The following is a 115,343-nucleotide window of genomic DNA, read 5'->3' as shown; positions in this document are numbered from 1 at the left end:
CCGGATTTTTCTCCCAGCGACGATGAAGGCTACATTACGCTCTCGACCCACAATACAGCTGCCCAGCAACTAAACAGCCAGAAGTTACTGGCCCTGAAAGGAAAGCCCCGCACCTTTACGGCAATTGTAGAAGGTGACTTTCCGGCGCACACGTACCCAACCGAAGCCAGTCTGGAACTAAAAGTAGGGGCTCAGGTGATGTTCATTAAAAATGACATTTCCCGTGATAAGCTGTACTACAACGGCAAAATCGGGCGAATTACGGACATGGATGACTCTGCCATTTATGTGAAGAGTCAGCAGGATGGAGAAGAAATTGTGGTCTATCCGGTTGACTGGACCAATATCAAATATACTCTGGACCCAACTACCAAAGAAATCAAGAGCGAACCGATTGGTACCTTCCGGCAGATTCCACTGAAACTGGCCTGGGCTATAACCGTTCACAAAAGCCAGGGACTTACGTTCGATAAGGCGATTCTCGATGTGTCATCGGCGTTTGCCCACGGTCAGGTTTATGTAGCCCTCAGCCGGTGTAAAACCCTAAATGGGCTTGTACTCCGATCGCCTATTCCAGCTCATAGTATCAAAACAGAACTGGAGTTAGAGGACTTTCATGAACAAGTTCAGCGGCAAACTCCGAACGAACAGCATCTACACCAGGCAAAACTCACGAACCAGCAAAACCTGATTCGCGAATTGTTTTCGTTTGAACGAGCCAATTCCCTACTCTACCGTTGTCGCCGGGTCGTGAATGAACACGCCAGTAGTTTAGATGCCGAAGGCTCCGCTATCCTGACGCAACTCACCAACCAATTACGCGAGAAAGCCAGTGATGTGTCGGGACGTTTCCAGCAACAACTTCCCAGTTATTTTGCCAACGAAAATTTACCCGAATACAACCAGGCACTACAGGCTCGAGTCCGTAAAGCAGGAACCTATTTTCAAACCTTACTTGGTTCCGAATTTCTACCACTCCTGCACCGTTTCCCCACCGACTGCGACAATAAGAAAGTGCGTGACCTGCTGCTGGAAGCGCTGGACGAACTGGAGAAAGAGCTATTTAGTAAGCTACGCAGTTTCGAGAGTTGTCGGGACGGATTCAATGCATTAGCCTATCTGCAAGCCCGCAATCGTGCTGAACTGGACTTCCAGCCCGAACGCAAAAAGTTTGAGCCACAAGTTGCCGAGATACCCGCTTCGGAGGGTTCTTCGCGTGGTGGCTTGTACGGTGCGTTGATGAAATGGCGGAATGATATGGCTGGAGAACACAACACCTCTGGCTTTATGGTCTTACCACAGAAAACCATTGTTGAACTAGCGCGTGCGCGTCCTACAACGGAGGCTGAATTACTGGCCATTAAAGGGTTTGGCAAAACCAAAGTGAGGCAAATTGGTGCCGAAATTCTGCGTATCGTTCAGGAAAATCCAGCAGGCCGGGCAGCCAGCTCGGCTACCCCGAAAGTGAAAGTATCCAAAGCTCCCAAACCGCCAAAGGAACCCAAAGAGCTATCACCTGCCATCACGTTGGCTTTTTTCCAGTCTGGTAAAACAATTGCAGAGATTGCAGCCGAGCGCAGCTTAGCGGTCTCAACTGTGGAAAGCCATTTAGTAAAATATGTTGGCACGGGCGAATTGGCTGTTGATGCATTATTACCTACTAAAAAAATCGCAAGTATTCGGTCGTACCTGGAAAATTATCCATCCGAATCCCTAAGCGAAGTTCGGCAGGGCTTAGGTACTGATGTATCGTTTAGTGAAATCCGTTTTGTGCAATACGCCATGCGGGCGGAGGCTGGAGGGAATGGAGAATGAGTAAAGCAACCGTCTTATCATCTGGTAAAACTAGAGGCTAATTTGTCCGTCAACTTTCTATCAACCATATACAAAACCCTATCGCCCTCATTCAGGTTTTAGAATGACTTATAATTTCGATGTTCGTGGCAACTTAAGCCCCTATGAACTTATCCGCATTGATTCTCTGGAAGAATTTGAGCAGATATTCGTAACTCCCTTCCCACTTTCTGGTACGCGTCTTTCCATCTATACGGGTTTGCTCGAATACATTGAGGCTTTAGGTGACACATTAAATCAAGTTACCTATACGGGTAGCTGGCAATTATGGATTGATGGAAGTTTTACGACAAATAAGCTTAATCCTAACGATGTTGATATATTGAGTTTATTAGACGACGAAGCAAGTATACGGCAGAACAAAGACTTATTTGAGCCGTTATTTGCTCAAAATGCGTTTCAGACATACCAAACTGATTCTTATTTTTTGCTGAATAATGATACTGCCCAATCAAAGGAATTAGTAACTTACTGGACGAACCAATTCGGCACAGACCGAAACGGGTTTCCCAAAGGAATCATTGAATTAGTAATGGAGTTAAACGTATCGACTTAGCAGACATGTCATTACGCGAAGTTAAACAGCGACTGGCGACCTTATCGACCGAGCGTATACGCCAAACGGATGAGCAGTTAAAACAGCTACGACACCGTCAGCAACAACAGCCTTCTGTAGCGAACGAATTGATGATTCAAAGTCTTGAATACCGAAGAGAAAAACTAAAGCGGTAATCCATCACTGCTTGTAAATCTATGCCCAAAAACCCACCACCGCCCTCGTTAAAACCGCCAACTCCTAGGTACAATCCCTCACCACTCGGCTTCAATCGGATGTCCAGGCATTGTAGGAGTCGGAGACCTATCAGGCTATTAGCCAGATAACAGATTGGGAGGTTTACTTTGCCGGGAAGCGGCAGCAATTGGAAGCAACAGCGGTGTAGCTAGTATTTATCCGCTTCCGATAGGTTCAACGAACTGGCTGAAGTAGGGATACCTCGTACTCAGAATACCCGAGAGAATAGTGGTTCGATCGCCGTCGGGAAGGTAGGCATCCATCTTGAATAGATCCGCTGGCATAGCATCCATATCCTTGTAATACCAACTAGTAAATTTCCGGAAGCGTATACTGCGTCAAAGCTAGCGGTATCAATACCCGCCATAAAATTTCCGTAGTCCCCACTCAATAGCGGCTAACGTCAGCACCACAAAGAACAACCAACGCCAGTTGATTAGCTCATTCATTTCTTCGGTGCTCGTTAACCGGGCCGGGTGCGACTGAGCGGTCAGCTTCCGAACGAGTTCGTCGGTCTGATTTGCGGTGAAAAATTGCCCGCCCGTTTGCTGGGCCAGTTGTCGGAGCATGCCGTGATCGGCAGTCGTATTCAGGGCTTCAAGTTGCAGGTCACGAACCACAAACTGTCCGGATGATTGCTCAGCCTTATTGTTAACTGTTACGGTGGCCTTAAAGCTGTAGGCACCTTCGGGTAGTCGGCTGATCTCGAAACGGCTGTTGGAGGCCGTAGGCGTGTAGTTGAATGAACGAGTCACTCCTTTTTCGTCTTTGATTTCCAACCGAACGGGTTTATCATATAATCGCTCGTAGATATCGTTATAAAGCTCCGTCTCGAAAATAACTTTTTCGCCCGCAATAAATTCATTCCGAATCGGATACACCCGGAGTTTGCGCCGATCTTCTTTTACCGAAATCAGTTGAATTACTTTCTGGATCAGTTCATCCACCACTTCCTGCTTATCAGTCAGCGCGTATTCTTCGAGCCGCCACGCCCATATACCCTCCCCTGCCAGCACAGCTGTTTTGCGCGGACTGGTTACGTTCAGGGCCAGTAAGGGCTTCGTTGTGCGAATACTTCCCACCTGCTGCCACAGGACAACTTCGCTACCGGGCTGTAATCTGTAGTCACCATATGGTGTTAACAAAGGAGGCAGTTTTGAGAGAATATCAAGCTTGGCCGGATCGAAGTTCAGTTGTTTGAATTCAGGGTTAAATACACCGGTTACTTTATCGCTCTGGTTGGGCTGCGCAGCCACCTGCATTACCGGATTCGATGTATTGAATGGTCCGAGTGCGGATTGATTACCCAGCACAAACAAGACCGGCGTATTCTTCGCCAGATACCGCTGAATCACCGGGTTGCCAATGCCTCCATTATCAGGAATCTGATGCAGAATGATCAGATCGTAGGTTTTATCGGCTGGGGGACGGTCCGCCGACGCGGTTGCTTCGGCAGGTGTTCCGGTCAGTATGCGAATGTCTAGTTCATAATTCTGGTTTCGTTCCAGAATGTTACGAATTGCTTTTATATCCGGGTGAGGAGCTAATGCCAACAGTAACACTTTCTCTTTCCCATCGATAACATCTAAATACACATCCTGGCGGTTATTTAGCGTACTGAATTCGCCAGGCTGCGGCAATACATCCACCACATAATGCTGAACGCCTTTCTGCGTTGCCGTCGCCTGAAAGGTCAGCTGATTGAACGTATCATTTTTGCCAAAATTGATCGATTGCCGCCCGAGTTCTTTCCCGTTCTGGCGCAATACAACCGTTGCTGTTCGGCCCTGAAATCCATTGCTAACGACTTCGGCCTGTACTGGAAATTGATTGCCTAGATACGCAATTCGGTTCGCTACAATGCCTTTTAATTGAATGTCTTTCTTAGGAATTGTATCGCCTAATCCAACCGTTTGCACGGCAAATGGATACTGGCCAAACGTGGGCGAAACTCCCTGATTAACAATACCATCCGATACGAGTACTACATCTGTCAGATTACGGCCTTCATAGTCGGAGCGAATGCCGGATAATAGTGCCGACAGATCGGTGGTACGTCGGGTAAACGGGATTTGGGTAAGGTCAGCGTCGGTAATGCTGTCTCCAAATGTCCGAACGGTTACGTCCAGACCTTTATCAGTCAATTGTTGCCGAAGTGTTTGCAGCCCAGTCAGCGCCTTATTGAGTGCCGGCCGTCCAGCAGCCGCCACCGACTCCGAGTTATCAACTGCCAATACAACTTTGGGTTTCTCCGTGAGCGTTCTGAGGCTGCGGATCAGTGGGTTCAGCAACAAAAAACACAGAAAGCTGACCACAACAAACCGCAGTGCGGCAAGCCTATATGTTGTTCGTTTGTCGAATCCGCCGACTGTTGCACCACTCCCTACCAAACGAGGTAAAGGCTGATACATGGCAAATGCATAGACCGCTCCAACGAGCAGGCAAACAAAAATCCACCAGGGCGAAGATTGAAAGAAGAAGGTCATAGATTAGAAGGAGAAAAAGGAGGAAGGGGACGAAAGGGAGAGAAGGGATTAAACGTTCATGGGCTATCCTCCCTTCGTCCTTTCTTCCCTTTTCTTCTTCCTCCCTTTTTTAGGTAAGCATTCCGCCATCTACCTGAAGTACCTGGCCGGAAATATAGCTGGAAAGATCAGACGCTAAGAAAACGGCACAATTAGCAACTTCATCGGGTTGGCCTCCACGCTTCATTGGAATCTGTTGTTTCCAGTCTTCAAGTGCTTTTTCATTGATTTCGCCCGTCATTTCGGTTTCGATAAATCCTGGTGCAATGGCATTGGAGCGAATATTTCGTGACCCCAATTCCAGTGCAACCGACTTGGTAAACCCAATGATGCCCGCCTTTGAAGCCGCATAATTAGACTGCCCCGCGTTGCCCCGGATGCCCACTACCGATGTAATATTTATGATGGAACCAGATTTCGCTTTCATCATGGGTTTGGTAACCGCTTTCGTCAGGTTGAACACCGACTTTAAATTAACGTTAATTACGGTATCCCATTGTTCTTCCGACATACGCATGAGCAGCCCATCGCGCGTAACCCCGGCATTATTGATGAGCACATCGAGTTTACCAAAGTCGGCAATGACCTGACTAACTAAGGCCTCGGCAGCCTGATAATCCGATGCATCTGAACGGTATCCTTTCACTTGACCGCCAAATGCCCGAAGTTCATCTTCCAGGGCTTGCCCTTTTTCAACGCTTGATAAATAGGTGAAGGCAACGTGAGCACCTTCCTGCGCAAACTTCTGGGCCATGGCCCGCCCAATTCCGCGCGAGGCTCCGGTAATAAGGGCAACTTTTCCTTTCAGTAAATCCATTGATAAGAGGTAATGGAAAATGAATAATGTATAATGAATAATAAGCGCCGATAAAGCCTATTTTTCGTTATACATTTCCCATTATGCATTATGCATTGATAATTTGATAAGTTTAGCCAAAAATAGTAGTTTGGTCGGAAACGGCAAGGTAGCTACTGGTTTTGGTTTAGTGCGTAAGCTACGTTACTTTACCCAAAATTAAGCCATTCATTATGCGCTACTACTTCCTACTCACCTTGCTTTGGCTGACTGCATCAGTCACTTTTGCCCAAAAAATTCATGCCAACAATGATCATGCACAACCCAGGCCTTTTGTGAATGCGTACGAAAAGCGTGCCGACTTTATCGAGGCCGACGTTTGGCTACAGGACGGCAAGTTGGTCGTTTCATCTGAGAAGCCAACGGTCAGTTCCCCAACCCTTGATTCGCTTTATCTGAAACCTATTGCACGACTGTTTCAGCAGTATAAGGACAAGCCAAGTCCCGATCGCGATTACACGTTTGGCTTAGTGATTGACGTAAAGTCCAGTTCTGCCGACGTACTGCCTATCTTGTTAAAACTATTAGAAGAAAATCTCACCTGCTTCAACCGGGCGGCTAACACAAAAGCAGTTCAGGTTATTATTAGTGGTGATCGCCCTAAGATCCAGAACTATTTCGACTACCCGCTCCTTCAGTTTGATGGACGCCCCAGCGAGGTATATGATGAAGAAACGCTTCGGTTAGTGGCCTTTATCAGCGATAATTTCCGGTCCTATTCCCGTTGGGACGGTGTTGGCGATATACCCGATGCAGACCGTGATAAACTTAAACGGGTCATTAAACGTGCTCATAGTGATAACAAACCTATCCGTTTCTGGGCAATTCCTGATACACCTAATGGCTGGAAACAGTTGAAGAAACTAGGGGTCGATATTATTAATACCGATAAAGTTGCGGAATGTGTAGAGGCTATGCGGTAGGTCTGCTCAGTATTGTTGTTTCACATCAGATAGCCCTTTCGAGTCAATAAGCAGTAAACTCCATACATACCCTCCTTTAATCAGTATTTAATAGCGTTCCTAACTCTTCCTTTCTGAATGGACATCCCACAAATCAAAAAAGACCCTATAATCTACGATGTAGCTATTGTGGGCTCGGGTGCTGGTGGCGGCATGGCTGCGTACATGTTAGCTAAAGCAGGCGCAAAAGTCATTCTGCTTGAAGCCGGTGGCTATTACGACCCAGCTGATCCCAAATACATTACGCAACTAAAATGGCCCTGGGAATCACCACGGCGTGGAGCAAGTACCGAGTTCCGTTCTGGTGGAGACTTTGATGCGGCCTGGGGTGGTTGGGAAATTGATGGAGAGCCTTATTCAGCCAAATCAGGTACCGAGTTTGGCTGGTTTCGGTCCCGAATGCTTGGCGGACGAACCAATCACTGGGGTCGTATTTCTATGCGCTTCGGCCCAGACGATTTCCGGCGTCGTTCGCTTTCGGGTGTTGGCGATGACTGGCCTATTGGCTACGATGATCTTAAACCCTATTACGACAGGGTAGATCGCCTTATCGGCGTTTTTGGCTCAGTCGAGAATTTCCCCAATGAGCCAGACGGTATTTTTCTGCCTCCACCAAAGCCTCGTTTGCACGAGCTAATGATTCGGAAAGGGGCCAGAAGTATTGGCATTCCCGTTATTCCGTCTCGCCTGAGTATTCTGACCAAGCCTATCAATAAAGACCGGGGCTCCTGTTTCTATTGCCGTCAGTGTAATCGGGGTTGCCAGGCCTATGCCGACTTCTCGGCCTCATCGGTACTTTGTATTCCCGCCGTCAAGACGGGGAATGTTACTCTTGTAAATGGTGCCATGGTACGCGAAGTACTTACTGATTCGAAAACAGGTCTTGCCACGGGTGTGAGCTATGTAAATAACATTACGCTGGAGGAAATTACCGTAAAGGCTAAAGCAGTCATGCTGGGAGCCAGTACCTGCGAATCGGCCCGGATACTACTGAACTCTAAATCGCCACGATTCCCCAATGGATTAGCCAACAACAGTGGCGTAGTGGGCAAATACCTGAATGACTCGACGGGTGCCAGCCGATCTGGCTTTATACCAGCCCTCATGGATCGCAAGCGTTACAACGAAGATGGGGTTGGCGGAATGCACGTGTTTACGCCCTGGTGGCTGGATAACAAGAAATTAGATTTCCCACGTGGGTATCATATTGAGTACGGTGGTGGTATGGGGATGCCCGGTGCTGGCTATGGCGGAGGCATCGAATCTCAGAACGGTTCGATTCCCGGTCGTGATGGCAAACTAAAAGCCGCTGGCGGGTATGGAGCAGGCCTGAAAGATGATTACCGTCGATTCTACGGTGCTTATGTAAGCATGTCGGGCCGGGGCGAGCCAGTTCCTTTAGAATCGAACTATTGCGAAATAGACCCTAACAAAGTAGATAAGTACGGCATTCCAACCCTACGCTTCCACTACAAATGGTCGGATTATGAAGTGAAGCAGGCCAAACATATGCAGGATACGTTCGAGGAAATTATCCATGCGATGGGTGGCACTCCGCTGGGGCCAAAGCCTGGTCCTGATACGGCTCACGGTTATGGTTTGGCGGCTCCTGGTCGTATTATCCACGAGGTAGGTACGGTTCGTATGGGGAACGACCCACAAAAGTCAGCGCTGAACAAGTTTCAGCAGGCTCACGATGTAAAGAATCTGTTCGTAGTTGATGCCGCTCCCTTCGTTTCGCAGGGTGATAAAAACGTAACCTGGACGATTCTGGCTAGTTCGATGCGTACTAGTGAGTATCTGATTGATCAGGTGAAGCAGAAGAATATTTAATGGTAAGGCTATTGTTGTAAGCCTTGTTACGCTTTACATGTATTTTCTGTAAATTTGGCTAGAACTAACGGTGTTTTGTATGAGCGTTACAGTCCATTTTAATACGCGATTAAGCATTGCTGAATTAGCCAGTATTATTCGAAATCAATTGCCACCTAAGGAGCGCCAAGAGCTTGTCAATTTACTACAGGCCGATGACGAACCAGTAACTAAAGAACAGCTGAAAACTGATTTGAAAGAAGCTATCGAGGAGGTCAATCAATTCAAGAAAGGCAAAAAACAGCTACGGTCGGCATGGGAGGTTTTAAATGAGCTATAGTATTCTCAGTACTGAGAAATTTGATAAACTCCTAAAAAAAGTATCCATCCCTAAAAACAGATGTAGCTTCATTGCTTACATCTTTACAGGAAGATCCAACACAAGGGACATCGTTAGGAAAAAATTGTTATAAAGTAAGGTTAGCAATAAAGAGTAAAGCCAAAGGTAAAAGTGGCGGTGCACGAGTCATCACTCATTTACACATTGTTCAGACAACTATAATTTTACTAACCATTTACGATAAAGCGGAAAAGGAAAATCTAGACCCAAAGGAACTTGACGAACTCCTTGCTGAACTTGATTGATTTTATATTGATTCACAAAAAGGGGCCTGACGTTCGAACGTCAGGCCCCTTTTTTATATAAATCACTTTTCGATTACTCAACCACTGCTTCGGGCTTCTTTACCGTAATGGTCAGCGTTTCGCCTTCACCACTGTAGTCGGCCAAAATGACGTCGCCGTCTTTCAGTTCACCTTTTAGGATTTCTTCAGCAACGGGGTCTTCAAGGTAACGCTGGATAGCGCGGCTCAACGGACGGGCACCGTACTGTGGATCATACCCTTTTTCGGCCAGGAAGTCTTTCGCCTTCTCTGTCAGTTCAACAGTATAACCCAGGTTGGTAACACGGCCCAGCAGTTTACCCAGCATCAGATCAATGATTTTGTGGATGTCTTCGCGCAAGAGCGAGTTAAACACAATCACATCGTCCAAACGGTTCAGGAACTCAGGCGAGAACGCTTTACGCAGTGCACTTTGAATCGTGCTCTTCATCAAATCATCCTGTGTTTCCGCGCTCTTCTTGGTTGCGAAACCGATACCCGCACCAAAATCTTTCAGGTCACGAACCCCGATGTTGGAGGTCATGATGATGATCGTGTTCCGGAAATCAACCCGGCGACCCAGACCGTCGGTCAGGATACCATCGTCAAGCACCTGCAACAGGATGTTGAACACATCCGGGTGGGCTTTTTCGATTTCATCCAACAGCACAACACTGTAAGGCTTCCGACGAATTTTTTCGGTCAACTGACCACCTTCTTCATAACCCACGTAACCTGGAGGTGCACCAACCAAACGGCTAACGCTGAATTTCTCCATGTATTCCGACATATCGATACGAACCAGCGCATCGTCTTTGTCGAACAGGTAGGTAGCCAGCACTTTGGCAAGTTCCGTTTTACCTACACCCGTTGGGCCAAGGAAAATGAACGAACCAATAGGCTTCTTAGGATCTTTCAAACCAACACGCGTCCGCTGAATAGCTTTCACCAGTTTGTCAATGGCCGACTGCTGACCAATTACACGGCCTTTCAGTTCATCGCCCATGTTGACAAGTTTCTTGCCTTCATCGTTCGATACGCTCGTCACTGGAATACCGGTCATCATGGCTACTACTTCAGCCACGTTTTCTTCAGTAACCTTGTAGCGACGTTTCTTGGTGTCTTCCTCCCAAAGTTGTTTTGCGCGCTCAAGCTGGTCGATCAGGCGTTTTTCCTTATCGCGAAGCTGAGCAGCTTCTTCGTATTTCTGGCTCTTAACAACCTGATTTTTCTCCTTCTTGATGTTCTCGATCTGCTCTTCCAGACGCAGAATATCTTCGGGAACGGTAATGTTCGAGATGTGTACACGAGCACCCACTTCGTCCATTACGTCAATGGCTTTATCAGGAAGGAATCGATCCGAGATATACCGTTCTGACAACTTTACCGCAGCCTCGATGGCTTCTTTCGTGTAGTCAACATGGTGGTGATCTTCGTATTTATCCTTGATGTTATTCAGAATTTCGATGGTTTCGTCAATCGATGTGGCATCCACCATTACCATCTGGAAACGACGAGCCAGGGCTCCATCCTTCTCGATATACTGACGATATTCATCAAGTGTGGTAGCACCGATACATTGAATGTCGCCCCGCGCCAATGCCGGTTTGAACATGTTCGACGCATCGAGTGAACCCGACGCACCACCTGCTCCAACTATCGTGTGCAACTCATCAATGAACAGAATAACTTCCGGCGATTTTTCAAGCTCGTTCATCACTGCCTTCATCCGCTCTTCAAACTGTCCGCGGTACTTTGTACCTGCCACGAGCGATGCAAGGTCAAGTGTAACAACACGCTTACCGAATAGCACCCGCGAAACTTTCTTCTGCACAATGCGCAGAGCCAGTCCTTCGGCGATGGCCGTTTTACCAACCCCTGGCTCACCAATCAGGATTGGATTGTTTTTCTTCCGGCGGCTCAGAATCTGAGCTACCCGTTCAATTTCTTTTTCGCGACCAACAATGGGATCGAGTTTGCCAACTTCGGCAAGTTTGGTCAGATCTCGGCCAAAGTTATCCAGTACAGGTGTCCGTGATTTCTCGGTACCTTTTGGATCTTTGCCTGAACCGGAACTGCTTCCGCCAAACATGCCACGGTCGTTGTCGTCATCGTCGGTTTCGGGACCCATCACCGGGCGGGTTCCCGAAGATTGATATTCGAGCATCTCCTTAATGACTTCGTAGTTAATATTGAATTTATTGAGAATCTGGGTGGCGACATTGTCTTCATCACGCAGAATCGACAGTAACAGGTGTTCCGTTCCAATGAGCGGGCTTTTGAAAATCTTAGCTTCCAAATAGGTGATTTTCAGCGTCTTTTCCGACTGACGGGTCAGAGGAATATTCGCTAGATTTTTCACGTTGTTGGTGGCTGTTCCTTTCGTGGCCTGTTCAATTGTGACCCGGAGTTCGTCGAGTGAGATACCGAGTTTCTTCAGTAAGCCCACCGCTACACCCTCACCCTCACGAATCATACCCAGCAAGAGGTGTTCTGTGCCGATATAATCGTGGCCTAAGCGTAAGGCTTCTTCCCGACTCAGCGTGATGACTTCCTTTACGCGGTTTGAGAATTTTGCTTCCATTCGTTTTAGGGTCTCCTTAGGTAAGCTACTATACTGTGCCTAACGAAGAGTTTTAAGGATTTGTTCACTCCCGTAGGCCAGCCCTTAACACGTCCGCAGCGGACGGTCCCTGACAGAACAACAGGTCTATAATACTTAGGTTTGGTACAAATTCAACGCCAAAATTTTGCGGGTATTCTACCGGCTGGTGGAATATATACGTTTCCGGTCTATTTCCCGGATTCAACCTCGATCGAGCGTCAAATAGACCGACCGGTGTTGTTTTATCATACCATTCTGTCAGGTTTATTGGTATCCGTAGCTGCATCAATTTCAGACAAATTGTCAGCAGTTCCAGATTCAAGTCAAATAAAAAAGTCCATTTTTTTTGATAAACCGGCTCAAAATAGGGCGCATAGTATTCAAAAAATGGGGATTTCCCATAACCCGCCTTCAGGCATCGCCAGTGGTGCATCTGCCAGGCCTGGTCGTTCGCTATCCGAAGATCACGAATGGGCTGATGGTGCGTTCCCTGCTGTACGGGCACTGTTAGCGTATCAATTTTGTTAGCTGTCCGAACATAGCACCTGTTTCGATAGCTTTGTTTCTGGTAATGCTCGTGAGCTTCGATTTGTACTCCTCCAAACCGCATTAGCCCCGACACATAATCTAAACAGGGCAAATAGTGTAATTCAACTACTAAACCGGTCAAACGAGACCTTAACCAATGCGTTTCCAATGATAACTTAAGTATCCGTTCACAAATAAAGCAAAAATTCAATACCACCAACGAGTTTTAGTATTTTTTTAATTTTTGGCAAAAGCAGTACTTTCGGCTTCTGCCCGCTCTACGTTATCCAGATGAAACTTTTTCGGCTATTATCGCGTCTGCCACTCGGTATACTATATGGCATTTCTGATGTACTGGCTTTTTTACTTCTCCATATAGTTCGTTACCGGCGTACAGTTGTTCTGGAAAATTTACGGTTCTCATTTCCGGAAAAATCCCCCTCCGAAATCCGCCAGATTATGAAGGGTTTTTACCAGGATTTAGCGGATTTATTTGTTGAAATCATCAAGTTACCCGCTCTTTCACCCGATGAATTACAAAAACGTGTTCGGGTCACTAATCCAGAGTTAGTTCAGGAAAAGATACGGGCAGGTCAGACGGCTATAGGCATGACTTCGCATCAGGGAAACTGGGAGTGGATTCCAGGGGCTTTTGTGCAGAAGGGGATCCCAGTCGACAGCATTTATAAACCGCTAACCAATTCATTTTTCGAGAAGGTGATGTATCAGATCCGATCTAGTTTCGGAGCTGTTCCAACCCCAATGCATACTTTACCTCGGCAGATGGCCGCCCGAAAGCATATTCCCCGCTTGATTGGCCTTATGTCGGATCAGGTACCTGATGTGCCTGAACAGGCCTACTGGACTGATTTTCTGCATCGGGATACCCCATTTTATCCCGGTGCAGAACGGCTGGCCCGCAGCCGGAACCTGCCGGTATTTTATATGGAGCCAGTTCGTGTAAGTCGGGGGTATTACGAAGTTTCCGTAAAGCTTCTTGCTGAGCCCCCTTACACAGATTTACCACCTGGTACTATTTTAGAACGCTATCGGGATCAAATAGAAACCACCATCCGAAATCACCCGTCCGACTGGCTCTGGTCCCATAAACGCTGGAAACACTGGCGCGGAAAATATGCCAAAGTAGGCGCCAAACTGACGTAGGGTTAACCAGTAGACTCCAGAGACCAGAAGAATCAATTTAAGGCTTTTACCATATAATTTTCGGTAACTAAATTAGTATTTTTTATATTTAGGGCAGCCAATAGGTTTATCTCGCTATTCGGGCTGCTCACCTAGATGATTTTTTTTCGACTCTTATCCCATTTGCCATTCCCTGTTCTCTATGGTATTTCGGATGTCTTATACTTCTTCATTCGTTACGTATTTCGATACCGGGAACAAGTTATTCTGGAAAATTTAAAGCGCTCATTCCCTGACAAGTCTCCCGAAGATATTCGCTTGATTGCGAACGACTTCTACCGTAATTTGACTGATATTCTCGTCGAAACCATCAAACTAGCCAGTATCTCCCCCTGCGAGTTAAAGAAGCGGTTTGTGTATACAAATCCGGAAGTAATAAAGGATTTTTTGACGGCTGGTCAAACTGTTATCTGTACCGGCTCGCATCAATGTAACTGGGAATGGGTTCCATCGGCCGCGGTCGTTATTGGTATACCGGTCGACAGTGTGTATAAGCCGTTGACTAGCCCAAACATGGAGAAAATTATGCAGGAGGTGCGGGCCAGCCATGGCGCGGTTCCAACTCCCATGAACCTTCTGCCCCGTCAGATGGTCGTGCGCAAAGATATCCCACGTGTAATTGCGCTGGTGGCAGACCAGGTTCCCGATGTACCCGAGCAGGGGTACTGGATGGATTTCCTACACCGCGATACCCCATTTTACCCCGGCACCGAACGTTTGGCCCGGAGCCGGAACCTGCCCGTATTCTTTCTGGAGTTAATCCGAGTGCGCCGGGGTTATTACGAAGGCACCTTTTCGCTCATTGCCGAACCACCGTACAAGTGCTTATCGGAAGGAGCCATTCTGGAGAGCTACAGGAATAAATTGGAAAAAAGTATCTGTAAACACCCGTCCGACTGGCTCTGGTCCCATAAACGCTGGAAACACTGGCGCGGAAAGTATGCCAAAGTAGGTGCCAAACTAACATAGAGCTATGTCATACTTCTATGAAAATGCCTGAAAATTAGTAGTTTAGCCAACTAAAAACCTCTAAATCCCCTGAAGAGGACTTTACTCTTGCTTAGATAAAGTCCTCTTCAGGGGATTTAGAGGTTTTTAGATATTATTAAAGAATTACAACGAATCCCGACGGGCTTTTTCGGCTCTGGTCGAATCCCGTTTATCTTTCAGTTTTCTAGCCTCGGTTGAAATGGCATCAGAAGCATTGTCTAATCCCCTGTTCACCGCTCGCCCTGTTCGCTGAGCGGTAGTATCAATTGCCTCACCGGCAACTTTTGCTTTGCTCTTGATCCCCTGCCCCACTTCCCTGGTCGTTTCACCGGCAGCCCGGCTTGTATTTTTAAGGTCATCTTTCAGGCGAGCTTTCCGCTCGGCCTTTTCCTGCTTCCGCATTTCTTTCTTACTCATGGCTGTACTGTCCTGTGCGTAGGCACCAAGAGTCAGCATCATAGCGAGTGCAAATACACTCAATAGCTTGGTTTTCATAACGTTCTTGAGTTAGCAATAGGTTGTGTCTTCTTTTAGGCGTACCCGTCCCGGTTAATTAACCGTGAGGATGGCACACTGTTAATTCAACCGCTTACCTGTGTTTTTGTTTGCTGAATTCGATTTAACGAACTCACTACCAGTCCTGATTTGTGTTTCGATACTACCTCCCATAAGCGAACATTTACCTTAACCCTAACGTTAGCCAAGTACACATAACCCAAACCGGAAAGCCGCTTTTTCCGTACCTTTGTGTTGTCAAACGGCTCTGCCGCTATCTGTATGCTCGATTCGCTGCTTACTCCTTCTTCATCAGCCACATTGGCTGGTTCACCCGTTCTCTACACAACTTCGCTTACGCAGTACATCCGTCGGCAAACCATAACGGTCAATATTGGTGATGTGCCAATGGGCTCTGATTACCCAATCCGGGTGCAGTCGATGACAACGATCGACACGATGGATACGCTTGGTTCCGTAGCGCAAAGTATCCGGATGATTGAGGCTGGTTGTGAGTACATTCGGATTACGGCTCCGAGCGTGAAGGAAGCCCAGAACCTGGAGAATATCCGTAAGGAATTACGGGCCCGGGGTTATACCACACCCTTGGTGGCCGATATCCACTTTACGCCCAACGCGGCCGAGCTGGCGGCCCGGATCGTGGAGAAAGTCCGCATCAATCCAGGTAATTACGCCGATCGTAAACGCTTTGAATTTATTGACTATACCGATGCCGCCTATGCCGCCGAGCTGGATCGGATTCGGGCGAAATTTCTGCCACTGGTACGTATCTGTAAAGAATATGGTACGGCTATGCGCATCGGTACTAACCATGGTTCCCTCTCCGACCGGATTCTGAGTCGCTATGGCGATACGCCGGTTGGCATGGTAGAATCGGCACTGGAGTTTTTACGGATTTGCGAGGACGAGAATTATTACAATATTGTCCTGTCGATGAAGTCGAGCAACCCGCAGGTGATGGTGCAAGCCTACCGGTTGCTGGTGCAACGGCTGGACGAAGAAGGACTGAAACCCTACCCCTTGCACCTCGGCGTAACCGAAGCGGGCGAGGCCGAAGACGGGCGTATCAAGTCGGCGTTGGGGATTGGTACGCTGCTGGAAGATGGTATTGGTGACACGGTTCGCGTATCGCTGACGGAAGAGCCGGAGCGGGAAGCGCCTGTTGCTCAGGCGTTAATTGATCGTTATACCCATCGGACGTCTGAAAGCAAAGCTATTCCTGCCATTGAAAATTACCCCATTAATCCGTTTCAGTATACCCGCCGAACAACCCACGACGTGGTCAACTTCGGTGGACAGAATGTACCACGCGTTATTGCTGATTTCAGTCAGACACTCGTTACAGAACATAAAGATCTCCATCCGATTGGGCACTTTTATCTGCCCGAGCCTGACAAGTGGCGGATGAATGATTTGGGTGCCGATTACATCTATACAGGTTCGCAACCGGCGCAATTTATGTTGCCTAATGGTCTGAAACAGATTCTGGATTTTGCTGCCTGGCAAACCGTTTCTGACCAGGTTAATACGTTTCCGTTGCTGACTGCTGATGCGTATTTACAGAGTCATGTAAACAAAGGTTCATTACAGGTACGCCTGAACTTTGTTCAGGTATCACTGCCCGAGTTGTCTGATGAATTGTTTGACGTACTGCGCACCGACCGTACCGTTGTGCTACTCATTAAAACCGATAATGCACACGCCATGCCGGAGTTGCGGAGACTGTTTGTTGAGCTGATTAACCAGGGACTAACAACCCCTGTTGTTGTACAACGAGCTTATGCAGAAATACCTTCGGAAGACATTCCGCTCTATGCCTCAACGGATGTGGGCGGTTTGCTGATTGATGGGTTGGGTGATGGGATTATGCTTTCAGCAACCGGGCAGTCCGAACCCAATACATTAAAAACGTTAAATAGTCTGTCCTTTGGCATTTTACAGGCAGCTCGAACCCGCATTACGAAAACCGAGTATATATCCTGTCCATCCTGTGGACGGACTTTGTTCGATTTACAGGAAACGACGGCACACATCCGCCAACGAACCGATCATCTGAAAGGGGTTAAAATCGGCATTATGGGATGTATTGTAAACGGGCCGGGCGAGATGGCCGATGCGGATTACGGCTATGTAGGAATCGGGCGGGATAAAATTGCTCTCTACCGGGGTCAGCAGGTGATCAAAAAATCGGTTCCTGCCGATCGTGCCGTTGATGAGTTGATCGAACTAATTCGCGAAGACGACCGCTGGATTGAACCAAGTTTAGTCAATGAATAATGTAAAATGAATAATGGTCGCCAAGAAAAATGTTCTGGCAATCATGTTTGTTATGTAGGTGAGTAGTATCATTATTCTTTATCCATTTTACATTATCCATTAATTCTCCTCGTGAACAGATTCATCGATTACCTCAAAATTGGGCCTGTCTTTTCGTATTTCCTGCGGGTATTCCGCAAACCTGACCCAAATCAGCCGACGAGTGTAAACCTCCGCATGATGCATGGCATCAATCGGATCTCCATTGTTATGTTTTTGTTTGCCGTTATTGTCTATACCGTCCGCCACTGCGTCCGATGAATACCGAAACGATACGCGATTACTGTATTGCCAAACCGGGTGTTACGGAATCATTTCCCTTCGGTGGCGATGCCCTGGTGTTTAAGGTGGGCGGCAAGATGTTTGCCCTGCTGGCTACAGAGAGTCAGCCCACCACAATTAACTTAAAATGTGATCCTGAACGGGCTGTTCAACTTCGGGAAGAACATAGTGCTGTAACACCCGGTTACCACATGAACAAGACCCATTGGAACACCATTACGATTGATGGCCGCGTGCGAACGGCAGACGTGCAGGAATGGATTGACCATTCGTATGAACTGGTCAAAAAAAGTTTGCCGAAGGCTTTACAAATAGGCCTGATCTGAGCGTATTGCTTGTTCAAACTACCTAAAAGGCTTAAATTCGCAAGGGGAGAAAACCCAGACTGAGATATGGAAGTTGTAGGATTAGGGCTACTTTTCGGCATTTACCTAACCATCCGGTATTTCATGGTCGACCATGATACCGTGTCGGATAAAGACCGAAAACGGTTTAAAAAAGGGATTGAACTGGTTCAAAATCGAAATAGTACAGAAGCTTATTCTTATTTCGACGATGCTGTTCGGCAGTATCCCAAGTCGGCTATTGCTTACGCCTATAGGGGTAAATGCCAGCTTGCCCAGGAGAATTACTATTCCGCCATCTACGACTTGACTGAAGCCATCAGCCGTGACAATACCCTGGCTGAGTGCTATCTGGATCGGGGTATTGCGCTTTATTATACCAACGAGTTTCAGCAGGCATTCCGTGAGTTTGATAAGGCCGTCTGGTTTTATCGAGATGAACAGCCTGATGCGTACCGCTGGCGGGCCTTAGCTCGCATTCAGCTTCGCCAACTTCCCCAGGCCGAAAATGACCTCCGCCGGGCCGTCTTACTTGGCGACGAAAATTCGTTTCATATTCTCCTTCTGCCGCCATTTACCCGGCCAGTGTACCAAAGGCCTTAAGCAAGTAGCATCAGTCCTTTCTGCTTTAACTTCTAGTAATCCTACTGGCGTTTTCATTGCTGATTATCAATGATAATAGAACCAGAAGGATCCACTAGAATTTAACGAATGTAGTTTGCTTATGCACCAGAAAATGCATTCGATCGCTCATACTATAGTTCCTTCTATCGATAGTGTAACATTCTATAGCCAATCAATATCTCTGTGAGTTCGGCCTCTATCTACCTAGAATTTCACAAAACTCATTATCAGCCAACTAAGTAATAGCCCATTTTAGCCCCCTTTGCTTTTTTTCTTTTTATAGAAATTCACATATCCTAGTTAGCCTATATTTTTGTTTCTTTGCCCGTTTAATGCCCTTTTAATTCATTTCATCACTCATTCTAAAACGTATCTGCTTATGCAATTACTTGTACGCAGTAGCTTCCTGCTGTTGCTCGGTTTGCTAATGCTAACTAAGGTGTATGCCCAGGATCGGGTTATAACCGGGAAGGTTACCTTAGCCAAAGACGGCAGTGCCCTACCCGGCGCAAACGTGCAGTTAAAAGGCACCACTCGTGGTACCACCACCGACGGCGCCGGAAATTATAAACTCTCTGTTGGCCCTAATGCAAGCCTGGTAATCAGCCTGATTGGTATGGTTGCTCAAACCATTGAGGTCGGTTCAAAAAGCCAGGTTGATGTTACATTAGTCGAGTCAGAATCTGAACTGAACGAGGTGGTTGTCACAGCGCTTGGTATTCGTCAGGAGAAACGAGCGTTAGGCTACTCGGTAGGTGAAGTAAAAGGCTCCGACATTTCCAACGCGCAGCGTGATAACTTCCTGGTTGGCATGCAGGGACGCGTGGCAGGGCTAACCATGACCACCACCTCGGGAACACCAGGATCATCGGCCATGATTCAGTTACGCGGTGCCAGTTCGATTGGTGGCAATAACCAGCCCCTATTTGTTGTCGATGGGTTGCCCATTGATAACCGTACGTTCAATCAGGGTGCGCTGGTGTCTAATCGCCCTAACCGCGACAATGATTACCTGAACCGGGCTGCCGACATTAACCCGAACGACATTGAAAGTATTACGGTACTGAAAGGCCCCGAAGCTGCGGCTCTGTATGGGATTGATGCCTCATCGGGAGCTATTGTTATCACGACTAAGAAAGGCAGCAAAGGAGCTGCTCGTGTGAGCTATGACAATCGCTTTCAGAGTACAGAAGTCTATCGCTTTCCAGAAGTACAAACGGTCTATGGGCGTGGTGCCCTGGGTTACGCCAATCCAAGTGCGGCTACGATTCCCGCCTATTTCGGGCCTAAGTACGCAGCAGACGCCCCTCTCTACGACAATATTCACAGCTTTTTCCAGAAAGGATTTACCCAGGTGCATAACCTCGGTTTTGAAGGCGGCAGTGATATAGCCACGTATCGCTTATCAACCAACTACACCAACCAAACCGGTGTTGTCCCCACTACGGGCTATAAACGATTGTCGGTACGGTTAACGGGTACGGCTCGTATTAGCCCAAAACTAGACGTGATGACTTCGTTTAACTACGTGAATTCGCAGGTGACGAAAGCCATCCGGGGAAATTATGGGTTTGTGATTAGTTTACTTGCCTGGCCTGCCAACGACGACATCACGAACTACCTCAATCCGGATGGTACGCGCCGGATCTTGGGCGGTAGCATTAACCAGGGCGAAACGGACAACCCGTTCTTCTCAGTTAATAAGAACAAAAGTGGTGACGTTACCAACCGGACTATCACCAACTTTCAGTTGAACTACAACCCGACACCCTGGCTGAACCTGACCGGACGTTTCGGCGCTGATTTGTACTCAACCCAGAGTAATCTGTTCCTGAGTCCTGAATCGTGGCAGGGAACGGATGTTACACTTGGTGGTTTTTCTACGAAGGGCTCGGTTGAAAATGCACTGGAAAACAGCCAGTTGCTGAATGGTAACCTGTTGGCTACGGTCAAGAAAAATTTTGGCAAGCTGAATACGTCTTTACTGCTTGGTACCACCATCGACGACCGCAATTATAAGGTGACGACGGCATACGGGGAGAAACTGTATCTGCCCGATTTCAATTCGACCAACAACACGGACCCAACGACCCAGCGCAACAAATACACCCAGACGCAACAACGCCTGCAAAGTGTGCTGGGAAGCTTGACGTTGAACTACGACGAGTTACTGATTCTGACCCTGACCGGCCGGAATGACTGGTCGAGTACGCTCCCCGCTGCCAACCGGAGTTTCTTCTACCCGGCGGCTTCATTAGCCTTTAACTTCTCCGATCTGCCAGCGCTTAAAGCCCGGGGGAACACCTTCTATTATGGTAAGTTCCGGGCCAGCTATGGCCAAACAGGCCGGGATGCACCACCGTATAAAGTGGCCGCAACTCTGGTTCCACAGACCTCGACCGGCGGGGGGTTTGCCTATGATTTCTACGGCAGTAACCCTAACCTGAAACCAGAGCGTGGCGAAAGCTATGAAATTGGAACGGAGTTGATGTTTTTCGGAGGGCGGTTAGGGCTTGACTTCGCGTATTACAACAAGACCTTATCGCAGCAAATTGTCACCCAGCGCCTTAGCTATGGAACGGGCTTCATTTTCGGTCTGCTCAACGGTGGCACCTTTAATAACCGGGGTGTCGAACTTCAGCTAAAGGGATCGCCGGTGAAGAAGGCCGATTTTGGGTGGGATGTGATTCTGAACTTCTCGAAGCTAAAAACTGACGTAAAGAATTTACCGGCCGACGTACCGGAATATTACAACTCAGATACCTGGCTTTATGGTAACGCTCGTTCCAGTGCGTTTGTGAGTAATCTACAAGACTACTTCCCTAGTACCAACGTAGCCTATCGGAGCTATAATTTCAATTATTACCAGCGCGGAAGTGGGTCAGCTACGGCCATTGGTGGCTATAGCTATGCCCGAAATAAAAACGGCGATATTCTGGTAAATCCAACCAATGGATTACCTATCACGAACGCCAACTTCCTGCCCATTGGTGATCGTAACCCAGACTTTACGATTGGTTTAACAAACTCGTTCCGGTACAAATCGCTGAGTCTATCGTTCCTGCTCGACATCCGTAAAGGGGGCGACGTATTCAATGGAACGGCTATGTACCTCTGGCGTTCCGGGTTGAGCAAGAAAACCCTTGATCGTGATACACCGGTAGTTTTCAAAGGTATTTTACGCGATGGAAAAGAAGATTCCAACACGCCAACACCGAACACGATTCAGGTGATTCCGTCGCTACGCTCGACGGATTATTACAGTTCGATTCCCGAATCGGAGTTTGTTGAGAAAGACATTAACTGGTTACGTTTACGCGATGTCACGATCAGTTATGTACTTCCCTCAGCCTTACTAAGCCGATCGAAGGTGTTCAAGCAAGCCAGTGTTTTTGTGAACGGAACCGACCTCTTTCTGCTAACAAACTACACCGGTGCTGACCCGAACGTAAACGGTACAACCGCTACCTCGGGTGGCGTTGGTGCAGGTGGCATCGACTTTGGTACGCTGTCGGTACCCCGCGGATTATCAGCTGGTCTACGCGTAGGATTTTAATTTATATATGATGCATGATAGATGACATATACTGTATGATATGATATAATTGACAACGCAGCAGGCCAGCGAAATCAATATATATCTTACATCCTACAACATATATCTTACTCATACATCCTACATCTCATATCATACATCAATGAAACAACTTACTATACTCGCCCTTCTGTTCTGCCTGATGACGCTGAGCAGCTGCGAGAAATACCTTGATATAAACCGAGACCCATCGAATCCGCAGATCGCGGAAGGGTACGTGTTATTGCCGCCAATGATTGCCCAGATGGCATTTGGGGAGCAGTTCGACTCCCGCTTTATTGGCAAATACATCCAGAACTGGGGTGAAGCCACAGCCAACAGCACCTGGGATCGGATGGGTTACGATGCTGGTTCCGATAATGCCGGGCTAATCTGGCGGGTACACTACTGGAACCTGGGCCAAAACGTCCAGCTTGTCCTCGACGATGCTACAGCCAAACAGAAATGGGATTACAGTGGGGTTGCCAAAGCTATGTTTGCCTGGAGCTGGCAGACCACAACTGACTACCATGGCGAAATCATCCTGAAAGAAGCGTTCGAGCCAAACCGTTATGTGTTCGATTATGATACTCAGGAAGAAGTGTATGCCTATGTTCAGAAGCTGGCAAACGATGCCCTCACCGACCTGAACCGGACGGATGGGAATGTGTCGCAGGCATCGCTGGCACGAGGTGATCTGGTGTATGCGGGTGACCGCAGCAAATGGATTAAGTTTGTGTATGGTGTACTGGCTCGTAACGCCAACCACATCAACAACAAAGCTACTTACAAGCCGGACGTCGTTATTGATTATTGCAATAAGTCGCTGGCTAGTAATGCAGACAACTTCAATGTGCCGTTCACGGCGGGAGGAAACTCAGCGCTGGCTAACTTCTTCGGTCCTACCCGTAGCAACCTGGGTACCTATCGGCAAACCGATTTCCTGGTGAGTTTACTGGATGGCCGGGTCTTTAACGGTGTAGCTGATCCACGACTGCCAATTCTGGCAACTGCTTCTCCAGACGGCGTCTATCGGGGTGTTCTGCCCACACAGGGCGATCCCAACAACGTAAATGGCAATACCAAGCGCATTCCGACCTTATGGGGTGAATTGCCGAACCTGGTTGTAGCCGGTACAACGCCGGGCAAATACGTGTACAAAGACGGAGTTCCACTTCCAATTCTGACGTATTCGGAAATTCAGTTCATCAAAGCTGAAGCGGCCTTTATCAAAGGCGATAAAGCAATGGCGCTAGGTGCCTATCAGGCAGGCATCGGGGCCGCCCTCGACTACGCGGGTGTAGCCGCAGCCGACAAAGCGAAGTTTCTGGCCAGTGCTGCGGTAGCGCAATCGGCCAGTGAGCTAAAAATCAGTGATATCATGATGCAGAAATACCTTTCGCTGGTAGGTCATGGCATTATTGAAAGCTGGGTAGACATGCGCCGATATCATTACGATCCATCCGTTTATGTTGGCTTCACCCCACCAAGCGGTACGCAGCTTTTCCCGGACAACAATGGCAAACTAGCTTATCGGGTACGTCCTCGCTACAACTCAGAGTATGTATGGAACCGGGCCTCGCTGGATAAATACGGCGGCAATGCACTCGATTATCATACGGTTGAACCCTGGTTTTCTCAGAAATAATTTTTTTGTCATTCAGCAATGAAACATATCATTAACTACGTTCTGCTTTTCGGCACCGGGCTGCTCCTACTGGCCTGTGGTGATAAGGCCAACTTCCTCGACTCAGTAACGCCTGCCACAGGCGCACGGGTAAAGTTCTATCATCTGGCCGCAGACCTGGCTGGTATTGACATTTACGTCAACGACCAAAAGTTTTCGGGTGTCAATACCGTTCCACCAGCAGTGGCGGCTCCATTAAGCTACACGAATACATTTCCAAACCAGGATTATGCCACGCTCACACCGGGCACAGCCAAGGTTAAGGTGGTTATTCCTGCCAGCACGACAGCCACATCAGATGCAACTGTAGCGACAACCGATCTAACTGCTCAGGCCGATACTTACTACTCGGTATTTTTGTACGGAACCGCTCCTACGTACAGCACGCTGACACTTACCGATAATCTGACTAGTACCGACGCATCGAAGGCGTATATTCGGTTTGTCAACTTTGTAGCTGGGCCAGACGAAACGTCCACCTATGATCTGGTCGTTAATGGTGCGGTTGTCGTAACGGGGGTTGCGCCCCTGAAAGGAGTTGCCACATTTGTACCAATTGCCGCAATTGGTTATAATACAACGGCTATTCCGGTCCAGATCAGACCAACAGGTACCACAACGGTAACGGCTTCGGGTACGATACAACCCTACGCTGGTCGTTTTTATACAGTCGTAGCCAGAGGAGTAGCCGCTGGCACAGGTATTAAAGCGATTGGCTTTGCTATCTCCACAAATCGCTAAACGTTAATTCATAAAAAAGGGCGTTCCTGCTGTAGGAACGCCCTTTTTTATGAATTAACGGAAGTTTTTATTTAAATTTCCCCATCTGTTCCACATTCCGGCGAGTGTCAATGTGGCTTGCCTGGGCCAGTTCCATTGATTTTTGTGCGGCTTTCTGAGCATCTGCCGATTTACCACTCCGTCGATACGCTTCGGCTAACTCATAGTATAAATCAGCCTGTTCTTTTTGGCCAGGTTTAAGGGCCAACCCCTTGTTAACCCATTTCACAACCGCTGGTGCATCAGTGGCATCCGGACTAGCCCGGTTAAAAAGGTGCGTAATATAAATGTATTCGGGTACGATTAACTGATTTGCATTCACCTGATTATCCATGCGCTCAACAGCCTTGGCCGTTTGATGAGCCCGGAAGTACGCATTAACTTCGGGTAATAATGTTCGGTTAGCCGCCACTTTAGGATCAATTCCAATTTTGACCAGGTCCTGCCGAATCTGTAAAATTCGAGAAATCGGAAACTGTGCGCCCCGCCCGCTAAACAACGACGACATAATAATATTTTCGGCCACCATCTGTGCTTCCTTGGCTCCATATGCTTTGCGATACGCATCCATATGGCCAACCATATACTGAAACATCGGATTCTCAGAATCGAGTACGAGTTTTTGCAAGGCCAGCCAATTTGTTTGGTTGGCGTAGGTTGCCGGGGATTGTTGCCGGGCATAATCAGTCATAGCCGCCATATTCGCAACCGTATCTTTTGTTACGCGGCTGTACATGGCATAGTCGATCAGGAAATTTGCAGACCGTTCGCCCTGCTGATAACGCGCCTTCATCGTCTGGCTACGCGCCTTAGTATCCAATGCCGTGTTTCCATGGCGAATGACCTCATCCGTCGAGTTATTACTCATCGCGAAATGGATCAGATTCTGCTGTGGATCAAAGTAAAGAAACAACGGCAAGGAGGGAACAAACAACCGGCGGCTATTCAGGAAGGCCTGCGTTGCAGGTTGGTTGATATCTATTTTGGTACTGATAAACTTACTATTGTAAAACTTACCGACACGAGTATCAGCCAGCGTTGGAATAAAGCTCTGGCAAACATGGCAGGTTGGCGAATAGATTTCCACGAATACGGGTTTACCAGCCCGACGTGCTTCCTGAAACACTTGCTCAACCGGCACTGACTTAAACTCAACTCCCTTTTGCGCAAGGGCACTCGTAGCCACAAAGAGCAGCAGAAGAATTTTTTTCATGAATCGTAAAATCATTGGTAAAGAGGCATCAGCAAATTAACGGCCAATGTCCAGGCTTCGTGCCTACTACTGCTGTTTTTGCTGCTCTTTAATTTCCTCCTCAAGTCGTTTACTGAGTACCCGGCAGGTGTTTTCGATATCGGTGGCCATGCGCTTATCGCCCGTTGCGTTAATGGCGGTATCGGCAATGCCGCTCATCATTTCAATCAGGAAGCGTTTCATGTCAATCACTTCCATCTCCTTTGTCCAGAGGTCAATTTTAAGCGTGCTGTTATGATAGTGATCCCAAAGTGCAATGGCAATGGCTCGGGTATCGCTAAGTCCCTCGTTCGGGTTGTCGGTGGCTTCCCAGTAGATTTTTTCGGGGATATTCTGATTATCTAGCTCAACCGAAAAGTGAATGTCTGATTTTTTCATAGGACAAAAATACGGAACGTGGGTGGGAAATATAGTGTAAGTAGATTAGAATACTGAGGCAATCCAATTACCTCTTTAGACGATTGAGAACACAACATGATCGTAATCAGTTTGCTTGATCGATGAGAAAAAACCGGGTACTTTCGCAGTCAAAGCAGTCTGAACGTATGTACACCTTATATGCTATTCCAAATTGCGATACCGTAAAAAAGGCCCGCACCTGGCTGGCTGAACACGGTATTGCCTATCAATTTTACGATTACAAAAAACAAGGCATCGACCGGAAAACGATTGAACACTGGCTTACCCAGAAACCTTGGGAGGAGCTTGTAAACCGGGCAGGAATGACCTGGAAGCAGCTTCCCGACGAAAAAAAGCCAACCAACGCGGAAGAAGCAATCGCTTTGATGATTGAAAAACCGTCCGTAATTCGTCGTCCCCTGATTGAATCAACGGGGCAGATCGTGGCACTGGGGTTCAAGGCCGACACCTATACTGAAACATTTTCTAACTGACTTGACGTGCCTCGACAGGATGAACAGGATTTACTATATACGAAATCAAATCCTGTAAATCCTGTTCATCCTGTCGAAAACTAAAATCGTATCACTATGTCCAGAAGGCTATTGGATTCCCCGGAAGATGTTAAGTTACTGGTGGATTCGTTTTACGAAAAAGTACAGACTGATTCTCTGATTGGTCCCATTTTTACGGACGTTGCTCAGGTTGACTGGTCAAAGCATTTACCCAAAATGTACGCTTTTTGGGAGTCGATTATTCTGGGTAACAATGCCTATGATGGTCACCCATTCCGACCGCATCTGATCGTCAATCAGCAACACACCCTCACCATTGATCATTTTGAGCGCTGGTTGCAATTGTTTTCCCAAACGGTTACCGAAAACTTTACGGGCGAAATAACCGAACAGGTTCGGCAACGGGCTACGCAGATTGCGCTCGTCTGGAGTAGTAAGCTCGAGTATCTAAATAATGACTCGTATATGGAGGGGTAACGTGGACCAGAGGTCCACGTTACATATTACTGTTTCGAAAAGACCTTCTTCAAAATATCACTTACCCGTGCGGCTGGGTTCTCCCGTATCTTTTGTTCTTCCTGCGCTACAAGTACAAACAGTCCATCAACGGCTTTGCCGGTTGCATATTCAGTCAGGTTTGGATTTACTTTCTTCTGGATGAATGGTATTTTATTGTAAGTATTTACCAGATCAGCATAATACTTAGTGGCATTGTTTTTCTTCAACGTACTATCAATAATAGGCGTAAACTCTGTTACCAACTGCTGGCCCGATGTCCGGCGGAGGTATTGGGTGGCAGCATCATTTTGCCCCCGCAGAATCCCTACCGCATCCTGAATGCTCATGGATGTAATGGCCTTAACAAACACAGGGGCGGCTTTCTTGGCAGCATCTTCGGCAGCCCGGTTCAATGATAACTCAAACTGGTCAACCTGCTTACTGAATCCTATTTGCCGAAGTTTGGTCGCTACGTTTTGTGCCTCGGGCGGAAATGCAATTTTCAGCAATGGGTTTTTAAAATAACCATCCAGAGCCGATGCCTTTGCAGAGCCATTGTTTACACCAACACGCAAGGCTTCTTTCAAACCCGTTGCAATATCGCTACTGGTAAGTCCACCCGCTGTACCTGCCGACGGCTGGGAAACGGCATCCAGAATTTTACCAAATATCCCGCCACCAGTAGATTTCTGTGGACGGCCCGTTGAATCCTGGGCGAAACTGGTTTGACTCATGGTCAGGGCCAGCAATGCGGCTGCGAGAACATTTTTTTTCATCACTAAATTAATGAGGTTGCCATTTTATAACGGTCAATGGCGCTAAATCGTTTTTTCGTACTTTTGACCGCTACCAGAAACGAAGGTTTAATCGAACTCGTTCTAGCTACTTTAAGACTGGATCGTACGATCCACGTAACGCGAATGACCAACACGATCCGTGCCGAAATCATTACCATCGGCGACGAAATTCTATTCGGACAAATCACCGATACCAACACACAGTGGATTGGAACCGAACTAACCAATATCGGCATCCGCCCTTTTCGTAAGTCGTCCGTTGGCGATCAGGCCGATGCCATCCTGCAAATTCTGCACGAAGCCCATCAACGGGCGAATGTCATCATCATTACCGGCGGACTCGGGCCCACGAAAGACGACATTACGAAGAAAACGCTCTGCACCTATTTTGGTGTCGGGATGGTTCGTAACGAAACGGCGCTGGCACTGGTAACGAGCTTTTTCGAGAAGCGGGGCCGTGCCATGACCGATCTCAATCGCGCCCAGGCTGATTTGCCCGCCAATGCAGTATATATCCAGAACGATTGGGGAACGGCACCAGGGATGTGGTTTGAGCACGAAGGTCGGGTGTATATATCGCTGCCGGGTGTTCCGTTTGAGATGAAACACCTCATGTCAAATCGGTTTCTGCCTAAATTGGCCGAACACTTCCAAACGCCGATCATCAAACACAAGATGATTCGGACGGTTGGCATTGGGGAGTCATTTCTGGCTGAGCGTATTGAAGTCTGGGAAGATGCCCTCCCCGATCATATCAAGTTAGCCTATCTACCCAGCTTTGGGGGTGTAAAACTACGACTAACGGCTACGGGTGATGATAATGCTGTACTCGATCGTGAATTAGCGGAGCAGGTGGAAAAGGTAATGCCCCTGATTGAAAAAAGCGTATATGGTTTTGATAACGACGAACTTGAAAACGTAGTTGGCACGCTCCTGAAAGAGAAAAATCTCACCTTAGGGATAGCCGAAAGCTGCACGGGCGGTTATGTGTCGTCACAAATCACCAAAGTTCCGGGCGCATCGGCCTATTTTTGGGGCAGTATTGTTAGTTATAGCAACGCAGTTAAAGTAACCCAGTTGGGTGTTCAACCCGAAACGCTTGACCAATTCGGTGCCGTAAGCGAAGAAACGATTCGGCAAATGGCCGAAGGAGTTCGGAAGGCGCTTGGTACCAATGTAGGCATTGCCACCAGTGGCATTGCCGGACCCGACGGCGGAACACCCGATAAACCAGTCGGTACAATCTGGATTGCCTGCTCAACCGATCAACGCACGGTTACGCGACTGCTTAAACTCGGCCAATACCGCGACCAGAATATTCAACTCACCACAACGTATTTACTCAACATGTTGCGGGAAGAATTGCTTAACCAATGAATAATGAAGAATGTAAAATGAATAATAACTAGCTGCTCATTGTACATTCTTCATTATTCATTCTTCATTAAAAAGAAATGGCTCTCATCGATATGGTTATGCCCAAAATGGGCGAAAGTATAATGGAATGCACGGTTATAACCTGGCTCAAACAGCCTGGCGACCGTATTGAAGCCGATGAATCAGTACTGGAAGTAGCCACTGACAAAGTAGATACGGAAGTACCGGCTCCCTGTAATGGTATTCTGAAAGAGTTACTGGTAAACGATGGCGATGTAGTGACTGTGGGCGCCCCAATAGCCCGTATTGAAGCAGATAAGCCTGTTTCATCCGGCACTGAGCCTGACGTGACAGGAGGGCATTCTAATGCAACGAGTGCTGATAATCCTGACCAAACACCTAAGGGCATTGGTGATGTAGCCAATGTTCCGGCCGAACCAGAAAGCATTGACGTTACCGAGTCAGCCCGTGAACTTGAAGCCACTATTTCAGCAATGAGCAGCCGGGTGGTCACATCAGCTCCAGTGCCGATACCTGCAGGCAGCGAAGGCGTTTTTCACACACGCTTTTATTCTCCTTTAGTCCTGAATATTGCTAAAGAAGAAGGTATCTCGCGCGACGAACTCGACCGTATTCCCGGTTCCGGTGCTGAAAACCGCGTGACGAAAAAAGACATTCTATCGTACGTCATTGACCGCGCTGAAGGCAGAGTGCAGGGAGCAGGGAGCAGGGGACAGGAAGCGGGGAGCAGGGGGCAGGGAGTGATCGACTCGCAGCCGAACTCCGCGCCCCCTGCACCGAGCACCGAGCCCCCTGCTCATCGCTCCGTAAACGGTCAGTCTGATATTATTCAAATGGATCGGATGCGAAAAATGATTGCCCAGCGGATGGTGGAGTCGAAGCAGATTTCACCCCACGTCAGCTCGTTTGTGGAAGCCGATTTAACCCCCGTTGTGGAATGGCGCAACAAAATTAAAGATCGATTTAAGCAACAAACCGGCGAAAATCTGACCTATACCCCGATTCTGGTTGATGCTATTGTGAAAGCCATCAAGGATTTTCCGCTTATTAACATATCAGTTGATGGTGATCGAATTCTGGTAAAAAAAGCAATTAATATCGGAATGGCAGTGGCGCTGCCTAGTGGTAACCTGATTGTTCCGGTCATCCACAACGCCGACCAATATAACCTTGTTGGCTTAACCAAAAAAGTAAACGACCTGACCAAACGTGCCCGCGAAAATAAACTTACTGCCGACGATTTAGCGGGTGGTACGTATACCTTCTCGAACATCGGTACGTTCGGCAACCTTATGGGTACGCCTATAATTGTGCAGCCTCAGGTGGCTATTATGGCATTCGGAGCTATTGTAAAAAAGCCAGCCGTGATTGAAACCCCACAAGGCGACTTTATCGGTATCCGGCAATTGATGTTCCTCTCCCACTCCTACGACCACCGCGTTGTGGATGGTTCGTTGGGTGGCCAATTCGTACGGCGCGTCGCCGATTATTTAGAAAAATTTGATATAAACCAAACTATCTGAGACCGGGATTAAGCCGATTTAGGGATTAAGCCGATTTTGATTGCGCTTCTTCGAAGCGAATCATAAGACAAAATCAGTTTAATCCCTAAATCAGCTTAATCCCGGTTCAGGCAACCTTATGAAACAACGCATTGCTATTGACATGGATGATGTCATGGCCGACACCCACGCCAAATTTATCCGGCTTTATCTGGAAGGCGAAATGCCTCGCTACACGCTTGAGGAATTAAAAGAGAAATCGTTTCACGAATTATTCGACGAGAATGAATATGAAGCCATTTCAAAGAGGGTCTATGAACCAGGTTTCTTCAGTGATATTCCAGTAATGGAAGGTGCTCAGGACGTGATTTCCGACCTTATGCAGAAATATGATGTTTTCGTAGCCTCAGCCGCTCAGGAATTCCCGAACTCACTACGTGAAAAATGGGATTGGCTACAGGAGCATTTTCCAGCAATCTCGTGGCATCACTACATTTTTCTGGGCGACAAGAGTGTACTGAATACGGACTATCTGATTGATGACTTACCCCGAAACCTCCACACATTTCAGGGAGAAGGGTTGTTGTTCGATGCCTTGCATAATCGGCATGATAATCAATTCCGGCGCGTGAAATCCTGGCAGGATGTAGCAAAGGTGCTACTATAGTTTCTTTTTTTGTCATTCCGATTTTAGGAGTAATCTTAAGCTTAGCTTTTAATGGACTTTGAGATTCCTTCTAAAGTCAAATCTCAGCAATAAAAAAGGCTCCGAATGTTCGGAGCCTTTTTTATTGCTGAAGATTTGACTTAATTAAGCTTCAATTTCCTTTTCAAGCTCAACCCGACGATCATGGCCAACTTCAAATTGTGCCTTTTTGGCTTCAGCCGATGGGCGTAACCGAACGATATGCAGTTTGTGGAGGATACCGATAAGTGGGAAGGTAGGATCAAACTCGAACCACTTAGCACCAAAATTTGCTGAGTTCGGGCGTTTGTGGTGGTTGTTCTGGAATAACTCACCCATCATAACCACATCCAGTATCAATGAATTTTTCGATTTGTCCTGATTATCGAAGTTCGAATAACCATACTTATGACCACTCCAATTGATAATAGCGCCATGTACAGGTCCCATTACAAAGTGAACAGGCAACAGGAAGAAAAATGCCCAGTGCATATCTAAGTAGAAAAATGCAAAGACATAGAATACGGTATAAAGCACACCCCAACCCGCACGAGACACCCATGAATCACCTAGTTTTTCGATGAAATTCCACTCGGGGTAATTCCGGTCAAACTGCTTTTCGATGGCTTGTTTGCGGTGCAGAACAGCATTATAAATATCTTTTGTTTTCCACATCATCGTAAAAATGTTCTTTGTATGATGGGGAGAGTGAGGGTCTTTTTCCGTATCGCTGAAGGCATGGTGCATCCGGTGAAGCACGGCGTAGGCCCGTGGGCTCAGGTACGAGGAGCCTTGCGATAAGTAAGTCAACGTATAGAAAAAACGCTCCCAGAATTTGCTCATTGAGAACATTTTATGGGCAGAATAACGGTGCAGAAAAAACGTTTGGCAAAACAGGGACAGATACCAGTGTCCAAGAAATGCGGCCAGTACAATCACAATCTTGATTAATTAAAAGGTGAACGAGACGAGTCACTGAGAATATTACTACAAAACTAACGATTTTCCGACCGGTTTGGGTTTCTTTCTCAAAATAATACTTTAATTAATTTGTGGTCGTGGCATATTGTAACAGATTGGCACCCATACGCAAAGCCTGTTGGCGTACCGGTTCGGGGTCGTTGTAAACGCTCTGATCTTCCCAACCATTCCCTAAATCACACTCATAACTGTAAAAACAGATCAATCGGCCCTGATAAATCAGTCCAAAACCTTGCGGAGCCTTGCCATCATGCTCGTGTACTTTTGGTAAGCCACTGGCAAATTTAAATTTCTGTTGATACACCGGATGATTAAAAGGCAACTCAATAAAGTTGAGTTCGGGGAACACTTTTTTCATCTCCCGGCGGATAAACTTATCCAGGCCATAGTTATCGTCGATGTGCAAAAATCCACCCGACATCAGATATCGGCGCATATTCTGTACGTCGGCATCGCTAAATGTAATGTTGCCGTGGCCGGTCATGTGCACAAAGGGATAGCTAAATATATCGGGGCTCCCAGGCTCTACAATGTCTTCCTCCGGGAAAATATTCATTCGAAGGTTGGCATTGGCAAACTTAATCAGATTCGGTAGTGATGTTTTATTGGCATACCAGTCGCCACCACCATTGTATTTCAACTTGGCAATTTTATAAGCATACTGCGCTTTGGCAATGAAGACTGAAGAATGGAGAATGAAGAACAGGATAAGCAGCTTTTTCATACGTTTATAAAGTTCAATAGCTGACAAGCCGTCAGCGCGGCTGTTTCGGTACGTAATCGGTTGGGGCCAAGTGTCACCATCTGAAAACCAGTTGCAACGGCCTGTTGAATCTCTTTTTCTGAAAAATCTCCTTCCGGCCCAATCAACACAGCATACTTCCCAGTGAGCGTGGCGGCTTTAGCCAAATTTATAGGCGGACCATCGGTCGGTAAATGAGCGATAAACCGTTGCTCTTCTTGAATGGTTTTCACTAGTTCACTAAACGGAATTGCTTCATCCAATATAGGCAAAAATGATTGTAATGATTGCTTCATAGCCGAAACAGCAATCTTTTCTAATCGCTCTAGCTTTAACACCCGGCGTTCGGAATGCTGCCCGAAAAAGAAACTAATACGCTCAATGCCAACCTCCACAGCCTTTTCCACAAACCATTCGATACGGTCCAGATTTTTGGTCGGTGCCACACAAATTCGAACGGAGAATGGGCGCGGGGACGTTGTTTTCGTATCCGTTATCCGAAATGTGCAGCGTCGGGCATCGGCCTTTGTAATAACGGCACTATGTTGGTTTCCGTGTCCGTCTGTAACTGCAATAATCTCACCAATTCCCAAACGCAGGGTTTTAACGGCGTGACGCGAATCATCTTCGCTTAAAAAATCGACAGCAGTGGGCGGACTCAGGCTGGGTTGATAGAACAAATGCATAAGTAACACAAAAGTAGATTATTAGAACCGTACCCATCGGAACCCTACCCGTCATTTTTTTGTAATTTTACAGGATATATGATTCACTGTGAAAAAAGTCGCCTTCTATACACTCGGTTGTAAACTGAACTTCTCCGAAACGTCAACCTTGGCCCGCCTGATGGAACAGCATGGTTACGAGCGTGTGGAGTTCAATCAGCAGCCGGACATCTTCATCATCAACACCTGTTCTGTGACTGATAATGCCGACAAAAAATGTCGAAAAATTGTCCGTGAAGCGCAGAAAATCAACCCCGACGGCTATGTAGCCATTCTGGGGTGTTATGCCCAGTTGAAACCGAAAGAGATTTCGGAAATTCCGGGGGTCGACGCTGTTTTGGGCGCTTCCGAAAAATTCCGGCTGCACGAACTCATGGCTACGTTTGAGAAAGTGCCAACTGGCCAACCAGCGCAGGTATTCAACTCGCCCATTGAGGAAGCCATCGAGTACCACGCTTCCTACTCGCTCAACGACCGAACCCGTACATTCCTGAAAGTGCAGGACGGCTGCGATTACCCCTGCGCCTATTGCACGATTCCGCTGGCACGTGGGAAAAGCCGATCCGATACGATTTCCAACGTACTACGCGCTGCGCATGAAATTGCCGACCGGGGAGTGAAAGAAATTGTGCTAACCGGTGTAAACATCGGTGATTTCGGCTTGATAGATGGCGAGCGTCAGGAAACGTTTTTCGAATTAGTCCAGGCATTAGACGACGTTGAAGGCATTGAACGATTCCGTATTTCGAGCATTGAACCGAATTTGCTTACCGACGAGATTATTGAGTTTGTTGCGCAATCCAAGCGATTCGTGCCGCATTTCCATGTCCCTCTGCAATCGGGTAGCAACCGGGTACTGGGCCTGATGCGTCGCCGATACAAGCGCGAACTCTACGCAGAGCGGGTACAAAAAATAAAGGAATTGATGCCCCATGCCTGCATTGGTGTGGATGTAATAGTAGGGCATCCCGGCGAAACCGAAACTGAGTTTAAGGAAACCTATCTGTTCCTGAATGAACTTCCGGTTTCCTATCTGCACGTATTCACGTACTCTGAGCGCCCCAATACCACCGCAATAGGTATTAAGCCAACAGTACCCGGTCATGTACGGGCCGAACGGTCGAAGATGTTACATATTCTGTCGGATAAAAAACGCCGGGCTTTCTACGACTCACAGATTGGCCGCGACGCGACAGTATTGTTTGAGGAAGATATAGCAAACGGTATGATGCAGGGATTCACCGAAAATTATGTACGGGTGGTGGCCCAATATGATCCATTGCTGATTAACGAGACACTTCCTGTAAGACTCACATCGGTTAATGCAGAAGGGCTCATGGAGGTTGAAGAGCCCGAACCTGTGTTGGAGAAACACTAACTCTTTTGCAACTTGGGCCGGTAATCGTTACCGGCCTTTTTTGTTTACGTTTGTTCGTATTGTCTTCCCTACCAGGTAGCTGACCGTTCAACAGATAACTCATTGACTCCAATCACCTTTTATCTCCTGCCTATATGAAATTAATCGCTGAAATTCTGATTGGTATTGTCGCCATCGAGCACATCTACATCTTATGGCTGGAAATGTTTGCCTGGACCACCCGAGGCAGAAAAACCTTTAAATCCTTCCCGCCTGACCTGTTTGAGCCGACAAAATCACTAGCTGCAAACCAAGGCTTGTATAATGGTTTTTTAGCCGCCGGCCTGATCTGGTCCTTGCTGATTGAGGATAGCGCCTGGCGTATAAACGTTGCCGTATTTTTCCTGGGCTGCGTACTTGTTGCCGGTATATTTGGTGCATTAACAGCCCAAAAATCCATATTCTTTGTGCAGGCAATGCCTGCCATTCTGGCCTTACTTGTTTTGTTACTGGCTTAACTTACAGCAGGTCACCGAAATGTAGGGTTAGGTGTGACCCGATAGGGTCACACCAGCCATATACTCTAATTCTTCTAATCACTTCTTTATTAGATAGCCATGACACAAGGAGACGGAACAAAGGAGAATCCCTGGCAACTGAAAACGCCACCCGGTACGGCCGAGTACACCATGTATAAGGCAGAAAAAGATGGTAACGAAATTTTAGTATGTACCGTGGGCAAAACCGTTTTGCACTATGAGTATCGTTGCCTTACTGATCTGCACGACATGTTAAAAAAACACGGCGACTGGGTGGACCTGGGAGCCGACGACGAACAGAAGCCCGCCAAAGAAGGAACGGTTGAAGCCTGGGGGCGTTCGGCAGAGAATCCGGTGGGAGGATGGTATGGTCTGAAAAAAGGCCTTCGCGGGCGTTTTGGCATGTATGTACCCCCATTAATGGAAGCGCTTGGACTAGCCGAACTGGAACATAATCCCAAAAACAATCGGATGCGGGCGATCTAAAAAATCAACTCTCTTTAAAATAGGAAACCGCTCCCAAATGGGAACGGCTCCATGAGTACAACAAAACCACAGATAAAGCTGCCAGGTATTAGGCCAGACAGGTGCCTGTGGCTCTGTCGCTGTATAACGTACTATGTATGATCTACTTTTATAAGCTATTTGTAGAGATCTATTAATCGTATTTTATAGGATGTATGATATAGGATGCGAGACGTTTAGTCTTTATCCTATATCATACATCTACCTAATTTATGCTTCGATGAGGAACTCGTCGTGCTGGCTGACATCCAGACCAGACTTCTCGTCTTCTTCCGTAACACGCAGTGGCAGGATCAGATCCGTTACTTTCAGTAGTGCATACGACATAACGAAAGCAAAGACCGACACAGCAACCAGCGCAATCATGTGGTTGATGAACAGCGTCGTTTGACCAAACGCAAGACCTTCGTCAACAACCGCCGAGTTAACACCTTTGCTAGCGAAGATACCAGTCATAACCATACCAACCATACCACCAACACCATGGCAAGGGAATACATCAAGCGTATCGTCAAGCGTAGATTTCGAACGTAGGTGAGCTACATAGTTCGATACCATTGCACCGACCGTACCAATGAAAATAGCATTCGGGATCGTTACAAAACCAGCGGCAGGCGTAATAGCTACCAGACCAACTACTGCACCGATACAGAAACCCAGAGCCGATACTTTCTTGCCTTTAGCTGCATCAAACAATACCCAGGCCAGACCAGCAGCCGCAGCTGCCGTATTTGTTGTTGCAAACGCCGAAGCTGCCAATGGCGACGCTGCCACAGCAGAGCCCGCGTTGAAACCAAACCAACCAAACCACAGCAGACCCGTACCTAACAGGACAAACGGAATGTTTGCTGGTGGAAAATAGCTGGCTTCGAGGTGCGACTTACGACGTTTCAGATACAAGGCACCAGCCAAGGCAGCCCAACCTGCCGACATGTGAACAACCGTTCCACCCGCAAAGTCAAGAACACCTAATTTGAACAGGATACCTTCTGGATGCCAGGTCATGTGCGCCAGTGGAGCATATACGAACAGGCTAAACAGAATCATGAACAGCACGTACGAACGGAAATTGATCCGCTCGGCCATCGAACCCGTAACCAGAGCAGGTGTAATTACAGCAAACTTCAATTGGAAGAAAGCAAATACAACCAGTGGGATCGAAGCAGCCAATGACCAGGGCTTACCATCCAGTACGCCTTTAAACATGAAGTGATCCATTGGGTTGCCAACGAAACCACCAATAGAGGTTCCGAATGCCAGGCTAAACCCAACAACAACCCATAAAATACTGATAACACCCATCGCTACAAAGCTTTGAAGCATTGTAGAGATAACGTTTTTGTTGTTAACCATCCCACCGTAGAAGTACGCCAGACCAGGCGTCATCAGCAGAACCAGAGCTGTAGCAACAAGCATCCAGGCGGTATCACCGGAGTTGATGCCTTCCGTCACAATTTGCGTTGGAACAGAGTTAAAACCAGGAATTACACCGAGAATGGCGACAATTCCCAACAGAACTAAAGGAATGTAACTGGGCTTTTGCATAGTAATCGAGGTTTTTTGTTGTACTGAATTAATTGAGAAATTAGGTTAAGAAAACGGGGAAAGCTTAGTTAAAACTTAAAGATGGCAGCCATACCAAGCGTAGCTTGCGAGGTTGTCAGTGAACCATCATTTTTCTCGAATTTGTTAGCTGAATAGCTGTCAATCCGCAGTTCGGGCTTGAGCAGCACATGACCATCTGCAGCCGTAATGTTTCCTGTAATTGTGATCGAGTTAACACTCGCACCAAGGCCAGCAGCATCCGTCAGGGCACGGGCACCGTTCTTATTATCAAACGTTTCGTAACGGGCACCTAAGCCAAATTTATCGGTAAAGGCATAGTTCGTGTACACCGCAACACCACCCCAGCTTTTCGAGGTAGCAGGGCCACCATAGTTCTGATAATCACCCTTCTGTGAGCCAGTAGCCGCATTCAGGCCAAGGAAAAACTTTGGTGAAATTTGATAGGTAGTTGTTAGGTCAAAGAGTTGATACATCGCATCATCAGCCGCAACAGCGACACTATTATTCGGGTTGGTGATGTCTTTCGACGCTTCGTTCGATATAATACCATTCAGGTACACATTCCAGCCAGAAACCGGCGAGAAGAAGAACTGACCGATCAACCCTTTCTTTTTGTTGTTGTCAACCAGGTTATCAACGTTGTTCACCAGACCTAACATTAACGACGCCTTATCGCTGAAGGCATATTGCGCTTTCAGGCCGATGTGATAGAAAGGTCCGTTATTAAAGAGGTTAGACAGCGAGTAGTTATAGTTAAGCGGAGCGTCAATAACTTCATAGCCAATATGGGTACCAAATTGCCCCGCCGTAAACGATAGCTTGTCGGTTGCTTTAAAAACGATGTACGCTTGCTTAATGGCTAACGCAGTTGACCCTGGTGTACCCAGTAAACCAACATTGTTACCATAGTTGCCCAGGTCAGCAAATGTCCCAAATGTCAGGTCCATTACAGCATCGACCTTACTTGCCGAATAAACAGCTTTAGCCTGAATCAAGCCAATCCCGAATTGACCAGCCTTCTGGTCAAACGCTCGTGCATTACCAACACTCGACCCATTCAACCCTAAGTTCGACTGGCTTTTAGGGTTGTTAAAGTTGCCGAAATAATACGTATCCATGTAACCAGAGAACGTAAATTTTCCTGGTGTTGCGGTGGTGGAATCCTGCGCTTGGGCAGCAAAAACAAGAAACAAACAGTTAATAAGTAAAATTGCTTTTTTCATACTAATAATTTGGCGAGTGAATGTTCCAACTCAGGTTGTATTTCGAAGCAAATGTTGTCATATAAATAATCCCACGCAAGTAATAGTCCAAAATAATTACTTGTTTTTGTGTTTTTCAGTCAATATTATTGAAAATATACTATTAAATACACTATAAATGCCGAAAATAGCTTAAAATAAAATTTTTTAATTTATTTGGCTGTATAAGCGATTTGCCAAATATTCTTCTTATACTAAGTTAGCCTTTTTTGAGCCTTAACCAGGCGATAGTAAGGTAATAAAGTCCATAAAACAGCAATGCCCGATCAGTTCGCTGATCGGGCATTGCCGGGTATTCCTCGTTTATTAAAATTTTACGCTTCGGCGTGCAGCCATGCTTTCTTTGCGAGCAGTGTTTCCTCTTCTTCTACATGCTCAGGATCGGGCACACAGCAATCTACCGGACACACAGCTGCGCATTGAGGCTCTTCATGAAAGCCCATGCACTCGGTACACTTATCCGATACTATATAGTAAAATTCGTTTGAAACGGGAGCTTGCGGAGCTTTACCGCTCACAACTGTACCATCGCCAAAATCGACTTCGGTTAATTCGGTTCCTCCACCCCAGGTCCACTCTACTCCACCTTCGTAGATGGCTGTGTTCGGGCATTCGGGTTCGCAGGCACCACAGTTGATGCACTCGTCGGTGATCATGATTGCCATGAGCAGTCTGATTTATATACGCTAAAAATGTGTCTTCCTAAATTGAACAACAAATATAACTATTTAAAGGTTGACAGCAAACTAATATTTCATTACATTAGTTGATGGGGTATTCCATTTGTTTATCTAATTCATGCTTCAATCAGAACGCCTGCAAACGTTCGTGGCCCTGGGCAACTTTCTTCGCTCCGCCAGTGCGCAACCCGAACTTGAGGAAATTGCCCAACGGGCTCATCACAAAAATAACTTCTTTACGCCCGACAATTCCCTAAATGCGTTACGGGCCATTGCCGACCAGTTTCTGTCAGTCGACAAACTTACAGCCTGGTTCCAGCACTATCAGCCCGACCAAACTGCTGCCCTGAACGCTACACCCCGTTTAATTGGTGTCGTCATGGCCGGTAATATTCCGGCTGTTGGCTTCCATGATTTACTCTGTGTGCTAATGAGTGGCCATAAATTACTGGCAAAGCTGAGTACACAGGATTTTGTACTAATTCACTATTTAATACAAAAATTAAAAGAGCTTAATCCTGAATTTACTAATTGGATTGAGGAAGCTGAACGACTGAATGCAGCCGATGCCTATATCGCTACAGGCAGTAATAATACAGCTCGTTATTTTGAATACTACTTTGCTAAAAAACCGCATATTATTCGTAAAAATCGGACGTCGGTAGGCTTACTGATGGGCGAGGAGCATGAAGACGAATTCCTGAAACTGGGCCATGACATTTTAGATTATTACGGGCTTGGTTGCCGAAACGTATCGACTTTACTCGTACCGGAAGGTTATGACTTCATACCGTTGCTAAGAGCCCTGGAGCCACAGGCTTCTATTTATCTGAACAACCATAAGTACCAGAACAACTACGATTACAACAAGTCCGTTTACCTCATCAATGGGGTTCCCCATCTGGATAATGGCTTTTTATTGGTAACCGAAAATGCTGGATTGGTCTCCCCTATTTCTGTCTTGTACTTTCAGACGTATCAAACGCAGGCCGACGCATCAGCCTGGCTTACCCGTCATGCCCATCAGATTCAGGTAGTAGCCTCAGCAAATGCGTGGTATCCGGGTAGTGTCTCGTTTGGACAAACTCAACGTCCTGGCCTAAGCGATTATGCCGATGGTGTAGATACGATGGCGTTTCTAAAAGAATTATGAATGATGAATGATGCTGGCGCTAGCACTACATCATTCATTATTCATCCGCACGGGTGGACCCTATTCATTCAATACCGCCAGCTTTTTAAGTCGGCTCCCTTTGGTGCAGACTCTTCGATACGTTTCAGGATTTTATCTACGTACATCGTATTGTAGCGTAATCGGCTAATGTAATTGGGCTGCGTAGGGTCGCCATTCCAGCAATGCTCGGCCCGGTCGCCATAGGCTACTTCGCTAGCGGCCGAGGGATTTTTAACAGTTTTCAGAAAATCCTCCATCAAATAGACTGCATTGTTGAGATAATAATTATCCATGTCTCCGCAGTAAATATGAATCTTACCGGCCACTTTTGGACCTAGTGTTTTCCAGTCACGCTTCAGAATATGCATCAGGTCGTAGTGCTCACGCCAATAAGCTGCAACGGTTGGATCAATTTCGCCAGTTAGTTTATTCCAGACTCGTTTGGGGTAACCGTCTGCACCAACAGGCGAGTAAACGGCCTCCCAAATATCGAATTGATCGCCCGAGCGATTATGGGTACCGATCACCAGTTCGCGGTGGTTGGTTTCCTCCATGGTTACCTTCACCTGGCCCAGGTAGTTACGCTGGCTAGGGCGCGGTGTCCGTCGAAATGGCCCTTCAGAATAATACGCGTTTTTGTCTTTATACAGGTTAAATACCGTATAGGCATCGAACGCAATGGGGTCAGGGCAAGCCACAAAACAGCCATTGAACTCGTCCGGATAAAACACCTGCGCAGCCAAAGCCTCCCAACCACCGGTTGAACCACCATAAGTAAATCGTGCCCACCCCTGCCCTATGCCTCTAAACCGCTTTTCAATTTCGGGCAGGAGCTCATACATAATGGCGTCGCCATAGGGGCCGAGATTTTCGGAGTTGACCGCGTACGAATCATCGTAATACGGATTAGCATGCTGGATTTCGACAATCAGCATGCGCGGAAACTCCTTGCTTGTCCATTTTTTATAGAAATCATAGGCTTCCTGTGCCACAATTTTCTTATATCCGTGGATATGAAACCGCTCGATGTAATCAGTCGTATCCATATTGGCAGGTGGTGGCGTTTCACTAAAGCCATCGAAATCAGCAGGAAAATGGCCATGAAATAAGCAGAGTGGGTATTTGCTATCAGGATGTTCATCGAATCCGGCGGGTAGCAAAATATTGGCCCCTACGTACATGGGGCGCCCCCAGAATTCGGTCAGGCGTTTACTCTGGATTTTAATGTGCTTAATAAATTTCGTGTCTTTCGGTTCGGGAATGGCTGGGTTTACCTGATCCATCACCACAGCGAACGACTGTTTCGCGCCTGATTTAATGTTGATCTTCTGGGGCTTGCTGAACAGATTGCCCGGAGCAGTGCGCCAGTTCTGACCCTCTCCCCTATCCATCGGCAATTTAACCGTGTGACCATCACTACGTTTGAAGGTTTCATACTTATGCAGAACCGCCTGCACATAGTAATCGCCCGGTACAAGGTCTTTCAAACTTCGTTTCGGATAACCGAATGCGCTGGCATCGACTATAGTAGCTTGTCCAGGTTTCAGCCCATTGACATCTATGCCGAATAATTGAGCCGTTTCGACTGCATCACTGACTTGCTGACGGGGTTCAGGTTTATTGTTTTTGGCTAGAATAAGCAAGACGCGTCCATCGATAGCCTGGGTTGACTGTGTTGCGGGGAAAGTAACCGAGAAGGTAACAGGGCCTACAGTTGGCTGGGCTATAGCAACAACGGAGAGCAACCCAAGTAAGATGAGTAGCGGATATTTCATGAGGAAGTTCAGGTTGATTGTCAGCAGGTAAGATACTGAATTTACTAGTATCAACGAGGCTTCCTGGTAATTTTAGCTAAAAAATAGCACTCCTACACTAGTGCTTTGGTAAAATAGATTCTAGCAGATCCTATAAATTCTTTTGATCCTATTGGCATTGATTATCAACACGATAGAATCAAAAGAATCTATAGGATCTAAGTTAGATAAGTCTTGCTTAACGTTTCTATAGATTCCTAGCGACTAAGAATTTCGTTTCGGCAGCGACAAGTACAATGCAGTTAGGACTTGGGCTTAGTATAAATGGAATTGGGACAGTCGCAATTACTAATTTTCGTACCGTTCCAATAAAAACGTCGACTCGAACCCAGGCCGTTGGAGGCCCATACTCTCCTGTAAAGGTTAGTCCGCTTTCAGCAAGTCGAAAGTCTATATCTCGCTCGGGTTCAATGCCCCATTTTCCACGTACCCGTTTACCTTCTTCTACCTGCCCAGTCAATGTTCCCGTTGTATTTTCTAAAGTATCCCATCATATACCGCTGATAGTACCGTCTGCATTCACGTTGATTTGCATCGGTATTTCCCTCCTAATTATGTCATCTTTGATAGGATCGTCCTTCCCCCTTGATCTGGCATATTCTGTTTGCCAACAACCTGTAAACGAGACCTTTTCTCGCGAAAGAGGAGGGCAGCAAACACACTGCGAGAGTACCACTGTAAACACTAGCAGTACATAAAAAGGCACTTTTTGTGTAAATAAATCCTGCGGTTTCATAGCTGTGAGAGTTTGCTGATTAGTGATTCCGTATGATTCTTGCATCATGTAGTCCACCCATTAACGAATCGATTTTTCCGATTTTTATCTGATCGGAATTCATTGCATCCGTCAAAATAATCCGGCTGGGGCCTTCGATTCGGGACGAGAAAGCAGTTTGCCTTTTCTGTCCGTTACTGATCGATTCAACCGTAATTTTAGCCTCAACAGGGTCACCGCCTGCCATGAAGTCAATCTGTCGTAAACCTGGTTCGAGATGTACTTCGAGTGGTGCATTTGTGGTAGCAGCAATGCCTGTGACTGAAACACGTAGCACATCACCTTTGGCACCTAATTGGTTGTATGCTTCCAGCATAACCTGCTTATTCCGCTGGGTTTCCAGAAGAACCCGATTATCAATTGTTCCAAAATCTCTGGTGTTAATTTTTCCGATCTCACCTGTCGAAATAGCACTACTCAATTGCAGGCCCATAAAGGGCTGTTTCAGGTAATAAGCCAGGTTTCCATTTTTATTTCCAATGAAATTATGGGTAAAATTCCGGCTAGTCATAAGAGGGTTTACGACAGATCCAATCGTACTAATGCCCTGGCTAAGTGGCGCATTTAACGCCAGTGAAGCATGTTTTGACAGTATAGACAGATCTTTCCGGGAAAAAGTCGCAACCTTGGTCAGGACCTGTTCGCTGGCAACAGCAGGCAACAATCTTCGAACCGATGATGACTCCATTTGCCGCAGAAACAACTCACCCTGGAAGGCACCGGAGCCATAGGTGCCTTTATACGACACAAACTTATTTTTAAGTGATTTTATCTGCCCAGATGTATCATTGACGCCATTTATATCCTTACCTGATTCATCTGTAAGAGATACGGTAGTAGCGGCATCGCCAACAAAAACTAGAAGTGCTCCCTTAAAAAGTGAGAACAGATCAGACATAGGGGTTCGGGTCCGGTGGTTCAATACACTAAATGGCGTATAGTGCAGTCGACCACCGTTCCATGCCCCACCTGTATACGTATTCCCCGCCGAATATCGGAACGTATTAGCCGCCGGATCAATGTAAATCGTTTGGATGAAATTCTGAAAATTGGGGTCAAAACAACGGATTTCCCAATTCCCGGTAGCCGGTCGGCGCCACTCAATGGGTAGAATACAATGAGGTGCTCCCGTAAAGTCATAATTTTGGGCCAATGAGATCACCGGGTCCATACCCCGGTTAAAACAATCCCACGACTGATTAAATACCGAAACAGGATCGTGTGTTCTACCGGATAAGAACTGACCTACAAACCAGTAAATCTGGTCGGCCCCACATTGATAAATGTGCTTTACATTGAAGTCGTTCTCAACGGAGTTCCAGTTTGTAAACCGTTTAAGTGGAGCGCCAAGGCGGCTGTTGCCTTTCTGAGCATAGATTGCTTCCAGAGACATACCAAAACAATTTCCCTTGCTGGCAGCTCCTTTTACAAATAACTCATAATAGAGCGCCTTAAGACCATTGTCAATAAAACCCAGATCCAGCCCAATCTCAAAATCGGGATCTACGTCTGAAAACGCTTCCGCATACTCATGCGAATCAACCGTTGGTGTTGCTGTATTTGATACCCCAAAAAAGTCACGGGGGGCATTAGGAAGTTGCTCCGGCTTAATCGACCAACGGAGGTCATTTACCCAGGGCCCAATGGCGCCAGCCGAAAAAAGCCCGTCTCTACTTTCCCGTAATCCCCATGCGTTACTGATTGAGAGATTTTTGCTTAGCGTCCCAAGCTGCGTGTTTCCTCCTCCAAAGATGTTTCCAGAATCGGTTTCCCAGATAACTGTCTCAAATTTTAGCTGCGCATTTGGGTCGTTTGGTACGATCCTGTATGGGATCGTGTAATTCATATCGAACCGATTGGCGCTCGGGTAATGTGTGGTTCCTTCCGGAATCTTTCGCTCAAAAACGGTACGTCCATTCGTACTGATCTTGAGTTGCGCATAAATATCATTTTGACCATCCAAATCACCTACAATTGGTGCCCAATCCCGATCTTCTTCTTTCGTATCGAGGCTCCCCAGCGCAATTTTAAACGGATAGCAGACGTGAATTTCCCCATTAAACCAGGTTATACACCCGTTCTCAAAGGTGTTGTACCGGGCTGGGCCCTCCACACCAGGAATATCTTCTTCTGATGAAATTGGAAACCCCAACTGCCCCAATGGCCCTTGGAGTTGATTACGGTAGGTCTCCCGAATATCACCATAAACAACGTGTGCCCCTGTAGCCGGACTCCAGTAAATTGTGCAGTTCTCAAAACTGCTGAATTTACCGATCACGGAATTTCCCTGCCGAACATCCGATTCATGAGAAACCGGGTAGCCCCACCGTTCTATACCACCCGTTGCTTCAAATTTGGCAAGAATATCTCCGTGAACTTCAAAGGCATTAGATAGCCCATCTTTGGCATACATCTTACCGGACTGAAATGTTTGCTGTACCCCATCACGAATGAACTCTGCTTTGCGAATTGGCAAACCTATAGCGGATCGTCCTTCGCCCAGAACTTCGTAATCCAGATACAATTGACCGGTCACGGGTTGTGCTCCCGTACCCGCCGACCAATAAATGGCTCCTTTTTCAAAGTAATTTTTTCGGCTTCCAGGCTGCGCTCCGTTGATTTCATCACTCACTATTGGCCCTAGCGCATAGCGTAAATTGGCGTCGTTTTTATAGAGTTCATAAATAGCGCCATAAATGTCAAAGGCCGCACCTACCAACGAATTGAACATAATCTGACCATGCTCAAAGGGTTGGACTACACACCGGCTGGCCGCATCGTAATAGAAATCGGCAGTACGGCCTCCCATATTCAACTGAAGTCGAATTGCATTGTATTTTAATGTAAGGAACCATTCGGGCGAAGTTCGTCTGGCATCAAGCAGCGCTTCCAAGGCCATCGGAATACCCGAGTAGAGTTCTAACCCAGCCATGTCACCCAGAAATTGATAGCGAACCCCATCAACCCAAGTTCCTATAAAAACCCGGTCTCCACTGCCACCTGCTATATTACCATTAGGGAAAGCGGTTACAGCCAATACAGTTCCGTCAACCAGCACGGCCAGTGTATCCAGGTCGTAAATAACGTCAACCAGATACCACTGATTAAGTGCTAGCGTAAGGCGATTAACTGTACTGGCATATGCCCAGCCTACAGTTGTATCTTGAATGGCTGCAACAATGTTAAACGGATTTGGCGCTTGTCCCGGCTCCAGAAAAACAGCAAATGGTAACGCTGTTGATTCAATCAGATTCTGCCGCCCACTAACCGAAGCAGTTACTTTAAACAACACACGAACACAGAATTGTTGTGGATTAATACTCCCTGGGGAAACCGTTACCGAAGCCCGGGATCCTACCCTAAACCGCAGAGCTTGGGAGCGCTCACCTAAACGTGAATTACCTGGGCCTGCTACCTGTAGTAAATTGGTTGCGGCTGCCACCATACTACCGTTTGAATTAGCCAGCGTTGTGCTCTGGAAAGAGTAAGAAAGTACATTCGTTTCCATGAAAATGTAGAAATAGGTAGGGTTAAGACTTATAAAAAAGCTGTTGAAAAATCAGGCTCGCTTTCTGTGGAGTATCAATCAGGCAAATGATAGAATGCTTTTACAGTCTCGTAGTCGGTGTAGTCAACAGCGGCTTTACGGCCGTTTCTGAGATCATTAACAGGAATAACGACCACTCAAGTAGGTGTGAATGTTTCTGACCCGGTTCCCGATGTCCGGTTGATGTACAAGCGTATGGTACTTGAATTAACAGCGACATTGTAGGTTCGCCCTGAAAAAAGATTGGTTCCTGGCAACGAAATCCATACGGCATTAGGCACATCCGTTCTGACATAGGTAAAGAAAGCAGAACCAGTAACCTGGGCCGAGGTCATCCCCGTTAAGTCATAGACAAGCTCTGTCCCATTACTAACACGTGACCCATATACGACAGCCAGATGCTATCCCAAACACCTGATCAGGAATCCGCTTTTTTACTTCAGCGGGTACCGGTGAAAGAAAAGTCACGGTATATTGTTGAGGAAAGGTCCCAGTAACCGGTTGGTGCATATCGCCCACGCACATTCAGTGTTTTTCCATCGGCAGATGCCTGATCGTCGCGGTAATCATATCCATTCTGTTTCGCAGCAAGACAGCCAGAACAATTTCCGGTCAATACCAATTGGTAATTCGTACCCGAAAATCCGACGGACGAAATGTAGAGTTTACCATAACTATCTTTTGTTGTTGTTACGGTAGCTTTAACTCCCTGAGTGATTTTACCATTATCGGCCATTGACCCGGTTTACGTGCCTGCTGCATTGGCAAGCGGGTCGGGGGTTACAGGGGTAGTCTCTTCCTGTTTACAAGCAGAGAACAAGTTACCAATCAACATAAACAACAGGATAACATGGAGTCTGCGTTGATTTTTCACCAAAAATCGGATCGTTATTGTATGCATTTTCATAAAGAGGTGGAATAGTAGCGGAAAGCTTTGCTTTTAATTGACTCTGTTCTGTTAGTCGCGCTTTGGGAATTGCCGGAAACACTTCTTCTGATTTTTTTTTGAAAACCCTAATTTTCTTGTACTTTACAGCCGCAAAATCCACGCTATGAGCCTTTTTTCCAGACACTTGCCGGATACCGACATTATCGCTGGGATACGCCTGGGTGGATTGACCCGTACCTCCGCCGAAAACCGACTTTATACAAAATACCTCTCTTTTATTCGTAGTGGTGTACGAAAACACCAACTCTCCGAGGATGACTGCGCTACAGCCTACGCGGACGCGGTATTAGCCGTAATAGAGCACATTGGCAATGGGCGTTTTGAAGGCAAGTCCGAGCTCAAAACGTATCTCTATCAGATTTTTACAAATAAATGTGTTGACCTAATCCGAAAAAAAACGACTAATCGGCAGCAGGTACACAACGCTGTTTCACTCGACGATACACTCCTACAACTACCCGACCCGGCCCGATCGGTTGTCCAGCAGTTGATGGAGCAGGCTGAGCAGGAGCGGCTTCATCAACAGTTACGTAATCTTGGCGATAAGTGTCAGCAAATGCTATTAGCCTGGGGAGAAGGTTATTCCGACGAAGAAATAGCGCAACGAATGGGTTACAATACATCTTCGGTCGCCAAAACCAGTCGGCTTCGGTGCCTGGAGCGGTTGCGGGAAGCTTATAATCTGACGAAAAAATGAACGACCTGGAAACGATTGAAAACTATTTTGCGGGTCAGTTACCAGATGTCGAAAAAACACGTTTCGAGCAGCAGATTGTGGCCGATCCTGATCTGGCCGAAGCCGTTTCATTTTATGTGCAGGCCAAGCAGATGGCCCGCTCCGAAGCGCTGGATCAACGAAAGACAGAATGGGCTGCCTTGCAACAACAGGAAGCTCAGGCCAGTCGCCGGGTATGGATGCCTATTGCGTATGCAGCAGCTGCCTGTGTGCTGTTAGTACTGGGGTTCTTTTTGTTCTGGCCCCAACCCTCTACCAAACAACTGGCCAACCAGTACATCCAGGATCACCTGACCACCCTATCTGTAACGATGGGTAGCCAGCCTGATAGTCTGCAACTAGCCTCGCAAGCGTACAATGAAGGCCAATTTGATGCTGCTGAAGCCATTGTACTAGCTAAGCTAACGCGCGACTCTACCAACTCCGACTTCCTAAAAATAGCAGGTCTTGTTTCCCTCCGGCAAGAAAATTACGACCAAGCCATTGTGCAGTTCCATCGTCTGGGTCAACGCACTGAATTACGGGCAAACCCCGGCCTGTTCTACGAAGCGCTGGCCTATTTAAAACGAAGCCAGCCAACGGATAAAGTAACCGCCCGGCAATTGCTGCAAACGGTAATCGATCAGAATCTGGAAGGCAGAAAGGGGGCTAAAGAGCTAATTGAAAAATTATAAACCTACGTTAACCACTCTACACCATGGCAAAAAATCTATCCTTCAGTATTCTGAATGAATTTCAGAAACCTCTTATTCCTGGTTTACCGATTGGAGACCCAACAAAGATTACTATCAAAATAAAAGACCCAATTGACATTCTTGGAAAAACCAAACCAATACCTGATTCCGTCGCCGATACTCCTGATGAAAAATGGCTTCAAGTGAGGAAGCTCTTAGGTCAATGGGCTCCAGTGGAATCTATTCCTAAATTTAAGAATGTATATGCGATTCCTTATCAGAAAATTCTGATTGTAAAGAAAAGTAGCTCAGACTTTTCGGCAGAAGGCAATACCGCTCCGATAACTTTTTTTCCTTACGGAGAAGCTCCACGTCTCATTGATGTGCGTGTACTGCGCGTTTGCGAATTTGATAACCCTGATGATGAATATGGCGAACCTACTGTTACGGTGTTGATCGAATGGAAAAAACAGAATCCAGCTTTTGGCCGTTTTGACCACTCAGACATTGTCTTATCATCACAAACGGATAATCTTGTCATACAAGACCCACCTTATAGCCAACCTGGCCCTCCTGTTACTGCTGCGCTCGAAGACACAACTCCAGATGGTTTTAGTGTACGGACAACTGATTTTAGTGCTGGCTCTCCCGAAGGAGATATTCAATTTAGCACAAGCTCAGATCCTGTAATTGCAGTGGTTGATACTGGCATAAAAACCTCGTTTGAATATCATTCACGGGCCAATGGTAGACTAAACATAACGGTTACCAATGAGTATCCCCCTCTAACTGGTTCTAACAGAAAACTTAAACTAGCTGAAGTTCCAAGAAACGACCAGTATAAAAAAGGTTACTGCTCTGTGACAGAGTATTTGCGAGCAAGTAAAGAATCTAAGCGGGCAAATGTTGCAGAAGACCGTCCTTATATAGACGTTACAGAGTATACCCCTCTTACTTCAATTACCAAGAACGATATTAAGAAATCTCCCTACGATGATCATTTGCTCCATAAAGTATATAAGGACAAGCATGAGATGAAAGGTCGTCATGGGACCACGATTTCTGCCCTTATTAATCAAAAAAGCAATACGTATACTGTTTATCAGGAGGATACACTAACTACTTATAACCTTGATTCGACTACGGCAATATTACCCGTAAAGGTTTTTAACCAGGGAGGCAATGGAACCCTATTTGATGTACTATGTGGGCTTACGTATGTATTAGATTGCCACCAGGTATGTCCTTCAATCAAGGTAGTCAATTTAAGTTTCGCCGGGATTTTGCATCAGGAATCTTATTCTATTTTACGTAATAAATTTGTTTGCCTTAACAATAGGGGTATTTGGGCAATAGCAGCAGCGGGAAACAGAGGTAAGGAACTAATTGTAAACTTTACTCCTGGTTTTGTTCCAATGGACAATCAAGAGTTAAACTTGTTTCCAGCTTGTTTCAGTAACGATAAGGGATTAAATGTAATTACGGTCACAAGCGTTCATGTGGTATCCTATAAAATCATTCATCGATTATCGAAAAAACGCCAACATATAGTTTGGCCCTTAACCCCTCAAAAGCACACAGCCATTCTTAATACGCTGAATATACCATGGCGTGCTTTTACTATTGTGCCAGCTTCTTATGAAGCAATTCATAATTACTCAAAAGATTTTGTCAATGTAGGTGTAGTAGGGCCTTTTGATCATGTCTTTAAGTATGCGACTAAAAGCCCAGATTTGCATGCTACATCATTTACTGCCGCCTTGTTTTCGGCCAAACTGGCTGCCTATCTAAAAAATAATCCGACAGCTACCAGAGCACAGGCGCTGGCAGATCTAACGTTTACTGGTACTATTGAGCACGATGGAATTCAGGAAGGTCGGCTCATTCACTACACCTAGAAATTTATATGATTCGCTGGGGTTGGTTACTCATTTTGTGTACTTCTTTCGGGGCATCCAGCAGGGCGCAATGCCCCGAAAGAAGTTCTTTTTATGAGTTATTACAAAAAATATCAGCCAGGCAACCCGTTAATCAGCAACAATCTGCTCTGCACAATTGGTTAATTAATTGGAAAAAATGCTATCCGGCAACGGACTCAACCTATGCAAGCGCACTTATTCAACTAGGACTAGCTGAATTTTATGAGGGGAAATATCCGCAGGCGATAGCCACAACCAACTTGGTCCTACCCCTGTACAGGCAGTCTCATCCGGCACTCAAAGCGAGCGATCTAGTCAAAGTCTATTATCGGATCGGCGTTTACTATAGCAGCAATGACAATAGCGCTAAAGCGATATATTTTCTCCAGCGCGCCATTAAGCTTGGCAAGGATAATAAGGAGGCTAAACGTTTTGTAGCCAATAGTCATTTATATCTAATCTACGCCTATTTGCTCAAGGGTGATTTTGAGCGTGCATTGCTTCATGCTGATGTAGGAGGTAATTTGGCCCTGTCAGTCAACGATACAATAACTTCAGCTAAAATCTGGGAGCAAAAAGCGCAGGTATTGAGCGAATTACATCGCTATCAGGAAGCACAGCTCGCTGTCGAAAAAGCAATTTCTTTGCTTCAAAATTATCCCCAGCTTTGGTTTTCGGTGGCCAATCAGCATCGGCTCTTAGGTACTATTCTACGTGCCCTTGGCCAGCCTGCCAACGAATTAAAAGAATTAGAAATAGCTTATCAGATTGCAAAAAAAAATCAGCATGCCAATCTTTCTGACTTTTTAAACAGCATTGGGCATCACTACTTTAAGGATAAAAATTACCAAAAAGCTATTTACTATTATCAGCAAGGGCTAACTATCGACAAAAGTCAATTCAGCAAAATTAACCTTCTCGATCGCCTAGGGTTAACATATGCAAAACTTGGCGACTATTCTCGGGCATACCGACTCTATCAGCAGGGATTCAATTCGTTATTACCTGACTATAAAGGTGCTACTATGGGTTCGCTACCTGACGCACGTAAGATACGCCAGGTAGCCCAAAAAAATTCACTACTTCTTCTTGTCCAGGACAAAGCCGATACCTGGCTCGAATGGGCCAAAAGCACAGGCAATAATCCCGACCGGCTCCGAAATGCCCAGAAAACCTATGCCTTAGCCGATTCTATGATCGAGTTTATGCGTTGGGAACATACCGGTCAACAATCAAAGCTATTCTGGCGTGACAAAACACATCGGCTTTATGAATCAGCGATTGAAACCTGTTTCCTGCTCCATGATGCCACCAGTGCATTTCGGTTCATCGAAAAAAGCCGGGCGGTCCTGCTCAATGACAAACTGAACGAATTAGGTGCGAATCGCCAACTCACCCCCAATCAGGCAACTGAAGAACAGAAACTTAGGCAGCAATCAGTAGACTGGCAGGCAAAACTAGCCAGTGAAAAATCAGGTACAACCGCCTACACAAAAGCACTCGATAGTCTGCATAGCACACAGGAAGCACAGGAAACATTTGTTCATCAAGTAGAGCGCACCAATCCAGCCTATTACCGCTATAAATACAACAATGATGTAATTTCACTCACACAAGTACAGCAGCATCTGGCGGATCAAAAGGCATCCTTGGTAACCTATTTCTTGGGTGACAGCAGTTTGTATGCACTGGGGGTCACCCCAGGCAGCACAAAACTGATACACCTGTCAGCAGCAGTCTACACAAAACAGGCCAGCGAACTTCTGGCACTAAATGCCAGTTCCGAAGCACAGAATAAACAGTTTACGCATTACCTAACGGTATCCAACCAACTCTACCAGCAGTTACTAAAACCGTTAGCCCTCGTGCCAGGGCGCGTTATTGTATCGCCTGATGGCGTGTTGCTACCATTTGAGGCCTTAAGCACATCGGCCAGTCGACCCGATTTTCTAATTCACCAATATGCTTTTAGTTACGCTTATTCGCTAAATCAGCTCTTCAAGGAAATGCGCTCTCAGTCAGGGCATTGGTTCGGTCGATCACAGTCGTTTCTGGGAATGGCTCCCGTTCAGTTTTCGGCCAACCTGAATCAGGTACCGCTGGCTGGGTCCGATGCGACCCTTGCCCGAATTGGCAATCGGTTTTCGTCGGCCAGCCTACTTACTGGGCATGATGCTACCCGGCAGGCATTCGGGCAACAGATTCGTGATCATCAAGTTATTCAGCTCTTCACCCATGCCGAAGCTGATAGCACCGGACTTGAACCAGCACTGTTCTTCACCGACTCGATACTTCGGCTGTCAGAATTGACAAGCGCCGAATTACTTCCTGTTGAATTAGTGGGGCTATCGGCCTGTAAAACCGGGGTAGGTGCCCACCAGCGGGGCGAGGGCGTATTCAGTCTGGCTCGTGGCTTTGCTTCACTGGGCGTTCCAAGCATACTCACTACCCTATGGAATGTAGAGAGCCAGGCCACGTATGACCTGACCGAACGGTTCTACGCCAAACTAGCCGAGGGACTGCCTAAAGACCTCGCCCTTCAGCAAGCCAAACTCGATTACTTAGCCAACGTTGATTTATCAGGTCAGTTGCCGAATCGGTGGGCAGGGCTGCTACTGGTTGGCAATACTACTCCACTACAAACGAGTCCGAAGCTGGGTGTCTGGAGTATTGGCCTGATTATTATTGCCTTAGGCAGTGTCTGGTGGTGGTTTCGTCGGCGAAAACGCCCGCCCCAACCCTACTGATACACGCGTACATAATCTACTTCCATACGCTGCGGCCAGATGCTTTCGTCAACACCTTTCTGGCCTCCCCAGTTACCACCTACGGCTACGTTTAAGATCAGGTAAAATGGCTGCTCGAAAGGCCATTGCGCTACCTCGCTCCCCAACACCGATTTCTGTACAGTATAGTATTTCTGATCGTCAACAAAGAAATCGATCTGATCAGGCGTCCACTCTATGGCATACAGATGAAAGGCGGTTGACACATTCTTGATGGATATAGCTTTCCCTTTCTCCGTTTTCTTAGCGTGGTTATAAGCTTCGGTATGGATGGTTCCGTGAACAACGCCTTCATCGAAACCAACGTGTTCCATAATATCGATTTCGCCGGAGCGTGGCCAGCCTACTGTCGAGATATCAGAACCCAGCATCCAAATAGCGGGCCAGGTACCGCGCCCGGCAGGCAACTTAGCCAAGGCCTCAATCCGGCCATGTTTCCACTCCACTTTACCCCGGGTCAGCAGACGGGCCGATGTATAATTTTTACCCTCATAGGCTTCTTTTCGAGCTTCGATAATGAGTTTCCCATTTTCAATACGGGCATTTTCAAGTCGTTTTGCGGTATAGTATTCGAGTTCATTATTCCCCCAACCGTTGCCCCCTACATCATACCCCCATTTTGTTGAGTCGGGTAGACCATTCACATTAAATTCGTCAGACCAGATAAGTTTGGGCACCACGACACTATTCGTTTTAGCATCCGGTATGACCACATCAGGGCTTTTGCAGGCAAGTAAAATCGCAATCGCAAAAGTCTTCAGCAGCAAAAGGTTTTTCATCGGGCAAGGGTTTAGCTGTTCATTTGCACACAATATCGATCAAGTCAACTATTGGGCCGGAAATGCCCATGTCAGAAAATCTGGCATAATTGCACTCCAGGTTTCCTGATTATGTTTTCCGCCGTTGATTTCAACGTAACGAATGTCAGATGATCGAGAATCGTTGGCGTTATAGGGGTAGCCTTTTTTAACCAGCTCATCAATTAGATCGATGGTATCGTCGATGGAGTCGATGATGCCGTTGTTGTTTCGGTCACTCGTTTCATCCTCGGTTCCGGTTTCAAACCAGAATTTGAGTTGTTTATGGAAGTTCCCTTTTCGAACGAGATCGTGCATAATCCGGTCAGTTTCGTCGCGGTAGCCATCGGCCGTACTTTTGCTACGCCACCAGAACGAACCTGAAAATACGCCTGCCCTGGAAAATCGGTCGGGGTGGTGAAAGACAATATCGAAGGCCGATAAACCTCCCAGCGAGAATCCGGCAAATACTGCCTGTGCGGGGTTTGTGCTGACAGCGTATTGTTTTTTGATGTACGGAATCAACTCAGTTAGCACAAAATCGGTATATAAACCTGCTTTGCTGCCCCGGTTCATATAATCGGCCTGCGCGGCTGTTCCATACTCCTGAATCCGATCGCCTGCGTGAATGGCTACGAGCACAAATGGCTGAATAGCTCGCTTCTGATAGAGCGAATCCAATATAGCCGTCATTTTCAGCCGTCCTAAATCCTGCCCATCGTTGAGGTATAGAATTGGGTACGTTTTAGTAGACGCATGATAACCAGGTGGTAACAGGATATCTAAATGAACGATTCGGTTGAGTGGAACAGAGTATAATGAATCGTCAGGCCGGACTGTTACGGTGGGTGGTTCGGCGCACGTTTGAGCTGGTATAAGGTCAGCCATAAGCACAAAAAGAAACAAAAGTATAATCTTCACAAACGACAAAGTAGGTATTTTTTTCGATTCATGGCCCGGTCTTTTTTGTCAGAGCCGCCTATTTGTTCTATTTTCAACCGAAATTTTCAACGTTTTCATCAACCAGACAGCATCGTGCAGGAAGATTATCGCAAATGGTATTCGCATCATCTCGGCCGGGATATTGAGATGTTGGTGTATGGCAACTGGGGTTATCCCATTTTGCTATTTCCAACCTCTATGGGCCATTATTATGAATATAAAGACTTCGGTTTAACCGAAACAGCCCGTTGGTTCGTTGAATCGGGCAAGGTAAAGCTGTACTGCATTGACAGCATAGATCGCGATAGCTGGTATGCGAAACACCTCCACCCTGGTGCCCGTATCTGGAATCACGTTCTATATGACCGGTTTCTGCATGAAGAATTGGTGCCGGGCATTCAGCGGGAGTGTAATGTTCAGAAAATTGGGGTGTCAGGCGCTTCTTTCGGAGGGTATCATGCCCTGAACTTTGCATTCCGGCATCCAGAACAGGTAGGGCATTTGCTAACCATGGGAGCAGCCTTCAATATCCGATCCTTCCTGAGTGGGTATTATGATGATAACGTTTATTTCAATAATCCACCCGATTTCATGCCCAATGCTCAGAATAATGAGTTTCATCGCATGAATATTGTACTGGGCACTTCGGAGTATGACTTCTGCAAAGACGACAACTACCAGATGTCAGGTATTTTGAGCCGTAAAGGTATCCGTCACCAACTAGACGTAACGCCTTGGGGTAACCATGACTGGCCAGTCTGGAAAGACCAGTTTCCACGGTATTTAAGTATGATTTGATTAAAAGATGTATGATACTGGATGTAAGATGTATTTATCGCAACCCTACACCATATATCCAATATCATACATCATACATCCTCTCTATGAATGCCCTCAGTCGCCTTCGCAACCATCTTGTCGAAGTGCCTGCCCATCTGACAACCCTGTCGGAACACGAACTCACACAACATGCCCCTGGCAAATGGTCTCGAAAACAGATCCTTGGGCATTTGATTGACTCTGCTATTAATAACCTGAAGCGATTTACCGATGCGCAATTTGCCGATGGTCCGTATTTGATTCAACCCTACCAGCAGGATCAATTAGTTGTTGTCAATCAATACCAGAGCCTCCCCCTCTCCCACTTACTAACACTTTGGGCTAGTTTAAACACGCAGATTTTAGCGGTTGTAGAAGCAATTCCGGCCGAGATTCTAGACTTACAGATTCAAATTAAACAATTCAGTGACTTTATAGAACAAAAATCATTAGGCTGGCTCATTGAAGATTATATTGTTCATCTAGAACACCATTTAAAAAATTTATTATAAACTTCAGCTCTATTTATATCTATTTTTTTAATCAATTTACCTAACTTAGTAGCATTAAATAGTTCCACTTATTGAATTTAGTATACAATCTCACCTTAAACTCAAAGTTGTGTTATGCTAACATTTACACTAGTCCGTCCAAATTTTCGCCCAACGGCGAATGGTTTGCATATGTATGTCCAACGGCATAATGATCACGGGCTCGTTTTGAGCAGCTATGTCTGCTCATTATTGTATAATTGACGGTAGTCAAATTCCACAAAAAGCCCTGTTATCTCTAACAGGGCTTTTTGTTTTTCTGGCCTAACAACTGCAACTTGCTCCGGTTAATTGAGTATCAACCTATCAGGTTGGTCATCTATCATTTTATCAACATTGCTTTACTCAGCACTTAACTAATTCATTATGAGCACAAAATCAAAAATAGGTATTCTCTTTGGCCAGGAAAATACGTTTCCGCAAGCGTTTGTTGATCGAGTAAACGAAAAGCAAAGTACATTTCTGGCTGAGTTTGTTAGTATTGATCAGGTTGAGCAAAGCGTCCCTACAGATTACGCGGTTATTATCGACCGTATTTCCCAGGATGTGCCGTTTTACAAGGCCTTTCTTAAAAATGCAGCACTGACGGGTACGGCCGTTGTCAACAATCCTTTCTGGTGGAGTGCCGACGAGAAGTTTTTTAACAATGCGCTGGCCGTTCAACTTGGTGTTCCGGTTCCTAAGACCATTTTACTGCCCTCAAAGGAACGGCCTGACGATACCAATCATAACTCGTTCCGCAATCTGAAGCACATGAACTGGGATGGAATTTTTCAGCACATTGGCTTCCCTGCCTTTATGAAACCCCATGCCGGAGGTGGCTGGAAAAGTGTCTATAAAGTAGACAACCCCGAGCAGATGTTTAAAGCCTATGACGAAACGGGCCAGTTAGTCATGCTGTATCAGGAAGCCATTGATTTTACCGATTATTTCCGGTGCTACTGCATTGGTGGTAAAGATGTGCTCATTATGCCCTACGAACCACGTAACCCGCATCACCTACGCTATGCTGCCCAGATGCAAACCACCGGCGATGCAGGTAAGAAATTACTGGCCACTATGACCGACTATGTACTGAAATTAAATCATGGCCTTGGGTATGATTTCAACACGGTTGAGTTTGCGGTACGTGATGGCATCCCCATCGCGATTGACTTCTGTAATCCCGCTCCTGATGCCGACGTACATTCGGTTGGACAGGCAAATTTTGATTGGGTAGTGGAAGCAGCTGCCAATATGGCCATTGATCGGGCTAAAAAAGCACAGAAAGGGACAAATAATCTAACCTGGGGAACGTTCGTGCGTGGATCGGTGATGAGTCAGGAGCCAGTAACTCCAGCTAAAGAAACAAAGTCGACGAAAGGTGCTAAAACGGAAGAAGCGCCTAAAGCTGAAAAGGCACCTAAAGCCGAGAAAGCAAAAGAGGATAAGCCGAAGAAAGGCAAGAAATAAGTGACGAAAATTACGATAAAAACTCTCCGAATGGTCAGGCGTACCCGTCTAGCTATTCGGGGAGTTTTACTTAACCAGCCCTGAACCGGCTAGTTAATCTTTTTATGCTCTTTCAGCCACGTATTCACTACTCCGGTTATAGAAAAACGAACCCCTTTAAATCGCTCAGGTGGTGGGGTATCCAGCGCTTGTTTTAGCCTGACCACATTTGGGTAAAAATCAACACGCTGATCCAGAAACTGATCGTCAATAGCTCTTAATAGTCGATCTATTCCGTACATATCAAAACTCCAGTGTTGTAAGTTATTACTATCCTCAATATCATCTTTTATAGTTGCCGATAACCATAAAATACTTTGGTTCAGCGGTTCGGCAAACTGCTCAGGATGCTCCACCCGATTGCCATCCAGGAAATAATACACTTCCTGATAAGTATTTTTATTCGTTAGCAACTCCAGAAGTTCGGCTTCCCATTTTGGCTTAGCTTTAATTTTGGCGAGCGCAGCCCGCTTTATATCTTCAGGTCGGTATTGAGTTGAATAGCTCAGGAGATTGAAAATAGGGTCTTCGGGTTTATGAGCGGCAATCGTCTCTAAATTTTTCTGGTGCCACTCGTCTTGCTGTCTGTTTTGGCTGGCCACTTCGGTCTCAACAGTCTTTAATGTATCCCGGAAATAGCCAACAAGTAAGCCCGTACAAAACACGGCACTACTACCCAAACCCACCCAAAACGGAATGGTAAACGCATGGGGTGAAACGGTCAATTGTAAGCCTGCATTCAGTGAGAAAAAACACGCCGTCAGCCATAGTAAGGGTATCCACAATTGGCCATAGTGTACGGCTAACCAATGTAAAAACTGGGGATATACGGTGTCAGTATGCCATTCCCATTTGAAAGCCGCACAAAAGAACGTTGCTAACACTACCAGCAGCCAGGATAAAATGACCAGCGTTGTGCGTATACCCGTTTCTTGCCCAACCCAGTCAAATCCACCTTTCGCATGAACACTAATTGTCAGTACCAAACTGCTTATCGCAAAACCGACACCCAAAAATGCCAGGCCCAGACCATAACCCATGGCACTGTCGCCAACCAGTGTGGGTTTTGACGCAGTAAACAACCCCAGGCCAATGTAAAAAATGGCCGTTATAAAAAAGAAACTATACGCAAACATCTGTGAATGGTAACTAAGACTTCTGAACTGTTTCCGCGCTACTGAAAGCACCCAGGCGCAAAAATGACGTATTCATACATAAAGCCTATACTACCGCTTACTGAACGGTAAAAAATGGCAAACTACCGGGCTGTAGGTTAGTAGGCAGCGAAGGCAAAATAGGAGGAGCCGCAGTGCGGTAAGAACTAATTGACGAAAATTTATTTGTCTGAGTACTTATCACCAGTCATTTAAAATCCTAACTGCTTCGGATCAAGACCTGTGTCCCGCGCAGAGGCTCGCAGGATAGCCAGCATCTCCACGTAACTAAACAGTCGGCCATCAATGTAATTGTGTTCTTCAGGATCGGCAAAAGTCCGTTTCTCTTCCAGATCGCGAATATTGGCGTGTATAGTAATCAGCACATCCTGAATAAAGTCTTCCAACTGTTGCGTATAGGTAGTCATAGGTACGTTTTGTAGCGGTTTGTTCACCTTTTAAGGAATCAATTGCTTATAAGCATTTTTACCGAATATTATTGGGCAGAATGGAGCCCTTCCCCTCTACCGTTTGTCACAAATTAAAACACCAATATAAATCTGTTCGTCTTTTTTAGCCATATTCGTGCTTTTACTGAGCGTGCAATCTGTACAATCATCAACGAACATCTTCTTTTTAATACATGCAAAGACGAGATTTTATCCAGTTGTCTGGCTTAGGCGTTGGTGGCCTGCTGACAGCTGGTGTTCCGGTATTTGGCAATGCAGTATCTCCTGAATACCTGCGTGAAGCCAGTGGCCGGGGTGTTGGCATCGACACAGCCGCCAAGAAACGATTAGCCGACATTGCCCTTAACGCGGCCAAAAGCAAAGGAGCTACGTATACCGACGTCCGTATTGGCCGATACCTTCAGCAATTCGTGTTTACACGCGAGACGAAGGTGCAGAACATTACCAGTGCCGAATCGTTTGGGGTCGGTATTCGGGTTATTGCCAATGGAACCTGGGGCTTTGCCGCCACCAGCATCGTAACGCCCGATGCCATTGCCAAATGTGCCGAAACAGCCGTAGCCATTGCCAAGGCGAATGCCAAACTTCAAACCGAGCCCGTTCAACTGGCTCCCCAAAAGGGCGTTGGCGAAGTAACCTGGAAAACGCCGATCAAGAAAAATGCCTTCGAGATCCCCGTTCAGCAGAAGATCGACTTGCTGATGAACGTGAATGGCGAAGCCATGAAAAATGGAGCCGCCTTCGTTACGTCGAACCTGTTTTTCATCAACGAGCAAAAATACTTTGCCTCCACCGATGGCTCTTACATTGATCAGGATGTTCACCGGATCTGGCCAACCTTTACGGTATCCGTTGTTGATCGGGCCGCCGGGAAATTTAAAACCCGCGATGCCATCAGCTCACCCATGGGTATGGGGTATGAATACCTGGAGGGTCTGGATTCGGAGAAAATCAAGGCGCCAAACGGCCTTGTCGGCTATCGAAATTCCTACGACATGGTAGAAGATGCCATTATGGCGTCTAAACAGGCGAAGGAAAAACTAACCGCCAAGACCGTCCAGCCGGGCAAATACGACCTCGTACTCGACCCCAATCACCTGGGCCTGACCATCCACGAATCCGTAGGCCACCCTACTGAACTCGACCGCGTACTCGGTTACGAAGCCAACTATGCCGGAACCAGTTTCGCCACCTTAGACAAGTGGAAGACGAAAAACTTCAATTACGGCAGCAAATTAGTAAATATCGTCGCAGACAAAACCCAGCCATATACCTTGGGAACCGTTGGCTACGACGATGAAGGCGTTCCCTGCAAAAAGTGGGATTTGATTAAAGATGGGATACTGGTCAATTACCAGGCCATCCGCGATCAGGCGGCTATTCTGGGCGAAAAAGAATCGAACGGATGTTGCTATGCCGATAACTGGGATTCAGTGCAGTTTCAGCGGATGCCCAACGTATCCTTGCAACCCGGTACAGAAAAACGCTCGGTTTTCGATATGATCAAAGGGGTTGACAAAGGAATCTATATCATTGGTCGGGGTTCGTATTCTATTGATCAACAACGCTATAACTTCCAGTTCGGCGGGCAATTGTTCTACGAAATCAAGAATGGCGAAATCGTGGGTATGCTCGATGATGTAGCGTATCAGTCCAATACGCAGGAATTCTGGAACTCCTGCGCCCAGCTTTGCGACAAAGACGACTACCGCACCTTCGGTTCCTTCTTCGATGGGAAAGGCCAGCCTTCGCAGGTCAGCGCCGTTTCGCACGGTAGCGCAACCACCCGATTCAACGGCGTCAACGTAATCAACACCGGACGGAAAATATAGTCATTGGTGGAGTTCGTGAAGTAGATGTAGTGAGTTTAGTAAGTGAAATTGGTGTAGTGGGTTTACTCCACTTACTTCACTTACTCCACCTAATGCACTAATACACCAACTCCACCAACTGCACTTAATACACTAAGAAAAATGGCAACCATCCTAACCAAAGAAGAAGCAAAAAAGATAATTGACAAAGTGCTTTCCTACGCGAAAGCGGATGAGACGAGTGTCAATCTGTCGGGAGGGCGCACGGGAAATATTCGCTATGCCCGTAACTCGGTCTCGACCAGTGGCGAAAGCACGAATCTTTCTATCGGGGTAACATCCGTTTTCGGCAAACGATCCGGTACAGCTACTATCAACGAATTTGATGATGCGTCGCTGGAAAAAACCGTTCGGCGGGCCGAAGAAATTGCCAAACTGGCCCCAGAGAACCCAGAGTATATGCCGATGCTGGGGCCACAGACGTATCTGTCGACAGACCCCTATGCCGAAAGTACCGCTAAAATGACCCCCGACTTCCGGGCACAGGCTACCTTCGAGAGCCTTGACCCCTGCCGGAAAAAGAACCTGACGGCGGCTGGGTATATGGAAGATTCAACCCGCTTCAATGCAATCGGCAACAGCAAAGGGTTATCGGCTTATAACCGCGAAACATCCGTTGAATTTTCCATCACCGTCCGTACGGCTGACGGTTTAGGTTCAGGATACGCGACGCAGGACGTTACCGACGTATCGAAACTGAGTACCAAAAACATGACCGAAGTCGCCATGCAAAAAGCGCTGGCATCGGCAAGTGCCCGCGCGTTGGAGCCTGGCAAGTACACGGTTATTCTGGAACCTGCCGCCCTGGTCTCGAACGTCGATGCATCCCTCATGGTGGCGTTGGTTCGATCCATGGATGCGCGGAATGCCGATGAAGGCCGTTCGTTTCTGAGTAAGAAAGGCGGTGGCACCCGACTCGGCGAAAAACTCTTCGATGAACGCGTCACCATTTACTCCGATCCAACCAATCCCGAAGTACCCAATGGTGCCTTCAGCGGGGACGGCCGGCCGCAGGAAAAAGTAACATGGATCGAAAAGGGTGTGGTAAAAAACATGCCTTACTCCCGGTACTGGGCCGAAAAGAAAGGCGTACATGCCACTCCTCCAGGCGGCAACTTCATTATGGAAGGCGGCACCCAATCGCTGGCCGACATGATTAAAAGTACGGAGAAAGGTATTCTGGTAACGCGCCTGTGGTACATCCGCCCGGTCGATCCACAAACGCTGCTGTACACCGGTCTTACCCGCGACGGGACGTTCTACATCGAAAACGGGCAGATCAAGTTTCCGGTCAAGAATTTCCGGTTCAATGAAAGTCCGGTTATCATGCTCAATAACCTCGAAGCAATGGGAAAATCTGTTCGTATCGGGGGTAATCTGGTACCGCCACTCAAAATCCGAGACTTTACTTTTACTAGCTTGTCAGACGCGGTATAGTTTTCTAAACCACGAAGAACACTGAGTTCCTTCACAGACTATGTGGCGAATTCCTGTGTTCTCTGCCCTTCTCACTGTTAACTCTGTGTTTAAAACACTTTTTCAATGAATCGTCGAGATTTTAACCAATTACTAAGCATGGGGACAGCCGGCATTTTGATGCCCTCTCTGCCCGCTTTTTCCCGCTCTGTTACGCCCGAAGCCCTGCTGGAACCCGGCCTTGATGTTTCTATGAAGAAACGGCTGGCCGATGCGGCTCTGAACGCAGCCAAATCAAAGGGAGCTACCTATGCCGATGTGCGCATTGGCCGGTACCTGAATCAGTTCGTCCTCACTCGCGAGAACAAAGTGCAGGGGATTATCAATACCGAGTCCTACGGTGTTGGCGTTCGGGTGATTGCCAATGGTTGCTGGGGATTTGCATCTGTAGGCGATGCCCGTGATGAGGCCGTCGTTGCAAAAGCAGCCGAAACAGCTGTACAGATTGCAAAAGCCAACGCCCGGCTCTTGACGGAACCGGTACAATTGGCCCCTCAGAAAGGCTTCGGTGAAGTAAGCTGGAAAGCCCCTATTAAGAAAAATGCCTTTGAAGTGCCCATCAAAGAAAAGGTGGATTTGCTGCTGGCAGCCAATGCGGAGGCCATGAAAAACGGCGCGAACTTCGTGAATAACGTATTGTTCCAGGTGAATGAGCAAAAGTATTTTGCCTCCACCGATGGCACCTATGCCGATCAGGACATTCACCGCATTGGACCGAGCTTTACGGTGACGGCGGTTGATACGCAAAGTGGCAAATTTGCTACTCGTAACTCATTGAGTTCACCCATGGGCATGGGTTACGATTATTTGCAGGTCAACCCAAGTGACAAAGTAGGTGGCATCACAACCCGGTATAACAAGGGTTATGATATGATGGAAGACATCACCGCAGCGGCTAAACAAGCCAAAGAGAAACTGACTGCGAAGTCGGTAGAGGCTGGCAAATATGATCTTGTTCTCGATCCATCTCACCTCTGGCTCACTATCCACGAATCGGTTGGTCACCCCCTCGAACTGGATCGTGTATTGGGTTATGAAGCGAACTACGCCGGTACGTCCTTCGTCACCCTCGATAAATGGAAGTCAAAAGACTTCGCGTATGGTAGTAAAGAGGTAAACCTGGTGGCCGACAAAACACAGGTGGGTTCGCTGGGCGCAGTTGGCTGGGACGATGAAGGTGTGAAGACGAAGAAATGGGATTTGGTCAGAAACGGTACGTTGGTAAACTACCAGGCCATTCGGGATCAGGTTCACATCATCGGCGAGAAAGAGTCGCAGGGCTGCTGCTATGCCGATAACTGGAGTTCAGTACAGTTCCAGCGCATGGCCAATGTATCGCTGGAGGCTGGAAAAACGCCCTTGTCGGTAGATCAAATGATTAAAGATGTCAAAAAAGGCATTTATATTATTGGCGATGGGTCGTTCTCTATTGACCAGCAACGGTATAACTTCCAGTTCGGTGGTCAGCTGTTCTACGAAATTAAAGACGGGCAGATCGTGGGCATGCTGAAAGATGTTGCCTATCAGGCCAATACCCGTGAATTCTGGAATTCCTGCGCTGCTGTTTGTGACCAGAGCGATTACCGGTTGGGTGGTGCTTTCAACGATGGAAAAGGCCAACCCTCGCAGTCGAGCGCCGTTTCACACGGTAGCGCAACCGCTCGCTTCAACGGTGTTAACGTGATCAATACAGCTCGTAAAATCTAGTCATTATTGGTAAAGTAGGTGCAGTTGGTGAAATGAGTGGAGTAAGTGAAATCGGTGCAGTGGGTTTTATTTCCCTCACTCAACCTATTTCACTCACTACACCTACTTCACCAACTGCACTAAAAACACTAAAATCAACATGGCAATCTTAACAAAAGAAGAAGCAAAAAAGATAATCGATAAGGTGCTGGCGTTCTCGAAGGCGGATGAAATGAGTGTCAGCCTAACGGGCAACCGCACAGGCAACATTCGCTACGCCCGAAATTCTGTTTCAACCAGCGGTGTATCCGATAACATTTCCCTGGCTGTAACGTCTGTTTATGGCAAGCGTTCGGGTACGGCCACGATCAACGAGTTTGATGACGCATCACTCGAGAAGACCGTTCGGCGGGCTGAAGAAATTGCCAAACTGGCCCCAGAGAACCCAGAGTATATGCCGATGCTAGGCCCACAAACGTATCTGGAAACCAGTACATATGCCGAAAGCACCGCTAAAATTGACCCTGAATTTCGGGCTAAAGCGGCTTTTGATAGCATCGATCCCTGCCGAAAAAAGAATCTGACAGCAGCGGGTTACATGGAAGATACAACCGGGTTCTCATCCATTGGCAATAGTAAAGGGCTGTTCGGGTATAACCGGGCCACTAGTGTTGACTTTTCAATCACCGTCCGCACGGCCGATGGCTTAGGCTCAGGCTATGCCAACCCAGACGTAACCGACGTTAGCAAGCTTAACACCAAAGCAACCACCGAAATAGCCATGCAAAAAGCATTGGCCTCGGCGAGTGCGCGCGCGTTGGAACCTGGCAAGTATACCGTTATTCTGGAACCAACCGCTTCCGTTGAACTGCTGCAAAACATGATGCGCAGTATGGACGCCCGGAATGCCGACGAAGGCCGGAGTTTCCTGAGCAAGAAAGGGGGCGGCACTCGCCTTGGCGAGAAACTCTTCGATGAGCGCGTTACCTTCATCTCCGACCCAATGAACCCTGAGTTACCTTTATCGCCCTTTGGCGGAGGAGGTGGTGGCGGTGGTCAGGGTCGCTTTGGTGGCGGTGGTGGCGATGGCGTGCCGCAGGAAAAACGGACCTGGATCGAGAATGGCGTTGTCAAGAACATGTATTATTCGCGCTATTGGGCTGATAAGAAAGGGGTTAAGCCAATTCCTGCCCCTGGCGGTTTCATTATGCTGGGTGGTACTCAATCCCTGGCCGACCTGATCAAGAGCACGGATAAAGGCATTCTGGTAACCCGGTTCTGGTACATTCGCGCGGTTGATCCGCAAACGCAATTGTATACGGGCCTTACCCGCGACGGGACGTTCTATATTGAGAACGGGCAGATTAAGTTTCCGGTGAAGAATTTCCGGTTTAACGAAAGCCCGGTTATCATGCTCAATAACCTTGAAGCAATGGGAAAACCGGTTCGAGTGGGCGGTAATCTAATTCCCCCAATGAAGATTCGGGACTTTACGTTCACGAGCTTATCAGACGCCGTATAGGAGTAATCGCTTCTTAGCGTACAAAAGCAAAGGCCGTTATCGAAAGATAATGGCCTTTGCTTTTGTAGGAATACGTAAAAATCAGCTTTTATCAGCTTAAAAACCCCTAAATCCCTTGAAGGGGACTTTGCTCATTTGCGGATAAAGTCCCCTGATTGACTTGAAGAAATTAACCGCCGTTTTGCTAGTCTTCAAAACCCCCAACCCCCTGAAGGGGGCTAAGTTCACTGGGGAGAAAAGCCCCCTTCAGGGGGTTGGGGGTTTTAAAAGCCCAAAAGGATAATTTTTATTTAGGCGATTATTTAATACAAATCAATCAGGGGTTTTAGGGGTTTTAATATCTTCTTAGAATAGACGACGAAGATCCATAAGTAATTATCTGTAAGCAAGTAAGTTACTATACGAAATATGAATTATAGGGGCTCAATTGCCTGCCTAAAGTTACTTGAACGGATAGGTTACCGGCTACCAATTTTTGATTTTATCAATAAACAAATAATTAGTTGCCTATATACATTATTTCAAAATTAATTATAAGTAATTTATTTTTTATAGATATTAAATTTTATAATTTAAGTCTCAATTAGAATATAACACAAATCATCCCACCTCCATTTTAGATTAAAGCTGACTACTCATTTTCGCTTACTTAACCATATAGGAGGAATACAACTTGAATCGTAGAGATTTTACGCAAACACTAGGGTTGGGTGCTGCCGGGCTTTTTTTGCCCAGAACACCAGCCCTTGCCCGAACCGTCACCGCAGAGGAGCTACTGGAGCCGGGTCTGGATGTAGCCATTAAGAAACGGTTGGCCGATGTTGCCTTAAATGCCGCCACTGCCAAAGGGGCCACCTACGCCGATGTACGAATTGCCCGTTACCTGAATCAGTACGTTATGACCCGTGAAGATAAGGTACAGAACATCATCAATACGGAGTCGTTTGGTGTGGGGGTACGTGTCATTGCCAACGGATGTTGGGGATTTGCGGCTATGGGCGAAACACAAAGTGAAGACGACGTAGCCAGAACAGCCGAAAAAGCGGTTGCGTTTGCCAAAGCCCATTCCAGGTTAATGAAAAAGCCCGTGCAGCTTGCCCCCCAAAAAGGCTTTGGCGAAGTGTCCTGGAAGACAAAAGTCACGAAAAACTCGTTTGAGATCCCCGTTAAAGAAAAAACGGATTTGCTATTAGCCGTTAATGGGGCAGCCATGACTAATGGTGCCGATTTTGTGAATTCAACCCTGTTCATGATCAATGAACAGAAATATTTTGCCTCCACCGATGGCTCCTACATCGATCAGGATGTCCACCGTATCTGGCCAAATTTCACTGTTACGGCTGTTGATAAAGCGAGCGGGCTGATGGCAACCCGAGAGTCCCTGAGTGCGCCAATGGGCCGAAGTTACGACTACCTACAAACTGCTCCTCCCGACCGTCTGACGGGTGTGACTACCCGCTATAATCAGGGGTACGACATGCTCGAGGATGCAACAGCAGCCGCTAAACAGGCCCGCTTGAAGTTAAAAGCCAAGTCGGTAGAGCCCGGCAAATGGGACTTAGTGCTGGACCCGTCGCACACCTATTTAACGATTCACGAATCGGTCGGACACGCAACGGAACTGGACCGGGTATTGGGTTACGAAGCCAATTTGGCCGGTACGTCCTTTGCAACGTTCGATAAGTGGAAGTCGAAAAACTTCAATTATGGCAGCAAGGACGTTAACTTCTTCGCCGACAAAACGCAAGCAGGTTCGCTGGGCGATGTAGGTTGGGACGACGAAGGCGTGAAAACCAAGAAATGGGATATTATTAAAGATGGCATTTTGGTCAACTACCAGGCCATCCGCGATCAGGTGCATATGCTGGGCGAAACCGAGTCGCAGGGCTGCTGTTATGCCGATAGCTGGAGCACGGTTCAGTTTCAGCGGATGGCCAATATTTCGTTAGCGCCGGGCAAAGAGCGGCTCACGGTCGACGAAATGATCAAGGATGTTAAGAAAGGCATTTACATCATTGGCGATGGCTCCTATTCCATTGACCAACAACGCTATAACTTCCAGTTTGGCGGCCAGTTATTCTACGAAATCAGAGACGGCCAGATTGCTGGCATGCTTCGGGATGTGGCTTATCAGTCCAATACGCAGGAATTCTGGAACTCCTGCGTAAAAGTATGTGATGAACGCGATTACCGCATGGGGGGCACCTTCTTCGACGGTAAAGGCCAGCCCGCCCAAATCAATTCGGTTTCGCACGGCAGCTCAACGGCCCGGTTCAACGGCGTAAACGTACTCAACACGGGACGGAAAATTTAAACAGTTTAAGGTCTTCAGTTTTTGGTTTACGGTTGGCTGACCGCACCGGCGGACCGGCGTCAGTAACTCATGCGTCAGCCAACCGTAAACCAAAAACTGAAAACTGTAAACCATAAACCGAAAACTCTTTATGTCCAATATATCTAAAGAAGAAGCGAAGAAAATTCTGGAAAAAGCATTGTCTTTTTCCAAAGCCGATGAAATGAGTGTTAGCCTGGGTGGCGGCCGGACCAGTAATATTCGGTATGCGCTCAATAGTGTCTCTTCCGGCGGTGAATCAGACAATATGTCGCTGTTGGTTACGGCGGGTATCGGCAAACGGATGGGCTCGGCAACGATCAATGAGTTTAACGATAAGGCACTTGAACGAACCGTTCGGCGGGCCGAAGAAATTGCCAGACTAGCCCCCGAAAACTCGGAATATATGCCCATGATCGGGCCACAGACGTACCTCGAAACGCCGATGTATTCAGAAAATACGGCTAAGATGGACGCTGAATACCGGGCTCAGGTCGCCTTTGACAGTGTTGATGCCTGTGAACAAAAGAACCTCAGTGCAGCCGGGTTCATGCAGGATACAACTGGTTTCTCGGCCATTGCCAACAGCAAAGGGTTATTCGGCTACAACAAAGCTACTTCGGTCGATTTCTCGGTTACGGTCCGAACGGCCGACGCCACTGGCTCGGGCTATGTTACCCGTGACTTCAATGACATATCGAAACTGAAGACCCGTTCGGTAACGGGCATTGCCATGCAAAAAGCGCTGGCCTCTACAAATGCACGAGCTTTAGAACCAGGCAAGTATACCGTCATTCTGGAGCCTACCGCCATGAGTACATTGTTGCAGAGCATGATGTCGGGTATGGACACGCGCCTGGCCGATGAAGGCCGGAGTTTTCTGAGCAAAAAAGGGGGCGGCACCCGCTTAGGCGAAAAGCTCATTGATGAACGGGTAACCATTTACTCCGATCCAATGAATCCTGATGCTCCAAGCGAACCCTTCGCTGGTGAAGGCAGAAACCGCACGGGCTCATTTCTGGGTGGGGGTGGTGCCGTTGGCGACGGTCGTCCGCAGGAGAAAATAACGTGGTTCGAGAATGGGGTCGTGAAAAACATGAGCTATTCCCGTTTCTGGGCCGATAAGAAAGGAGTAAAAGCCATTCCCCCACCCACGGGTTTTATTATGGCAGGGGGCAACCAATCACTGGCCGATCTGATCAAAAGTACCGATAAGGGCATTTTAGTGACCCGGCTCTGGTACGTTCGGATGGTTGATCCGAAGACCTTGCTGCAAACGGGCTTAACGCGGGATGGTACTTTTTACATCGAAAATGGTCAGATCAAGTTCCCGATCAAGAACTTCCGATTCAATGAAAGCGCAGTCATCGTGTTGAATAATGTGGAAGCGTTAGGCGCGCCAATTCGGGTCAATGGCAACATGATTCCTCCCGTAAAAGCCCGCGATTTTACGTTCACGAGTTTATCGGACGCGGTGTAGATTTAATGTCTACAGGTCCACAGAGAACACAGTGTGTTTTTCCCTGTGTTCTCTGTGGACCTGCGTTCTCGCTTGGCTTCGCCGAGTGAGGTCTATTAGTTTAACGGCCTCTGGCCGATGTGATTATAATAACATAAAAAACGGGCCAGAGGCCCTTGAATGAATACTCCTCACTCGGCGAAGCCAAGCGAGAACGTAAGATAAGGGAGTCATACTGCTTGTATGACTCCCTATTTTTTACCAAAGAATGCCGTTTAAATTAACTTTTTACCATCCAAAACTTAACTTGAGCAAATTTTGATGATTTGGCTTTTATTCGCGATTGGTCAATAAACATTGGCTATAGGCGTGATTCCTGGGTTTAAATTCTAGATTTCAGGCATCAACCTGTATCTTGGTCGTGCTTTTGATTACGCTTCATTTAATTCAATAAAATAGGAGAACCAACCATTGAATCGTCGAGATTTCAACCAACTTATAGGCATGGGAACCGCTGGTATCCTGCTGCCTAAACCGCCCGCCTTTTCCCGTACCGTCAGTCCAGAAGCACTGTTGGAGCCCGGCCTTGATGTAGCTGTAAAGAAACGTCTGGCCGATGCCGCTATGAATGCGGCTAAAAGTAAAGGAGCGAGCTACGCCGATGTCCGCATCGGGCGCTATCTGAATCAATACGTGATCACCCGCGAAGACAAGGTGCAGAACATTGTGAACACCGAATCATACGGGGTTGGGGTTCGTGTCATTGCCGATGGCTGCTGGGGATTTGCCGCCGTAGTGGACGCCAAAAGTGAGGCCGACACTGCTCAGGCTGCTGAAAAAGCCGTAGCGATTGCGAAAGCGAATGCCAAACTCATGAAGGAGCCCGTTCAACTGGCTCCGCAAAAAGGCTATGGCGAAGTAAGCTGGAAAGCGCCGATCAAACGGAACGCCTTTGAAGTACCCATCAAGGAAAAGGTGGATCTACTTCTGTCCGTCAATGCGTCGGCTTTACAAAACGGAGCCAACTATGTAAACTCGGTGCTCTTCATGGTCAACGAACAGAAGTATTTTGCTTCCACCGATGGCACCTACGCCGATCAGGATATTCACCGAATCTGGCCGATTTTCAATGTAACGGCCATTGACCCAAAAAGCGGCAAATTTGAAACGCGGAATGCCCTGAGTGCGCCAATGGGCATGGGTTACGACTATCTACAAGTGAACCCTTCCGACAAAGTAACGGGCATCACGACCCGCTACAACAAAGGGTATGACATGCTCGAAGATGTGACCTCAGCCGCCAAACAGGCCCGCGCTAAGCATACAGCAAAGTCGGTCGAAGCCGGTAAATACGACCTTGTTTTAGATCCATCTCACCTCTGGCTCACGATTCACGAATCGGTTGGTCACCCGCTGGAGCTTGACCGTGTGCTGGGTTACGAAGCCAATTTTGCCGGAACCAGTTTCGCTACGCTGGACAAATGGCAATCAAAAAACTTCAACTACGGCAGCAAACAGGTGAATCTCATCGCCGACAAAACACAGGTCGGTTCATTGGGTGCCGTTGGCTACGATGACGAAGGCGTTGGTACCAAGAAATGGGATTTAGTGAAAGACGGCACGCTGGTGAATTACCAGGCTATTCGGGATCAGGTTCACATCATTGGTGAGAAAGAGTCGCAGGGTTGCTGTTATGCCGATAGCTGGAGTTCGGTGCAGTTTCAGCGCATGGCCAACGTATCGCTGGCCGCGGGTAAAACGCCTTTGTCGGTTCAGGATATGATCAAGGATGTCAAAAAAGGCATTTACATCATTGGCGATGGGTCGTTTTCGATTGACCAACAACGGTATAACTTCCAGTTCGGTGGCCAGTTGTTCTACGAAATCAAGGATGGTCAAATTGCCGGCATGCTGAAAGACGTAGCTTACCAGTCGAACACCCAGGAATTCTGGAATTCGTGCGTGGCCGTTTGTGACGAGAGCGACTACCGTCTTGGCGGCTCCTTCTTCGATGGAAAAGGGCAGCCCCCGCAATCGAGCGCCGTTTCGCACGGTAGCAGCACCGCCCGCTTCAATGGTGTCAATGTGATCAATACAGCACGAAAAATTTAAAAGAGTTTACGGTTTACAGTATTCGGTTTACAGTTAGCTGGCGCAAGCCTATTCTCGTGCCAGCCAACTGTAAACCGAATACTGTAAACCGTAAACCACAGACAAACAATGGCAATCATCCTTACCGAAGCAGAAGCGAAAGCACTGCTCACTAAAGTTCTCAGTTACTCGAAAGCCGACGAGTGCGAGGTGAACCTTCTGGGCGAAGAACGGGGAAATCTCCGGTACGCCCGCAATGAAGTATCGACCAGCGGCTCGCTCATCAATAAAAATTTAGCGGTACAGTCGGCCTATGGCAAACGCGTCGGCACAGCGACGATCGATGAATTCGACGATGCGTCGCTCGAAAAAGTCGTACGTCGATCCGAAGAATTAGCGAAACTAGCCCCCGAAAACCCTGAATATGTGGGTATTCTGGGTCCACAACAATACGTAAAATCGAGTGGTTTCTTTGATTCTACGGCCAAAATTACGCCCGATACCCGTGCTACTGCCGTTGATAAAAGTCTGCAACTCTCGCGGGAGAAAAACTTAACGGCTGCTGGCTTTTTGCAGGACAATTATGGCTACACTGCCATGATGAACTCCAAGGGGTTGTTTGCTTATTATCCCAGCACAAGCGTCAATTTCTCGTTGACCGTCCGTACGCCCGATGGCAAAGGATCGGGTTATGTAGCGCGTGGATACAGCGATTACGCCAAGCTCGACACAGCAGCTGCAACGCGTATCGCCATCCAGAAAGCACAGGGGTCGGCCGAAGCACGAGCCATAGAGCCAGGCAAATACACCGTTATTCTGGAGCCTACGGCGGCTGTCGTCTTGCTTGAAAACATCTATTTCAACATGGATGCCCGGTCGGCCGATGAAGGTCGGTCCTATTTCAGCAAGGCAGGTGGCAAATCGCGCATCGGCGACAAGATCGTGGATGAGCGCGTCACCATTTACTCCGACCCTACCAATCCTGAATTACCCGCATCGCCCTGGTCAGGTGATGGTCGTCCGCAGGAAAAAATGATGTGGATTGAGAAAGGCGTTGTCAAAAACCTCTCTTACGAGCGGTATTGGGCACAGAAGCAAGGTAAAAAAGCCATTCCGTATCCGAATAACATGATCATGATGGGCGGCAATTCCTCCCTGGAAGACATGATCAAGAGCACCCAGCGTGGTATTCTCGTCACTAAACTTTGGTACATCCGGGAGGTTGACCCACAAACAATTCTGCTCACGGGCCTCACCCGCGACGGAACGTTCTATATCGAAAACGGCAAGATCAAGCACCCGGTGAAGAATTTCCGCTTCAACGAAAGCCCGATCATCATGCTCAACAACCTCGAATCGTTGGGCAAACCAGAGCGGGTGGTCAGTACCGAAACGGATCGCAACTACCTGGTACCACCAATGAAAATTCGGGAGTTCACGTTTACGAGTTTGTCGGACGCAGTGTAATATTATGCGTTTAGTCGTGAAAAGGCCGTTCTATAATTTCACGACTAAACGCAAACTCGTATCTTTAGAAAAGATCAATTAGCCATTTATAAAATGAAGTTTGGCAAAACAATTAAAATCTTTCTAATAGATGGCGACCCTAACGGCAGAATGAGTTGTGAGCTTTCCAATTGGACAGGTAAAGCGTATAAGATTCCGCGTGTTCGAATAAAAGATTGTTCTGATAGATCTGAGTTAAGTAAAACTGGTATTTATCTCTTACTTGGTCGTAATGAAATAGGCACTGAACAGGTTTATATAGGTGAAGCGGAATCTGTGTTAGAGCGATTGCCGCAACACAAAGAAAAAGATTTTTGGAATGAGGCTATTGTCTTTATAAGTAAGGATGAAAACCTTAACAAAGCCCATATTAAATATTTAGAGAACAGACTTCACAGCATCGCTAAAAGTGCGAACCGCTATAAAATTGAAAATGGAAATACACCTACTCAGTCTGCTATATCAGAATCAGATAAAGCTGAAATGGAAGAGTTTCTGGAAAATATTAAGCTTTTAGTTAACACACTTGGCCACAAGGTTTTTGAGGAAAAACGAGAAGCAAAACCAGAAACAAAGCAACCACAAGAAGTTTTTCAGATTAACTCCGCACGAGGGTCTAATGCACTGGGGGTTCCTACATCAGAAGGGTTCGTAGTTTTTAAAGGATCAAGAGCAGCTACCAATACGGTTCCTTCATTTCCTTTGTCTACACAAAAAATTCGGCAGGATCTTATCGAAAAAGGTGTGTTATCTGTAGTCAATGATTGTCTTGAGTTTACTGATGATTATATATTTGGTAGCCCGTCAACGGCTGCTGCTATCGTTATGGGGCGAAACGCCAATGGTTTAATTGAATGGAAAACATCAGTTGGACGAACCTTGAAAGGATTTGAAGCAGATGAAACTGCGTTTGTTACCAGTAGTATAACCAAATTAGAAGCCGTAGTTTCCCCTCTCTAAGAATTATGATGCTCGAATCTCGTGTTGCCGACCTCCTGGAAGCCCCCGATGCCAAACTGGTTATCGAACGGGCGCAGGCTATTTTAGCCGACGAAGCCCAACGTCGTCGGGCTTTTCGAGAATGGCTTCGCGATGACATTAAAGCCGAATTCATTAACGGCGAAGTCATTATGCACTCGCCCGTCAAACGTCGGCATCTGGATGCAGCTAAATACCTGGAAAATCTGCTTCAAAATTTTGTTCTACTCAATGATTTGGGAGTTGTCGATTCAGAGAAGGCCCTCGTTGGACTAACCCGCAATGATTACGAACCGGATATCTGCTACTGGAATAGCGAAACGGCAAACTCATTCGAGGATGACCAGATGGAGCATCCTGCCCCAGATTTAATCGTTGAAATTCTGTCAAAAAGTACTACTGGCCGCGACCGAGGAGTCAAGTTTGAAGATTATGCGGCACATGGGGTTCAGGAATATTGGATCATTGATCCTGTCCGAAAGTCGGTTGAGCAATATCAGTTGGATAAACCCACAATGGCATTTGCTTCTGTTGCAGTCCTCTATATAAATGACACCCTTACCGCACTGACAATCCCTGGTTTTCAGATTCCAGTTCAAGCAATTTTCGATAAGCAAAGTAACCTCGATACGTTGCGAGTTTTAATGGCAAAATCTGCCTGATTGATTCCCCCCCAATGATCACCATCACCCAAGTTACCGAACAAGATTTACCCCTCATTCGCGACATCGCCTACCAGACCTGGCCCACTACATTCGGGGAGATTTTGTCGCCCGCCCAGATTAGTTACATGCTGGAAATGATGTACAGCCAGGATGCACTAAACACTCAGATCAATGAGAAAAAGCACGTGTTTCTTATTGCTAAAAACACCGACACGAATGAGTACCTCGGCTACGTCTCCTACGAGTTAAATTACACGAGTAAACCCCTCACCAAAATCCACAAAATATACCTGCTTCCCGCCAGCCAGGGGAAAGGCGTCGGCCGATTATTTATTGATCAGGTTGGTGCTATTGCGCTAGCCCATCAGAATACCCGCCTGGGCTTAAATGTCAATCGGTATAACAAGGCCATTCAGTTCTACGAACGAATGGGATTTTTGATAGTTGATACCGAAGACATCGATATTGGTGATGGCTTCCTAATGGAAGATTATGTGATGGAAAAACCGTTAATTCCTTAGTTATTTAACGGCGAAATCAGTATTTTTAAGCATAAAATGTATGTTTTGGGCGGCTTATCCACCTTTTACAAACAGCCACTAAAATGAATATAATATTAACTGCTAATAGTAATATCGACGGATAAGGTACTAATCGACGGTAAGTATATTGGCATAGTTTCTACTTCATCAAACGCACTTGAAACCTTTTTTTTTCACCCGAATCCAATACACTTCCGGCGACTGGGAAACCGACCAGCGGATGCCATCGAACCTGATGCACTCGCTGGTAGAGTATACGACTCTGCCGGTTGATCAGAAAGAAAAAGTGGTGCAGTTGAGTAGTCCCGACCTGTTCAAAAGCCCATTTTGTTACCTCAGTGGACACAAGCTGGTTGAGTTTTCGGCACAGGAACGCGACCACTTCAAACGCTATGTCCAGAACGGCGGATTCGTCTTTGTAGACGACTGTAACCATGACGTCGACGGGCTATTTGCCAAATCGTTCGAGCAGGAAATGGCCCGTACATTTGGCCCCAAAGCCTTGCAGAAAATACCTAATTCACACCCTATCTATACCTGCTTTTTTAAGTTCCCTGAAGGCCCACCTACAACCTCATTTGAGCTAAATGGCTGGGGTGATGATCTTGTCCACGACTACCTGAAAGCCATTATGATCAACGGGCGAATCGGCGTTTTGTACAGCAACAAAGATTACGGCTGCGAGTGGGATTACGACTTCAGAAACAAGCGCTTCCTGGCCGAAGACAATACCAAATTTGGAGTCAATATAGTAACGTACGCATTGACTGCTTAACAGTAATGTACAATGAATAATGACTAATGTTTAATGAACAACGGTGCCATGGCTGACACATTATTAATTATACATTTTACATTATTCATTTTTACACTCCTTCATACAACCTGATACACATAGCAAGTTGGAATCAACAGACTTAACTCACTACAAAGCGCTGGTGGCAAAGTTGCCTCAGCTACGAAAAGAAATTGGAAAGGTCATTATTGGACAGGAAGATGCGATTGGCGAAGTCCTGATCTCGCTTCTGGCAGGTGGCCATTGCCTGCTCGAAGGTGTTCCTGGACTCGCGAAGACACTGATGGTGAAGACCATGTCGGATGCACTGGCCATGCGCTTCAAGCGTATTCAGTTTACTCCTGATCTGATGCCCGGCGATATTGTTGGGACGGAGATTCTGGAAGACGATCTGGAAACGGGTCATAAAGTCTTCGTCTTTAATCAGGGTCCAATCTTTGCCAACGTCGTGCTGGCCGATGAAATCAACCGGACTCCACCTAAAACGCAGGCGGCTATGCTTGAGGCCATGCAGGAGTATAAGGTTACCTACGGCGGCAAAAATTATCCACTGCCGAAGCCGTTCCTGATCATTGCTACGCAAAACCCGATCGAACAGGCGGGTACCTATCCCCTACCCGAAGCCCAGTTAGACCGCTTTCTGCTGTACATCAAACTTAGCTATCCGGGTGAGCTTGAGGAATTAAACGTCCTGAAAAGCACGACAGGTACCGCCCGGCCTGAGTTAAAAACGGTACTCTCCGACGAGGATATTATTCAGCTGCAAAAACTGACCCGCGAGGTGCATATCAGCGATGAACTGATTAGCTATATCAATAAGCTTGTGCGGGCTACTCGCCCCGATGGTTCCCCATCATCCTTTGTCAAACAATGGTGTCAATGGGGAGCTGGCCCTCGTGCCGGGCAGGCCCTGGTATTATGCTCGAAAGCCCGTGCTGTGCTAAACGAACGTTTTTCGGTAATTCCCGAAGATATTCAATCGTTGGCTTACCCCATTTTGCGTCACCGCATTGCGCTTAATTTCCGTGCTGAAGCCGAAGGTATTACGACCGATAAGGTGATCAAGCAGTTGTTAACGGAGCTAAGACTGGCGTAAAGATTTATGCTCACAATTGATCTCATCAAGCTCAATAATCTGCAACTGGCTGGAAAATTAGTCAGCGATGAGTCATTATTGGGTATTCAAGCCAGCCAGCGATCGGGTATTGGAACGGAGTTCGAACAATTCCGGCACTATACACCGGGCGACGATCCGAAGCGGATAGACTGGAAATTATTTGCAAAATCGAATCAATACCTGGTTCGTGAATCCGCAACGGAGAGTAACCAGCAGATTCGCTTTGTGATTGATTTGTCAGGCTCAATGAACTACACCGAAGCAGGTGTCAGTCGATTGCAGTACGCTAAAATTCTGCTGGCTTCACTAGCTTATCTGGGCAATCGACAGAGCGATCAGATTAGTCTGTACAGCTTGACCGATGGTGCTATACAAACGCTGGTTCCGGCGGGTAAGCAGGCTTTTCTCAAGCTTGTCGCAACGCTTGAAGCCGCTCAGGCAACCGGTCCCTGGACGAGTACGGCAACGTCGTTCCCGGAGTTCAGCCGTAAGCAAAGTGAGATGCTCATTATTGCTTCCGACTTCCTTCAAGTGGACGATGAGTGGGTCAATCTAATTCAGAAAGTAGCTGGGCCTAGGCGGGAAATCATCATTTTTCAGATTTTAGGCGACCAGGAAGTCGATTTCTCGATCAGTGGATTTTATCGGTTTCAGGATCTTGAATCGGGAAAAGAGATTGAACTACAGGCCGATGCCATTCGGGATACCGTTCGCCAGCGGGCAGCCGATTACCTGGCCAATCTGGAGGTAAGCCTGCGAATACCGCATGTTCGGCTTATTCGTGTTCGTTTAAGCGATCCGATCGCATTAATTCTAAAACAGTTTTTGACAAGTTGACACTTGTTTGAAGTTTATAGTTTGAGGTTTGACGTTCATGACACGCCAGCAACTTCAAACGTCAAACTTCAAACTTCAAACGTTGAACCCAAATGCCCTTTGTTGAGCCATTTTTTTTGTGGGGTGCGCTGGCCGTTGTCATTCCGGTCATCATTCACTTCTGGCATCAGAAGCATGGCAAGCCGTTGCCCTGGGCGGCTACACAATGGCTCGTTGAAAAGCAGCAGCAACAAAGCAGAGGTCTACAACTCGACAATATTCCCTTACTGATAATCCGGTGTTTACTGCTGATTTTGCTGGCTATTTTACTTGCTCAACCGCTGTTGAACTGGTTTACAAGGCCAGACGAAGTCCAGAAAATTCATTTAGTACAACCCAATTCGGTAGTTGCCGATAACTTCAAGTTTGAACTGACAGAAGCAATCAAGAAAGGCGAAAAAGTTGTGTGGGCAGATGAGCGTCTGGAGAAAATGGATGATAAACCGTACAGTTTTCAAAACTCAACTCGGTTTGACCCATTACGTCTGCAAACAGCCATTAACCAGGTCGATGCTCAACATAATGAGCTGCATCTGTATATAAGCAATAGTCAGGCGTTAGCCGATGTCCCGGCCATCATGGTACCCGCCCGATTTCAGTTACACGCTATAGCTGACTCTGCCAGCCAGCCACGTGCCTATCTGTCCCTAAAAGACGGTAAAAAGCTCTTTGTTAATCGAGCGGGGAAACTAACCAACAGCCCGTCATTGGACCCATCGCTAAAGTTTCAATCGGAACCCATTCATTCGGGACCAATTAAAACGCTGGTCACCTATCGGAACGCACGAGAAAGTCAGAGCGTTAAAGCGGCCCTCGCAGCCTTGACCGATGTCTATGGTCTTGATTTAGTCATTGAGGATAAAGCCGCACCGAATCAGGTGTACGATTGGGTACTCACGGATCAGTTACCCGCAAAGCCATCCCCGCAAACGTTCTTTATTAGTTCGGGCGGTAGGCAACCTACGGCGCTGGCCAACGTCATTTACACGAATGAAACACTAACGCCCCAAACCTCTGGGCGCGTTGAAAACGGGCAATTGCCAGAATGGCTGGGAGAACAGTTGCTACAACACTATAACATGGTTACCAATGCTCAACCATTGAGCCAGCGTGACCTCAAAACCGTATTCATTCCCTCAACCAAACCAACAACAGCGCAACATGCGAGCCTCCAAAACGCACTTCTTCTGTTGTTTATCGTTTTAGTAGTACTCGAACGCTGGCTTGCCTTGACAAAAAACGCATGAACGAACTGAAACGCCTTATCTCGTCGGTCACGTACCAGCTTTACGCCAACGCCCTGCTGCGTTGCCTGTTGCTGGCAGCGTCGGTCTATTTGCTAACAGTCACGTTTACGGGACCCTCCATCTGGCCTAGTTTACTAGGACTAGTTGGGTTTGGTGCTGGTGCCGTCCTCAACAAACTGTATCAGGACAAAAAGCCGGTTGCCATTCGGCTTATTCACCAAACTGTTGGCGATACGGAATACAGTCTGCCGTTGCTAACCAAGCCCCAGCTTAACCTGGCCGAGCAACTTCAACTCGACCGGTTGAATCAGCAAGTACAACACGTTCAGATACCCGTTGTCGTGCTGTCGAAAGCGGGTGTCTATGGTTTGTTTTTGTTGGGGGCGCTGGTTGTATATGTTGGCTTTCCGATGTTGAAAAACGGCTCCAAAGCCGATCCGAAGAAGAGTGGCTTTCTGGCAGCTATTATGCCCGAAAGCAAACCCGTTCCGCCTACGTTTGAGTCGGCTACCCTTCGTATTCAACCACCTGCTTATACCAAGCTTCCCGAAACGAATTCGGCGAATTTAAACGCGTCGTCTATTGTCGGTTCAAACCTGTCCTGGCGGGTCGAGTTCAGCCACACACAACAGGTATCGGTGAAGTTGGTGGGTAGCCGTGGCCAGGAGTTGGCGTTCAAGCAAGCGGGCGATGCATTTACTTATCAGGATCGATTGGTCAACTCAGGTTTGTATGCGATCAAAGCCTACTGGCGCACTGCCGACAACAAAGATTCGGTTGTTTATCAATCTGATTTTTACCGACTTGAAGCCAAACCTGACCTGGCTCCCAAGATTGAGCCCGATTCCAAAGTATTATATCAGTTCCACTACCTGAAAGACCCAAAAATGCTGAACATCGGAGCCAAATTTTCCGACGATTTCAGTGTTACACAGGCCTTTATAGTGGCAACCGTTGCGCGAGGTTCTGGCGAAAATGTGAAATTCCGGGAGATGAAGTTTCCTCTGAGTCCAAGCAATTTCAAAGAGGCCAGGCTCACGAAAACGATTGACCTGAAAGCGCTGAATTTCACGCCAGGCGACGAACTCTACTACTATTGGGCCGCCTTCGATAATCGGCAACCTGAGCCTAATTTCACGAAGTCAGATACCTATTTCGTGGTTTATAAAGACACAACCAAGGTTGAAGAGAGTGAACTGGCTACGATGGCCGTGAACATCATGCCGGAGTATTTCCGAAGCCAGCGGCAGATCATCATCGACACCGAAAAACTGATTGCCACCCGCAAGAAAATGGCAGATAAGGCCAACCCAACACACGCCTTCAAAAGTCAGTCGAATGAAATTGGTTTCGATCAAAAAGCCTTACGCTTACGCTACGGTCAGTTTCTGGGCGAAGAGTTTGAAAAGTCTATTGGTGGTGGTGGGCCTCCTGCCAATGATGGCGCTGCACTAACGGGAATGGCCGCCGTTGAAGCCTACACGCACAAACACGATGAAGGAGAAGGTGATCACGGTGGACCCACGCAGGCTCATCATGACGACGATGATGACCACGATCATGGACACAGCCACGGCGGAGCAGCCGACGACAGCAAAGACCCTTTAGCAGCTTTAATGGAGCAGTATGTCCACAATCATGACGATGCGGAAACGAATACTTTTCATGAACAATCTACGCGGGCATTGTTGAAAACAGCCCTGGAAAATATGTGGCAGTCTGAGTTGCATCTTCGAATGTATGAACCCGAAAAAGCCCTGCCTTATGAACAGGAAGCACTTAAATACTTAAAACTCTCGCAGCAAAAAGCCCGTTCATATGTGAAGAAAACCGGCTTCGATCCACCCCAAACGAAAGAAAAAGAAACCCGGTTGACGGGTGAGTTCAAAAACGTAACCGATGCGTTTAAGCAGGAACGTAGCTACAGCCAGCAACGGATTGAAGCGATGGTAGCCGATGTGCTTGGCTATCTCGACTTACCTAAACTCACCAACCAGCAACGGCAAACAACGCAACAGCTTGGCAATGCCTTGGCGGATCCCGCCATAAATGGTGGTCTGCAAAACTGGTCTGTATTAGCTACCTTACAAAAGTTGGTGGGCGGTAAGTCAATTTCAGACGCCGAGAAAACTACTCTAAAAACGAAATTATACGCCCTCACGGGGGCCTCAGAGCGAACGGGTGCATCGTATGTAAGCGACCGTAAACTGCAACAGGCCTTCTGGCGACATTTGAAATAATGGAAAATGAATAATGTACGATGGATAATGCAATCCTTCGCATCCTGCATTATCCATCGTACCGCATGGGCGGCTCTGATTATTCATTATCCATTTTTCATTATTCATTAATAAAATGCAAACAACCATCAACTGGACTAGCCCAATTTCCTGGCTTATCGCACTGGCCTTGTTCACGCTGCTACTCGTTCAGCTTTGGCTCATCGTCCGTAATGAGTCACTTTCTACGGGTCGAAAATGGGTTCGGGGAGTATTAAATGGGGTACTTTGGCTAATTCTGGTTGGTTATTTTCTGCAACTTCACTGGCCCATTTCCCGACCTGCAACCCACGCATTGCTCATTAGCGATAATGTACCTACTGCCCTTGTCCGACAATTAAAAGACAGTCTCCATATTCAGGATAGTTTTTCCAGCCGAACCTTTAAAGCGAAATACGATTCTGTAACCCTTGTTGGTCAACAGTTTCCAACTGAAACACTGACTCAGCTCAGTAATTCCGCTCTGCAATGGATTCCCTACAACCAACCCGACCAGCTAGAGGATATCCACTGGAAAGGGGTTGTACGGCAGGGTGAAATGCAGCGCGTTACTGGCCAGATACAGTCGTCAAAAAAGCAAGTACTTCGGCTTCGGTTTGGCAACAAAACATTAGATAGTGTGGCCCTTCACGAAGGCAACAATGCGTTTAGGTTTCAATTTCCAGCCTTTGTGAAAGGCCAAAGTCAGGCAGAATTAGCATTGGGCTCTACCACCCTGGATACCCTTCACTTTTTCTCCCGACCAACTGAACCGCTTACAATTCAGTTTCTGTTGAACAGCCCTGATTTTGAGAGCAAGACTCTGGCCGACTGGCTGGGGAAGCAAGGGCATACCGTTACTGTTTCGGCCACGCTATCCAAAGATATAAGCAGCCAGATTAGCATCAATAAGGCGGGTAAATCGGCGCGCAAAAGTGCGCCCGACCTCATCATTACAGAACCTGTCAATGCCGCCAATCCAATTGTTCGCAAAGCCGTTGCCGATGGAAAGTCTGTCTTATTCATCAACCTGACTAATCCGGAAACAGATAGCCGAGTCGTCAATCAGTCGTTAGGAACGCGCTGGCAGGTACGCAAATTTTCTAACGAACCATTGATACCGATGGGCAACGGACTGAATGCCCTCCCCTATCGTTTTGCCGATAATCCAACTCAGTTCGTGGTTTCGGGCTACCCGATAGCCGCCCAACAAACTGCAGGACGCGTGGGGGTTAGCCTGCTTAGCGAAACCTATCCCTTAGCGCTCAGTGGCGATAGCCTGCTATATACGCGGGTGTGGACGGCGGTGCTGGCTCGTTTATCTGAATCGAATCAAAACACGGTTCAGGTTGATGCACCTGTGTACAGCGGCATTCGTCAGGCCATTTCAATTAATAACCCCTCGAATCGACTGACCAGTCTTCGCATTGGGAAGGATACGCTTCGCTTAACCTATTCACCCATCAACGACCGTTCAGCTGTCGGTACGTCGTCATTTCGACAGGCAGGCTGGCAGCCTATACAGGATTCACTGGCGATGTACGTCAATCCGTTACGGGCCGATGATCCGATAGCGGGCCGTACACTTGTCAGCCAATTTATAAAGGCCCACTCGCTAGTTCCATTGATTGGAGGAGAAACCTCTGATCAAACAAGTACTGCTCAATTGCCAAATTGGGGCTGGCTCCTGCTTCTTCTTGCCTGTTTTACTGCTCTTTGGGTAGAACCCAAGATCAGCTAAAACAAAAACGGCAACCCGTTTTTGGATTGCCGTTCGTATGCACGCTCTTAGTCGACTATCGACTTGATCTTAGGACTTCACCGTTTTAGGCTGGAATCGCCTTTATCAGTCGATCTGTCGGCATGTTGGCTATCACAGCTGCCATGATTATATTGATACTGATGTCCATAATAGCCACGATGACCCCAGCCATGATGCCCAAATGAACGAGGGCCTACGAGAGCCATCAGGCTCCCAAAGGTGAGGGCTGCGGTTAATACCACGACCCATGGATTTAAGCGTTGTCTCATCGGTTCGATTCGTTATAAGGTTGTTTCGTTCGTTGGTTTGTCGGTTGCCTTTCGGGTTTCATAATCACCGTATCGGCCACCCTGATTGAAACGCTGTTTGAACTGGTTATACTCTTCGTCGCTCATTTGACGAATCCGGTCAGCGAAAGCGGGCATTTGACCGTACCCAGGCCCCTGCCTCCATCCCCGGCGGAAACGGCCACCGCCAAAGATTCGAAGTAAAGCGCCGATGATCAGGACGAAAAACACCAGCCGAATCAGGAAAAATGGCATGATGAATAAAGCTACTCCCACTAATAGGCCAGCCAGAATTGATTTTAACAGGTTATTGTTCATCGTATTTGTCTCGTTTACTTGTTGTTATACATGGGATGACGAATCAGACGAGAAATTACTTTAGTGGGCGTGAAGATTTTTCTCATATGCGTTCTCGCTTGGCTTCGCCGAGTGAGGGCTATTGTTTTGACGGCCTCTGGCCGGAGTATTATATCAAAAACGGGCCAGAGGCCCTTGAACGAATATGCCTCACTCGGCGAAGCCAAGCGAGAACTTCTGCCTATAAAAAAATCTCATCAAAATCATCTGATGAGATATAAGTATAATGAAGATGATTACGACCTGTCTTCGCCACGTCTACGCCATTCGTTTTTAAATTTCGCCCGATCTTCATCGCTCATTTGCCGAAATTTTTCCCGCCAGGGCGGACCGCCACCTTCGGGCGATCGGCCACCACCAGGCCCGGCTTTAAACCCTCCCAGCAATATTCTGCTTAAAATTAATAATCCCATTGCCTGCCAATAAGTTACGACTTTCACGGGCACCACTGCTACCAGCACTTTATTCCAGAGCCAGTACACAGCAAACGAAAAGAAGAATAAGGCCATCAGTATAAATACTGGGAAGAAGAAGCGTAATCGTCTTCGGCCATAGTGATTTCTCATTGGTTTACAGGTTATCGAGTTCGTTATAAAGAGTCTGTAGTCGCTTGCGTAGATGTTGCACGGCGTATCGCTTTCGGGAAATTATGGTCTTCAGGTTTTCACCGGTTTGGTCGGCAATTTCCTGTAAGGTAAGGTCTTCCAACTCATTCTTCATAAACACGCTGCGCTGATTTTCGGGCAGTTCGTCCAGCGCCCGCATCAATTCGTCCCAGAAAATATCCTTAAAAAACTGGTCTTCGGGCGTTTGGGCATCGGTTAACAGGATTTCCCGGAAACTGATATCACCCTCGTCATCTTCAATCATCAAACCGGATAAAGGATCTTCTTTTTTCTTCCGATAGGTATCCGTTATCCGATTGCGTGCCACCTGAAACAGCCAGCCACTGATACTTTCGATTCCGTCCAGATCAACCACTTTGCTGAGCTGATACCAAACGTCCTGCAAAATATCTTCAGCATCTTCATCCGATTTCACTTGCCCACGAATAAAGCGCGACAGCCGATTTCCGTACTGCTTAACTGTCTCGATAATATTTCGTTTAGCTGGCTCAGCCATCTTAATAAACCAGACGCTGTGTGAGTTGGTGAACGGGTTGTTCGGCCAATGTACAAAAACGATTGGCATTGTCTGAGAAACCCAGAGCAGATCTAATAAGTGCAAAACCATCGGGCCGTATAACGGCTAAATCAATAGAAGGTCGTAGCTAACGATGATCGGTTGCTAGGCAGGTATTAAAAATAGCAGTGCCTTTGCGATCCCCAAATCTACTATTACTCAAAAACCTATCTAAATGCCACAATGGGCAAGGTAAAGACAGCCGATACGGTTTACTATGCGCTTGATCGAAAGTTTAAGCTCATTCCAACTCTCTGATGCTGGCGCTACCTTCATTGTGTTGAACACATAATCCGTCACTCGCTATTGTTCATCGTTGGTTAACAAAAAAAAGGAATTGTCGTTGCTGTCCATAGCGCACCAATCGAAAAACTAGTATCTTACCTCTTCAATTCTCAACCCATACGAATCTGCTTTTCCTAACACATAACGCCTATGCCCGTTTTCACCCTCGGTATTGAAGAAGAGTTTCAAACGATTGACCCTACTACAGGCGAGTTGCGTTCGCACATGTCCAAGATTGTTGACGGTGGCCAGATTGTCCTTCAGGAACGTGTAAAGGCCGAAATGCACCAGGCCGTCGTTGAGGTTGGTACCAATATCTGCACCAATATTCAGGAAGCCCGCCAGGAGGTTACCTACCTGCGCAAAATGATTATTGAACTGGCCGAAAAACAGAATCTAAAAATTGCGGCTGCCGGAACGCACCCTTTTTCTGATTGGCAGGAGCAACTCATTACCCCTAACGAACGCTACGACCGACTCATTGAAGAACTGCGCGATGTAGCCCGCTCGAACCTTATTTTTGGCCTGCACGTCCACGTAGGTATCGAAAATCGGAATGAGGGGGTTCAGATTATGAATGCAGTACGGTATTTTTTACCCCATATTTACGCACTTTCCACCAACTCACCGTTCTGGCGCGGACGCAACACGGGCTTCAAATCATACCGTTCGAAGGTGTTTGACAAATTCCCACGAACGGGTATTCCTGACTTTTTCTCGTCGGCGGCTGAGTATGATGAGTACATAAACCTGCTGATCAAAACCGGCTGTATAGACAACGGGAAGAAAATCTGGTGGGATATTCGCTTGCACCCCTTCTTCGATACCATTGAGTTCCGCATCTGCGATGTACCAATGCGTGTAGACGAAACCATTTGCCTGGCCGCCATTATGCAGGCACTGGTTGCTAAAATCTATAAGCTACACCAACAAAATTTAAACTTCCGCCCCTACCGACGTATCCTGATTAATGAAAACAAATGGCGGGCCGCGCGGTACGGTATTGAAGGTAAACTGATTGATTTTGGTAAGCAGGAAGAGGTACCGACCCATCAGCTTATCCATGAGCTACTCAGTTTTATCGATGATGTTGTGGATGAATTAGGTAGCCGGGCTGAGTGCGAATACGTACTTAAAATTCTGGAAATGGGTACTGGTGCCGACCGCCAACTAGCTGTTTTTCAAGAGACCAATGACCTGAAGAAGGTTATGGATTACATTATCGAAGAAACTTCTTTGGGTATCTGACAGTTATTTTCAGGACGACTATCATCAACTAATTAGCCGTAACCGACACCTATGAATGTAGTGAAAATTGCCGTACTGGATATGAATAACAACCATGCCAATGAAGGAATGCGTTGTATTCTGCACCAGATTCGGAACATGCAGGGGAATGTACAGGAGGAACTATCTTATGATGTTTTCGATGTTCGATCTAAAAATGAACTTCCTGATTTAGAGTACGATATATTTATTTCGTCAGGTGGACCGGGCAGTCCTCTTGCCTCATCGGAGGAATGGGAGGCCCGCTATTTTGACCTGATCGATCAGATAATTGACTGGAACCGGCACAACGAGCGTAAGAAATTTGTCTTTTTGATCTGCCACTCGTTTCAGCTGGTTGTTCGTCACCTCGACCTAGGTTTGCTGAGCCGACGTCGATCCACATCGTTCGGTATTTTTCCGGTTCATAAAACCGACGAAGGGTTGGGAGAAACGTTACTGGAAGGCCTGCCTGACCCATTTTTTGCCGTTGACTCACGGGATTATCAGATTACCGAGCCGAATGCCGACCGTCTGGACGAAATGGGTGCCACAATCCTTTGTCTGGAGAAAATCCGCCCGCACGTTCTGCTTGACCGGGCAGTGATGGCCATTCGGTTTTCTCCAGAGATTTTAGGTACTCAGTTCCATCCGGAAGCCGATAATGAGGGGATGTTGCGTTACTTCCTGCAGGATGAAAAACGGAATCATATCGTATCGAATTTTGGGCAGGAGAAATACAACGACATGGTCGCTTATCTACAGGAACCCGACAAAATTGCTCTGACTGAGTCGATTATACTACCCGGCTTTTTGAGCCAGTCCATTCAGTCATTGGCTCTGTCCGAACAGTTTATAGAACAGAATTAACCCTGTCCTAGGAAATTTATGATACAGTCCGTCCGCCAAACCTATAACCAAGCTTTTAGCCCGGAACGCTACCGGGCTTTTTTGGATAAAATAAATACAGAACTGCCCGATCAATTAGATTTTCGTGTGGCTGAAACGCCGGTTTTTGTCCCGAAAGTATTGACCGACAAACTTCTACAAGCCTGCGATGATATTGTAAGCGTTATTACTCGTGATGATTTTAACGCGCTTACAGAAAAGGCAATTCCAGAAGGCCAGCGAGTTCCTAATGAGGATGCTCACACTCAGTTTCTGGCGGTAGATTTCGCGGTATGTACGAATGGCAGCGGTGAACTCACCCCTCAATTAATCGAATTACAGGGATTTCCGTCGCTTTATGGATTTCAACCATTCATTGCGAATCTATTCCGCACAATGTATCCAATTCCCGATAACCTTTCACATTTGTTCAACGTCGAAACAAATGCGGATTACCTGGAACGGCTTCGACAGATGATTGTGGGCGATTGTGAGCCCGAAGAAGTTATTTTGCTGGAAATATATCCTGAAAAGCAAAAAACGCGGATCGACTTTGTACTGACCGAACGGGCACTGGGCGTTGCGCCCGTTTGTATGACTAAAATCAGGAAGGAAGGCCGTGCGTTGTTTTACGAAAAAGACGGTCGACAAGTAAGGATCAAACGCATCTATAACCGATTGATTTTTGACGACTTACAAAACTTCCCTGACCTAAAAACTGATTTTCATCTCACTGATGATGTAGACGTAGAGTGGGTTGGTCATCCAAACTGGTTTTTCCGCATTAGCAAATACACACTCCCCCTGCTGAAAAGCCCGTACGTTCCTGCCAGTTACTACCTGTCAAGCCTGAGCGAGTATCCTGCTGATCTGGAAAACTACGTGTTGAAACCGCTCTTCTCGTTTGCGGGTAGTGGCGTTAAACTAAACATCACCTCCGCCGACCTTGATGCCATTCCCGCCGATCAACGTGACGGCTATTTGCTCCAACGGAAGGTTATATATGAACCTGTTATTCAGTCGCCGGATGGGTTAGTTAAATGCGAGATTCGTATGTTATTTATCTGGCCTAAAGAAGACCCCAAACCCACTTTGGTCACTAATCTGAGTCGCTTGAGCCGGGGCGAAATGATTGGGGTTAATTTCAATAAAAATAAAGACTGGGTAGGTGGTTCAGTCTGCTTCTTTGAAAAGTAAAAGATTGTTTGAGGTTCGTAGTTTGTGGTTTGACGTTACTGGGCGCATCGGTAACTCAGGTGTTATCTAACGTCAAACCTCAAACTACGAACCTCAAACTTTTTATCTATTATGGAAAACTCTCTCCAACCCACTACCGAAAAAGCCATGTTTGACCTGACCGGAAAAGTGGCCATTATAACTGGAGCCAGCAAAGGCATTGGCGAAGACATGGCGCGTGTATTTGCCCGTTTCGGTGCTAAAGTTATTGTGAGTAGCCGCAAACAGGATGCCTGCGACGCCCTCGCCAGCGACATCCGGGCGCAGGGTGGCGATGCCACAGGCATTGCCGCTCATGTAGGCGATATGGATCAGCTTCGGCAATTAGTTGATAAAAGCATTGCTACTTACGGAGGCATTGATATTTTAGTTAACAACGCTGCATCGAACCCCGTTTTCGGCCCCTCTCTCGACTGCGATGGTGCGGCTTTTGACAAGATCATGCAGGCCAATGTGAAGGCGCCATTTGAGTTAAGTAAGCTTTGCTATCCCAGCATGAAAGCCCGTGGCGGAGGTAGTATCATCATGATCAGCAGTATTGCTGGTCATACACCCGATCCCGGCTTAGGTATGTACAGTGTCAGTAAAGCATCGTTGAATATGCTCACAAAGGTACTGGCGAAAGAATGGGGTCCTGACGGGATTCGGGTGAATGCCATTTGTCCTGGTCTGATCAAAACCAAATTTAGTCAGGCCCTCTGGCAGGATGAGAAGATTCTGGATCACTTCACCAAGCGAATCCCGATTGCCCGTATGGGTACAACCGACGAAATCAGCCCACTGGCGTTGTTTCTGGCATCTAATGCCTCATCCTATAGCACAGGGAGCTTGTTTTATGCGGATGGCGGAACGGTGATTTAACTAGTCAAGCCTTCCTCTCATAATCAGGTGTAAAGAACCTGTTTTGGCCTTGTTAGTAATCTAGTAAGATTCATATTCATAAATGATCTCATAATTACCATCACGTTGGGTGGCTTTTGTCAGTAAGCCATTCGAATCATACGTGTAAATTTCATGGCTCAGCATAGCATTATTTTGGCTAAAAGCCCTGATATCATCATATAAATCGATTAAATCATGTGTGTAGAACACGCCATACATTAATCCGTAAAGAAGATTAGGTCTGTCGTCATATTGAAACGTTTCAGGAGGGTAAATACCAGACTTAGGTTGATTACTTTGTTCCCTTGTAACAACATTCCCCTTATCATAGGTATAATAATTATAAGCATATACGGCTCGTCCAGACGATACAGGCCCACCACTGATTGATATAACTCGGCTCGGAACTTTATCCCCGTCTTTATAGTCAAAATTCCACTGACCCGCAAAGCGGGCAAATTTATCGATGTCACTCACCTGCTCTGTGTATACCGAGATAAGCTTACCACCCTCATCATAGGTATAGTAATACCTCATATCAGCAACGTATTCGCCTGGGGTATATACCGCCATTCCAGTACCAGCTTTAAATTGTCTCTCTATTTTTATGAGCTTACCTTGCTCGTTATAATACAGTAGTTTTCTACCATTCACAGAAATCCAATTGGTGCCTATATATCCAGAAGTTATACTATCTAAACGACCTTCGATAGAATAATTAAATGTGTTATACGAGCGATTTGTGTCATTTATGTGTTTATACGAAACGCGTTTAATTCGAAACCGCTGAGCTGATGGAATTCGGTGATCTTCGCAGGAAGTCAATAAAATAAAAAGTGCTAAAACACGAAGCCAAATGCTAAAATTGAGTCGCATACTACAGATGTTAAACTGGTAAAATTATCAGACGTTGTTTAGCTATATAGGCCCAAGGGTGAAAAGGAAAGTCGTAAATAATAAAATTTTTGTCCCTATTTTGTCTATCGTTGATTAGCGAATTAACTAAGTAAGTACCTATGCAACCCCCAGTTGAAACACGCGAAGTCTGGTTACGTGGCCCTCTCTCAACTATGCCACCCCTACTCCAGCCCATAGCACACGCACTGCTGCAGGCCCGCGAAGAGGTGAGCACACTCATGCATGATTTTCCAGAACAGTTACTTTGGGAACGCCCGGCTGGTGTGGCCTCCGTCGGTTTTCATCTTCAACACCTGACAGGCGTATTGGATCGGCTCTTTACCTACGCACGCCAGGAAGCGCTTTCGCCTGATCAGCTAGCATCCTTAGCATCAGAAGGTAAGCCAAGTGAGTCGCCCCTTTCTGTTCAGGAGTTAGTTAATTTGTTTACTGAGCAGGTTGAAAAAGCATTAGCCCAACTCCGTTTGACCGATGAACAAGCTCTGACTGAAATACATGGAGTGGGTCGGGCGCAACTCCCCTCTACCCTGATTGGTTTACTGACGCATGCTGCCGAACACACGATGCGCCATGTAGGTCAACTCTCGGTTACGGTGCGCGTGATAACAGTTTAACTGGTTTTTAAGTTATCATTCATTAGTACTTCATCCTACTAGCCGACCTTTCATTTAGGAAGTTCGCCAGAAAGGCGGGGTTCTTTCACTAAAAACCATTCTTAAGCTCATGAAAAAGTCAATATTGGCAGCCCTTGCGGTAGCCGCTCTTTGTGTCAATATCTCGTTTGCCAACACGCCTTCACAAGACAAACCAGTATCTAAAACAACAACGACTGTGAAGAAGACTACGCCATCGAAATCAAAAACGATGACTTCATCGGTCCATAAGAAGCATGTTAAGCAATCGTAATGACTGATCAACATAACAAAAACGGCCCATTTTCGACGGGCCGTTTTTGTTACACAACTATGGGTATTAATGCGAAGCTTTTTATTGTACAGCTAATACTTTAAACTCGGTCCGGCGGTTTTGCTGGTGCTCGCTTTCCGTACAATTCACGCCATCTACGCAGCCGTTAAGAATCTCGGATTCACCATAGCCCCGCGCCACCAGGCGACTGGCGGGAATCCCCCGAGCCACCAGATAATCCATTGCCGCACGAGCACGACTCTCCGATAGCCGGATATTGTAGGTGTCTGTAGCACGGGCATCGGTATGTGACCGAAGTTCGATCTGCATTTGTGGGTACTCCTTAAGAATAGCCAGTACATGATCTAGTTCCTGTGCAGCATCAGCACGAATAAAGAACTTGTTCAGGTCGTAATAAATATTCTTGAGTTGAAATACATCCCCTACGCCATACAAACCCAGGGAGTCCGTAACAATTTTCGATTTACGCTTCGTTTTGCCATACTGCGCTTTTTTGGTTGCGTAGCGATCTTTCTGAGCTGTAATCGTATAAGGTGCGTTTGGCTTCACATCAAACTCATATCCGCCATCTGGACCAGTCGTTACGGTTTGTTCCGATTTATCCTTCTCATTCCGCAAGGTCACCTTCACACCCGTTGCGGGCTGCTGGTTTACTTCCGTCTTGATTACACCCTTCACTAATGTATTTTCCGACTTCTCAAGGTAAATCGATACGTTCATGACCGGTTTAGCCGACTGCGTCAGGGTTGAGAAACGAACGCTGTTCATGGCGTAGCCTTCTTTAATGGCTTTAAATTCGTATTCGGTGTTCGAGTCGACACATAAATCGGTACGGCCCTGCACGTTGGTTAAACGAAGATCCTGATTGATGCCATTCCGCAAAATCCGAACATCCGCATTTTCAAGTGGCGTATTGGTTTTGGCATCATACACCAGAATGTTAAGCTGCTTGCAGGCACGGCGGAACGAATAGATATCATCATCGCTTACACCTTTTTTACGGTTACTGCTCACAAAACCCGTTGTACGATTCTTATCCGTGATGAACCCAAAATCATCCTTTTCGGAGTTGATCGGTGCACCTACGTTCTGAACGCCTTTATAAGCAATACCGTCTTTCAGTTCGGCCACAAATACGTCCAGACCACCCAGGCCCTCATGCCCATCAGATGAGAAATATAAATCATCTCCTTCAGACGCAAACGGGAACATTTCGTTGCCTTCGGTATTAATTTCTTTGCCCATATTTACGGGCGTTCCCCACTGGCCATTGTTGAATTCAACTACGTAGATATCCGTACCGCCATAACCGCCCGGCATATCCGAAGCAAAATACATTTTTGTATTATCGGCCGAGAAAGCGGGGTGACCAACGGAGTATTCGTTGCTGTTAAAAGGAACTTCCTGAATATCGACCCATTTGCCGTTCTTATTCACGGAAGAATACAATTTCAATTTTTTTACCCCATCTGAGCTTTTGCCCGCTTTTCCCTTACTCGTATTGTTACGGGTGAAGACGATGTAGTTCTGATCTTTCGTAAAGGTCATTGGACCTTCATGGTATTTGGTATTGAGTGTGCGGCTAAAAATCTCAGCTTTCGATAAGGGTTGATTCTCAGCAGTAACTTCAGTACCGGCTGTTTTTGCATCGCTACCACCACCCAATACAGCTGAATTAATCGAGCGGGTCAGATCAGCACCCGGCACACGCAGTTGATTCGTATCCGGATGAAAATAGAGATCCAGAAAGGGGGTTTGATTCCAGTTGAATACGCGCTTCACTACACCCGATTCATCGCGAGCTGATACGAAAACAATCCCACCCTTATAGTACATCGGGCTGAAATCGGCCTGCCGGGAGTTGATCGGGAGGTTGTACAACCGGTAGGAAGACGAATCCTGATAGAACCGGCTCATATCCATGTAAGATACCGTAAATCGGCGTCCACGGAGGTCTTGCCCCTGTTTTTCGCCGTATTGGCTATACATTTTCTGCGATTCCCGGTATTTACCATTGGCCGCCAGCGACTGCGCATAGTAGAGGTATACTTCGCTATCCAGATCGGTATAGGATTTTACCAGTTCGCCATACACACGCTCTGCGTTGCGGGTATCCTGCAACTTTCGGTAGCTGTACCCAAGTTTAATAAGTGCATCGCGCGTTTCGGCTGGATCTTTCTTTTTGTCGGCCCGCAGAAATTCCTCATACGCCCGCACTGCGCTGACATAGCTGAGATTATCAAATTGCTTGTTAGCCGCTCGTAAACGCGCACTTTGTGCCTGAACATTCAGACTCCAGAAGGCTAGTCCTGTTAGTAATAGGACACGTACAATTCGGTTCATGGTATTAGAGAGTTAGTAGAAACTATGGGCTCGCCAGAAACCTAACAAATAGAATGCCAACTTTATAAGCTAATTGGTATCGGCCCCCTAAAGCGCTACTTTTTTTGTTATGGTATCTTAAAAATACAATTTTCAAGTAGCTATCAACGATTAAATTTCCTTTTTCTATTCAACGAAAATCGACCAATTCGCTTCGTTTCAGCCTGAACGCGAAAGCGATGGTCTATCCGATGGCCAATGACCCAGGCAATCTGACCACCCGAGAGCAGTACTGCTGTTTGTTCCCGCTCAGTACGGCTAAGCTTCAGGTCATTCAGCAAATCACTAACTAACTTATGCCCATTTAGGCCCAGGGGCCGGAACCGATCACCTTGTCTCCAGGGGCGAATGGTAAGCGGAAACGTCAGTCGATCTGCATCCAGGCAAGCCACACTTGAATCTGGCAATGGACGGAAGTCATCGGATTTCTCTTGTCTCTCCAACGTAAGCGTAAACACAGAGTCTACTTCCACTGGTCCATCAGGCCAATCCTGTAGCATAATTTCGTAGTCTGCCTTCTTTACTAAGGGTTCAAGTACCAAACCTATACGTTCATGACTGATCCGATGGGTAGTTGACGAGAATACCTGCCCAACAGGTTGATGTAAGGATTCAACCATGTGCTCCACCTGATTGTCAGTAAATCCGAATGGTTTGAACCATTCTGTTAGTCGGAACACGGGTTCAGGTAATGCCTGTAGCTTATTGACAGGTAGTATGATTTGTTCTCCATCTTGCCTTGCCGTTTCCTGCCAGGAACGTTGAAGTTCAGCCTGCATCAGCGTTTCTGCAGCCCGCAGCCGCTCAATTGTACGGGGTAATGTTTGCCATAATCCCGGATTCAGATCGGTCAGAACCGGAACAACATGGTGCCGAATCCGGTTACGAGCATAGGTATCATTATGATTAGAACTGTCCTCCCGGTAGAGCACGTTATGTTCATCGGCATAGGTAGCCAGCTCGGGGCGAGTCGCAAACAATAGTGGACGTATTATTCCGTTCTTGCTACTCGCAATACCATGTAAGCCAGCTAAGCCGGTGCCACGTGTGAGGTTAAGCAACAGCGTTTCCAATACATCATTCTTGTGATGAGCCGTTGCTACACAGGAATATTGATAGTCCTGAAGAAGCTGAGCAAACCAAGCATACCGGAGATCTCGGGCAACCATTTGAATAGAAACGCCCTGTCCTTTAGCAACAGCAGTTGTATCGAAGTGTGTTAGATGAAACGGAACCCCATAGTGTTCAGCCTTGTTCTGAACAAACAAGGCATCAGTCTCTGAGTCCTGGCCACGTAGACCGAAGTTGACATGGGCTATGGCAAATGGCTGCCCGATACGGTAAACTAGTTCGGCGAGTACCATTGAGTCAATGCCGCCACTTACGGCCAACAGCACACGATCGCTGGGACCGAATAGTCGATTGTCGTTAATAAATGCTAAAAAATTCTGCTCCAACATCCGGTGTCGGCCCAAAGCCGTAGTTTTGTCACATGATTCGTTTGTTTGCCCGCTTTTTATTTGTTGCCGTTTGCGTTTGCTTACTAGTGCCCTCTACGGATACACTGGCGCAAGTTGGGGGTGCGCCTGTAACTGCGGGCACTGGCGATAAAGTCGAGTTATTTCATGCCGATAGTTTAGTCGTCCTAAATATACCTGGTCAGGCGGTTCGAAAATTATACAATAACGTCCGGCTACGGCACAAAGGTGTACTCATGTACTGCAATCTCGCGATTCAGAACGTGACGACCAATGTAATCGAAGCCTATGGTAATGTCCGGCTTGTTCAGGGCGATACGATTAACGTGCGGGGTGACACCATGTTTTATTACGGCAATACGCGTCAGGCAAATATGCGCGGTCATGTAATTATGCATGACCGTAAAATGACCCTGACAACCGCTCAACTCGACTACGATATGCTGTCGGGTATTGCCCATTATCCAACGCCAGGCCGTATTGTCGACAAAGAAAACGTTCTGACCAGCAAGGAAGGCTATTATGACACCCGCAGTAAACTGTTTACATTTCGTCAGAATGTACGTTTAGTGAATACCAAAGGTACGCTCACCGCCGATTCGCTGCTGTATAATTCGCTCACCCGAATCGCAACCTTTCAGGGGCCAACGCGCATCAAAAATAAAGATGGGGTTCTGACGGCCATTGCCGGGCAATACAATACCACATCGGGCATTTCTAATTTTCAGCGTCGGGCTACTGTCGAGACGCCCAAGTATCGGTTAACGGGCGATTCACTCTACTATGACAATGTATCCGAACTAGGGATTGCGAAAGGCAGTGTCATTATGGTTGCCAAAGATCGTAAAGCCGTTATTACCGGCGACCATGTTCGCTACAATGGGAAAGCCGGAATTTCGCGGGTTACGGGCCATGCGGTTGCCAAAAGTCTTGCGAATGAGACGACAAATGACACGCTTTATCTTCGAGCCGATACGCTATTTTCCTTCGACAACAAACTTACCAATACCCGCCGACTGCTGGGTCAGAAAAACGTCTTTTTATATAAATCGGACATACAAAGCAAGTGCGATTCGCTCATTTATGACACGGCTGATTCAACCATTTATTTTTACAAAAAACCGATTCTCTGGAGCCAGAACAAGTACCAGATGGAAGCCGATTCGATGAAGGTTTTGCTCAAAAATAATCGGATTCACACCATGTTTTTGAAAACAAAATCGTTCGTTATCTCGCTCGATACGCTAAAAAATTTCAACCAGATAAAAGGGCGTACAATCACGGCTTATTTCGCCACAAAACTTGTCAATCCAGATACGCTTTCAGAGGACCAGCCTAGGGCTAAGTCTGACAAAAAGCTATCTTCTGCAGTCAATAACATCAAAAATGCAACGGCTTCTGCAACGAATACCCTACCTAAAGGCGTAACAGAAAAAAGAACTGGCTCAACAGGTTCTGATACTGTACGGCTTCAGGAGAGAACAACGCTTGATCGGGTACTTGTTGATGGCAATGGGCAAAGTATTTATTACGCTCTCAACGAAAAAAATAAAATGATTGGCCTGAATCATGTTGAATGTAGCCGGATGAATATCGAATTTAACGACAACAAAGTTGGCCGAATTCGATTTTATGGACATCCGGATTCGCAACTTATTCCGCCTAAAGAAATAACTGGCGAAACGCAGGAACTCGATGGTTTTCGGTGGCGCGATCCAGAAAAACCAACAAAGGGTCAGGTTTTATGGCTCGAAACGCCACCGGCCGAGAAGCCTGCGGTGAAAAAACCATTAAAAATTAAGAGCCAAAACAAACCTTTGGCTCAAAAATTGGTTCGAAAAGGTAATAATTGAGACTTTTAACAATTTTTTAGACAATAGACAGTTGACTTTGTCTTTTAAGCTGAATAGGTTTGTGGTGAATAGGTGTGTACCTGAAGTGGACTTACATGAAACAAATTATACTTATTGGTGTATTGACGGGCTTGCTAACGGCAACTATCCCGCTCAGAGCGCAGGTCGCTCTTCGGGATACGGATGGCCAGAAAGGAAGCCGACTCGAATTGGGCCGAACGTCATCGCCACAAAAAACCAGCGCATCACGAATACCGACTCAGCGGTTTTCGATCATGCCTAATCCGACCTTATCAGGACTCGATCGGTCGATAACGCTCAATAAAAATTCAGCTATTAACGAACACTATCGGTCGTTGTTGCTACCTCATGCGAGTGGCAAAGCAGCGGCTCGGACCTCAGCAGCAGAGGCATCATCTCCAGCCAGCGAAATCCGGCAATCACCTTCTCAGGAAGGCAAGAGCGATAACCGTTTGTTTGCTAACGATAAACTCTGGATTTCGAACGCTTACCCCAATCCTGCCGACGATGTGGCAGAGCTGGATTATCAGTTTACAGGTGCAGTGACCGAAGCCAAACTAGTTTTGCTGAATGTACTGGGCACACCTGTACCGGGTTATGAGCAAATAGATCTTGAGCGAAATGATCGTAAAGTTCGAATCGTTACCCGGCCATTAGATACTGGTTATTATTTGTATCAACTAACCGTTGATGGAAAGAAAGTAGCGACTAAACGCCTGCTTGTTCGCCATCAGTAATAGCGGATACAATTTGTTAAAATAGTTTAAACAGTGTTAATTGCTGGCTCTTTTCGGCACTATCACAGGCTGCGTCGTCGTTAAAACGGTGTAGCCTGTATTTTTTTTGTATCTTTGCAAGCATATGCAACAACGTCATATTGGTAAGATTCTGCTGGGAATTGGAGTAGTGTTTTTACTGGGTTCGTGTAGCCCTTTCTCGAAATTGCAGAAAAGCGGCAACGATGATGCTAAGTACAAAGGGGCCCTCGAGTATTACAAAAAAGGAGATTGGTATCGGGCAGGTCTGCTGTTCGAAGAACTTATTCCTGTACTGAAAGGTAGTAACGAATCGGAGCTAGCACAGTTCTATTATGCCTATACGCAGTATCAGCAGGGCCAGTATTTGCTGAGTGCTACTTTATTTAAGAAATTCTACGAGACCTTTGCCCGGTCAGATTATGCGCAGGAGGCCATGTATATGTATGCCTACTCACTGTACAGAGATACGCCCTCCTTCAATCTTGATCAGTCGAATACTTTAACGGCTACTTCGGCATTACAGGATTTCATCAATGCTTATCCAGACAGTAAGTATCGCGATGATGCGACGAAACAGATTCTGGATCTGCGCGGAAAGTTAGAGCGGAAAGCATATGAAAAAGCTAAGCTTTACTACAAAACCAGCGGCTTTAATATTGCCTCGTACAAATCGTCGGTCATTGCGATCAACAATTTTCAGCGAGAATTTCCTGATTCTGAATATAATGAAGAACTAGCATTCCTGAAAGTAGATGCCGAGTTTAGTCTGGCGCAGAACAGTCTGGAAACCAAGCAAAAGGAACGTTATCAGGAAGCGATAAGTTATCATCAGGCGTTTATTGATAAGTATCCTAATAGCAAGTTTCTGAAGCAGTCGGAGAAGATGTACGAAACCAGTCAAAAAGAAATCGAACGTCTGGACAAACTGGAGCAGGAACGCGAAAAGGAAAGAGAAAAACTTAAGAATCCCCCGGCCAAAGTAACGGCAGCAAACTGAATTACGAATTACGAGGTTCGAGGTTTGACTTTAGTCGGCCTTTAAATCGTAATTCGGAAGTCGTAAATCGTAAATCAATACATGGCAACAAATCAATCAATTATCACCCGTAATAACGATAAGATTGCGGCTCAAACCGGCAATCTGTACGAATCGGTCTCGATCATTTCTAAACGTGCCCGGCAGATTGCAACCAAAAATAAAGAAGAATTAAGCAACAAACTCTCTGAGTTCGTTTCGGCAGTCGATAACCTCGAAGAAGTGTTCGAAAACCGCGAGCAAATCGAAATTTCGAAGTTCTATGAGCGTATGCCGAAGCCAACTTCTATTGCAACGGATGAGTTTCTGGAAGGAAAAGTTTACTGGCGCTATAACGACGAGACCCAGCCCTAAGGTCGGTCCTCTTCTTACTTTTATGACCGCACGGTAAATTCGCCGTGCGGTTTTTGGTGTTAAAACAAATCCATAGATGTCAGTTCATTAAGGCCTATAGTTGTTTTAACCAGCCTTTACTGACACTTATAGATTAATAGATTACCTAAATTCATGTCAGTAACGGGTAAGAGAATTCTTCTGGGTGTAACGGGCAGCATTTCAGCTTATAAATCAGCCCTTTTGGTTCGGCTGTTGGTGAAAGCTGGAGCCGATGTGCAGGTGATCATGACTCAGGCAGCCAAGGAATTTATTACACCATTAACCCTAGCCACGTTATCGAAGCGGCCTGTACTATCGGCATTTGTTAACACTGAATCCGGGCAACCAGGTGATGGGAGCTGGAATAATCATGTAGAGTTGGGTTTATGGGCAGATGCCATCGTCGTTGCTCCCGCATCTGCCCATACACTAGCTCGTTGCGCTACTGGTTTATGCAATGACCTGTTGTCGGCCATATATCTGTCAGCCCGATGTCCGGTATTTTTCGCTCCAGCCATGGATGTCGATATGTACCATCACCCCACAACCATTGAAAACCTACGCCGACTTGAATCATTTGGCAACCACATTATCCAGGCTGAGCATGGTGAGTTAGCCAGTGGTTTAGTTGGGGAAGGTCGATTAGCCGAACCAGAAACGATTCTTCAGGTGCTGGATGAGTTTTTGGCAGATAGGCAAGGGGCAAGGCGTTCGGAGCAGGGTATATTTGCGGGGAAGCGCGTACTGATAACGGCGGGGCCAACGCAGGAGCCGATTGACCCTGTGCGTTATATCAGCAACCATTCAACGGGAAAAATGGGGTATGCAATTGCCAAAGCCTTACATAAGGCAGGAGCAACCGTTACCTTAGTTAGTGGACCAACGACACTCCCCCTCCCCGACCCTGCCATCCAGCGCATTCAGGTGCGTTCGGCTCAGGAAATGTTTGTAGCTACACAAGCGGCTTTTTCTGAAGCTGATATTGTTGTGTTGAGCGCAGCCGTTGCCGATTACACACCCGCTCACCCTGCCGATCGGAAGATTAAGAAAAAAGAAGCCGTATTTTCTCTCGAACTTACCAAAACCACCGACATTGCAGCCACACTTGGAAGCCAGAAACGACCGGGCCAATGGATGATGGGCTTTGCTCTCGAAACAGATAATGAAGTTGAAAATGCACTAAAGAAACTTCATGCCAAGAATTTAGACTGGATTGTATTAAATTCACTACGCGATGAAGGGGCCGGTTTCGGGCACGATACGAATAAGATTACCGTTATTGACAAAGATGGGCAAACGCACGAATTTGCACTAAAACCAAAGGATGAAGTAGCCCAGGATTTAGTGAATCTGATCGGTGAAAAACTAAGGTCTTTGTGAATCTGCTGTTTTTACCCGGCTTTTTCCATTTAGCTCATTCTCTGTGAAAACCAACCTGGAAACGCCACAGAGTTACTACCTATGAAAGCGATACTTTTAGTCATTTTAAGCTGCTTTATCGGCGTTGCCCAAGCACAGGAGTTAAATTGTCAGGTGACGATTAACTCCGACCAATTGTTTGCCCAGCAGAAAACTGATTTTTCCTACGTAAGCCAGTTGAAGGGTATCATCACTGAGTTTATGAATAACCGACGCTGGAGTAATGATCAATTTGCGGTTAACGAGCGAATTAACTGCTCGCTAAATATCAACTTGGTGAAATCAATTTCGCAGGGGGTATTTGAAGCAACCGCACAGGTTGTTGTAACCCGGCCTGTGTATGGCACTAATTACGAAACGACCATCTTCAGTTATGTAGATCGGGCTTTTAACTTTGTTTATCTCCCAACAACACCGGTTTACTTTCGGGAAAATCAGTTTTCAGATGATCTAACGTCTCTATTAGCGTTCTACGCCAACGTGATCTTGGCTGTCGATTACGACACATTCAGTAAAGAAGGGGGTAGCCAGTTTGTACAACGAGCCTATACAATCACCAACCTGGCTCAGCAAGGATCAGGCAACGGAGCCTGGCAAGCCGGGGGCGATCGTCGTAACCGGTACTGGCTTGTTGAGAATTTACAAAATCAGCAACTGATCCCGTTTCGCGATGGGCTCTATACCTACCATCGCTTAGGGTTAGATGTTTTTGCGGCCAACCCTGTGCAGGTTCGCAAACAAACGCTCGATTTACTCACAACAATTCGTACAATTGGTTTACAGCTTCCTAATTCGGTTTTAATCAATTCGTTTTTTGACGCCAAATCGCAGGAACTCTATAATATTCTCTTTGAGGGAACACCGGCCGAACGCCAAAAAGCCTTTGATTTACTTTCCTATCTGGATCCGGCAAAAACCGAAAATTACCGAAAATTAATCCAGTGAGTTGTCAATAGTGGCTGGCGGTTACCCGCAAACAGTCCGTAACTTTGTACGTATACAATGTCTTCTAGACACACACTCACTTAAAAGAATACCTGCTCACTGTTAACTGTTTCTGATTTTGTTATCGCATTTACTAATAAAAAATTATGCGCTGATCGACGAACTCGAACTCATGCCCGACCGTGAGTTAAATATTATCACGGGCGAAACAGGGGCCGGGAAATCGATCATGCTAGGGGCTATTGGATTACTATTGGGTAATCGGGCCGATACACGCGTTTTATACAACCCCGAAAAGAAATGTGTCATTGAAGGTACATTTGGGGTATCGGGTTATACGATTGAACGCATTTTAGAGGAAGAAGAATTAGATTATTCAAGTACGTGCATTGTACGCCGAGAAATCAGTGTAAGCGGCAAATCGCGGGCGTTTGTCAATGATACACCGGTCAATCTGGAAACCCTCCGCCGGGTTACAAGCCAGATGATGGACATTCATTCCCAGCATGATTCCGTTTTACTGGGCTCCAATGAATATCAACTGGAAATTGTTGACACTTACGCCCAAAATGATGCTCTTCTACGCAGTTATCGATCTGATTACCAATCTTATAGAACTAAAAAAACGGCTTACGATCAGCTACAGGCAGAAGCCTCTGCTATGCGAAAAGAGTTTGATTACAACAATTTTCTGTACGAAGAACTGACTAAAGCGCAATTACAACCGGATGAACAGGAGTCACTCGAACAGGAACTGACAATTCTCGAAAATGCTGAAGAAATTAAAGAACGGCTTCAATTAGCCTACGAATATTTAGACAATACAGAGCAATCAGTTATTGACTTTTTAAAAGGTACGGTTAGTAATCTGGCTTATATCAGTAAGCTGTCTGACCAGTACGAGCAGTTGCAGCAACGGGCACAGAGTAGCCTGATCGAACTACGGGACTTAGCCGACGAAATCAGCTCGGAACAAGATAAGGTAGAGGTTGATGATAACCGTGTTGAAACCATACGAGAACGCCTGAACCTGCTGTATCAACTCCAGACAAAGCACCAAACGAAAGACGTACATGGCCTGATTGCTCTTCGAAACGAGTTAGGTCAGAAAGTAAGTAAGGTACTTAATCTGGACGATGCGCTCGGAGAAGCTAAAGCCCAGGCCGCAACTGCTTACGCACAACTTCAAACCAGTGCAGATGCTTTATCAACTTCACGAAAGGCGGTATTGCCGCTTATCGAGCAAGAAATTGGGTCTCTATTATTTGACCTTGGCATGCCAAATGCGTCATTGAAGATTCAAGCGGAAACAAGTAAACCAACACCCACAGGCGTAGATACCATTTCCTTTTTGTTCAGTGCCAATAAGGGTGTGAAGCCACAGCAGTTAAAAAATGTAGCTTCAGGTGGTGAATTCTCACGGCTGATGATGGCAATCAAATACATTCTCGCCAGCAAGCGGTCGTTACCGACAATTATTTTCGACGAAATTGACACAGGTGTATCCGGAGAAATTGCCATTAAGATGGGTAACATGATGCACGAAATGTCGCATAGTCACCAGATTATTGCGATCACGCATCTTCACCAGATAGCCGGACAAGGCACAGCACATTATTTTGTCTATAAAGATCACTCAGCCGATAAAACGGTTAGCCGGATCAAGAAACTGACACTGGATGAACGTATTAACGAAATAGCCCAGATGATTGGCGGCAAAAATCCATCGGCCAGCGCCCTTAAAAACGCCCGAGAAATTCTGAAACAACGCGTAACAGCCAAATAGATGTAGGATATATGATGTATTTTCACCTCACATACATCATATATCCTACATCATACATTCCTTCAAATTATGAATAAAACTACCCTTGCCGTATTACTTGCCGTTAGTGGAGCATTCTGGTCCTGTAAATCAGGAGATGATGCGGTTAAAGATGCCGAAAATGAGGTATTTGCGCTTCATGATGAGATTATGCCCAAGGTAATGGGCGACCTTGTGAAATTAAAAAAGCAACTAAAAAAGCGCGTTACTTCGCTCGATAGCCTGAAATCAAGCGGCTCAGCAGCTGCCAGCCTGCGAGTAGATGAAGATAAGGAACAGGCAGCCCGACTGGACCAAAACCTAACGATTGCCGATAGCCTGATGACCGAGTGGATGGCTCATTATAACGGCGATACACTCGCCAAGCTCTCATCCGACGAAGCATTGAATTATCTGGCGGCACAAAAAGATTTCCTAACTGATGTCAAGAAAAAAGTTAATACCAGCCTCGAACAGACCAAACAGTTTCTGGGCAAAAAATAGCAGTTGGTTGTTTCTGGCTGAAGTAGCCTTGTTCCTATGGGGATGCAGTATGTCCGGGAATGATAAACTCCCTATTTTAGGCCAGCGTGAGGCCGTAACAAAAACCGTTAATGGTAAATCGGTTACAGATTCCGTCTACCAGTCCATCCCTGATTTTAAATTCGTCAGCCAATATGGCGATACAGTAACAGCAAAAACACTCGACCATAAAATTTACGTGGCCGACTTCTTTTTCACCAGTTGCCCTACTATCTGCCCAAAAATGAAAGTGCAGTTGAAACGGGTTTACGAGCGATTCAAGGGAAATCCCGATGTAATGCTGCTATCGCACACGATTGATCCGGTTCATGATTCGGTATCTGTGCTAAAGGAATTTGCTCAAAACCTCGGCGTAACCGGGCGGCAATGGCTATTCGTTACCGGCGACCGGGACAAAATTTACGAGCTAGGCCAGACCAGCTATATGGTGACAGCCCAGGCCGATAGCACGGCACCGGGGGGAGTTATTCACAGCGGTGCTTTTATTCTAGTTGACAAAGACAAACACATCCGGGGCATTTATGACGGCACTACCGAAGCAGGTGTCGATAAATTAATGACCGATATGGACCGGCTCCTGGCCGAGTACAAACCATGATTCAATACCCCAAAGGGTTACTACTGATTGTTACTCTTGTTAGTTTATTCTCCTGCCAAAGCGAGGAAGAGATGAAACGGGAGCGCTACATTACCGAAGGCATTCTTGTGTATAAAAACAATTGTGCTAATTGCCATCAGAGCAAAGGCGAAGGCCTTGCTGCCCTTTATCCGCCAATTGCTCATTCGGATTTCCTGAAAGACAAAAACAGGGTTATTTGCCTGATTCGGTATGGCCAGCAGGGTCCAATTGTTGTGAATGGGAAACCTTACAATCGCCCCATGCCGCCCCAACCGCAACTGAGCGACCTCGAAGTAGCCGAGCTAGCTACCTATATTTACAATGAATGGGGGAATGAAACAAAATTGACGGATGTGAAAACGGTTAAGCCAATTTTGGAGAAATGCGTACAATAATAGGTTATCAGTTGGCGTGTGTATTCACCCGTGCCAGCGAATTATCCCTACCTACGATTAAATCCCGGTTTGCACGTTGAAAACGCCAGTTACTTTTCGGATGGCGTATTTAGAAAAATCCTGGTTGGCATCTAACCCGATCCCATATAGTTTTTCGCCTGTAAGCTGACTTAAAATTGTCACCTGCTTGTCGGTATATACTTTTTTGGTCACCGGGTTCCAGGTCAGTTCGGGTGTGAGAAGTTTTTCCTGTTTCTGTTTATTGATGACCACTACGTGGCCCATAACTACGTATATGTCTTTAGCTTTATCGTAGCGTCCAGAATCCGAATTAATGGTTGTTACCTCCTCTCCGGTAGGTCCAAAAAAGATAATATGAACGGGGTTTGGATAACGGCGATTATCGTTGATATAGCGAAGTTGCTTAGCCGTTTCCAGCTTCACCTTCAATAAAGCAGCCTCGCTATAGAGCAATTTTACATCATTGATTTCTTCAATGGGGCCAGTATACGGCGATACTTTTTTTGCCTGTTTCGACTCACCACAAGACATTAAAAGGAATGAACAATGGATAATGAATAATGAATAATAAAATGGAGTTTGCAACCATTGAGTCCGTTTCATAAATAGACTCACCTCACACCTCGTCGTTATCCATTTTACATTCTTCATTATCCATTAAGCTTTAGTCAATCACCGTTTTACGGAACCACCAGTCGTTCAGCGAGAAGCCCAGTGCAAACTGCACATAACGCTCCCGAATCTGATTGGCAGTCAATACACCCCGCTGGCCAGCTACTACAGATAGGGTTACGTGATTAACTAAATAAGATCCTAGTGGTAGAGATAGTCCCAGGCTACCGTTGATATCGTTTATTGCCTGGCCGCCTAGTTTATAAGGCATTTGATTGTATTGGAAGCCTGCACGGTATGTAATCAGATCACGGTAACGGTTTGAAGTAGGTTTGGGTGTATATTCTACACCAGCCGCAACATTCATAGCGTCGAACAAATTACCGGATTTATTATCTGGCGTACGATACTGACTCCACTTCTGAAATCCAACATCAACGCCAAATAAGAGTGAATTTCCCTTTTCTGCGCTTATCCCAAAATGCATCTGCTGAGGAAGCGTTGCCTGGCTATTTGAGTTAAGGCGCAAGGTATCCGGTGCGGTTAACGCCTGACCAGATAACGTTGTTTGCTGGTAAATATCCGTTTGCTGAGCCTTAATCCTCATTTTGGGATCATAGGTAGCGCCCAGATTAAGTGTCCAGGTATCGCTCAACTTAGGACGCCAGGCTGCTCCTAATTTAAAGACGACATCACTATAGTTGACCCGGCTTAATCGGGTTACAAGCAAATCGGCATTGCTCGTGACGGAGCCCTGATAAGCCCTTGAATCCGCTGAATAGGTGATATTTCCAAATAAGAATGAAGCCTCCGCACCTAAATAAATATTTTTAGTTGCTCGAATCCCGTTCGCGAACGTGGCCTTATTTAATCCTCCACGCCCGGTATAGTTATAAACACCGGTATAAGCAGTCCCCGGTACAGTTGCGTACTGCTGTGTGTTATAATTTACATAAGAGTAAGGTTTCAGACTGATGGACATATTCCAGCGCGAGTTAGCAGGAAACGCCAATGCCAGGTAAGCCAGGTTACCAGCTACGTTACTCTGATTTCGCTCCGTGTTACTTATGTTCTGAGAGAGTCCTTTTGATTGACCAATTAAACCAACTTCAAAAACCGTAAAGCGCGTCCGCCGGGCTAACAGTGCCGGGTTTTGCAAATTCAGGTAAAAGGCGTTGGCATTACTAATACCCACACCACCCATGCCCATATTGGTCACGTTGGCGGGGCTATACAACTCTCCGATGCCCAGAGACGAATAGGGTGAATTACCCAATCCCTGCGCCAATACCATCGGCGATGTCGCGGCAACAGCCAGCAAACTATGCGTTAACGTCCGGCGTATTCGCTTGTAAATTCTCAACATTATAGCGTAAAATTCGATTCAATCCAGTAAGCACCAATTCAGGCACTGCAAATATCGGGGGTTTAAGACGACTTTCAAAGGCGGAAGCATCTCCCCCACATAGTATCACCACAATACCCGGTCGTTCCCGACGATATAACTCAATAATTCCATTCAGTTCAAAGGTCAATCCATTCATTACTCCACTTTGCATGGCTGCCTGTGTATTTTTAGCCGTAAGGCCAGGCCACTCATCAGGTGCTGACACTAAAGGCAGCCGTTCGGTTTGCTCGTGCATCGCCCGAAATCGCATGCGTAATCCTGGCGAAATTAGTCCCCCCTGAAACACCGATTCACGGTCAATCAGGTCGGCAGTTACACAGGTACCCAGGTCCAGAACCAGGCAATCCTGATCCGGAAATAACGTCATAGCGCCAACTGCGGCCGCTACCCGGTCGGCCCCAAGCGTAGTAGGCGTATCATATGCCTTGCGTATAGGTACAGGCGTTTGACTATCCAACACCCAAAAGTCGCTCGCCAATCCTGTCAATCCCGCACGAATCTCCTGGGCTGGTCGACTCGTAGAAGAAACTAACACATGCTCAACTGGCCGATTTTCAAGGTCAGCCAATAGCTCAGTTGGTGAAGCATACCGATTCGTTTCAACTAATACTGACCCAGCAAACCAGCCCGTTTTCAGGCTAGTGTTGCCCCAGTCAACAACCAGGCTTGTAGACGTTTTGAACCGAATTGGGTGCTTATCTGTTCCTTTCATATACAAAATTGCAACGTCCAACAAGGGAACAAAATTTGTAATTCGCTTTTGTTTTAAGGATTTTTAACGGCTTTTCACCTCCATGTATTGGCCCAACTGTGTCAGTCGTTCCTATATGCCTTCACTTGCAGCTCCTTTAGCTTGTCTTTTCCTAAGTCTGATTGTAGGCTGTGCTTCTTCACGACAGAACGTAAGCGTCCATTCACTGCCAAACTACGATCCAAATGCAGAACACCGGCTTATCTTTATGGACTTCACCATTAGCCGAGATGGTCCAGAAAAACCGGAAAAAGTGACCCTGACGAACGCCATCATGGGTAATGGCGAACTGAAAAACCTAGCTGAGGTAGTCCATATACCCTACCAAATCAAGTTACAACAGTACTACAACGATAAGCAACTCCCCAAAGTAGCTAGTTTTACCCATCCACTTTTCCGGTCAATCGAAATTGCAGATACGGATGGCACATTAAGTCGTAAATTAACCAGTGATCAGGAAGGTCATCTCTCGATTCGTTTTCCATATACACCTGCGCTATCGAAAATTGAGTTGTACAGTGTCACTCCGGACAAGGGTACCCAGAAAATCTACACCTTGTTGTTGAAACCATGAATCGATTCTTTACACCATTTCTGGTCTGTTTTCTAGGGGTTTGTACCATCTGTCCAGCCCAAAAATTTCAGGTCGATACCCTTCAGAAAACCGGTCCACTCAACCGACGAATCAATGTTGTTCTTTTGGGCGATGGGTTCTCACAAAGTGAACTCCCTAAATTCGATCAGGAAGCCAAAAAATTCATGGCTTTTTTTTTGAGTTACTCACCTTATAATGCCTACACGAATTACTTCAACTTTTTCTCTATCCGGGTTCCATCCAAGGAAAGTGGAGCAACAAACCCCGGAACAGCGCCCGACCGCGACCCAAGCCAACCCGTTGAAACGAAAGACACCTACTTTGGCTCGTCATTTGGTACTGCTAATATCAATCGGTTGGTTGCCATCAAAAATTATCAGGCGTTTACCAATGTTATGGCAACTAACTTTCCCAGCTATGACCTCGCGGTAATGATCGTAAATTCACCCTATTATGGTGGATCGGGTGGTAATCCGGCAACGTTTACACTGAACGTGCAGGCAAATCTGATTGGTGCTCACGAAATTGGCCATATTTTTTCCTCCTTAACAGATGAATACTGGGCTGGCCTGGTTTATGCACACGAAGCTGCCAATATGACCCGGATCAATACACCATCATCGGTCATCTGGAAAAACTGGCTCAATCAGTTTAATGTCGGAATTTTCCCCCATACTGGCGAGTCAACGGCTAGTGGCTGGTACAAACCAACAACCGGCAACTGCCTGATGGAACTGTTATCAAAACCTTTTTGTGCCGTTTGTCAGGAAGCTACAACGAACAAAATACTACAAGTGGTTAAACCAGTCGAGAATGTTCAGCCTTTACCTGATTCGCGAATTACCATCAACGAGCAACCCGAGACCTTTCGGCTGACCTTGTTAAAACCAAACCCTAATACGCTCAATGTAGAATGGCGTTTGAACGATGTGCCAATTAAGCTGGATTCTGGTAACGTGACAATTACAAATAGTCAGTTAACCACACTAGTCAGCACACTGAGTGTTTCTGTATTCGACAGCACGACGTATATTCGATCGGAAAGCCATCGTCAGCAACACACCTATACCTACCGCTGGACGCTTGAGAAAGCAATTCTTGCTCAAACAGTAGCGATCACATCCTCAAAAAGTTCGCTTTGCATGGGTGAGTCGGCTACGCTCACAGCCGCAAATTGTGCTGGATCAATTAGCTGGTCAACAGGTGCAACCAGTACAACCATCAGCGTGTCACCAACGCAGTCTACCACTTACTCGGTACTGTGTAACGGAACCGATGCCAGCTCCCAAACGGCGGCTATTAACTTATCAGTCTTTCCGCTTCCCGTGGCCGAGGTTTCTAATACTGGACCTTATGTTGAAGGCCAATCCATTCAGCTTATGGCTAAAGGGGGTACCAACTATACTTGGATGGGGCCAGCTAACTTCACATCAGTAGAACAAAACCCAGTTATTTCATTTGCAAAAATAACCCAGGCCGGAACATACACCGTTGTTGTCACATCAGCAACTGGTTGTATGAGTAAAGCGCAGACGACTGTTACAATTAGCCCATTGCTAGCCAGGACCAATGCATCAGCTGAATCTGTTTGGGTCTTTCCGAACCCAAGTAAAAACCGCATACAAATTCAGGCAACGCTAACGGGCGAACTTGAATTTACGTTATTGGATGCTACAGGCCATGAAGTCGCAAAAAAATCCTTTTTCCGAACTACCGAACTACCCATTGACCATTTGCCCAAGGCCGTCTACTTTTATCGCGTTGGTAATGACCAGCAGCAACTTACGGGTAAGTTAATTGTGGATTAGTTCTATCAGGTAGCACATGACCCTATCTTGGCAAGCACGTAAGAACTCTACAAGCAACTTTTCGATTAAAATCTTTTTAATCGAAAAATGGAAACATTTCTTGTAGAATAACGTTCTCTTGACAATACCGCAACAAATTATTACCTTTGTTACTATCAATCCGGTTGGCAGGTAGGGTTTTCATTCAGCAACGAGAAAGCTCATAACTACAGCAGATCATCGCCACGGCGAACCGCCATTTTCCAAACGTTTTAATAACCATCACATCTGGCCCCACCAGACGGTTATGTTTGGATCAGGCAACCACTCCAGTTCATATTTTTGATTTATTTTCAATACGTAATTACTTGAATCTGTTGAGGTTAGTTTGGTTTATTAATCAATAGCCCCACTTTAGGCCAACATGGGTCTCTTAACACGCCTACCAAAACAGCGGTTTCTTAGTTTCAAAAATCCCCAACTTTCATCCTTACCGCCCCGGCGGTCCTATTTAGGTTTATCGCTAACCTGACCTCTATGTATAACAAGGAAGATTTAAGTACGAAGTCTATTTCAGAACTTCAACCCATTGCTGCCGAATTCGGCATTCGCGACACAACCAAGTATAGCGAAGAAAATAAAAGTAAACTTGTCCTAAAAATATTGGGAGAACAGGCTAAACGGCCTGACGATACAAACACAGCTCAGGCTGATGAAGCTCCTAAGCGCAGTCGGCGTGTAAAGGCGGTTGCCGCAGCTCCTGAGGCTACTCCCGTACAGGAAACTCAGCCGGTTCTGGCTGAACCTACGCCTACCCCGGCAAGCCCCCAGCCCCGTCAGCGTGCCAAACGGGAACGCACTGATGTTGAGCCAAAACAAAGTGAACCAGCCGCAGTAACCGATGCAACTCCGGCTCCAACGCCTGACAATACGAGTACGGTAACGCCCGAAAGTATCCCTGTAGAAACACCAGCAGCCGTTGCCGTTGAGACATCGATCCCAACAGATACGCCCCAGACCGTTCCTCAACCCCGCGAAAATCGGGAAGGTGGCCAGCGTAATGGTCAATTTAATCAGCCCGTTCGCAATCGTGTTGACAACCGACGTGATGGCGAAGAAGGAACTTCTTCTTCCGAACGTCCTTTCCGGCAAGGTGCTCCCCGGAATGATAGAGACAGAAATGGCCGACCCGATCAGAATCAGCAACGAAATCTGCGGACAGACAATCAACGAGATAGTCGGCAACGGCTGGATAATACCCGAGATCGCAATGATAGTGGCCAGGGAACCAACGGCTCACGAGATTTGCGGGATACTAACCAACGCCGTGATCAACGTCCACGTACCCAACGTGTTGTAACGGATGAAACGGGATTGAATTACGGGGGACAGGCTGACGAAGAGTTTTTGACACCAACCGTGGTTTCGGACGATAATGCAGCCAATATGCAGACGCCGGCCGAAGCAACTGCCCCAGTCACATCTGCTGCGGTTGAAACAACGGAGGCACCTGCCGAAACTCAGGCAGATCAGCCAGCACAATCCGAAACGAATCAGGCTCCTCAACCACAACTAAGCCAGCCTGCCCGTGAAGCTCAGGAATACCAGAATCGTATCCGGCGGCAGTATAACCAGCACATTCGTGAATTCGATGGTATTATTGACAACGAGGGTGTTCTGGAAATTATGCAGGACGGTGGCTACGGCTTTCTACGCTCTGCAGACTATAACTATCTAGCTAGCCCTGATGACATTTATGTATCACCCTCGCAGATCAAACTGTTTGGCCTGAAAACCGGGGATACTGTTCGTGGCGCCATCCGTCCACCAAAAGAAGGAGAGAAATACTTTGCTCTTTTGCGCGTATCGACCGTAAATGGGAAGACAACGGAAGAGATCCGCGACCGGATTCCTTTCGAATACCTGACCCCCCTTTTCCCAGAAGAGCAACTACATCTCAGTAACCGTCCCGATAACTATTCGTCGCGGGTTCTGGACTTGTTCGCGCCTATCGGTAAAGGACAGCGCGGTATGATTGTCGCTCAACCTAAAACAGGTAAAACTGTTCTGCTGAAAGAGATCGCCAACGCCATTACGCGTAACCACCCAGAGGTGTATCTAATCGTACTTCTGATCGACGAACGCCCGGAAGAAGTAACAGATATGGCCCGTAGCGTGAATGCGGAAGTCATTTCATCTACCTTCGATGAGCAGGCCGACCGCCATGTAAAAGTGTCGAGCATGGTACTTGAAAAGGCGAAACGGATGGTTGAATGTGGTCACGATGTTGTTATCCTGCTCGATTCGATCACTCGTCTGGCACGGGCTTATAACACCGTTGTCCCTTCATCCGGCAAAATCCTGTCAGGTGGTGTTGATGCCAACGCGCTCCACCGGCCTAAGCGATTCTTCGGTGCTGCCCGGAATGTAGAGAATGGCGGTTCGCTGACCATTATCGCTACAGCCCTGATCGATACAGGCTCAAAAATGGATGAGGTGATCTTTGAAGAATTCAAAGGAACCGGCAACATGGAACTTCAACTGGACCGTAAATTAGCCAACAAGCGCGTTTACCCAGCTATTGACGTTATGGCCTCAGGTACTCGTCGGGAAGATCTGCTACTAGACAAAGAGACGCTGCAGCGTGTCTGGATTCTACGGAAGCACATGGCCGATATGAATGCGATGGAAGGCATGGACTTCCTGCTTGGTCATATGAAAGGCACCCGGAACAACGAAGAGTTTTTGACGTCGATGAACCGGTAAACATATTTTGATTAAACACAGAGCCACAAAGAGCACAGAGACTAAAAACTCTGTGCTCTTTGTGGCTCTGTGTTTAATTCTATTTTCAATGAATTGAAAACATCTCTGGTAAATCTTAACTTGCATAAAAGTCAGAAAAATTATGAGAGATCTGATTCAATATGCCATTCCGGGCTTTGTCATCCTCCTGGTGGCTGAAATTCTTGTAACGGTCAGGCAACAGAAAGATTTTTATGTAACCAAAGACACCGCCAGTAGTTTGTCGATGGGAATTGGTAACGTCATCATTAGCGCTATTATTGGAAAAGCGCTGGTATTTGGTGCTCTTTCACTAGTTTATCAGGTTCGACTGTTGACGATTGACATGACACAATGGTGGGCCTGGGTTATTCTGTTCTTTGCGGAGGATTTCAGCTACTACTGGTTTC

100 protein-coding genes and 1 pseudogene (1 of these 101 running past the window's edge) are annotated in these 115,343 nt (G+C 46.7%); 68 read left to right on the top strand and 33 right to left on the bottom strand.

All coding sequences use genetic code 11. The annotated features are described in order from the left end of the window. The 3 genes from ACYVGO_RS16160 to ACYVGO_RS16150 all read left to right on the top strand — a co-directional run. Positions 1-1,815, top strand: partial view of a helix-turn-helix domain-containing protein gene (locus tag ACYVGO_RS16160; RefSeq protein ID WP_460970165.1) — the 3' portion only. It extends 660 nt beyond the left edge of the window; only the last 1,815 of its 2,475 coding nucleotides appear in the window; its start codon lies off the left edge, out of view; the stop codon is at positions 1,813-1,815. Between the two features lie 103 nt (positions 1,816-1,918). Further along, positions 1,919-2,410 carry a DUF6932 family protein gene (locus tag ACYVGO_RS16155; RefSeq protein WP_460970164.1) on the top strand — a complete coding sequence of 164 codons (492 nt, stop codon included), beginning with the start codon at positions 1,919-1,921 and terminating at the stop codon, positions 2,408-2,410. A 5-nt stretch (positions 2,411-2,415) separates the two neighbouring features. Next, positions 2,416-2,586 (top strand): hypothetical protein, encoded by a 171-nt coding sequence (locus ACYVGO_RS16150; RefSeq protein ID WP_460970162.1) that lies wholly within the window; start codon positions 2,416-2,418, stop codon positions 2,584-2,586. A gap of 216 nt (positions 2,587-2,802) precedes the next feature. Here ACYVGO_RS16150 and ACYVGO_RS16145 read toward each other — a convergent pair whose 3' ends face one another. The 3 genes from ACYVGO_RS16145 to fabG all read right to left on the bottom strand — a co-directional run bounded on the left by ACYVGO_RS16145 (position 2,803) and on the right by fabG (position 5,989). Next, a complete protein-coding gene (locus tag ACYVGO_RS16145) occupies positions 2,803-2,940 on the bottom strand; it encodes a hypothetical protein (RefSeq protein WP_460970161.1) in 138 nt (45 codons plus the stop codon). Between the two features lie 60 nt (positions 2,941-3,000). Beyond that, positions 3,001-5,133, bottom strand: a complete 2,133-nt coding sequence (locus ACYVGO_RS16140) for a vWA domain-containing protein (RefSeq protein WP_460970160.1) — start codon at positions 5,131-5,133, stop codon at positions 3,001-3,003. A 109-nt stretch (positions 5,134-5,242) separates the two neighbouring features. Next, positions 5,243-5,989 (bottom strand): 3-oxoacyl-[acyl-carrier-protein] reductase, encoded by a 747-nt coding sequence (fabG, locus tag ACYVGO_RS16135; RefSeq protein ID WP_142772255.1) that lies wholly within the window; start codon positions 5,987-5,989, stop codon positions 5,243-5,245. Positions 5,990-6,201: 212 nt separating this feature from the next. On the opposite strand from fabG, the gene ACYVGO_RS16130 reads away from it, so the two are divergent. The 3 genes from ACYVGO_RS16130 to ACYVGO_RS16120 all read left to right on the top strand — a co-directional run bounded on the left by ACYVGO_RS16130 (position 6,202) and on the right by ACYVGO_RS16120 (position 9,142). Continuing rightward, on the top strand, positions 6,202-6,951 hold the full coding sequence (locus ACYVGO_RS16130; protein WP_460970159.1) for a phosphatidylinositol-specific phospholipase C/glycerophosphodiester phosphodiesterase family protein: 750 nt from the start codon (positions 6,202-6,204) through the stop codon (positions 6,949-6,951). Between the two features lie 117 nt (positions 6,952-7,068). After that, on the top strand, positions 7,069-8,823 hold the full coding sequence (locus ACYVGO_RS16125; protein WP_460970157.1) for a GMC oxidoreductase: 1,755 nt from the start codon (positions 7,069-7,071) through the stop codon (positions 8,821-8,823). Positions 8,824-8,902: 79 nt separating this feature from the next. Continuing rightward, on the top strand, positions 8,903-9,142 hold the full coding sequence (locus ACYVGO_RS16120) for a hypothetical protein (RefSeq protein WP_460970156.1): 240 nt from the start codon (positions 8,903-8,905) through the stop codon (positions 9,140-9,142). 378 nt (positions 9,143-9,520) lie between these two features. On the opposite strand, the gene ACYVGO_RS16115 is transcribed toward ACYVGO_RS16120, so the two are convergent. Together ACYVGO_RS16115 and ACYVGO_RS16110 are read right to left on the bottom strand one after the other, a co-directional pair. Beyond that, the gene (locus ACYVGO_RS16115; protein ID WP_142772251.1) at positions 9,521-12,049 is read right to left on the bottom strand and encodes an ATP-dependent Clp protease ATP-binding subunit; all 2,529 of its coding nucleotides are present in this window, start codon (positions 12,047-12,049) and stop codon (positions 9,521-9,523) included. 64 nt (positions 12,050-12,113) lie between these two features. Further along, positions 12,114-12,680: a WbqC family protein gene (locus tag ACYVGO_RS16110; protein ID WP_460970424.1), complete on the bottom strand. Its 567-nt coding sequence runs from the start codon at positions 12,678-12,680 to the stop codon at positions 12,114-12,116. A 209-nt stretch (positions 12,681-12,889) separates the two neighbouring features. Between ACYVGO_RS16110 and ACYVGO_RS16105 the strand changes: the two genes are divergently transcribed. Together ACYVGO_RS16105 and ACYVGO_RS16100 are read left to right on the top strand one after the other, a co-directional pair. Beyond that, complete coding sequence (locus ACYVGO_RS16105; RefSeq protein ID WP_460970155.1) at positions 12,890-13,762, top strand: lysophospholipid acyltransferase family protein; 873 nt, start codon at positions 12,890-12,892, stop codon at positions 13,760-13,762. Positions 13,763-13,897: 135 nt separating this feature from the next. Next, a complete protein-coding gene (locus tag ACYVGO_RS16100; protein WP_460970154.1) occupies positions 13,898-14,770 on the top strand; it encodes a lysophospholipid acyltransferase family protein in 873 nt (290 codons plus the stop codon). 144 nt (positions 14,771-14,914) lie between these two features. Here ACYVGO_RS16100 and ACYVGO_RS16095 read toward each other — a convergent pair whose 3' ends face one another. Next, positions 14,915-15,286, bottom strand: coding sequence for a hypothetical protein (locus ACYVGO_RS16095; protein WP_460970153.1), 372 nt, complete (start codon positions 15,284-15,286; stop codon positions 14,915-14,917). A 282-nt stretch (positions 15,287-15,568) separates the two neighbouring features. Between ACYVGO_RS16095 and ispG the strand changes: the two genes are divergently transcribed. From ispG to ACYVGO_RS16060, 7 genes are all read left to right on the top strand, one after another. Then, positions 15,569-17,584: a (E)-4-hydroxy-3-methylbut-2-enyl-diphosphate synthase gene (ispG, locus tag ACYVGO_RS16090; protein ID WP_460970152.1), complete on the top strand. Its 2,016-nt coding sequence runs from the start codon at positions 15,569-15,571 to the stop codon at positions 17,582-17,584. Positions 17,585-17,695: 111 nt separating this feature from the next. Continuing rightward, positions 17,696-17,884: a DUF6728 family protein gene (locus ACYVGO_RS16085; protein WP_142772246.1), complete on the top strand. Its 189-nt coding sequence runs from the start codon at positions 17,696-17,698 to the stop codon at positions 17,882-17,884. Beyond that, a complete protein-coding gene (locus tag ACYVGO_RS16080) occupies positions 17,881-18,231 on the top strand; it encodes an MmcQ/YjbR family DNA-binding protein (RefSeq protein ID WP_142772245.1) in 351 nt (116 codons plus the stop codon). The genes ACYVGO_RS16085 and ACYVGO_RS16080 overlap by 4 nt, the downstream gene beginning before the upstream one ends. 66 nt (positions 18,232-18,297) lie before the next feature. Next, positions 18,298-18,852 carry a tetratricopeptide repeat protein gene (locus ACYVGO_RS16075; protein ID WP_142772244.1) on the top strand — a complete coding sequence of 185 codons (555 nt, stop codon included), beginning with the start codon at positions 18,298-18,300 and terminating at the stop codon, positions 18,850-18,852. 400 nt (positions 18,853-19,252) lie between these two features. Continuing rightward, positions 19,253-22,429, top strand: coding sequence for a SusC/RagA family TonB-linked outer membrane protein (locus tag ACYVGO_RS16070; RefSeq protein ID WP_460970151.1), 3,177 nt, complete (start codon positions 19,253-19,255; stop codon positions 22,427-22,429). Between the two features lie 142 nt (positions 22,430-22,571). Continuing rightward, a complete protein-coding gene (locus ACYVGO_RS16065; RefSeq protein WP_460970150.1) occupies positions 22,572-24,095 on the top strand; it encodes a SusD/RagB family nutrient-binding outer membrane lipoprotein in 1,524 nt (507 codons plus the stop codon). 18 nt (positions 24,096-24,113) lie between these two features. After that, on the top strand, positions 24,114-24,875 hold the full coding sequence (locus ACYVGO_RS16060; protein ID WP_460970149.1) for a DUF4397 domain-containing protein: 762 nt from the start codon (positions 24,114-24,116) through the stop codon (positions 24,873-24,875). Positions 24,876-24,942: 67 nt separating this feature from the next. On the opposite strand, the gene ACYVGO_RS16055 is transcribed toward ACYVGO_RS16060, so the two are convergent. Beyond that, positions 24,943-26,127: a thioredoxin family protein gene (locus tag ACYVGO_RS16055; protein ID WP_460970148.1), complete on the bottom strand. Its 1,185-nt coding sequence runs from the start codon at positions 26,125-26,127 to the stop codon at positions 24,943-24,945. 66 nt (positions 26,128-26,193) lie between these two features. Next, on the bottom strand, positions 26,194-26,544 hold the full coding sequence (gldC, locus tag ACYVGO_RS16050) for a gliding motility protein GldC (protein WP_111349042.1): 351 nt from the start codon (positions 26,542-26,544) through the stop codon (positions 26,194-26,196). 167 nt (positions 26,545-26,711) lie between these two features. Here gldC and ACYVGO_RS16045 point away from each other — a divergent pair, with 167 nt between their 5' ends. Both ACYVGO_RS16045 and ACYVGO_RS16040 read left to right on the top strand, forming a co-directional pair. Further along, positions 26,712-27,059 (top strand): ArsC family reductase, encoded by a 348-nt coding sequence (locus ACYVGO_RS16045; protein ID WP_142772240.1) that lies wholly within the window; start codon positions 26,712-26,714, stop codon positions 27,057-27,059. A 96-nt stretch (positions 27,060-27,155) separates the two neighbouring features. Next, positions 27,156-27,557 carry a group III truncated hemoglobin gene (locus ACYVGO_RS16040; RefSeq protein WP_460970147.1) on the top strand — a complete coding sequence of 134 codons (402 nt, stop codon included), beginning with the start codon at positions 27,156-27,158 and terminating at the stop codon, positions 27,555-27,557. A 26-nt stretch (positions 27,558-27,583) separates the two neighbouring features. Here the strand turns inward: ACYVGO_RS16040 and ACYVGO_RS16035 are convergent, their stop codons facing one another. Beyond that, entirely contained in the window at positions 27,584-28,357 is a 774-nt protein-coding gene (locus ACYVGO_RS16035) for a DUF4197 domain-containing protein (RefSeq protein ID WP_142772238.1), read from the bottom strand. A 141-nt stretch (positions 28,358-28,498) separates the two neighbouring features. Here ACYVGO_RS16035 and ACYVGO_RS16030 point away from each other — a divergent pair, with 141 nt between their 5' ends. The 3 genes from ACYVGO_RS16030 (at position 28,499) to ACYVGO_RS16020 (ending at position 31,942) form a co-directional block, all read left to right on the top strand. Further along, positions 28,499-29,752 (top strand): competence/damage-inducible protein A, encoded by a 1,254-nt coding sequence (locus ACYVGO_RS16030; RefSeq protein WP_460970146.1) that lies wholly within the window; start codon positions 28,499-28,501, stop codon positions 29,750-29,752. Between the two features lie 77 nt (positions 29,753-29,829). Beyond that, positions 29,830-31,296 (top strand): dihydrolipoamide acetyltransferase family protein, encoded by a 1,467-nt coding sequence (locus ACYVGO_RS16025; protein WP_460970145.1) that lies wholly within the window; start codon positions 29,830-29,832, stop codon positions 31,294-31,296. A 118-nt stretch (positions 31,297-31,414) separates the two neighbouring features. Continuing rightward, positions 31,415-31,942: a 5' nucleotidase, NT5C type gene (locus tag ACYVGO_RS16020; protein ID WP_460970144.1), complete on the top strand. Its 528-nt coding sequence runs from the start codon at positions 31,415-31,417 to the stop codon at positions 31,940-31,942. 144 nt (positions 31,943-32,086) lie between these two features. Here ACYVGO_RS16020 and ACYVGO_RS16015 read toward each other — a convergent pair whose 3' ends face one another. From ACYVGO_RS16015 to ACYVGO_RS16005, 3 genes are all read right to left on the bottom strand, one after another. Continuing rightward, positions 32,087-32,899: an acyl-CoA desaturase gene (locus tag ACYVGO_RS16015; protein WP_460970143.1), complete on the bottom strand. Its 813-nt coding sequence runs from the start codon at positions 32,897-32,899 to the stop codon at positions 32,087-32,089. 106 nt (positions 32,900-33,005) lie between these two features. Continuing rightward, positions 33,006-33,665, bottom strand: coding sequence for a DUF4159 domain-containing protein (locus ACYVGO_RS16010; protein ID WP_142772233.1), 660 nt, complete (start codon positions 33,663-33,665; stop codon positions 33,006-33,008). Next, positions 33,662-34,369 (bottom strand): 16S rRNA (uracil(1498)-N(3))-methyltransferase, encoded by a 708-nt coding sequence (locus tag ACYVGO_RS16005; protein WP_460970142.1) that lies wholly within the window; start codon positions 34,367-34,369, stop codon positions 33,662-33,664. Before ACYVGO_RS16005 ends, ACYVGO_RS16010 begins: the two co-directional genes overlap by 4 nt. Positions 34,370-34,457: 88 nt before the next feature. Between ACYVGO_RS16005 and mtaB the strand changes: the two genes are divergently transcribed. From mtaB to ACYVGO_RS15990, 3 genes are all read left to right on the top strand, one after another. Continuing rightward, entirely contained in the window at positions 34,458-35,786 is a 1,329-nt protein-coding gene (gene mtaB / locus ACYVGO_RS16000) for a tRNA (N(6)-L-threonylcarbamoyladenosine(37)-C(2))-methylthiotransferase MtaB (protein ID WP_460970141.1), read from the top strand. Between the two features lie 134 nt (positions 35,787-35,920). Further along, a complete protein-coding gene (locus ACYVGO_RS15995) occupies positions 35,921-36,283 on the top strand; it encodes a DUF1304 domain-containing protein (protein ID WP_460970140.1) in 363 nt (120 codons plus the stop codon). A gap of 99 nt (positions 36,284-36,382) precedes the next feature. Continuing rightward, positions 36,383-36,790, top strand: a complete 408-nt coding sequence (locus tag ACYVGO_RS15990) for a DUF6855 family protein (RefSeq protein ID WP_460970139.1) — start codon at positions 36,383-36,385, stop codon at positions 36,788-36,790. A 249-nt stretch (positions 36,791-37,039) separates the two neighbouring features. Here the strand turns inward: ACYVGO_RS15990 and ACYVGO_RS15985 are convergent, their stop codons facing one another. The 3 genes from ACYVGO_RS15985 to ACYVGO_RS15975 form a co-directional block, all read right to left on the bottom strand. Next, the gene (locus ACYVGO_RS15985) at positions 37,040-38,374 is read right to left on the bottom strand and encodes an ammonium transporter (RefSeq protein WP_142772228.1); all 1,335 of its coding nucleotides are present in this window, start codon (positions 38,372-38,374) and stop codon (positions 37,040-37,042) included. 68 nt (positions 38,375-38,442) lie between these two features. Next, complete coding sequence (locus ACYVGO_RS15980) at positions 38,443-39,618, bottom strand: outer membrane beta-barrel protein (RefSeq protein WP_460970138.1); 1,176 nt, start codon at positions 39,616-39,618, stop codon at positions 38,443-38,445. Positions 39,619-39,971: 353 nt separating this feature from the next. Next, positions 39,972-40,322 (bottom strand): 4Fe-4S dicluster domain-containing protein, encoded by a 351-nt coding sequence (locus ACYVGO_RS15975; RefSeq protein WP_142772226.1) that lies wholly within the window; start codon positions 40,320-40,322, stop codon positions 39,972-39,974. A gap of 133 nt (positions 40,323-40,455) precedes the next feature. Between ACYVGO_RS15975 and ACYVGO_RS15970 the strand changes: the two genes are divergently transcribed. Further along, on the top strand, positions 40,456-41,490 hold the full coding sequence (locus tag ACYVGO_RS15970; RefSeq protein ID WP_460970137.1) for an acyl-CoA reductase: 1,035 nt from the start codon (positions 40,456-40,458) through the stop codon (positions 41,488-41,490). Between the two features lie 68 nt (positions 41,491-41,558). Here the strand turns inward: ACYVGO_RS15970 and ACYVGO_RS15965 are convergent, their stop codons facing one another. The 4 genes from ACYVGO_RS15965 to ACYVGO_RS15950 form a co-directional block, all read right to left on the bottom strand. Further along, positions 41,559-43,286 carry an alpha/beta hydrolase gene (locus ACYVGO_RS15965; RefSeq protein ID WP_460970136.1) on the bottom strand — a complete coding sequence of 576 codons (1,728 nt, stop codon included), beginning with the start codon at positions 43,284-43,286 and terminating at the stop codon, positions 41,559-41,561. Positions 43,287-44,080: 794 nt separating this feature from the next. After that, positions 44,081-47,608, bottom strand: a complete 3,528-nt coding sequence (locus ACYVGO_RS15960) for a LamG-like jellyroll fold domain-containing protein (RefSeq protein WP_460970135.1) — start codon at positions 47,606-47,608, stop codon at positions 44,081-44,083. A gap of 478 nt (positions 47,609-48,086) precedes the next feature. Then, a complete protein-coding gene (locus tag ACYVGO_RS15955; RefSeq protein ID WP_460970134.1) occupies positions 48,087-48,383 on the bottom strand; it encodes a hypothetical protein in 297 nt (98 codons plus the stop codon). A gap of 85 nt (positions 48,384-48,468) precedes the next feature. Continuing rightward, positions 48,469-48,696 carry a hypothetical protein gene (locus ACYVGO_RS15950; RefSeq protein WP_460970133.1) on the bottom strand — a complete coding sequence of 76 codons (228 nt, stop codon included), beginning with the start codon at positions 48,694-48,696 and terminating at the stop codon, positions 48,469-48,471. Between the two features lie 3 nt (positions 48,697-48,699). On the opposite strand from ACYVGO_RS15950, the gene ACYVGO_RS15945 reads away from it, so the two are divergent. From ACYVGO_RS15945 to ACYVGO_RS15930, 4 genes are read left to right on the top strand one after another with little or no spacing between them, the layout of a single operon-like run. Further along, entirely contained in the window at positions 48,700-49,293 is a 594-nt protein-coding gene (locus ACYVGO_RS15945) for an RNA polymerase sigma factor (protein ID WP_460970132.1), read from the top strand. After that, the gene (locus tag ACYVGO_RS15940; RefSeq protein ID WP_460970131.1) at positions 49,290-50,006 is read left to right on the top strand and encodes a hypothetical protein; all 717 of its coding nucleotides are present in this window, start codon (positions 49,290-49,292) and stop codon (positions 50,004-50,006) included. The genes ACYVGO_RS15945 and ACYVGO_RS15940 overlap by 4 nt, the downstream gene beginning before the upstream one ends. A gap of 23 nt (positions 50,007-50,029) precedes the next feature. Further along, positions 50,030-51,904, top strand: coding sequence for a S8 family serine peptidase (locus tag ACYVGO_RS15935; protein ID WP_460970130.1), 1,875 nt, complete (start codon positions 50,030-50,032; stop codon positions 51,902-51,904). Between the two features lie 8 nt (positions 51,905-51,912). Then, a complete protein-coding gene (locus ACYVGO_RS15930; RefSeq protein ID WP_460970129.1) occupies positions 51,913-54,672 on the top strand; it encodes a CHAT domain-containing protein in 2,760 nt (919 codons plus the stop codon). On the opposite strand, the gene ACYVGO_RS15925 is transcribed toward ACYVGO_RS15930, so the two are convergent. Beyond that, positions 54,666-55,490 (bottom strand): glycoside hydrolase family 16 protein, encoded by an 825-nt coding sequence (locus ACYVGO_RS15925; RefSeq protein WP_460970128.1) that lies wholly within the window; start codon positions 55,488-55,490, stop codon positions 54,666-54,668. The two genes, ACYVGO_RS15930 and ACYVGO_RS15925, sit on opposite strands and share 7 nt — an antisense overlap. 48 nt (positions 55,491-55,538) lie before the next feature. Beyond that, positions 55,539-56,396: an alpha/beta hydrolase gene (locus ACYVGO_RS15920; protein ID WP_460970127.1), complete on the bottom strand. Its 858-nt coding sequence runs from the start codon at positions 56,394-56,396 to the stop codon at positions 55,539-55,541. A 147-nt stretch (positions 56,397-56,543) separates the two neighbouring features. On the opposite strand from ACYVGO_RS15920, the gene ACYVGO_RS15915 reads away from it, so the two are divergent. The 3 genes from ACYVGO_RS15915 to ACYVGO_RS15905 all read left to right on the top strand — a co-directional run bounded on the left by ACYVGO_RS15915 (position 56,544) and on the right by ACYVGO_RS15905 (position 59,272). Beyond that, positions 56,544-57,248, top strand: a complete 705-nt coding sequence (locus ACYVGO_RS15915) for an esterase family protein (RefSeq protein ID WP_142772214.1) — start codon at positions 56,544-56,546, stop codon at positions 57,246-57,248. 86 nt (positions 57,249-57,334) lie between these two features. Continuing rightward, complete coding sequence (locus ACYVGO_RS15910) at positions 57,335-57,781, top strand: DinB family protein (RefSeq protein WP_460970126.1); 447 nt, start codon at positions 57,335-57,337, stop codon at positions 57,779-57,781. 405 nt (positions 57,782-58,186) lie between these two features. After that, entirely contained in the window at positions 58,187-59,272 is a 1,086-nt protein-coding gene (locus tag ACYVGO_RS15905; protein ID WP_142772212.1) for an ATP-grasp domain-containing protein, read from the top strand. 89 nt (positions 59,273-59,361) lie between these two features. Here ACYVGO_RS15905 and ACYVGO_RS15900 read toward each other — a convergent pair whose 3' ends face one another. Together ACYVGO_RS15900 and ACYVGO_RS15895 are read right to left on the bottom strand one after the other, a co-directional pair. Further along, a complete protein-coding gene (locus ACYVGO_RS15900; RefSeq protein WP_460970125.1) occupies positions 59,362-60,447 on the bottom strand; it encodes an inorganic phosphate transporter in 1,086 nt (361 codons plus the stop codon). 230 nt (positions 60,448-60,677) lie between these two features. Next, positions 60,678-60,893, bottom strand: a complete 216-nt coding sequence (locus ACYVGO_RS15895; RefSeq protein WP_460970123.1) for a hypothetical protein — start codon at positions 60,891-60,893, stop codon at positions 60,678-60,680. Between the two features lie 215 nt (positions 60,894-61,108). On the opposite strand from ACYVGO_RS15895, the gene ACYVGO_RS15890 reads away from it, so the two are divergent. From ACYVGO_RS15890 to ACYVGO_RS15810, 17 genes are all read left to right on the top strand, one after another. Next, positions 61,109-62,767 (top strand): TldD/PmbA family protein, encoded by a 1,659-nt coding sequence (locus ACYVGO_RS15890; RefSeq protein ID WP_142772209.1) that lies wholly within the window; start codon positions 61,109-61,111, stop codon positions 62,765-62,767. A 141-nt stretch (positions 62,768-62,908) separates the two neighbouring features. Next, positions 62,909-64,243 carry a TldD/PmbA family protein gene (locus ACYVGO_RS15885; RefSeq protein WP_142772208.1) on the top strand — a complete coding sequence of 445 codons (1,335 nt, stop codon included), beginning with the start codon at positions 62,909-62,911 and terminating at the stop codon, positions 64,241-64,243. Positions 64,244-64,348: 105 nt separating this feature from the next. Next, entirely contained in the window at positions 64,349-65,989 is a 1,641-nt protein-coding gene (locus ACYVGO_RS15880; RefSeq protein ID WP_142772206.1) for a TldD/PmbA family protein, read from the top strand. Positions 65,990-66,128: 139 nt separating this feature from the next. Beyond that, complete coding sequence (locus ACYVGO_RS15875) at positions 66,129-67,490, top strand: TldD/PmbA family protein (protein WP_142772205.1); 1,362 nt, start codon at positions 66,129-66,131, stop codon at positions 67,488-67,490. Positions 67,491-68,163: 673 nt separating this feature from the next. Next, on the top strand, positions 68,164-69,804 hold the full coding sequence (locus ACYVGO_RS15870) for a TldD/PmbA family protein (RefSeq protein ID WP_460970122.1): 1,641 nt from the start codon (positions 68,164-68,166) through the stop codon (positions 69,802-69,804). A 130-nt stretch (positions 69,805-69,934) separates the two neighbouring features. Continuing rightward, positions 69,935-71,302 (top strand): TldD/PmbA family protein, encoded by a 1,368-nt coding sequence (locus tag ACYVGO_RS15865; protein ID WP_142772203.1) that lies wholly within the window; start codon positions 69,935-69,937, stop codon positions 71,300-71,302. A gap of 450 nt (positions 71,303-71,752) precedes the next feature. Next, positions 71,753-73,393, top strand: coding sequence for a TldD/PmbA family protein (locus ACYVGO_RS15860; RefSeq protein ID WP_460970121.1), 1,641 nt, complete (start codon positions 71,753-71,755; stop codon positions 73,391-73,393). A gap of 108 nt (positions 73,394-73,501) precedes the next feature. Beyond that, positions 73,502-74,839 carry a TldD/PmbA family protein gene (locus ACYVGO_RS15855; protein WP_460970120.1) on the top strand — a complete coding sequence of 446 codons (1,338 nt, stop codon included), beginning with the start codon at positions 73,502-73,504 and terminating at the stop codon, positions 74,837-74,839. Between the two features lie 93 nt (positions 74,840-74,932). Then, positions 74,933-75,838 (top strand): GIY-YIG nuclease family protein, encoded by a 906-nt coding sequence (locus ACYVGO_RS15850; protein WP_460970119.1) that lies wholly within the window; start codon positions 74,933-74,935, stop codon positions 75,836-75,838. A gap of 5 nt (positions 75,839-75,843) precedes the next feature. Continuing rightward, a complete protein-coding gene (locus tag ACYVGO_RS15845) occupies positions 75,844-76,518 on the top strand; it encodes a Uma2 family endonuclease (RefSeq protein WP_460970118.1) in 675 nt (224 codons plus the stop codon). A 14-nt stretch (positions 76,519-76,532) separates the two neighbouring features. Further along, positions 76,533-77,042, top strand: coding sequence for a GNAT family N-acetyltransferase (locus ACYVGO_RS15840; protein ID WP_460970117.1), 510 nt, complete (start codon positions 76,533-76,535; stop codon positions 77,040-77,042). A 178-nt stretch (positions 77,043-77,220) separates the two neighbouring features. Further along, a complete protein-coding gene (locus ACYVGO_RS15835) occupies positions 77,221-77,838 on the top strand; it encodes a DUF4159 domain-containing protein (RefSeq protein WP_111349998.1) in 618 nt (205 codons plus the stop codon). 127 nt (positions 77,839-77,965) lie between these two features. Next, positions 77,966-78,955, top strand: a complete 990-nt coding sequence (locus ACYVGO_RS15830; protein WP_142772198.1) for an AAA family ATPase — start codon at positions 77,966-77,968, stop codon at positions 78,953-78,955. Positions 78,956-78,961: 6 nt separating this feature from the next. Continuing rightward, positions 78,962-79,813, top strand: a complete 852-nt coding sequence (locus ACYVGO_RS15825) for a DUF58 domain-containing protein (RefSeq protein WP_460970116.1) — start codon at positions 78,962-78,964, stop codon at positions 79,811-79,813. 92 nt (positions 79,814-79,905) lie between these two features. Then, a complete protein-coding gene (locus ACYVGO_RS15820) occupies positions 79,906-81,099 on the top strand; it encodes a BatA domain-containing protein (protein ID WP_460970115.1) in 1,194 nt (397 codons plus the stop codon). Next, positions 81,096-83,339, top strand: a complete 2,244-nt coding sequence (locus tag ACYVGO_RS15815; RefSeq protein WP_460970114.1) for a hypothetical protein — start codon at positions 81,096-81,098, stop codon at positions 83,337-83,339. The genes ACYVGO_RS15820 and ACYVGO_RS15815 overlap by 4 nt, the downstream gene beginning before the upstream one ends. 115 nt (positions 83,340-83,454) lie before the next feature. Beyond that, complete coding sequence (locus ACYVGO_RS15810) at positions 83,455-85,098, top strand: hypothetical protein (RefSeq protein WP_460970113.1); 1,644 nt, start codon at positions 83,455-83,457, stop codon at positions 85,096-85,098. A gap of 77 nt (positions 85,099-85,175) precedes the next feature. Here the strand turns inward: ACYVGO_RS15810 and ACYVGO_RS15805 are convergent, their stop codons facing one another. The 4 genes from ACYVGO_RS15805 to ACYVGO_RS15790 all read right to left on the bottom strand — a co-directional run bounded on the left by ACYVGO_RS15805 (position 85,176) and on the right by ACYVGO_RS15790 (position 86,885). Further along, entirely contained in the window at positions 85,176-85,388 is a 213-nt protein-coding gene (locus ACYVGO_RS15805; protein WP_142772193.1) for a hypothetical protein, read from the bottom strand. A gap of 12 nt (positions 85,389-85,400) precedes the next feature. Then, positions 85,401-85,724, bottom strand: coding sequence for a hypothetical protein (locus ACYVGO_RS15800; RefSeq protein ID WP_460970112.1), 324 nt, complete (start codon positions 85,722-85,724; stop codon positions 85,401-85,403). A gap of 275 nt (positions 85,725-85,999) precedes the next feature. Continuing rightward, positions 86,000-86,329 (bottom strand): hypothetical protein, encoded by a 330-nt coding sequence (locus ACYVGO_RS15795; protein WP_460970111.1) that lies wholly within the window; start codon positions 86,327-86,329, stop codon positions 86,000-86,002. 4 nt (positions 86,330-86,333) lie between these two features. Further along, a complete protein-coding gene (locus tag ACYVGO_RS15790; RefSeq protein ID WP_460970423.1) occupies positions 86,334-86,885 on the bottom strand; it encodes an RNA polymerase sigma factor in 552 nt (183 codons plus the stop codon). A gap of 495 nt (positions 86,886-87,380) precedes the next feature. Here ACYVGO_RS15790 and ACYVGO_RS15785 point away from each other — a divergent pair, with 495 nt between their 5' ends. From ACYVGO_RS15785 to ACYVGO_RS15770, 4 genes are all read left to right on the top strand, one after another. Then, a complete protein-coding gene (locus ACYVGO_RS15785; RefSeq protein WP_460970110.1) occupies positions 87,381-88,478 on the top strand; it encodes a carboxylate-amine ligase in 1,098 nt (365 codons plus the stop codon). Between the two features lie 51 nt (positions 88,479-88,529). After that, positions 88,530-89,366, top strand: coding sequence for a type 1 glutamine amidotransferase (locus ACYVGO_RS15780; protein ID WP_460970109.1), 837 nt, complete (start codon positions 88,530-88,532; stop codon positions 89,364-89,366). An 18-nt stretch (positions 89,367-89,384) separates the two neighbouring features. Next, positions 89,385-90,581: a hypothetical protein gene (locus ACYVGO_RS15775; protein WP_460970108.1), complete on the top strand. Its 1,197-nt coding sequence runs from the start codon at positions 89,385-89,387 to the stop codon at positions 90,579-90,581. A 111-nt stretch (positions 90,582-90,692) separates the two neighbouring features. Then, a complete protein-coding gene (locus ACYVGO_RS15770; protein WP_142772186.1) occupies positions 90,693-91,481 on the top strand; it encodes an SDR family NAD(P)-dependent oxidoreductase in 789 nt (262 codons plus the stop codon). A gap of 60 nt (positions 91,482-91,541) precedes the next feature. Here the strand turns inward: ACYVGO_RS15770 and ACYVGO_RS15765 are convergent, their stop codons facing one another. Beyond that, a complete protein-coding gene (locus ACYVGO_RS15765) occupies positions 91,542-92,378 on the bottom strand; it encodes a hypothetical protein (RefSeq protein WP_460970107.1) in 837 nt (278 codons plus the stop codon). 140 nt (positions 92,379-92,518) lie between these two features. Between ACYVGO_RS15765 and ACYVGO_RS15760 the strand changes: the two genes are divergently transcribed. Both ACYVGO_RS15760 and ACYVGO_RS15755 read left to right on the top strand, forming a co-directional pair. After that, positions 92,519-93,034 carry a DinB family protein gene (locus ACYVGO_RS15760; protein WP_460970106.1) on the top strand — a complete coding sequence of 172 codons (516 nt, stop codon included), beginning with the start codon at positions 92,519-92,521 and terminating at the stop codon, positions 93,032-93,034. 109 nt (positions 93,035-93,143) lie between these two features. After that, positions 93,144-93,326, top strand: a complete 183-nt coding sequence (locus tag ACYVGO_RS15755) for a hypothetical protein (RefSeq protein ID WP_142772183.1) — start codon at positions 93,144-93,146, stop codon at positions 93,324-93,326. Positions 93,327-93,407: 81 nt separating this feature from the next. Here the strand turns inward: ACYVGO_RS15755 and ACYVGO_RS15750 are convergent, their stop codons facing one another. Together ACYVGO_RS15750 and tilS are read right to left on the bottom strand one after the other, a co-directional pair. Continuing rightward, on the bottom strand, positions 93,408-95,690 hold the full coding sequence (locus ACYVGO_RS15750; protein WP_142772182.1) for an OmpA family protein: 2,283 nt from the start codon (positions 95,688-95,690) through the stop codon (positions 93,408-93,410). A gap of 143 nt (positions 95,691-95,833) precedes the next feature. Next, positions 95,834-97,189, bottom strand: coding sequence for a tRNA lysidine(34) synthetase TilS (gene tilS / locus ACYVGO_RS15745; RefSeq protein ID WP_460970105.1), 1,356 nt, complete (start codon positions 97,187-97,189; stop codon positions 95,834-95,836). A gap of 32 nt (positions 97,190-97,221) precedes the next feature. On the opposite strand from tilS, the gene ACYVGO_RS15740 reads away from it, so the two are divergent. The 10 genes from ACYVGO_RS15740 to ACYVGO_RS15695 all read left to right on the top strand — a co-directional run bounded on the left by ACYVGO_RS15740 (position 97,222) and on the right by ACYVGO_RS15695 (position 106,975). After that, positions 97,222-99,060 carry an OstA-like protein gene (locus ACYVGO_RS15740; RefSeq protein WP_460970104.1) on the top strand — a complete coding sequence of 613 codons (1,839 nt, stop codon included), beginning with the start codon at positions 97,222-97,224 and terminating at the stop codon, positions 99,058-99,060. 95 nt (positions 99,061-99,155) lie between these two features. Further along, on the top strand, positions 99,156-99,818 hold the full coding sequence (locus ACYVGO_RS15735) for a T9SS type A sorting domain-containing protein (RefSeq protein WP_460970103.1): 663 nt from the start codon (positions 99,156-99,158) through the stop codon (positions 99,816-99,818). A gap of 124 nt (positions 99,819-99,942) precedes the next feature. After that, a complete protein-coding gene (locus ACYVGO_RS15730; protein WP_142772178.1) occupies positions 99,943-100,836 on the top strand; it encodes an outer membrane protein assembly factor BamD in 894 nt (297 codons plus the stop codon). A gap of 81 nt (positions 100,837-100,917) precedes the next feature. Further along, the gene (locus ACYVGO_RS15725) at positions 100,918-101,229 is read left to right on the top strand and encodes a DNA-directed RNA polymerase subunit omega (protein ID WP_142772177.1); all 312 of its coding nucleotides are present in this window, start codon (positions 100,918-100,920) and stop codon (positions 101,227-101,229) included. Between the two features lie 153 nt (positions 101,230-101,382). Continuing rightward, positions 101,383-102,630, top strand: coding sequence for a bifunctional phosphopantothenoylcysteine decarboxylase/phosphopantothenate--cysteine ligase CoaBC (gene coaBC / locus ACYVGO_RS15720; RefSeq protein ID WP_460970102.1), 1,248 nt, complete (start codon positions 101,383-101,385; stop codon positions 102,628-102,630). Positions 102,631-102,711: 81 nt separating this feature from the next. Then, on the top strand, positions 102,712-103,614 hold the full coding sequence (gene porD, locus ACYVGO_RS15715) for a type IX secretion system protein PorD (RefSeq protein WP_460970101.1): 903 nt from the start codon (positions 102,712-102,714) through the stop codon (positions 103,612-103,614). A 118-nt stretch (positions 103,615-103,732) separates the two neighbouring features. Next, positions 103,733-105,400, top strand: coding sequence for a DNA repair protein RecN (gene recN, locus ACYVGO_RS15710; RefSeq protein ID WP_460970100.1), 1,668 nt, complete (start codon positions 103,733-103,735; stop codon positions 105,398-105,400). 69 nt (positions 105,401-105,469) lie between these two features. Beyond that, entirely contained in the window at positions 105,470-105,922 is a 453-nt protein-coding gene (locus tag ACYVGO_RS15705) for a viral A-type inclusion protein (protein ID WP_460970099.1), read from the top strand. A gap of 49 nt (positions 105,923-105,971) precedes the next feature. Then, complete coding sequence (locus ACYVGO_RS15700; protein ID WP_210422459.1) at positions 105,972-106,559, top strand: SCO family protein; 588 nt, start codon at positions 105,972-105,974, stop codon at positions 106,557-106,559. Further along, a complete protein-coding gene (locus ACYVGO_RS15695) occupies positions 106,556-106,975 on the top strand; it encodes a c-type cytochrome (RefSeq protein ID WP_142772171.1) in 420 nt (139 codons plus the stop codon). Before ACYVGO_RS15700 ends, ACYVGO_RS15695 begins: the two co-directional genes overlap by 4 nt. A 57-nt stretch (positions 106,976-107,032) precedes the next feature. Here ACYVGO_RS15695 and lptC read toward each other — a convergent pair whose 3' ends face one another. The 3 genes from lptC to ACYVGO_RS15680 all read right to left on the bottom strand — a co-directional run bounded on the left by lptC (position 107,033) and on the right by ACYVGO_RS15680 (position 109,728). Further along, on the bottom strand, positions 107,033-107,599 hold the full coding sequence (gene lptC, locus ACYVGO_RS15690) for an LPS export ABC transporter periplasmic protein LptC (protein WP_460970098.1): 567 nt from the start codon (positions 107,597-107,599) through the stop codon (positions 107,033-107,035). A 61-nt stretch (positions 107,600-107,660) separates the two neighbouring features. Then, positions 107,661-108,902: a hypothetical protein gene (locus ACYVGO_RS15685; protein ID WP_142776682.1), complete on the bottom strand. Its 1,242-nt coding sequence runs from the start codon at positions 108,900-108,902 to the stop codon at positions 107,661-107,663. A 28-nt stretch (positions 108,903-108,930) separates the two neighbouring features. Beyond that, positions 108,931-109,728, bottom strand: coding sequence for a type III pantothenate kinase (locus ACYVGO_RS15680; protein WP_460970097.1), 798 nt, complete (start codon positions 109,726-109,728; stop codon positions 108,931-108,933). Positions 109,729-109,843: 115 nt separating this feature from the next. Between ACYVGO_RS15680 and ACYVGO_RS15675 the strand changes: the two genes are divergently transcribed. The 4 genes and pseudogenes from ACYVGO_RS15675 to ACYVGO_RS15660 form a co-directional block, all read left to right on the top strand. Then, positions 109,844-110,341 (top strand): hypothetical protein, encoded by a 498-nt coding sequence (locus ACYVGO_RS15675; protein WP_460970096.1) that lies wholly within the window; start codon positions 109,844-109,846, stop codon positions 110,339-110,341. Beyond that, entirely contained in the window at positions 110,338-112,170 is a 1,833-nt protein-coding gene (locus ACYVGO_RS15670) for a M64 family metallopeptidase (protein ID WP_460970095.1), read from the top strand. The genes ACYVGO_RS15675 and ACYVGO_RS15670 overlap by 4 nt, the downstream gene beginning before the upstream one ends. 516 nt (positions 112,171-112,686) lie before the next feature. Continuing rightward, positions 112,687-114,915 (top strand): transcription termination factor Rho, encoded by a 2,229-nt coding sequence (gene rho / locus ACYVGO_RS15665; RefSeq protein WP_460970094.1) that lies wholly within the window; start codon positions 112,687-112,689, stop codon positions 114,913-114,915. 142 nt (positions 114,916-115,057) lie between these two features. Then, a pseudogene (locus ACYVGO_RS15660) lies at positions 115,058-115,343 on the top strand (sterol desaturase family protein); the annotation flags it as partial.

The sequence above is a fragment of the Spirosoma migulaei genome (assembly GCF_054776855.1).
Note: the sequence above shows the minus strand (reverse complement) of the source record. Positions and strands in the feature narration are given on the sequence as shown.

Excerpts from the sequence above, each read along its gene's own strand:
- ispG (WP_460970152.1), top strand. The coding sequence starts at position 15,569 with ATGCTCGATTCGCTGCTTACTCCTTCTTCATCAGCCACATTGGCTGGT.
- ACYVGO_RS15785 (WP_460970110.1), top strand. The coding sequence starts at position 87,381 with ATGCCCGTTTTCACCCTCGGTATTGAAGAAGAGTTTCAAACGATTGAC.
- ACYVGO_RS16025 (WP_460970145.1), top strand. The coding sequence starts at position 29,830 with ATGGCTCTCATCGATATGGTTATGCCCAAAATGGGCGAAAGTATAATG.
- ACYVGO_RS15855 (WP_460970120.1), top strand. The coding sequence starts at position 73,502 with ATGGCAATCATCCTTACCGAAGCAGAAGCGAAAGCACTGCTCACTAAA.
- ACYVGO_RS16110 (WP_460970424.1), bottom strand. The coding sequence starts at position 12,680 with ATGCGGTTTGGAGGAGTACAAATCGAAGCTCACGAGCATTACCAGAAA.
- ACYVGO_RS15810 (WP_460970113.1), top strand. The coding sequence starts at position 83,455 with ATGCAAACAACCATCAACTGGACTAGCCCAATTTCCTGGCTTATCGCA.
- ACYVGO_RS15890 (WP_142772209.1), top strand. The coding sequence starts at position 61,109 with ATGCAAAGACGAGATTTTATCCAGTTGTCTGGCTTAGGCGTTGGTGGC.
- ACYVGO_RS15865 (WP_142772203.1), top strand. The coding sequence starts at position 69,935 with ATGTCCAATATATCTAAAGAAGAAGCGAAGAAAATTCTGGAAAAAGCA.
- ACYVGO_RS16150 (WP_460970162.1), top strand. The coding sequence starts at position 2,416 with ATGTCATTACGCGAAGTTAAACAGCGACTGGCGACCTTATCGACCGAG.
- ACYVGO_RS15875 (WP_142772205.1), top strand. The coding sequence starts at position 66,129 with ATGGCAATCTTAACAAAAGAAGAAGCAAAAAAGATAATCGATAAGGTG.
- ACYVGO_RS16095 (WP_460970153.1), bottom strand. The coding sequence starts at position 15,286 with ATGAAAACCAAGCTATTGAGTGTATTTGCACTCGCTATGATGCTGACT.
- ACYVGO_RS15990 (WP_460970139.1), top strand. The coding sequence starts at position 36,383 with ATGACACAAGGAGACGGAACAAAGGAGAATCCCTGGCAACTGAAAACG.
- ACYVGO_RS15935 (WP_460970130.1), top strand. The coding sequence starts at position 50,030 with ATGGCAAAAAATCTATCCTTCAGTATTCTGAATGAATTTCAGAAACCT.
- ACYVGO_RS15675 (WP_460970096.1), top strand. The coding sequence starts at position 109,844 with ATGCCTTCACTTGCAGCTCCTTTAGCTTGTCTTTTCCTAAGTCTGATT.
- ACYVGO_RS15760 (WP_460970106.1), top strand. The coding sequence starts at position 92,519 with ATGCAACCCCCAGTTGAAACACGCGAAGTCTGGTTACGTGGCCCTCTC.
- rho (WP_460970094.1), top strand. The coding sequence starts at position 112,687 with ATGTATAACAAGGAAGATTTAAGTACGAAGTCTATTTCAGAACTTCAA.
- ACYVGO_RS15965 (WP_460970136.1), bottom strand. The coding sequence starts at position 43,286 with ATGAAATATCCGCTACTCATCTTACTTGGGTTGCTCTCCGTTGTTGCT.
- ACYVGO_RS15815 (WP_460970114.1), top strand. The coding sequence starts at position 81,096 with ATGAACGAACTGAAACGCCTTATCTCGTCGGTCACGTACCAGCTTTAC.
- ACYVGO_RS16105 (WP_460970155.1), top strand. The coding sequence starts at position 12,890 with ATGAAACTTTTTCGGCTATTATCGCGTCTGCCACTCGGTATACTATAT.
- ACYVGO_RS16055 (WP_460970148.1), bottom strand. The coding sequence starts at position 26,127 with ATGAAAAAAATTCTTCTGCTGCTCTTTGTGGCTACGAGTGCCCTTGCG.
- ACYVGO_RS16020 (WP_460970144.1), top strand. The coding sequence starts at position 31,415 with ATGAAACAACGCATTGCTATTGACATGGATGATGTCATGGCCGACACC.
- ACYVGO_RS15730 (WP_142772178.1), top strand. The coding sequence starts at position 99,943 with ATGCAACAACGTCATATTGGTAAGATTCTGCTGGGAATTGGAGTAGTG.
- lptC (WP_460970098.1), bottom strand. The coding sequence starts at position 107,599 with ATGAAACGGACTCAATGGTTGCAAACTCCATTTTATTATTCATTATTC.
- ACYVGO_RS15920 (WP_460970127.1), bottom strand. The coding sequence starts at position 56,396 with ATGGCTGACCTTATACCAGCTCAAACGTGCGCCGAACCACCCACCGTA.
- ACYVGO_RS15845 (WP_460970118.1), top strand. The coding sequence starts at position 75,844 with ATGATGCTCGAATCTCGTGTTGCCGACCTCCTGGAAGCCCCCGATGCC.
- ACYVGO_RS15750 (WP_142772182.1), bottom strand. The coding sequence starts at position 95,690 with ATGAACCGAATTGTACGTGTCCTATTACTAACAGGACTAGCCTTCTGG.
- ACYVGO_RS16145 (WP_460970161.1), bottom strand. The coding sequence starts at position 2,940 with ATGGATGCTATGCCAGCGGATCTATTCAAGATGGATGCCTACCTTCCC.
- ACYVGO_RS15960 (WP_460970135.1), bottom strand. The coding sequence starts at position 47,608 with ATGGAAACGAATGTACTTTCTTACTCTTTCCAGAGCACAACGCTGGCT.
- ACYVGO_RS15680 (WP_460970097.1), bottom strand. The coding sequence starts at position 109,728 with ATGAAAGGAACAGATAAGCACCCAATTCGGTTCAAAACGTCTACAAGC.
- ACYVGO_RS15775 (WP_460970108.1), top strand. The coding sequence starts at position 89,385 with ATGATACAGTCCGTCCGCCAAACCTATAACCAAGCTTTTAGCCCGGAA.
- ACYVGO_RS16155 (WP_460970164.1), top strand. The coding sequence starts at position 1,919 with ATGACTTATAATTTCGATGTTCGTGGCAACTTAAGCCCCTATGAACTT.
- ACYVGO_RS15850 (WP_460970119.1), top strand. The coding sequence starts at position 74,933 with ATGAAGTTTGGCAAAACAATTAAAATCTTTCTAATAGATGGCGACCCT.
- ACYVGO_RS15910 (WP_460970126.1), top strand. The coding sequence starts at position 57,335 with ATGAATGCCCTCAGTCGCCTTCGCAACCATCTTGTCGAAGTGCCTGCC.
- ACYVGO_RS15820 (WP_460970115.1), top strand. The coding sequence starts at position 79,906 with ATGCCCTTTGTTGAGCCATTTTTTTTGTGGGGTGCGCTGGCCGTTGTC.
- ACYVGO_RS16140 (WP_460970160.1), bottom strand. The coding sequence starts at position 5,133 with ATGACCTTCTTCTTTCAATCTTCGCCCTGGTGGATTTTTGTTTGCCTG.
- ACYVGO_RS15880 (WP_142772206.1), top strand. The coding sequence starts at position 64,349 with ATGAATCGTCGAGATTTTAACCAATTACTAAGCATGGGGACAGCCGGC.
- ACYVGO_RS15970 (WP_460970137.1), top strand. The coding sequence starts at position 40,456 with ATGCTTCAATCAGAACGCCTGCAAACGTTCGTGGCCCTGGGCAACTTT.
- ACYVGO_RS15930 (WP_460970129.1), top strand. The coding sequence starts at position 51,913 with ATGATTCGCTGGGGTTGGTTACTCATTTTGTGTACTTCTTTCGGGGCA.
- porD (WP_460970101.1), top strand. The coding sequence starts at position 102,712 with ATGAAAGCGATACTTTTAGTCATTTTAAGCTGCTTTATCGGCGTTGCC.
- ACYVGO_RS15885 (WP_142772208.1), top strand. The coding sequence starts at position 62,909 with ATGGCAACCATCCTAACCAAAGAAGAAGCAAAAAAGATAATTGACAAA.
- ACYVGO_RS16005 (WP_460970142.1), bottom strand. The coding sequence starts at position 34,369 with ATGCATTTGTTCTATCAACCCAGCCTGAGTCCGCCCACTGCTGTCGAT.
- ACYVGO_RS15975 (WP_142772226.1), bottom strand. The coding sequence starts at position 40,322 with ATGGCAATCATGATCACCGACGAGTGCATCAACTGTGGTGCCTGCGAA.
- ACYVGO_RS15955 (WP_460970134.1), bottom strand. The coding sequence starts at position 48,383 with ATGGCCGATAATGGTAAAATCACTCAGGGAGTTAAAGCTACCGTAACA.
- gldC (WP_111349042.1), bottom strand. The coding sequence starts at position 26,544 with ATGAAAAAATCAGACATTCACTTTTCGGTTGAGCTAGATAATCAGAAT.
- ACYVGO_RS15740 (WP_460970104.1), top strand. The coding sequence starts at position 97,222 with ATGATTCGTTTGTTTGCCCGCTTTTTATTTGTTGCCGTTTGCGTTTGC.
- ACYVGO_RS15780 (WP_460970109.1), top strand. The coding sequence starts at position 88,530 with ATGAATGTAGTGAAAATTGCCGTACTGGATATGAATAACAACCATGCC.
- ACYVGO_RS15985 (WP_142772228.1), bottom strand. The coding sequence starts at position 38,374 with ATGCAAAAGCCCAGTTACATTCCTTTAGTTCTGTTGGGAATTGTCGCC.
- ACYVGO_RS15765 (WP_460970107.1), bottom strand. The coding sequence starts at position 92,378 with ATGCGACTCAATTTTAGCATTTGGCTTCGTGTTTTAGCACTTTTTATT.
- ACYVGO_RS16130 (WP_460970159.1), top strand. The coding sequence starts at position 6,202 with ATGCGCTACTACTTCCTACTCACCTTGCTTTGGCTGACTGCATCAGTC.
- ACYVGO_RS15795 (WP_460970111.1), bottom strand. The coding sequence starts at position 86,329 with ATGAGAAATCACTATGGCCGAAGACGATTACGCTTCTTCTTCCCAGTA.
- tilS (WP_460970105.1), bottom strand. The coding sequence starts at position 97,189 with ATGTTGGAGCAGAATTTTTTAGCATTTATTAACGACAATCGACTATTC.
- ACYVGO_RS15705 (WP_460970099.1), top strand. The coding sequence starts at position 105,470 with ATGAATAAAACTACCCTTGCCGTATTACTTGCCGTTAGTGGAGCATTC.
- ACYVGO_RS15700 (WP_210422459.1), top strand. The coding sequence starts at position 105,972 with ATGTCCGGGAATGATAAACTCCCTATTTTAGGCCAGCGTGAGGCCGTA.
- ACYVGO_RS16075 (WP_142772244.1), top strand. The coding sequence starts at position 18,298 with ATGGAAGTTGTAGGATTAGGGCTACTTTTCGGCATTTACCTAACCATC.
- ACYVGO_RS15725 (WP_142772177.1), top strand. The coding sequence starts at position 100,918 with ATGGCAACAAATCAATCAATTATCACCCGTAATAACGATAAGATTGCG.
- ACYVGO_RS15695 (WP_142772171.1), top strand. The coding sequence starts at position 106,556 with ATGATTCAATACCCCAAAGGGTTACTACTGATTGTTACTCTTGTTAGT.
- ACYVGO_RS15995 (WP_460970140.1), top strand. The coding sequence starts at position 35,921 with ATGAAATTAATCGCTGAAATTCTGATTGGTATTGTCGCCATCGAGCAC.
- ACYVGO_RS15825 (WP_460970116.1), top strand. The coding sequence starts at position 78,962 with ATGCTCACAATTGATCTCATCAAGCTCAATAATCTGCAACTGGCTGGA.
- ACYVGO_RS16070 (WP_460970151.1), top strand. The coding sequence starts at position 19,253 with ATGCAATTACTTGTACGCAGTAGCTTCCTGCTGTTGCTCGGTTTGCTA.
- fabG (WP_142772255.1), bottom strand. The coding sequence starts at position 5,989 with ATGGATTTACTGAAAGGAAAAGTTGCCCTTATTACCGGAGCCTCGCGC.
- ACYVGO_RS15840 (WP_460970117.1), top strand. The coding sequence starts at position 76,533 with ATGATCACCATCACCCAAGTTACCGAACAAGATTTACCCCTCATTCGC.
- ACYVGO_RS16065 (WP_460970150.1), top strand. The coding sequence starts at position 22,572 with ATGAAACAACTTACTATACTCGCCCTTCTGTTCTGCCTGATGACGCTG.
- ACYVGO_RS15905 (WP_142772212.1), top strand. The coding sequence starts at position 58,187 with ATGAGCACAAAATCAAAAATAGGTATTCTCTTTGGCCAGGAAAATACG.
- ACYVGO_RS16060 (WP_460970149.1), top strand. The coding sequence starts at position 24,114 with ATGAAACATATCATTAACTACGTTCTGCTTTTCGGCACCGGGCTGCTC.
- ACYVGO_RS15805 (WP_142772193.1), bottom strand. The coding sequence starts at position 85,388 with ATGAGACAACGCTTAAATCCATGGGTCGTGGTATTAACCGCAGCCCTC.
- ACYVGO_RS15925 (WP_460970128.1), bottom strand. The coding sequence starts at position 55,490 with ATGAAAAACCTTTTGCTGCTGAAGACTTTTGCGATTGCGATTTTACTT.
- ACYVGO_RS16125 (WP_460970157.1), top strand. The coding sequence starts at position 7,069 with ATGGACATCCCACAAATCAAAAAAGACCCTATAATCTACGATGTAGCT.
- ACYVGO_RS16080 (WP_142772245.1), top strand. The coding sequence starts at position 17,881 with ATGAATACCGAAACGATACGCGATTACTGTATTGCCAAACCGGGTGTT.
- ACYVGO_RS15945 (WP_460970132.1), top strand. The coding sequence starts at position 48,700 with ATGAGCCTTTTTTCCAGACACTTGCCGGATACCGACATTATCGCTGGG.
- ACYVGO_RS15980 (WP_460970138.1), bottom strand. The coding sequence starts at position 39,618 with ATGAAAAAAGCAATTTTACTTATTAACTGTTTGTTTCTTGTTTTTGCT.
- ACYVGO_RS15800 (WP_460970112.1), bottom strand. The coding sequence starts at position 85,724 with ATGAACAATAACCTGTTAAAATCAATTCTGGCTGGCCTATTAGTGGGA.
- ACYVGO_RS15755 (WP_142772183.1), top strand. The coding sequence starts at position 93,144 with ATGAAAAAGTCAATATTGGCAGCCCTTGCGGTAGCCGCTCTTTGTGTC.
- ACYVGO_RS15900 (WP_460970125.1), bottom strand. The coding sequence starts at position 60,447 with ATGTTTGCGTATAGTTTCTTTTTTATAACGGCCATTTTTTACATTGGC.
- coaBC (WP_460970102.1), top strand. The coding sequence starts at position 101,383 with ATGTCAGTAACGGGTAAGAGAATTCTTCTGGGTGTAACGGGCAGCATT.
- ACYVGO_RS15770 (WP_142772186.1), top strand. The coding sequence starts at position 90,693 with ATGGAAAACTCTCTCCAACCCACTACCGAAAAAGCCATGTTTGACCTG.
- ACYVGO_RS16030 (WP_460970146.1), top strand. The coding sequence starts at position 28,499 with ATGACCAACACGATCCGTGCCGAAATCATTACCATCGGCGACGAAATT.
- ACYVGO_RS16040 (WP_460970147.1), top strand. The coding sequence starts at position 27,156 with ATGTCCAGAAGGCTATTGGATTCCCCGGAAGATGTTAAGTTACTGGTG.
- ACYVGO_RS16120 (WP_460970156.1), top strand. The coding sequence starts at position 8,903 with ATGAGCGTTACAGTCCATTTTAATACGCGATTAAGCATTGCTGAATTA.
- ACYVGO_RS16045 (WP_142772240.1), top strand. The coding sequence starts at position 26,712 with ATGTACACCTTATATGCTATTCCAAATTGCGATACCGTAAAAAAGGCC.
- ACYVGO_RS15940 (WP_460970131.1), top strand. The coding sequence starts at position 49,290 with ATGAACGACCTGGAAACGATTGAAAACTATTTTGCGGGTCAGTTACCA.
- ACYVGO_RS16100 (WP_460970154.1), top strand. The coding sequence starts at position 13,898 with ATGATTTTTTTTCGACTCTTATCCCATTTGCCATTCCCTGTTCTCTAT.
- ACYVGO_RS15670 (WP_460970095.1), top strand. The coding sequence starts at position 110,338 with ATGAATCGATTCTTTACACCATTTCTGGTCTGTTTTCTAGGGGTTTGT.
- ACYVGO_RS15790 (WP_460970423.1), bottom strand. The coding sequence starts at position 86,885 with ATGGCTGAGCCAGCTAAACGAAATATTATCGAGACAGTTAAGCAGTAC.
- ACYVGO_RS15735 (WP_460970103.1), top strand. The coding sequence starts at position 99,156 with ATGAAACAAATTATACTTATTGGTGTATTGACGGGCTTGCTAACGGCA.
- ACYVGO_RS16010 (WP_142772233.1), bottom strand. The coding sequence starts at position 33,665 with ATGAAAAAGCTGCTTATCCTGTTCTTCATTCTCCATTCTTCAGTCTTC.
- ACYVGO_RS16115 (WP_142772251.1), bottom strand. The coding sequence starts at position 12,049 with ATGGAAGCAAAATTCTCAAACCGCGTAAAGGAAGTCATCACGCTGAGT.
- ACYVGO_RS15895 (WP_460970123.1), bottom strand. The coding sequence starts at position 60,893 with ATGACTACCTATACGCAACAGTTGGAAGACTTTATTCAGGATGTGCTG.
- ACYVGO_RS15685 (WP_142776682.1), bottom strand. The coding sequence starts at position 108,902 with ATGGTATTGGCGCAGGGATTGGGTAATTCACCCTATTCGTCTCTGGGC.